Origin of the sequence: Pseudomonas sp. NPDC089741, assembly GCF_044748825.1 — a bacterium.
Taxonomy (GTDB): domain Bacteria; phylum Pseudomonadota; class Gammaproteobacteria; order Pseudomonadales; family Pseudomonadaceae; genus Aquipseudomonas; species Aquipseudomonas helmanticensis.
Map to the genome: position 1 here is coordinate 279,534 of NZ_JBIVGT010000002.1, position 114,106 is coordinate 393,639.

A 114,106-nucleotide genomic window follows, 5' to 3' on the forward strand; every position below is an offset into this window, starting at 1 on the left:
TCGGCGCTGGCGTTTTTCAACGCGGTGAAACCGGTGCTGGAGCCGTGGGCGGCGACTTCGACGACCACGCGTTTGCCTTCGTGGGTCTGGCCGACGATGCGCAATTCGTTGGCGGTGTCCGGGGTTTCGCGGTGGATTTTCAGCAGACCCTGTTCTTGCAACAGGCCTTCGACCAGCGCCGGGCCGAGTTCGGCGCCGATGGTGTTGGAACCTTGAATGCGCAGCGCCGGGCCGTTTTCGGGAAGGGGCAGGGCAGCGGCAGAGACCGTCAGCCATGCACTCAAGAGAAACACGCAGAGAACACGCAGGGTCATGCCGGCACCGAATCAAGCGAAGGGGATTGCCGGGGAGATTAAGTCAGAAGCATGACCAAAAGATGACAGATCAAAAGATCGCAGCCTTCGGCAGCTCCTACAGGGGGAACGCATTTCAAATGTAGGAGCTGCCGAAGGCTGCGATCTTTTGATCTTGGCTGATATCAGCTGAGTTCAAGCCAGATCGGCGCATGGTCAGAAGGCTTTTCCATCCCACGCAATTCATAGTCCACACCCGCCGCCTTCACCCGCGGCAACAAACCGTGCGACGCCAGAATCACATCAATGCGCAGCCCGCGCTTCGGCTCATCCTCAAAACCACGGCTGCGGTAGTCGAACCAGCTGAACATGTCGGTCACGTCCGGGTTCAGGTGGCGATAACTGTCAGTCAGGCCCCAGTTCTTCAAGCGTGCCATCCACTCGCGTTCTTCCGGCAGGAAGCTGCATTTGCCGGTTTTCAGCCAGCGCTTCATGTTGTCCGGGCCGATGCCGATGTCGCAGTCTTCCGGGGAAATGTTCACATCGCCCATCACCACCACGGGCTGTTCGTTGTGGAACTGGCTTTCCAGCAGCGTTTGCAGATCGCTGTAGAAACGCTGCTTGGCCGGGAACTTGGTCGGATGGTCGCGGCTTTCACCTTGTGGGAAATAGCCGTTCATGATCGTCACCGGCAGGCCATTGGCGTCGGCGAAGGTGCCCCAGATGAAACGACGCTGAGCGTCTTCTTCATCGGTGGCGAAACCTTTGTGGATGGCGATCGGCTCCTGGCGCGAAAGCATGGCCACGCCGTAATGGCCTTTCTGGCCGTGGAAATATACGTGGTAGCCGAGGGCGCGGACTTCTTCCAGCGGGAACTGGTCGTCGTGGACCTTGGTTTCCTGCAGGCCGATGACGTCCGGCTGATGTTTTTCGATCAGCGCTGCCAGCTGATGCGGACGGGCGCGCAGTCCGTTGATGTTGAAGGAAACGATCTTCATGGTCGGCAGTCCTGGCAAAAGGGCGATGCTAGCTGACAGGGGGGAAATGGGCCAGTGTGGGAGAAATCATTTTGGCCAGTGGGATTTGTAGTGTCTGCAATGGCGCCATCGCGAGCAGGCTCACTCCTACAGGGGAACGCATTCCAAATGTAGGAGTGAGCCTGCTCGCGATAGCGTCCGCCCGGTCGATGAAGATCCAAGGTTGGTCTATACCTGTGGGGAACTGTCCCACCGCCAACAGGTTCGTACCAACAAGAGCGCCGCCATTTGCACGCGCCCCGGGGAGAATCACCGTCATGCCTGAAACCCAGACCGCCATCGCCGACATTCACATGCTTGACCGTGGCTACTCGCGTGAAGCGCGTTCCTTGCTGTATCAGGCCTATCGCCACGAGCCGACCTTCGGCTACCTGTTCGAAGCCGAGCGTCCCGGTTACGAGCAACGCGTGCGCGCCACGGTACGCGAACTGGTCAAACAGCATTTTCTCCAGGACTTGCCCGCGATCGGCCTGCTGGTCAACGACCGTCTGATCGGCATCGCCCTGATCGCGCCGCCGCAACGCCGTTTGGGCATCACCGAAAGTTGGGCATGGCGCCTGCGCATGGTGCTCAGCACCGGTTTTCGCTGCACCCGCCGTTATCTCGAATACCACGATGCAGTCGCCGCCTGCGTGCCGACCGATTCGGTGCACATGCTGCCGCTGCTGGGGATTCACCCACAGTTCCAGGGCAAGCACTTTGGCGAGCAACTGTTGACCGCCGTACACAACTGGTGCGCGGTGGATGAAACCTCGCAAGGCGTGGTGCTCGACACCGGCAACCCGCGTTACCTGGAATTCTATAAAAGGCAGGGTTACGAAGAGATCGGCGAAGTTGCCGTCGGCCCGGTGCGTGAACACGTATTTTTCCACGCCAATCCGCAGGTGTTACAAACTGCAACAGCATGACAATGAAACTTCTTGGGAAATTTCCTGTTCTATCACGCTCCCAAGCCCGTGATAGCATCCGCGCCTATGAAGTTTCCAGGAAGATTTACCAGTGGCGTGCTTGTGCTGTTAACCAGCTGCGCGGCGCTGGCGCAAAGTGAATTGGACGTACGGATCAAACCGTCCAACGATGAACTTAAAGCCAATATAGAAGGCTATATCGGCAGCCTCGGCGACCGTGACGAAGAAGCTTTGCAACGCTTCAGTCGCGGTGCCGAAGAGCAGGCGCGCAAAGCCGCCCAGGCATTGGGCTACTACCAGCCGCAGATCGAAAGTGACGTCAAGGGCGGCGAAAAACCGCGCCTGGTGCTGAACATCGATCCCGGCGAGCCGATTCGCCTGCGCAACGTCACCATTCGTGTCGACGGCCCGGCGGCCTCCCTCAAATCCTTTCGTGTACCGAAAAGCGACGTGCTGAAATCCGGCGCGGTACTCAATCATGGGCGTTACGAAGACGCCAAAAGACTTATTCAGAATCAGGCCTCGCGCTTCGGTTTCTTCAGCGGCCACTTCACCCGCCAGAAACTTCTGGTCGACCCGCGCGCCGGTGTCGCCGACGTTGAATTGATCTACGAAAGCGGCCCGCGTTATGCGCTGGGCAAAGTCAAATTCGAGGGCGACACGCCGTTTGACGAAGACCTGCTGCAACGCATGGTGCCGTTCAAGGAAGGCGAACCGTACGACTCCGAGCTGATCGCCGAACTCAACCGCGACCTGCAATCGAGCGGCTATTTCGAAGGCGTGCGCGTCGATGCTGCGCCGACCACGGCGAAAAACGAGGTGATCCCGGTCGACGTCAAACTCGACACGCGCAAGCCGCGCACCATGGGCCTGGGCCTCGGTTATTCAACCGACGTCGGCCCGCGTATCAAAGCCAACTGGACCCGCCACTGGGTCAACCCGCAAGGCGACAGCTATGGCTGGGAAGCGGAACTGTCGGCACCACGGCAAAACGTCGGGCTGTTCTACGACATTCCGCTCGACCCGCCACTGACCGACAAACTGCGTTGGGCCGGCGGCTATCAATTCGAAGACATCGACGGCTCTGACACGCTCAGCAAGCTGCTGACCTTCGGACCGGAGTGGCACAGCAAGTTGCCTAGCGGCTGGCAGCGAGTGATTTCGCTGAAGTGGCAGCGTGAAGAATATGAACTCGGCGACGACTCGGGCCTGAGTACCTTGCTGATGCCCGGCATCAGTTATTCGTACCTGAAAAGCGATAACCGCATCGACCCGCACAACGGCTATCGACTGAGCTTTGAAAGCAAAGTGGCCAAGGAAGGCCTCGGTTCCGACAACAACCTTTTATATGGCACCGCGCTGGTCAAAGGTTTGACCACGGTGTTCGACAAGCACCGCTTCCTCGGTCGCGTGCAGGTCGGCGGCAGCGCCACCAACGGCTACAACTCGGTGCCACCGTCGCTGCGTTTCTTCGCCGGTGGCGATCAGAGCGTGCGCGGTTACGACTACCAGAGCCTGTCGCCGAAAAACTCCGAGGGCGATCGCATCGGCGGCCGTTACATGGTCGCCGGTAGCGTCGAATATCAATACTCGATCGCCGAGAAATGGCGCGTGGCGACCTTCGTCGATCAGGGTAATTCCTTCAACAAACTCGAACTGCCGAACCTCAAGACCGGGGTCGGTATTGGTGTGCGCTGGGTCTCGCCTGTGGGGCCGATCCGCCTCGACCTGGCCCACGCACTCGACGACGATGGCGGCATCCGGCTGCACTTTTCCATGGGGCCTGAGCTGTGAAGCGTGGTTTGAAAATAACGGCACTGGCGCTATTGGCGTTGGTCTTGTTGATTGTATTGAGCCTCACTGCCGTGCTCGGCACGCAGGCTGGCAGCCGTTGGGTATTGGGTCTCGTGCCCGGCCTGACGGTAGAGAATTTCCACGGTCGTCTTGGCGGGCAATGGAGTGCCGATCATCTGTTGTGGCAGCAGGACAGCAGCCGGGTGGAGCTGAACCAGGCGATCTTCGCCTGGTCGCCGCTGTGCCTGACGCGCATGACCTTGTGCATCGAACAGCTCCAGGCTGATCAGGTGATCCTGCAATTCCCGCCGAGCGCGGAAACCACCGACAGCGGTCCGATCAAACTGCCGGATCTGCAATTGCCGCTGGCCATCGAACTGGGCGACGTAAAAGTCGGCAGTCTGCTGTTCAACGGCAGCGAGCAACTCAAGGGCTTGCAACTGGCGGCGCACTGGACCGCCCAGGGTATGCAGATTGAAAGCATCAAATTGCAGCGCGACGACCTCAGCCTGAACCTGTCCGGCACGCTGCAGCCGACCGGCAACTGGCCGTTGAATATCGCCGGTGACCTGACATTGCCGTCGCCGGGCACTGAACCGTGGACGCTGGCGCTGAAAGTCGATGGCGATCTGCTGAAAACCCTCAACCTGCGCGCCGACAGTCATGGCTACCTCGACGGCCAGTTGAGCGGCGAATTGCAACCGCTGGTGGAAAACCTCCCGGCCAAAGTGCGCATCACCAGCGATGCGTTCAAACCGAGCGCCGACCTGCCCGACACCCTGCAACTTAATCAATTGCTGCTGACCGGCGAAGGCGACCTGAAAAACGGTTACCAGTTAAACGGCAACGCCACGCTGCCCGCCGATAAAGGCCCGGTGGCGCTGCTGCTCAAAGGCAAAGTCGACGCCAGCGGCGCGCAGATCGCCGGCCTCGACCTGACCGCCAACGACAAGCAAAGCCTGAAGCTCAGCGGCAGCCTCGACTGGAGCAAAGGCCTCAGCGCGCAAGCCAATATCAACTGGCAGGATTTTCCGTGGCACCGGCTCTATAACGAAATTGACGAGCCACAAGTCGCCTTGCGTACCTTCACTGGCGAAGTCTCCTACACCGACGGGCAATACCTCGGCAACTTCGACGCCGCACTGGATGGTCCGGCCGGGGCGTTTACCCTGAGCAGTCCGTTCAGCGGCAGCCTGAAACAGATCGCTTTGCCACAACTGAAAATGGAAGCCGGGCAGGGCAAAGCCGAAGGTCATGTGAATGTGCAGTTCGCCGACGGCATCGCTTGGGACACGGCGCTGGAGCTGTCGGCGCTCAACCCGGCGTATTGGGTTGGCGAGTTGCCGGGCACCTTGGCCGGGCCATTGAAAAGCCAAGGCGAAATGAAGAATGACCGCTTGAGCCTCACCGCTGATCTCGACTTGAAAGGCAAACTGCGCGGGCAACCGGCGATCCTTCAGGCCAAGGCCGACGGCGCGGGCGAGCAATGGAATCTGAATGCCCTGCAAATCCGTCTCGGCGACAACAGCATCAGCGGCAAGGGCAGCCTGCAACAAAAACTCACCGGGCAGATCGATATCAAGCTGACGCGCCTGGCCCAGCTCTGGCCGCAACTGCGCGGGCAGATTAACGGTCAGATCAATGTCGCCGGTACGCTGCAAGCACCGCAGGGCAAACTCGGTCTGCAAGGTTCGCAACTGGCGTTCCAGGACAATCGCCTGCAAAGCCTCAACCTCGACGCCACGCTCGACAGTGCGCAACGAGCGAAAATCGACCTCAAGGGTTCCGGCATTCAGGCCGGTGACACCTCGCTGGGCACGCTGACCGCCAGCGCCCAAGGCGACATCAAGAGCCAGAAACTCAGCCTCGACTTGCTCGGGCCGAAGCTGAAACTGGCCCTCGGCCTCGACGGTAATCTGGACAAGGGTAACTGGCGCGGTCGCTTGGCCAACGGCGATATTCAGGCCGGTGGCCAGGACTGGAAACTGCAAAGCCCGGCCAAGCTCGAACGTCTGGCTGACGGCAAAATCAACTTCGGCGCGCATTGCTGGATGTCCGGCAATGCCAGCCTGTGCGGTGAAGACCAACGGCTGGTGCCGGAGCCGAAACTGCGCTACCACCTCAAGCAATTCCCCATCGAAAGCCTCGCGCAATGGCTGCCGAAAGACTTCGCCTGGCAGGGCAAGCTCAACGCCGATCTGCAACTGGATCTGCCGGCCAGCGGCCCCAACGGCGTGGTCAGCATCGACGCCAGCGGCGGCACCTTGCGCATGAAGGAAAAGGATCAGTGGCTGGACTTCCCGTACCAGACACTCAAACTGACCAGCAAACTCACACCGAAGCGCGTCGACACCGAACTCAATTTCGTCGGCGGCAAACTCGGCGAACTGATGGTGCAGGCTCAGCTCAATCCACTGCCGAAAAACAAACCGCTGAGCGGATCGTTTCGCCTCAGCGGACTGGATCTGTCGGTGGCGCGGCCGTTTGTGCCGATGGTCGAGAAACTCACTGGGCGCCTCAACGGCAGCGGGACGATTTCCGGCGGACTCCTGGCGCCGCTGGTCAACGGCACCGTGCAGCTCAGCGACGGCGAAGTGTCCGGCGCCGAGTTGCCGATGGAGTTGCAGAATCTGCAACTTACCGCCCTGATTGCCGGTGAGTCGGTGCGCCTCGACGGCGGCTGGAAAAGTGGCAAGAGCGGGCAGGGCAGTCTCAACGGCAATGTCGCCTGGGGTCAGGCGCTGGTGGTCGATCTGGCATTGAAAGGCACGCAACTGCCGGTCAGCGTCGAGCCGTATGCCAAGGTGGAAGTGGCGCCGGACCTGAAAATTTCCATGGCCGGCGACGAACTGAAAATCGCTGGCAAAGTTCAGGTGCCCAAAGGCGAAATCACCGTGCGTGAACTGCCGCCATCAACGGTGAAAGTCTCCGATGACACGATCATCGTCGGTGCGCAGACCGAGGAGGGCAAACCACCGCTGGCGATGAAAATGGACATTGACGTGGTGGTCGGTGAAGACAAACTCGCCTTCGCCGGATTTGGTCTGACCGCCAACGTGCAAGGTCATGTGCACATCGGCGACAACATGGATACGCGTGGTGAACTGTGGCTGAACGACGGCAAATATCGAGCCTATGGCCAGCGCCTGACGGTACGGCGCGCGCGTCTGCTGTTTGCCGGCCCCCTCGATCAGCCGTATCTGGACATCGAAGCGATCCGCCAGACCGATGATGTGATCGCCGGTATTCGCCTGAGCGGCAGCGCTGAACAACCGACCACGCAGATCTTCTCCGAACCGGCGATGAGCCAGGAGCAGGCCCTGTCCTATCTGGTACTCGGGCGTCCGCTGAGCACCAACGGCGAAGATAACAACATGCTCGCGCAAGCGGCGCTGGGGTTGGGCTTGATGGGCAGCTCCGGGGTCACCAGCGGCTTGGCCAAAGACCTGGGCATTCAGGATTTCCAGCTCGACACGGCTGGCAGCGGCGATGCCACCAGTGTGGTGGCCAGCGGCAATATTACCGAGAAGCTGAGTTTGCGTTATGGCGTTGGCGTATTTGAACCGGCCAGCACCATTGCGCTGCGTTACAAGCTGAGCAAGAAGGTCTATGTAGAGGCGGCCAGTGGCGTTGCGAGTTCGCTGGATATTTTCTACAAACGCGACTTCTGACGCGCGTTTCCCCCGGTCGGGTCGCGTCGTTGCGATCCGGCTTTTGCAGAATGCATTAGACTCAGCGCAACTTGAAAGCTGCGCGGTTGGCGGCTGCCCGAAAACAACAGAGACGCCTATGGTCCGCTTGAGTATGGTCTTGCTCGGTCACGAATTCGTCCGCAAGCGTTGGTCAGCGCTGGCGCTGACGGGCATTGTCTGGGGCGCGGCCGGTGTGGGCATCTTCATTGATGCGCTCGACGGCGTTTTGTATTTCCCGCTGCATCTTTTCGGTTACCTGTTATTGCTCGAAGCGCTGATCCTGCTGCTGGTGCCGGCACCGCAAGCCGGGACCGCTGCAGCCCTGCGCAGAGCGCGAGGACTGGCTTTTCTCTTGCTGGGACTGCTGATCGTCGACCGGCAACACGCCGCCGGGCTGATTCTGGCGGTGCTGTTTGGCGGGGCTTTTCTGCTCGATGGCGGCTTTCGGTTGGCGGCAGCGGTGGTGGTGCGTTTTGTCGGTTGGCAAGTGTCACTGCTCACGGGTTTGTTCGAAATCGGCTTTGGCGTGTTCATCTTCGAGCCGTACCCGACGCTGTATAAGGGCACGGTACCGTTTTGCATTGGCATGAGCCTGTTTCTCACCGGTTGCGCCTTGTTGCGGCAAGCCGTGCGCTTCAAAAACCAGCCGCCGCTGGCCAGTCCTGTCGAGGGCCCTGCGCCGGCCAACAGCGGCGCGGTGGTGATTCATGTCTGGACCCCCAGCGGCACCGTCGATGACACCTTGGTGCGCAATCGCCTGCTGAATCGCTACATCGCGGCGGTCGACATCAACGGCGTGATCTCCGCCGGCCACGCGGCACTGGAATGTGGCCCGGACATCTACATCAGCCATTACCCGTTGGATGACATCGATCGTTCGGCGGGGGATTTCGTGCGCCTGCTGCGGGCGACGCCGAACAACGATGTCGCCGGCAGGTTTCTGCCGGACTATGCCGGCGAGGTGGCGGACTGGTGTCCGTCTTCGGTGCAGGTCAGTTTTGCCCGCTACGATGCCCGGCGACTCAGTGCGTTCTGGGCGGAGTATCGGCAGAACAGCACGTACAACCTGACCAGTCGCAATTGTTCCAGCGCTGTTGCGCATAGTCTCGAAGCGGCGCTGGAAGGGGCGATGAACCGGGGTCATTCGAGCATGCTCGACTTCGCCCGAGTCATCTTCAGCCCCGAGTTCTGGGTCGCCGCGCAAGTGCGCAAACGCGCCGAGGCGATGGCCTGGACGCCCGGGCTGGTGCTCGACTATGCGCGAGCGCTGCATGCGGCCATCGAGCCGGCACCGCCGGGCTGGCACAGCATTTATGCGGTGAGCAAACGTGCCTTTGGCTATGTGGCGACTGCCTTGCGCGGGCGTGAGGTGCATCCGGTGCAGCCGCCACCAGTGCATCCTTCTGACGATTCCTCGACATCCTCATAGAGATCAAAAGATCGCAGCCTTCGGCAGCTCCTACACGGTTCTGATCCCTGTAGGAGCTGCCGAAGGCTGCGATCTTTTGATCTTCGTCACCCCTCTTCAGCACAAAAACCAACTCCACTGGTCAACTATTTACAAAGCTTCCTAACTATTTCGTTGACATTCGCTGCCTAGGCAGTAACATCTCGACATACATTCACTGCCTAGGCAGTTATTAGGTGAGCAAATGAAGCATTTCACCCCGGACGAATTCAAACACTGCCATCTCGGCCTGTTGCTTGGCCGTGCTGCGCTGCTCAAAGACCGGATCATCGACACCCACATGGAACCCCACGGCATTACCGCCGCGCAGTTCAAGGTGTTGATCATCATGGCCCAGTACGGCGTCGATACCCCGGCCGAACTGTGCCGGCATCTGTCGCTCGACAGCGGTTCGATGACGCGCATGCTCGATCGTCTGGAGCAGAAAGGTTTTCTCGCTCGCCACCGCAGCGAAGGCGATCGCCGTCAGGTGCAACTGAAACTGACCGAGCAAGGCCAGCAACTGGCCGATCGCCTGCCGCACATCGGCGCCGATGCAATGAATGAACTGGCCGGCGCCGTCACCCCGGACGAGCTGAAGACCCTGGAATACATCCTCAAGAAAATCCTGCTGGCAGCCGGTGACCCGATCACCCTCCAGCGCTTAGGTGAACACAATGAGCGGTAAAACCTTGCGCAGCAGCCTCACGCTGGTGCTGTCGGCGATGATCCTCGCCGGTTGCGCCAACTACAGCGGCCTCGACACGTCGGGCGCGAGCCTCGATGCGAAAAACCTGAAAGTCGGCCAATCCCTCAACGGCGTGACCCTGTCGCCGGCCGCGTGGCCGAAAAGCGACTGGTGGACCAGCCTCGGCGATCCGCAACTCGACGGCTTGATCCGCGAAGCTCTGCACGACAGCCCCGACATGCAAATCGCCGAAGCCCGCGCCCATCAGGCCAGCGCCGCTGCGTATGCCGCCGATGCCGAGCGTTATCCAACCCTCGACGCCAGCGCCGGCATCAGCCGCTCGCGCATGGCCAAGGATCAGGATCCACGGGGGCAGGGCGATGCTTACGCCACCGTGCGTAATGTCAGCGCCGGCTTCAATTACAACTTCGACCTGTGGGGCGGCCAGCGTGATGCCTGGGAAGCCGCACTCGGTCAGGCCCGCGCCGCTGAAGTCGATCGTCAGGCGGCACAGTTGACGCTGGCCGCGGATGTTGCTCGCGCCTATAGCGATCTCGGTCAGGCGCATATCGTTTATGACCTGGCCAATGACGACCTCAAGCGTACCAAGCAGATGCTCGATTTGAGCCAGCGTCGCCTGAGTTCCGGGATCGACAGCCAGTACCAGTTCCAGCAAACCCAGAGTCTGGAAGCCAGTTCCGAAGCCAGCCTGATCGATGCGGAAAAACGCCTGAGCAGCGCCAGGATCGCCTTAGCCGTGCTGCTCGGCAAAGGCCCGGATCGCGGTAACGAAATCGCCCGGCCAAAAGTCCTGCAAGCCAGTGCTGTCGCGGTGCCGTCGGTGTTGCCTGCCGAATTGCTCGGTCGTCGCCCGGATCTGGTTGCCGCCCGCTGGCGTGTCGAAGCGGCGAGCAAAGACATCGACTCGGCGAAAACCCGCTTCTATCCCAACTTGAACCTGTCGGCTTCGGCCGGTGCCGAATCTTTGTTGGGTGACGCGATGTTCGGTTCGGCCAGTCGCTTCTTCAACATTGCCCCGACCATTTCGGTGCCGATCTTCGACGGCGGACGCCTGCGCGCCAACCTCGACGCCCGCGACGCCGATTACGACCTGGCAGTGGCGCAGTACAACAAAAGCCTGGTGAAAGCACTCGGTGATGTCAGCGACACGATCAACCAGTTGCGTGACATCGGCCGGCAGATCGGTGCGCAGCAACACGCCACCGAGATTGCTCAGGATTCTTACAACACCGTCGTCCAGCGTTACGGTTCCGGCATCGGCAACTACCTGGACGTGCTCAGCATCGAGCAGCAATTGCTGCAGGCCCAGCGTCAGTTGGCCAACCTCAATGCCGAGCAGATCGACCTGTCGAGTCAACTGATGCAAGCGCTGGGCGGCGGCTTCCAGGGGCAAACCCTGACCGCAGCCAACGCCACCCCAGCCACGCCGCACAACTAATTCAAGGTAATTGTCATGGCCACTGCCGAAAACACCCAAGCTCAAGACAACACCCCGGACACCGGCAACCCGCGCAAACGCAAAGTGATGCTGTTGGTCCTGGCGGTCGTGGTTGCACTCGCCTGCGCCGGCGTCTGGGCGTATCACGAATTCATCGGGCGCTTCAATGAAAGTACTGACGACGCCTACGTCAACGGCAACGTCGTCGAAATCACCCCGCTGGTGACTGGCACCGTGGTCAGCATCGGTGCTGACGACGGTGATCTGGTTCACGAAGGTCAGGTGCTGATCAACTTCGACCCGAACGATGCCGAAGTCGGCCTGCAAAGTGCTCAAGCGAAACTGGCGCGCACCGTACGTCAGGTGCGCGGCTTGTACAGCAACGTTGATGGCATGAAAGCCCAGGTCAACGCGCAACAGGCTGAAGTGCAAAAAGCCCAGGACAACTACAACCGCCGGAAGAACCTGGCGCAGGGCGGGGCAATTTCCCAGGAAGAACTGTCCCACGCTCGCGACGACCTGACCTCGGCGCAAAACGCCTTGGCCAATGCCAAGCAGCAACTGAAAACCACCAGCGCACTGGTCGATGACACCGTGGTGTCGTCGCACCCGGACGTGATGTCCGCCGCTGCCGATCTGCGTCAGGCTTACCTGACCAATGCCCGTAGCACCTTGATCGCGCCGGTCACCGGTTATGTGGCCAAACGCACCGTACAACTTGGTCAGCGTGTGCAGCCGGGCACGGCGCTGATGGCAGTGATTCCGCTGGATCAACTGTGGATCGATGCGAACTTCAAGGAAACCCAACTGCGTGACATGCGCATCGGTCAGCCGGTTGATATCGAGTCGGACATCTACGGCAGCGACGTGAAGTACAGCGGCACCGTCGACAGCCTTGGCGCCGGTACCGGTAGCGCGTTTGCCTTGCTGCCAGCGCAGAACGCCACCGGTAACTGGATCAAGATTGTTCAGCGTGTGCCGGTGCGCATCCACATCAACGCCGAAGAACTGGCCAAGCATCCGCTGCGCGTCGGTCTGTCGACCAATGTTGAAGTGAACCTGCACGACCAGAGCGGTCCGGTGCTGGCGCAACAGCCTCCACAAAAGGCCTCGTTCAGCACCAATGTTTACGACCGCCAACTGGCCGAAGCCGACGCGATGATTGCGCAGCTGATCCACGACAACAGCGCAGCGGTCAGCAAAACCGCGCAACGCTGAGATCACACCTGTGGTCAGGGGATTTATCTGAGATACAGGGATTGATCTGGGAAAAGGAATTCCTTGTGGCGAGGGGATTTATCCCCGTTGGGTCGCGCAGCGGCCCCTCTTTGGATCAGGAAAAGACGGGACTGCTGCGCAGTCCAACGGGGATAAATCCCCTCGCCACAGTAGTTTTCCTTATCCCATAGATTGTTTTCCGCATGGGCAGCCGCGTCTGTAACGGACGCAGCGCCAACCCGGTTCCAAAGGATTCGCGATGAGCAATAACGCCTCTTTCACGCCGCCCAGCCTGTTGCTCAGCACCATCGGTCTGTCGCTGGCGACGTTCATGCAAGTGCTCGACACCACCATCGCCAACGTGGCGCTGCCGACGATTTCCGGCAACCTGGGGGTGAGTTCGGAGCAGGGCACCTGGGTGATCACCTCGTTCGCGGTGAGCAACGCCATTGCGCTGCCTCTGACCGGCTGGCTCAGCCGCCGTTTCGGCGAGGTAAAACTGTTTTTGTGGGCCACCATTCTGTTTGTGCTGGCCTCGTTTCTCTGCGGTATCTCGACGTCTATGCCGGAACTGATCGGCTTCCGCGTGCTGCAAGGTCTGGTCGCCGGGCCACTGTACCCGATGACGCAAACCCTGTTGATCGCGGTCTATCCGCCCGCCAGGCGCGGCATGGCCCTAGCATTGCTGGCGATGGTCACGGTGGTCGCGCCGATTGCCGGGCCGATTCTCGGTGGCTGGATTACTGACAGTTACAGCTGGCCGTGGATCTTCTTCATCAACGTGCCGATTGGCATCTTTGCGGTGATGGTGGTGCGCTCGCAGTTGGCCAAACGTCCGGTGGAAACCAGCCGTCAGCCGATGGATTACGTCGGTCTGATCACGCTGATCATTGGTGTTGGCGCGTTGCAGGTGATCCTCGACAAGGGCAATGACCTGGATTGGTTCGAGTCGAACTTCATCATCATTGGTGCGGCGATTTCGGTGGTGGCACTGGCGGTGTTCATCATCTGGGAAATGACCGACCAGCATCCGGTGGTCAACCTGCGCTTGTTTGCGCACCGTAACTTCCGCATCGGCACGCTGGTGCTGGTGCTGGGTTACGCCGGGTTCTTCGGCATCAACCTGATCCTGCCGCAATGGTTGCAGACGCAAATGGGCTACACCGCAACGTGGGCCGGGCTGGCCGTGGCGCCGATCGGGATTCTGCCAGTGTTGCTGTCGCCGTTTGTCGGCAAGTATGCGAACAAGTTCGACCTGCGCCTGCTGGCCGGGCTGGCGTTTCTGGCGATTGGCTTGAGTTGCTTCATGCGCGCTGGATTCACCAATGAAGTCGACTTCCAGCACATCGCGCTGGTGCAGCTGTTCATGGGTATTGGTGTGGCACTTTTCTTCATGCCGACCCTGAGCATTTTGATGTCTGACCTGCCGCCGAGCCAGATTGCCGATGGCGCGGGCCTGGCGACGTTCCTGCGGACGTTGGGCGGTAGTTTTGCGGCGTCGCTGACCACGTGGATCTGGATTCGTCGGGCGGATCAGCATCATGCGTATATGAGTGAAAGCATCAGCACTTATGAGCCGGCCACACGTGAGGCGCTGAACCAGTTGGGCGGGGCAAGCAACCCGGCGTATGCGCAACTGGACCATGTGCTGACCAGTCAGGCGTACATGCTCTCCACCGTGGATTACTTCACGCTGCTGGGCTGGGGCTTCATGGGGTTGATTCTGATTGTGTGGCTGGCCAAGCCGCCGTTTGCTGCGAAGGCCGGCCCGGCCGCATCCGGGCACTAAGGTCAAAAGCCCCTCACCCTAACCCTCTCCCGGAGGGAGAGGGGACTGACCGTGGTGGATGTTCGAGGTACACCGACTTGCAATACCGAGTCGAACTCGGGTTTTGAAAAGCATAGAGATCGGCTCCCTTTCCCCCTCGCCCCCTTGGGGGCGGTCCGACGTTTCGGGAGGGCTGGGGTGAGGGGGTAAAGCTTTTAGCCGTGCGGCAAAGCCAGCGGCGGGGCGAAGTCGAACGGCGCCAAGGCGTACCCGCTCTCATCCACCTGCAGCGCCCAACCCTGACGATCCCAATCTCCCAGCACAATCCGCTTCGCCGCTTCATCGCCGATCTGCAACTTGTGGATCGCCGGGCGATGGGTGTGGCCATGGATCAGGGTTTTTACGCCGAAGGCCTGCATGATCCGCGGAATCTCCTCCGGCGTGACATCGACAATGTCATTGGCCTTCATTCGCGTCTGTGCACGGCTCTCGCTGCGCAGCTTGCGCGCCAGCTTATGGCGGCTGCTCAGCGGCAGGTTACGCAGGATAAACAGGGTGATCGGGTTGCGCAGATAGCGCCGCAGCTTCATATAGCCAACGTCGCGCGTGCACAGGCTGTCACCGTGCATCAACAGCACCGGCTCGCCATAAAACTGCACGACACTCGGGTCCTTCAACAACGTACAGCCGGCCTGCTTGCAGAAGGCCTTGCCGAGCATGAAGTCGCGATTGCCGTGCATCAGAAAAATCGCCGTGCCGCTGTCGCTCAATTCGCGCAGGGCCTGGCAGATGGAACGCTGGAAGGGCGTCATGGCGTCGTCGCCAATCCACGCTTCGAAGAAGTCGCCGAGAATGTACAACGCACTCGCCGAGCGGGCGCGTCCGGCGAGCAAATCCAGAAACGCCCGGGTAATGTCCGGGCGCTCCTCTTCCAGATGCAAGTCTGAAATCAGCAATATCACGCTTCGATGATCTCGGCTTTCTCGATGATCACGTCGTCTGCTGGTACGTCCTGGTGGCCGGACTTGGAAGTGGTCGAAACACCTTTGATCTTGTCGACAACGTCGGTGCCGGCAACCACTTTAGCGAATACCGCGTAGCCCCAGCCCTGAGTAGTCTTGGCGCTATGGTTCAGGAAGCTGTTGTCGGCGACGTTGATGAAGAACTGCGCGGAAGCCGAATGCGGCTCCATGGTACGGGCCATGGCAACGGTGTACTTCTCATTCGGCAGGCCGTTGTCGGCTTCGTTCTGGATGCTTGGACGCTTGTCTTTCTTTTCTTTCATGCCTGGCTCGAAACCGCCGCCCTGGATCATGAAGTTACCGATGACACGGTGGAAAACGGTGTTTTCGTAGTGACCGGCTTTGACGTATTCGATGAAGTTGGCAACGGTCACCGGTGCCTTTTCAGCATTCAGTTCGAGGACGATGTCGCCATGGTTGGTGGTCAATTTAACTTGAGTCATGATCGCTACTCTTTATAAGGAATTCGTGGGTAATGGGACATGTCGACCCGTTACCGGTTCAGCCCGTCAGGGCCAAGGTGCGCAGTTTAGCGTGACAGCCGCGAATTTCGAGGCTGTTTTTTCATTTCCCGACGATAAAAAGCACGCCTTTATAGGGCCTGCTCTGTCAGCCCCTTGACAGCATCGGCTATGATAGCGGCTTTGTTTTGTCTGGCCCCTCTCTGCGGCCGCGCACATGTAAGTCAAGGATCCTATGAGCAAGCCCACTGTCGACCCTACCTCGAATGCCAAGTCCGGCCCTGCCGTGCCGGTCAACTTCCTGCGGCCGATCATCCAGGCAGACCTGGACTCGGGCAAGCACACCCAGATCGTCACGCGTTTTCCGCCTGAGCCCAACGGCTACCTGCACATCGGCCACGCCAAGTCGATCTGCGTGAACTTCGGCCTGGCCCAGGAGTTCGGCGGCGTCACGCACCTGCGTTTCGACGACACCAACCCGGCCAAGGAAGATCAGGAATACATCGACGCGATCGAAGCCGACGTCAAATGGCTGGGCTTTGAATGGTCCGGCGAAGTGCGCTACGCCTCGCAGTATTTTGACCAGTTGCACGACTGGGCCGTCGAGCTGATCAAGGCTGGCAAAGCCTACGTCGACGACCTGACCCCGGAGCAGGCCAAGGAATACCGTGGCAGCCTGACCGAGCCGGGCAAGAACAGCCCGTTCCGCGACCGTTCGGTGGAAGAAAACCTCGACTGGTTCGCCCGCATGCGTGCCGGTGAGTTCGCCGACGGCGCCCGTGTGCTGCGCGCGAAGATCGACATGGCCTCGCCGAACATGAACCTGCGCGACCCGATCATGTACCGCATCCGTCACGCGCATCACCACCAGACCGGCGACAAGTGGTGCATCTACCCGAACTACGACTTCACCCACGGTCAGTCGGACGCCATCGAAGGCATCACTCACTCGATCTGCACCCTGGAGTTCGAAAGCCATCGTCCGCTGTACGAGTGGTTCCTCGACGCTCTGCCAGTGCCGGCGCACCCGCGTCAGTACGAGTTCAGCCGTCTGAACCTCAACTACACCATCACCAGCAAGCGCAAGCTCAAGCAACTGGTCGATGAAAAGCACGTGCATGGCTGGGACGATCCGCGCATGTCCACGCTGTCGGGTTTCCGCCGCCGTGGCTACACGCCGAAATCGATCCGCAACTTCTGCGAAATGATCGGCACCAACCGTTCCGACGGCGTGGTCGACTTCGGCATGCTCGAATTCAGCATCCGTGACGACCTCGATCACACCGCGCCGCGCGCCATGTGCGTCCTGCGTCCGCTGAAAGTGGTCATCACCAACTACCCGGAAGGCCAGGTCGAGAACCTCGAACTGCCGCGCCACCCGAAGGAAGACATGGGCGTGCGCGCACTGCCGTTCGCCCGGGAAATCTACATCGACCGTGACGACTTCATGGAAGAGCCGCCGAAGGGCTACAAGCGCCTGGAACCGGCCGGTGAAGTGCGTCTGCGCGGCAGCTACGTGATCCGTGCCGACGAAGCGATCAAGGACGCCGACGGCAACATCGTCGAACTGCGTTGCTCGTACGACCCGGAAACCCTGGGTAAAAACCCTGAAGGCCGCAAGGTCAAAGGCGTGATCCACTGGGTGCCGGCAGCCGCCAGCGTCGAGTGCGAAGTGCGTCTGTACGATCGTCTGTTCCGCTCGGCCAATCCTGAGAAGGCCGAAGACAGCGCGAGTTTCCTCGACAACATCAACCCTGATTCGCTGCAGGTACTCACCGGTTGTCGTGCGGAGCCATCGCTTGGCAATGCACAGCCGGAAGACCGTTTCCAGTTCGAGCGCGAAGGCTACTTCGTCGCCGATTTGAAGGACTCGAAACCAGGTCAGCCGGTATTCAACCGTACCGTGACCCTGCGTGATTCGTGGGGCCAGTGATTCAGCGTCAAGGAAATTAAAAGTGCTGACGATTTACAACACGCTCACCAAGAGCAAAGAAGTCTTCAAACCGCTCGATGGCAACAATGTGCGCATGTACGTCTGCGGGATGACCGTGTACGACTACTGCCACATTGGCCACGGCCGCAGCATGGTCGCGTTCGATCTGGTGACCCGCTGGTTGCGATTCAGCGGTTATAACCTGACGTACGTGCGCAACATCACCGACATCGAAGACAAGATCATCAATCGTGCTCGCGAAAACGGCGAGCCGTACGACGCGCTGACCGAGCGCATGATCACTGCGATGCACGAGGACGAGGCACGCCTCAACATCCTCAAGCCGGACATGGAACCGCGTGCCACCGATCACATTCCGGGCATGCTGAGCATGATCCAGACCTTGATCGACAAGGGTTACGCCTACGCGCCGGGCAACGGCGACGTGTACTACCGCGTCGCCAGGTTCATGGGCTACGGCAAACTGTCGCGCAAGAAAATCGAAGACCTGCGCATCGGTGCGCGCATCGAAGTCGACGAAGCCAAGCAGGATCCGCTGGACTTCGTCCTGTGGAAAGCCACCAAACCGGGCGAGCCAAGCTGGGAATCGCCATGGGGCGCCGGGCGTCCGGGCTGGCACATCGAGTGCTCGGTGATGTCCACCTGCTGCCTCGGCGAGACTTTCGACATTCATGGCGGCGGCAGCGACCTCGAGTTCCCGCACCACGAAAACGAAATCGCCCAGAGCGAAGCGGCCACCGGCAAGACCTACGCCAACGCGTGGATGCATTGCGGCATGATTCGCATCAATGGCGAGAAGATGTCCAAGTCCTTGAACAACTTCTTCACCATTCGCGATGTGCTGGAAAAGTACCACCCGGAAGTCGTGCGTTACCTGCTGGTGTCGAGCCACTACCGCAGCGCGATCAACTATTCGGAAGACAACCTCAAGGACGCCAAAGGCGCACTCGAGCGTTTCTACCACGCGTTGAAAGGTTTGCCGAACGTTGCACCGGCGGGCGGCGAAGCATTCGTCGAGCGTTTCACCACGGTGATGAACGACGACTTCGGCACGCCGGAAGCCTGCGCAGTGCTGTTCGAGATGGTGCGTGAGATCAACCGTCTGCGTGAGAGCGATCTCGCTGCAGCGGCGGGTCTGGCAGCGCGCCTGAAAGAACTGGCGAGCGTGTTGGGCGTGTTGCAGCTTGAGGCCGATGACTTCCTGCAAGCCGGCGCCGAAGGGCGTGTCGATGCGGCTGAAGTCGATGCGCTGATCGCGGCGCGTCTGGCGGCACGTGCCGGGAAGGATTGGGCTGAGTCCGATCGGATTCGTGATCAGTTGACGGCGATGGGCGTTGTGCTGGAAGACGGCAAGGGTGGGACTACCTGGCGTCTGGCTGACTGACCGAACCTGCTCGGCGTGATGATCGTTCCCACGCTTTGCGTGGGAACGCCTCCTCGGACGCTCCGCGTTCGGCTTTGCAGAGACGCAGAGCGTCCCGGGCTGCATTCCCACGCGGTGCGTGGGAACGATCAACAAAACCCGCCGTGTGCGGGTTTTTGTTTGGCCGCGAGAAAAGCCCCTCACCCTAGCCCTCTCCCAGGGGGAGAGGGAAATGATTGGGGGATATTCAGGAAATACGCCGACTTGAACGTGTTGCTTTGAATCCATAATCAACTGGTTTTTTCAGGTCGATGCATCAAGTCAGACGCCTCGGTCAGCTCCCTCTCCCCCCGGGAGAGGGCTGGGGTGAGGGTTGCTTTTGCCGTTCGCGTAGGTCTTGATGTCGGCAACGCGTTCAGCCGGATGCTGAGCGGCGATGATCATGTAAGGGAAACACCATGGCAAATCACTATCGCGAACTGCTGACCACCCCCGGCGCCACCGGGCTAGTGCTCGCGAGTTCTATCGCCCGCTTGCCACAGGCAATGATCGGCATCGGCATCATCACCATGCTGGTGCAACAAACCGGGGTTTACTGGCTGGCCGGCGCCGTCGCCGGGACGTTCACCCTGGCCAATGCGCTACTCGGCCCGCACATCTCGAGACTGGTCGATCAGCGTGGCCAGAGTCGTGTGCTGCCCATCGTCACAGCATTCAGCATTGGCATGTTGCTGGCGCTGATCACCGCCGTCTACTTGCGCGCTCCAGCCGCGTTGCTGTTCGTTCTGGCTGCACTGGCGGGGACGATGCCAAGCATGCCGTCGATGATTCGCGCCCGATGGACGCAGTTGTTCCGAGGCAAGCCGCAGCTGCACACGGCGTTCTCGCTGGACACTGTCCTCACCGAAATGGCCTACATTGTCGGCCCGCCACTGGCGATCGGTTTGAGCGTGAGCTTTTTCGCCGAAGCCGGGCCGCTGGTCGCGGTCGGATTGCTGGCCGTCGGGGTGACAGCGTTTCTGCTGCAACGCCAGACTGAACCTAAAGTTGTCGTGGGCCACGCCAGCCATAGTGGCTCGACCTTGCTGATCCCCGGCGTACGCACCATTGTCCTCGCGCTGTTGGCGATGGGCGTCATTGGCGGAGCAATCGATGTCGCCGTCGTGGCGTTCGCCAATGCGCAGGGCTGGCCAGCGTCGGCGACCTTTATCCTCGCCGCCTATGCGTTCGGTTCACTGGTGGCGGGCCTGACGTTCGGCGCGATGAGGGTTTCGCTGGCGATCGAAAAACAGTTCCTGATCGGGATCCTGGTCACGGCATTCACCGGCGTGTTGCCGATTTTTGCAGCCGACGTGTATGTCCTGTCAGCGACGCTGTTCATCGCCGGCATCTCGTTTGCGCCAACGATGGTCGTGGTGATGAAGCTGGGGACGATCATCATCCCGCCATCGAGGATTACTGAAGGGCTGACGTGGATGACCACGGGTATCAGCATTGGCGTTGCGCTGGGCGGCATGCTGGCGGGGCTGGTTATCGATGCCTGGGGCGCGCGGGCCGGGTTCGGCGTGGCGATTGGCGCGGGGATCATGATGGTGGTTGTTGTGTTTGTCGGGTTGCGTACATTGGGGGCTGCTTCGGCTGTGCAGGTTGAGCCGGAATTTTCGCCCTCACCCTAGCCCTCTCCCGCAGGAGAGGGGACTGATTGGGGGATGTTCAAGAAATACACCGACTTGAACGTGATGCTTTGAATCCATAATCGGCACGATGTTTCAGGTCGATGTCCAGCGCCAGACACCTCGGTCAGCTCCCTCTACCTCTGGGAGAGGGATGGGCGGGCGGCGTTCCGATGAGGGGCGTGGAGTTCACTCAACCTTCAATCTGCCGCAACCGCTTGTAGAGAGTATTGCGGCTCACCCCAAGCCTGCGTGCCAGATGAGAAATATTCCCCCCGGAAGCCTTCAACTCACGGTTCAACGCCTCCACATCATTCAAATCAACCCCCAGCGGCACCGCGCTCTCCACCGGCTCCATCTCCAGATCAACAAAAAAATCATCCGGCAAATGCTCCAGCCTCACCGGTTGTTCCTCGGCCATGGCCAGCGCCACCTGCATCACGCTGCTGACCTGACGCAAATTCCCCGGCCACGGATGCCGTTCGAACAACTCCAGCACCTCACGACTCAACCCGGCCCATTGCGTCGGTTCACGATGCTGTTCCCACAGCCGCTTGAACAACGCCTCCTTGTCACTGCGCTCGCGCAATGGCGGCAACTCCAGCGTCAGCCCGCCAATGCGGTAATACAAATCCTCCCTGAACCGGCCCAATTGCACTTGTTCGCGTAAAGAGCGGTTAGTCGCCGAGATAATCCGCAAATCCACCGCAAACAACTCGCTGCTGCCCACTGGCTGCACGCAACGCTCCTGCAACACCCGCAACAACCGCGCCTGCGTCGGCAGTGGCATGTCGCCGATTTCATCAAGGAACAACGTGCCTTTGTCTGCCTTGCGAATCAGGCCGATGCTGCCTTTCTGGTTGGCGCCGGTGAACGCGCCTTTCTCGTAGCCGAACAGTTCCGACTCGACCAGTTCGGCGGGGATCGCCGCACAGTTGACGGCAATGAATGCCTGTTTGCTCCGCGAGCTGGCCTGATGCAGGGCTTTGACGAAGACTTCTTTGCCGACTCCGGTTTCGCCATGGATCAGTAGAGGAATGTCTTTTTCCAGCAAGCGTTCCGCCTGACGCACGGCTTTTTCCACACGACTGTCGCCGAAGTGCAGGGTGTTGAGGCTGATGGCGCCGGCTGTCTTGATCGGCGCTTCGACGCTTTTTGCTTCAGCGAAGAGGCGAGGTTGAATCGGCGCCTGTTTCGGCCGCTTCAACAAACATTGAAAACGGTTACGCCCGGAGGTCTGCAAGGCAAACGGCAGGCCGTCCGGTTGATTGATCAATTCCAGCAGCGACACCTTGAACAGGCTCTCGACGCTGACCCGCGACAGGCGCACGCCGAGCAGATTGTCCGCCCGGCGATTAGCCGATAGCACCTGACCGCTCTCATCAAAGATCAACAACCCGGCCCACTGACTGTCGAGGTTGTTCAGCCCGGTGTTGAAGGTCAGTTGAAAGTGCTGGCCATGGAACAGGTTGAGGATCAGCCGGTTTTCCACGGTCTGGCTCATCATCTTGACCATGCCCAAGGTGTGCGAGGGCGGCAGGTAGCTGTCGCTGGACACGTCGAGCACCGCGATCACCTTGCGCTCGGCGTCGAAAATCGGCGCGGCGGAACCGGTCATGAAACGGTTGGCCTTGAGAAAATGTTCGTCGTGTTCGATGTGCACGGCTTGCTCACAGGCCAGCGCCGTGCCGATCGCATTGGTGCCGCTGGTGCGTTCCACCCAGCTCGCACCGGCCTGAAACCCTCGCGCCAGATTCGGTTCGATAAAGCGTTGCGTGCCCCACGAGGTCAGCACTTGGCCCTGATTGTCCGCGAGCATGATCAAGCAGTTGGAGTTGCTGAGGATGTTTTCGTAATAGGGCAGAACTTCCTGATGCGTGGTCTGCACCAGTGAGTGATGACTGTCGAGCAGATGCGCAATGCCGGCGGCAGGCAACTGATCGAAGGCCGGCGTGCTCTGGTGATCAAGACCGAACGCGCGGCAACGTTGCCAGGAAGTCTGGACGATCGCGTCGTGGGACAGCGGCGGGGCAGGTGCGGCCATGGCAGTCAGCCTCTGATGCAGCATTCTTATTATTGTTATGCGATCCCCTCTGTAGGAGCTGCCGCAGGCTGCGATCTTGTGATCTTTTTTGTAAAAAACAGGATCAAAAGATCGCAGCCTGCGGCAGCTCCTACAGGGGGATCGGTTCGCAAAAAGCGTTCATAGAGTGTTGTTCACTATTGTTCATTGTCAATCGCCCAACTGTTCAAATGTGTTCAGCAATGAACGCCGGCTCCCCGTGCTTTCAACGATTTTCGCGACAAATCAATCACTTGCCATTTCTGGCACGAAACTCGCTCCCGTGCACAGGTCGCTTGACTCCAATAATAAAAAGGCCGAGCCATGTCACTCACCCTGGAGCACGTCAGCCGTACCGTCGAGGGCCAGACCTGGATCGACGATGCGTGCCTGAAATTCGAAGCCGGTTCCTTCAACGTTTTGCTCGGCCGTACGCTGTCCGGCAAAACCAGCCTGATGCGCTTGATGGCTGGTCTCGACAAGCCCGACAGCGGCCGCATCCTGATGAACGGCGTCGATGTCACCCAACGCCCGGTGCGTTTGCGCAACGTGTCGATGGTCTATCAGCAGTTCATCAACTACCCGACCATGACCGTGTTCGAGAACATCGCCTCGCCGCTGCGGCAGGCCGGTGTATCGAAAGAGATCATTCACAGCAAAGTGCAGGAAACCGCGCGAATGCTGCGCATCGAGAAGTTTCTGCAGCGCTATCCGCTGGAACTCTCTGGCGGCCAACAGCAGCGCACCGCCATGGCTCGCGCACTGGTCAAAGACGCCGAGTTGATCCTGTTCGACGAACCGCTGGTCAACCTCGACTACAAACTGCGCGAAGAGCTGCGCCAGGAAATGCGCGAGCTGTTCAAGGCGCGCCACACCATCGCCATTTATGCCACCACCGAACCCAACGAAGCGCTGGCTCTCGGCGGCACCACGACCATTCTTCACGAAGGCCGGGTGATCCAGAGCGGGCCGTCCACTTCGGTGTATCACCAGCCGCAAACCGTGCTCGCTGCCGAATTGTTCTCCGAACCACCGATCAACCTGATGCCCGGGCGCATCGCCGGCAACGAAGTCAGTTTCGCCAATTTCGTGCACTTCCCGTTGAATGTCGATCTGCGTCCGGTGGGTGAGGGCGAATTCCGCTTTGGCGTGCGCCCCAGCCATATCTCATTGGTGCCGAGCAACGATGACGATCTGGAATTGGCCGTCACCGTCGAAGTCGCCGAGATCAGCGGTTCGGAAACCTTCCTGCACGTGCGCAACGAGCATTTCCTGCTGGTGCTGCACCTGCCCGGCGTTCACGAATACGACGTCGATGCGCCGATCCGCATTTATATCCCGACCCACAAACTGTTCGTTTTCGATGCGCAGGGCCGTCTGGTGCAAGCACCGGGCCGGCGTGTCGCGAGGGTTGCCTGATGGCTGAAATCCGTTTGCAGCACCTCGCCCACAGCTACAGCAAAACCCCGAGTGGCGCGGAGGATTATGCGATCCGCGAGATGGATCACGTCTGGGAGCAGGGCGGTGCCTACGCCTTGCTCGGGCCGTCGGGTTGCGGCAAGTCGACTTTGCTCAACATCATTTCCGGCCTGCTCAGCCCGTCGCAGGGCCACGTGTTGTTCGACGGTAAAGCGGTTAATGACCTGACGCCGGAGAAGCGCAACATTGCCCAGGTTTTCCAGTTTCCGGTGGTCTACGACACCATGACCGTGTTCGATAACCTTGCCTTTCCCCTGCGCAATCAGGGCATGGCCGAGGCGAAAGTGCACAGCAAGGTGCAGGAGATTGCCGAAGTCCTCGACCTGCAAAACCTCCTGAGCAAAAAGGCGCGCAACCTCACCGCCGACGAAAAACAGAAAGTCTCGATGGGCCGTGGGCTGGTACGCGATGACGTCTCGGCGATCCTCTTCGACGAACCGCTGACGGTGATCGACCCGCACCTGAAGTGGAAACTGCGGCGCAAGCTCAAGCAGATCCATGAGCAGTTCAATATCACCATGGTCTACGTCACCCACGATCAACTCGAGGCTTCGACCTTCGCCGACAAGATTGCGGTGATGTACGGCGGCCAGATTGTGCAATTCGGCACACCACGGGAATTGTTCGAGCGGCCGAGCCATACCTTTGTCGGCTATTTCATCGGCAGCCCGGGGATGAACCTGATCGAGGTGCAGCCACAACCCGGCGGCGTCGGTTTCGCCTCGACGCACCTGCCGCTGTCCGACGCGATGCAGCGGCATATCGAACACGGCCAGTGGAAAAATCTCAAGGTCGGTATCCGCCCCGAATTCATTCATGTCTGGGATGAGCCGTTTGATGACGCCATGCAGGCAAAAGTCATCCACGTCGAAGACCTCGGCACCTACAAGATCATGACCCTCGACCTCGACGGCGCACCGCTGAAAGTCCGTCTGGCCGAAGACAAACCGGTGCCGCAAGGCACTGCCTACATCAGTTTTCCGGCGCAGTGGTTGATGGTTTATGCCGATGAATTTCTGCTTGAAGCCGGTGATGAGGTGCAGCCATGAACAAGGTGCAGAACAACAAGGCCTGGTGGCTGGTGTTGCCGGTGTTCCTGCTGGTGGCGTTCAGTGCGGTGATCCCGATGATGACCGTGGTCAACTATTCGGTGCAGGACATCTTCGACCAGTCCAGCCGCTACTTCGTCGGCGCTGACTGGTACAAGCAGGTGCTGCTTGATCCGCGTTTGCACGACTCGTTGCTGCGCCAGTTCATCTACTCGGCCTGCGTGTTGCTGATCGAAATTCCGCTGGGCATCGCCGTCGCGCTGACCATGCCGACCAAGGGTCGCTGGTCGTCGGTGGTGCTGATCATTCTGGCGATTCCGCTGCTGATCCCGTGGAACGTGGTCGGCACCATCTGGCAGATTTTCGGCCGCGCCGACATCGGTCTGCTCGGTTCCAGCCTCAACGCGATGGGCATCAGCTACAACTACGCAGCCCACACCATGGACGCCTGGGTGACGGTGCTGGTGATGGACGTCTGGCACTGGACTTCACTGGTGGCGTTGCTGTGTTTCTCCGGATTGCGCGCGATTCCCGACGTGTATTACCAGGCTGCGCGGATTGATCGAGCCTCGGCGTGGGCGGTGTTCCGCCATATTCAGTTGCCCAAGCTGAAAAGCGTACTGCTGATCGCGGTAATGCTGCGCTTCATGGACAGTTTCATGATCTACACCGAGCCGTTCGTGCTCACCGGCGGCGGGCCGGGCAATGCCACGACCTTCCTGAGTCAGACGTTGACGCAGATGGCCGTAGGGCAATTCGACCTCGGTCCGGCAGCGGCGTTTTCGCTGGTGTACTTCCTGATCATCCTGTTGGTGTCCTGGCTGTTCTACACCGCCATGACGCACTCCGACGCCAACCGCTGAGGCCCGGCCATGAGCAAAAGAAAGCTTATTCCGTTGCTGGTGTACATCCTGTTTCTGCTGGTGCCGATCTACTGGCTGCTGAACATGTCGTTCAAGAGCAACACCGAAATCCTCGGCGGGTTGACCCTGTTTCCGCAGGATTTCACCTGGCACAACTACAAGGTGATCTTCACTGACCCGAGTTGGTACAACGGTTATCTCAACTCGTTGTATTACGTCAGCCTCAACACGGTGATCTCGCTGAGCGTGGCGTTGCCGGCGGCGTATGCGTTTTCGCGCTATCGTTTTCTCGGCGACAAGCATTTGTTCTTCTGGCTGCTGACCAACCGCATGGCGCCACCGGCGGTGTTTTTGCTGCCGTTCTTTCAGTTGTATTCGTCGATCGGTTTGTTCGACACGCACATCGCCGTGGCGTTGGCGCATTGCCTTTTCAACGTGCCATTGGCGGTGTGGATTCTCGAAGGTTTCATGTCCGGTGTGCCCAAGGAAATCGACGAAACCGCGTACATCGACGGCTACAGTTTCCCCAAGTTCTTCGTGAAGATTTTCATCCCGCTGATCGGTTCCGGTATCGGTGTGACGGCGTTTTTCTGCTTCATGTTTTCCTGGGTCGAACTGCTGCTCGCGCGCACGTTGACCTCGGTAAATGCCAAACCGATCGCAGCGGTGATGACCCGCACGGTGTCGGCCTCGGGTATCGACTGGGGCGTGCTGGCAGCCGCGGGGGTGTTGACCATTCTGCCGGGCATGCTGGTGATCTGGTTTGTTCGCAACCACGTGGCCAAGGGCTTTGCCCTCGGTCGGGTCTGAGGAGCTGATGATGGAATGGATGAGCTGGACCACCCCGACAGCGGGGTTCTTCATCGCCATTGGTCTGCTGCTGGTGGGCATGACCACGTGGGAATTGCGCTCGCCGAGCATCCTGCGGCGAGGTTTTCTGCCGATTGCCACCACCCGTGGCGATCGCTTGTTTATCGGTCTTCTCGGCAGCGCCTACCTGCATTTGCTGGTCATCGGCGCCACCGACTGGAGCATCTGGGTGGCGTCCGCGTTGTCCCTGGTGTGGCTGTTGGCTGTGATGCGTTGGGGCTAGTCGAGTCATTCGGCAACCGTGCTCCGAAATCCTAAACAGGAGGTCTCTATGTTCGACAAAAACAATAAGCTGCGACATAGCATTTCATTGGCAGCCATGCTGGCACTCAGCGGTTTGAGCGCAGTCGCTTGGGCTGATGCCTACGAAGACGCGGCGAAAAAATGGATCGGCAGTGAATTCAAACCGTCGACCCTGACGGCCGATCAGCAACTCGAAGAATTGAAGTGGTTCATCAAGGCTGCCGAGCCGTTTCGCGGCATGGAAATCAAGGTCGTTTCCGAGACCCTGACCACCCACGAATACGAGTCGAAAGTGCTCGCCAAGGCCTTCACCGAAATCACCGGGATCAAGCTCACCCACGACCTGCTGCAAGAAGGCGACGTGGTCGAGAAAATGCAGACGGTGATGCAGTCCGACAAGAATATCTATGACGGCTGGGTCAACGACTCGGACCTGATCGGTACGCACTTTCGCTACGGTAAAACCGAATCGATCACCGACCTGATGGCCAACGAAGGCAAGAACTTCACCTCGCCGACGCTCGACATCAAGGACTTCATCGGCATTTCGTTCACCACCGCGCCGGACGGCAAGATCTATCAACTGCCCGACCAGCAATTCGCCAACCTGTATTGGTTCCGTGCTGACTGGTTTGAACGCGCCGATCTGAAAGCCAAGTTCAAGGAAAAGTACGGCTACGAATTGGGCGTGCCGGTGAACTGGTCGGCCTATGAAGACATCGCCAAATTCTTCAGCGAAGACGTCAAGGAAATCGACGGCAAACGCGTTTACGGCCACATGGACTACGGCAAGAAAGACCCGTCGCTGGGCTGGCGTTTCACCGATGCCTGGTTCTCCATGGCCGGTGGCGGCGACAAAGGCTTGCCGAACGGTTTGCCGGTGGACGAGTGGGGGATTCGCGTCGAGGATTGCCACCCGGTCGGCTCCAGCGTGACCCGTGGCGGCGACACCAACGGCCCGGCCGCAGTGTTCGCCACGCAAAAATACGTCGACTGGCTGAAGGCCTACGCGCCACCGGAAGCGGCGGGCATGACCTTCTCCGAGTCGGGCCCGGTGCCGTCGCAAGGCAATATCGCCCAGCAGATCTTCTGGTACACCGCGTTCACCGCCGACATGACCAAACCGGGCCTGCCGGTGGTCAACGCCGACGGCACGCCGAAATGGCGGATGGCGCCATCGCCGCGCGGGCCGTATTGGGAAGAGGGCATGAAGCTTGGGTATCAGGACGTGGGTTCGTGGACGTTCATGAAATCCACGCCTGAGAAACAGAAACTCGCGGCGTGGTTGTATGCGCAGTTCGTGACCTCGAAAACTGTCTCGTTGAAGAAGACCATCGTCGGCCTGACGCCGATTCGCGAGTCGGACATCAACTCGCAAGCGATGACCGATCTGGCGCCGAAACTCGGCGGTCTGGTCGAGTTCTACCGCAGCCCGGCCCGCGTGCAATGGACCCCGACCGGGACCAACGTGCCGGACTATCCGCGTCTGGCGCAACTGTGGTGGAGCCACATCGCCGAAGCGGCCAGCGGCGAGAAAACCCCGCAACAGGCGCTGGATGGCTTGGCCAAGGATCAGGACGCAATCATGACGCGCCTCGAACGCTCCAAAGCCCAAGCGGTGTGCGCACCGAAAATGAACCCGGAGCGCGATGCGCAATACTGGTTTGATCAGCCAGGTGCACCGAAACCGAAACTGGCCAACGAGAAGCCGAAGGGCGAGACCGTGAGCTACAACGAACTGCTGAAATCGTGGGCGGATGCGCGCAAGTGATAGCTGAAAGGTGAAAGGCGAACGGCACCGCAAGGTGCCGTTTTTGTTGGTGCCCGACCTACCGCAATCGCCAGCAGGCTAGCTCCCACAGGCTTTTGCGGTGCCGACACATTCAATGTAGGAGCTGCCGCAGGCTGCGATCTTTTGCTCTTGTTTTTAGATCAAGATCAACAGATCGCAGCCTGCGGCAGCTCCTACAGAGGTGATTCGGTGGTGGGGAAGCCCAGGCGGAACACGGTCATCGCGCCCGGCAGGCTCTTAACCTCGGCCACGCCCTGATGCAGGCTCATGATCGAGCGCACGATCGCCAGCCCTAATCCGGTGCTGCCCTGCGATCTGGAGCGGCTGCTGTCGACACGGTAGAAGCGGTCGAACAGATACGGCAGATGTTGCGCTTCAATCCCGGCGCCAGGGTTGCTGACCAGTAGCGAGGATTGCTTTGCGCCTTGCTCGATCAGCAACGTCACGGTTTTTCCGGCGGGACAATGGCGCAACGCATTCGACAGCAGATTCGAAATCGCCCGCTGAATCATCAACCGATCGCCCAACACCGAAGCGCTGCCAATAACGTTCAAGTGAATGCGCTTGTCCTGCGCCGACAACGAAAACATCTCCGCCACTTTCGCCGCCTCAACCTCCAGCGCCACCGCTTCAAACGGTGCCAGCGCCGACGGATGACTGACCTGCGCCAGAAACAGCATGTCCGAGACAATCCGCGCCACCCGCTCCAGCTCTTCGGTGCACGACACCAGCACATCCTTGTACTCGTCCACCGAGCGCTCGCGTGAGAGCGTCACTTGCGCCTTGCCCATCAGGTTATTGATCGGCGTGCGCAGCTCATGCGCCAGATCATCGGAAAACTGTGACAACTGCTGCACCCCGGCATCCAGCCGATGCAGCATGAAGTTGATGCCCTGCGCCAGTTCGCTCAACTCCTGCGGCATGTTCACCACCGACAGGCGATGATCGAGATCCTGGGTCGAGACCATCGCTGCGACTTTGCGAAACTCGCGCATCGGTGCCAATCCGCGCTGCACCGCGCCCCACGCCGTGAGGCCGATGAACACCAGCAGCAACGGCAAGGCAATCAGCGTCGAGCGCAGATAGGCGCTGAGCAAGGCCTCATCGTGGGCATTATCAACCGACAGTAGCACTGGCACGCTGCTGCCGTCCTTGAGGCGAATCAGTTGGGAGGCGGTAAGGAATTGCTTGCCTTCAGTGTCAGTGCTGTCGCTGTAGGCCAGTTGATCGGTGGTCGCGCGCACGGCTTTTAATTCGACCCGTGGATCGGCCAGGCCCGAGCCGGATTTGAGCAGCGGCGAGCGCTGATTGAGGCGGTCATAAATCGTCAGCGTGAGGTTGTCATGGCCCATTACCTGATCGAGCAGAATGTGCGGCTTACCGCTGATTTCATTGGCGTCGACGTACAGCGACAGGCTGTGTTCAACCTGTTGCATCTTCTTTTCCAGGCTGTCTCGGGACAGCGCATTCAGCTCGTGGGTCAGGGCGAAGTACGCCAGAATCGCCAGAAACACCACCAGCAGCGCACCGAGAATGCTCACCGTCAAACCGAGGCGCATCGACAGACTGGCCGGCTTCATTCGCGCGACTCCAGGACATAGCCGACACCGCGCAGGGTGTGGATCAACTTGCTCTCGAACGGGTCGTCGATTTTCGCCCGCAAGCGGCGGATCGAGACTTCGACGACATTGGTGTCGCAATCGAAATTCATGTCCCACACCAGCGAGATGATTTGCGTGCGCGTCAGCACTTCGCCGGACTGGCGCATCAGCAGGTGCAGCAGGGCGAATTCCTTGGTGGTCAGGTCGATACGCTGCTCGCCACGGAACGCGCGGTGCCTGCCCGGATCGAGTTCCAGATCCGCGACTTTCAACACCTGCGGCAGCGGAATGTGTTCACTGCGGCGCATCAACGTGCGCACCCGCGCGAGCAATTCGGGGAACTCGAACGGCTTGACCAGATAGTCGTCGGCGCCCAGGTCGAGGCCGCGAATCTTGTCGGCCAGACGCCCGCGCGCGGTGAGCATCATCACTCGCGTGGAGTGCGTGCGGCGCAGTTGTTCCAGTACACCCCAGCCATCCAGTTCGGGCAGATTCACATCGAGAATCACCAGGTCGTAGGCTTGCTGTTGTGCCAGGTGCAAACCGTCGGCACCGGTGGCTGCGTGGTCAACGATATAACCACTTTCGGTCAAACCCTGATGCAAGTATTCGGCAGCTTTAAGCTCGTCCTCGATGACAAGGATTCGCATGATCTTTCACCACTTTTATTTAATGGGTATTTAATTTAGGCGACTGGGAAATTTATTGTTTTTGTGAGGTGTTCCGGACGTTGTTCAATAACGATAAGAAGCCCCTCACCCTCTCCCAGAGGGAGAGGGGACTAAACGTGGGATGCTTCAGAACTGCACCGACGTGGAACATCTTTACGGAATCCATAATCGACTAGATGTAACAGGTCGATATATAACGCCAGACATCTCGGTCGGCTCCCTCTCCCCCCGGGAGAGGGCTGGGGTGAGGGGAAGTCCGAACGATAAAGGTTGTAGTGGCTACAGGGTCAACCGCCAAGCGCTTTAAAACGGCGCTCTGCGACAGCCTGTCGCAGCAAAAACTACAAAATCCCCATGACATTGATTTTCACAAGTGCTGTTCAGCAGATCTCTAACCCGCATTTGTTTCGATGTATTACGACAACAGCGTTTGCACTTCGCATCCTAGAACAAAACAACTTCGGCAAACCGTGGATAACAGATTTGTAATGTTCCAGTCACCTTGTCGATAAGTTCAAAACCCTACCGTGGCGGCATTGAAAATCCTGAATCAAAGGAAGTCTGCCATTGCCCGGTTTATTACAACTGACGGCGCGATCACGCCTGAAAAAAACAGTCAGCGGCATGCTGCTGATCGCCAGTGCAAGCCTCGCGAATGCTGCGACCCTGACGCTTGATCAGGCCCTGCAAAACGCCTTTGCCGGCAACCCGGAGCTGGCCGCTGCGCAGTGGGAAATCGGCATTGCCGAAGGCGATCGCCAGCAGGCCGGGCTGATGCCCAATCCCGAAGTGTCTTGGGAAGCCGAAGACACCCGTCGCGACTCACGCACCACGACGATCATGCTCAGCCAGCCGATCGAACTGGGCGGTAAACGCGGCGCCCGTATCGATGTTGCCAGCCGTGCGCAGGATGCCGCCGCAATTGAACTGGAGCGCAAGCGCAATGCCTTGCGTGCCGATGTGATTCAGGCGTTCAACAGTGCGCAAACCGCGCAGCAACGCTTGCTGCTGTCCCGTCAGTCACTGCAACTCGCTGAGCACGGTTTACGTGTCGCCCAAGGGCGGATCGAGGCGGGCAAATCGTCGCCCGTCGAAGGCACTCGAGCGCAAGTGCAGCTCTCGGAGGTGCGCCTGGAACTGCGCCGCGCCGAACGCGATCAAGCCACGGCTTACCAACAATTGGCGCAGGTCATGGGCGCGCCGTTGCCGACGTCGACCAGGGTGCAGGCGCCCGCGCAAAGCATGCCGGCCGTTCCGCCACCGACAAGATTGCTCGAGCGTCTGAACGAAACCGCCGAGTTGCGTCTGGCGAAGTTGCAGATCGATCAGCGTGAAGCGTCGCTGGGACTGGAAAAATCCCAGCGCATTCCCGACCTCACCGTGAGCGTCGGCAGCCAGTACAGCGAGACCGAGCGCGAGCGGGTCAACGTGGTCGGCCTGTCGATGCCGATCCCGCTGTTCAATCGCAACCAGGGCAACGTCCTCGCGGCGGCACGCCGTACCGATCAGGCGCGGGATCTGCGCAACGCCACCGAACTGCGTTTGCGCACGGAAATCCAGACCAGCCTGGAGCAATGGCAGACCGCCAACGGCGAAGTCAGCGCGTTCAACCAGACCATCCTGCCCGCCGCGCAAAGTGCGGTCGACAGCGCCACTCGCGGGTTCGAAATGGGCAAGTTCGGCTTTCTCGATGTACTCGACGCGCAACGCACATTGATCGCAGCGCGCAGCCAATACATCCAGGCCGTCAGCGAAGCGACCGACGCCCGCGTACGCATCGAACGAATCTTCGGCGAGCTCAGCGTCAGCCCTTGAATTTCACTTTTCAGATCACTGCGCGCAGGCACGGCGCAGAGGAGTTTCCATGGATAAAAAACTGATGATTGTCGCGGTGGCGACGTTGGCGCTGGGCATTGGCATCGGCTCGCAGTGGTCAAGTAACGCGAGTATCGACGCCCACGCCGACGAGGCGTCCGAACACGCCGATCACGCCGAGGAGGGCGCCGCTGCAGAGGGCGAACATGGCGAGGAGGGCCACATCGAATTGAGCATCGAACAGATTAGCGCAGCCGGTATTCAACTGGCCGAGGCAAAGCCGCAAAGCATCGACCTCGGCCTGCCGTTCCCCGGCGAAGTGCGTTTCGACGAAGACCGCACCGCCCATGTCGTGCCGCGTGTACCGGGCGTGGTCGAGACGGTCTCGGTCAACCTCGGGCAAACGGTGAAGAAGGGGCAGTTGCTGGCGGTGATCGCCAGTCAGCAGATCTCCGATCAGCGCAGCGAACAGGCTGCTGCGCAACGTCGCCTGACGTTGGCGCGCACCACCTATGAGCGCGAGAAAAAGTTGTGGCAGGACAAGATCTCTGCCGAACAGGATTTCCTTCAGGCGCGCCAGGCATTGCAAGAAGCTGAAATTGCCGTGAGCAACGCCAGGCAAAAAATCAGCGTACTCAGCGGCAGCGTCGTCGCCACCGGCGGCAATCGCTATGAGTTGCGCGCACCGTTCGACGGCGTGGTGGTGGAAAAACACCTGACGCCGGGCGAGGTGGTCGATGAAACCACGCCAGCGTTCACGCTCTCGGATTTGTCGCGGGTGTGGGTCACGTTCGGTGTTTCACCGAAGGATCTGAACAAGGTGCAAGTGGGCAAAGCGGTCACCGTCAGCGCCGCGGAATTGAACGCGGAAGTCGTCGGCAGCGTGGCTTATGTCGGCAGTTTGCTTGGTGAGCAAACCCGCACCGCGACCGTGCGCGTCACGCTGGAAAATCCGCAGGGTTCATGGCGTCCCGGCCTGTTCGTCACGGCGCTGGTCGCCACTGAAAGTCGCCAGGCAAAAGTCGCCGTGCCTGAAGCCGCGATCCAGACCGTCGAGGACAAACCCACGGTATTCGTGCGTACCGATAACGGCTTCGCAGCGCGGGCCGTCGAGCTGGGCAGTCGCGCCGCGGGCCACGTCGAAGTCACTCAGGGGCTGGAACCGGGCGTGCAAGTCGCCAGCGTCGGCAGCTTCGTCCTCAAATCGGAACTGGGCAAAGCCTCGGCCGAGCACTCGCACTGATCCGCTACTTTCGACCGGAAGATCCTCATGTTCGAACGCCTGATCCAGTTTGCCATCGAGCAGCGCATCATCGTCCTGCTCGCCGTTCTGCTCATGGCCGGCCTCGGCATCGCCAGTTATCAAAAACTGCCGATCGACGCCGTCCCCGACATCACCAACGTCCAGGTGCAAATCAACACCGGCGCCGCCGGGTTCTCGCCACTGGAAACCGAGCAACGCATTACCTTTCCGATCGAGACCGCGATGGCCGGCCTGCCAGCGCTGGAGCAGACTCGTTCGCTGTCGCGTTCGGGGCTGTCGCAGGTCACGGTGATCTTCAAGGACGGTACCGATCTGTTCTTCGCCCGCCAATTGGTCAACGAACGTCTGCAGATCGCCAAGGAGCAATTGCCCGAAGGCGCGGAAGCGATGATGGGGCCGATTTCCACCGGCCTCGGCGAGATCTTCTTGTGGACGGTCGAGGCTCAGGAGGGCGCGCTCAAGGACGACGGCACAACCTACACGCCGACCGATCTGCGGGTGATTCAGGACTGGATCATCAAACCGCAATTGCGCAACGTACCGGGTGTGGCCGAGATCAACACCATCGGCGGTTTTGCCAAGGAATACCAGATCGCGCCGGATCCGAAACGGCTGGCAGCGTACAAGCTGACACTGACCGATCTGGTCACCGCGCTGGAACGCAACAACGCCAACGTCGGCGCCGGTTACATCGAGCGCAGCGGCGAGCAATTACTGATTCGCGCACCAGGGCAAGTGGCGAGCACCGAGGACATCGCCAACATCGTCATGGCCAACGTCGACGGCACACCGATCCGCGTGAAGAACGTCGCTACCGTCGAAATCGGCCGCGAGTTGCGCAGCGGTGCCGCCACGGAAAATGGTCGAGAGGTGGTGCTCGGCACGGTGTTCATGCTGATCGGCGAGAACAGCCGTACGGTCTCGCAAGCGGTGGCGGCCAAGCTTGAACAGATCAACAAATCCTTGCCCGCCGGCGTGATCGCCGTGCCGGTGTACGACCGCACGCACCTGGTCGATAAAGCCATCGCCACGGTGAAAAAGAACCTCATCGAAGGCGCGATTCTGGTGATCGCGATTCTGTTTTTATTCCTCGGCAACATCCGCGCGGCGTTGATTACCGCGATGGTGATTCCGCTGTCGATGCTGTTCACCTTCACCGGCATGTTCAGCAACAAGGTCAGCGCCAACCTGATGAGCTTGGGTGCGCTGGACTTCGGCATCATCGTCGACGGCGCGGTGGTGATCGTCGAAAACACCCTGCGCCGCTTGGCCCATGCGCAGCAGCATCACGGACGGTTGTTGACCCGCGCCGAGCGTTTCAAGGAAGTCTTCGCGGCGGCGAAAGAGGCGCGGCGTCCGCTGATTTTCGGCCAGTTGATCATCATGGTCGTGTACCTGCCGATCTTCGCCCTGAGCGGCGTCGAAGGAAAAATGTTCCACCCGATGGCGTTCACCGTGGTCATCGCTTTGCTTGGCGCGATGCTGTTGTCGGTGACCTTTGTACCGGCGGCGATTGCGCTGTTCGTCACCGGCAAGGTCAAGGAAGAAGAGGGCGCAGTGATGCGCGGCGCACGTCGCATTTATGCACCGGCGCTGGCCTGGGTGATGGGTCATCGCACGGTGGCCGTGGGCGCGGCGCTGGGTGTGATCGTGCTCAGCGGCGTACTTACCAGCCGCATGGGCAGCGAGTTTGTGCCGAGCCTCAGTGAAGGCGATTTCGCCTTGCAAGCCCTGCGCGTGCCGGGCACCAGCCTGACGCAATCGGTGGACATGCAGCAGCGTCTGGAGACATTGATTCTGGCGAAAGTGCCGGAGGTCGAGCGCGTCTTCGCCCGCACCGGCACCGCCGAAATCGCTTCCGATCCGATGCCGCCGAACATCTCCGACAGCTACGTGATGCTCAAGCCCAAGGAGCAGTGGCCAGATCCAGGCAAATCGCGTGAAACCCTGATGGATGAACTGCAAAAGGCTGCCGCGACCTTGCCGGGCAGCAACTATGAACTGTCGCAGCCGATCCAGTTGCGCTTCAACGAACTGATCTCCGGTGTGCGCAGCGATGTTGCGGTGAAGGTGTTTGGCGATGACATGGACGTGCTCAATGCCACGGCGGCGAAAATTGCCGCAGCGATGCAGAAGGTCAAGGGCGCCTCTGAAGTGAAGGTCGAGCAAACCACTGGGTTGCCGGTGCTGACCATCAACATCGACCGCGATAAAGCCGCGCGTTACGGGCTGAATGTCGGCGACGTGCAGGACACCATTGCCGTCGCGGTGGGTGGGCGGCAGGCCGGGACGTTGTACGAGGGCGATCGCCGCTTTGACATGGTCGTGCGTTTGTCCGATGCCATGCGCAAGGACATCGACGGCTTGGCGGCGCTGTTGATCCCGGTGCCGGCGGTGAATGGCTCGGCGAATCAGATCGGCTTTATCGCCCTGAAAGACGTCGCCAGCCTCGACCTGGTGCTCGGACCGAATCAGGTCAGTCGCGAGAACGGCAAGCGTCTGGTGATCGTCAGCGCCAACGTGCGCGGGCGTGATATCGGCTCGTTCGTCAGCGAGGCTGGTCAAGTTATTGAACGTGACGTGCAAGTGCCGGCCGGTTATTGGACCAGTTGGGGCGGGCAGTTCGAGCAACTGCAATCAGCGGCCAAGCGTTTGCAGATTGTGGTGCCAGTGGCGTTGCTGTTGGTGTTTGGTTTGTTGTTCATGATGTTCAACAATCTCAAGGACGGCTTGCTGGTGTTTACCGGGATTCCGTTTGCTCTGACGGGCGGGGTCATGGCGTTGTGGTTGCGCGATATTCCGTTGTCGATTTCGGCGGGCGTGGGGTTTATTGCGTTGTCGGGTGTGGCGGTGCTCAACGGACTGGTGATGATTGCGTTCATTCGCAATTTGCGCGAAGAGGGACGTTCACTGTCCGATGCCATTCACGAAGGCGCGCTGACTCGCTTGCGGCCAGTGCTGATGACGGCGCTGGTGGCGTCGCTGGGGTTTATCCCGATGGCGCTGGCCACCGGCACCGGCGCCGAAGTGCAGCGGCCACTGGCAACCGTCGTCATCGGCGGAATCCTGTCCTCGACGATCCTCACGTTGCTGATATTGCCTGCGCTCTATCAACTCGCGCATCGCCGCGATGAGGACACCGTTCCAATTCAATAGTTAATCTCCCTGTGGGAGCGAGCCTGCTCGCGAAGGCGATCTGTCAGTCAACCACGATGTGACGGAACCACCGCTTTCGCGAGCAGGCTCGCTCCTACAGGTTTTGCGCCCACATAACGGATATGTAATTTCCACGCCACCGTCACGCAAGGTTCGGCTTGTTACCTTGATTCCGTCAGCTACTTAAACGAGGAATCAAAGATGAAACTTGCCCAAATCAGTGCCTTCGCAGCCGCTCTGGCGATCTCTTCCCTGGCTTTGGCCGAAGGCGGCGGCGACCGCACTTTCGAGCGGATGATGACCAGCAACGACCGCTCCATGGAGCTGTTCGTCGCCAAGGAAAAAGCCGCCGCCAACCCGGTGGTCATCAATGAAAAGAAAGGCGACAAAACCCAAGACCTGTAAGCCGGTAGGACCCGCACAAGCCCGTCATCGCGCATCGATGCCGGGCTTTTTTCAAGTCTGGATGGAGAGGAAATACACATGAAAATGCTCAAGTTGCTCGCGTTCACCGGTGCTCTGGCGATGTCGCTGAATGTTCTGGCCGAAGGCGGTGGTGACCGTACTTTCGAACGTGCCTTCAGCGCCAACGCCAAAGCCATGGAGCAATACGCCGCCAAGCAGGGCAAAGCGCCGCCGGTGGTGACGGAGTACGCGTACGGGATGAAGCTCGACGTGGCCAAAGTGGTGAGTGTCGTGAAGCCGCAGCCAGCCTGCAATGTGGTGCCCACCGCCATGACCTACGAGGACTCCCAGGGTCAGCTCAACACCCTCAGATACAACGTGATGGGCGTATGCCGCAACAACGGCGGCTGAATCAACCACCGAACGCGGTCCGTGCAGGAGCTGCCGCAGGCTGCGATCTTTTGACTGTGATTTTAAAAGATCCAGATCAAAAGATCGCAGCCTGCGGCAGCTCCTACAGGGGGTTTCGTGGGCGTAAAAAAGGCGTCCCGAAGGACGCCAAAGGATTCACCTCTACCAAAGGAGCAAGGAGCTTCTAAAGGTGAATTTTCATGAACCGAACAGTCACAGAATCGCCAGCGGATATTCGATAATCACCCGCACTTCATCCAGGTCCGACTCAAACGCCGTGGCGCGGGTCGTGGCCTGACGCAGGCGCAGCGAGAGGTCTTTCATCGAGCCGCTCTGCACCACGTATTTGACTTCGATGTCACGCTCCCAGCGCTTCTGGTCGGTCAGTGGATTGCCCTCGGCATCGCGGCGCATGTAGACGGCGTTGGCGTTGGAATAGTCGGCGTCCGAACCACGTGCGTAACGGGTCATGAACGACAAACCGGGTACGCCGTAAGTGCTCATGTCGAGGTCGTAGCGGACCATCCACGAGCGCTCGTTCGGTGAGTTGAAGTCGCTGTACTGGATGGAGTTGTCGAGGAAGATCGAGTCGGACTGGCGCAGGTAGTCGAAGTCGTCATTGCCGTTGTTGCGCTGGTGGGAGAGGGCGACCGAGTGGGCGCCGAGCTTGACGCCGACGCGGCCGCTCCAGATGTTGTTGTCGAACTCGCCGAGCAGTTGTTTGCCCTCGTCGACTGCCTTGTAATAATTCAGGCCGGCGAACAGCGACAGCTCGTCGGACAGCGAATAAGTCCACGCGGAGCCAGCGTAATACTGATTCCACGCATCTTTCAGGCGACTGGAATACAGGCTGAAACTGAGGTTCTTGTTCAGCGCATAATCACCGCCGCCATAAGCGATCCACGGCGAATTGACCGGCCCGGCGTAGAACGTCGCGAAGTTCTCGCGCATGTCGCTGGACACCGGTTGGCTCATCGCATGCAGTCGCCCGCCCTGTACCGACAGACCCTCGATGCTGGTGTTGGTCGCCGTCACGCCACGAAAACTTTCCGGCAACAATCGCGAGTCACCCGCCGCGACCACCGGGTTCGCGGGGAAGACATCGCCGACCCTGAGCACCGTATCAAACGCGCGCACTTTCGCCGCGCCACCGACCTTGGTGTACTCGTCCCGCGCCTCGCCGTCGCTGTTGACCGGCAACACGTCAAACGAGCTGCGGCCACCGTTGCGCCCATCGCCGGTGTCGAGTTTCAGACCGATCATCGCGAAAGCATCAACACCCACTCCGACGGTGCCTTGGGTGAAGCCGGATTCGAACTTGCCGATCAGCGCTTGCGCCCAGGCTTCGGAGTAGCCATTGCCGGTCGGGCTGGATTGGCCGTTGCGATGATCCCGGTTGAAGTACAAGTTGCGGTTGAGCAGCGTCAGGCTGCTGCCTTCGATAAAGCCTTGCGGCTTGTCCTCCGCCATCACCACGGACGGCCCGGAGCCAACCACCACCGCTAACGCGGCTATCGATATTTTTGAATTGTTAACCATCAATCACTCCTGAGGTTCGGCAGAACGCGAACGGGCTTCGGCGTGGTTTTTATTGTTCGGCGCAAAAGGCGCGCCGGCAGGGTCGCCGGGTGACATCGTTGCAAGCTGCGGATAACGCCAAGGTGATGGGGGAATTACAATTTCGTCATGTGCAGGTGGGTGGATTTCGATTCGTCAGCCAGCAAATCTGGCGAACGAGCAGGGCGACAAACGGTCGATAGTGGCCACGGAATCAACACGCTTTTACCCGGTCGTATGGGCGGCTGCGCGCACCGCGTCGCGAAAGCGAGGACGAGGGCAGCGTGGCCGATTTCGTCGTCAAGACCTTGGTTTTAGGGATGTGTTGAATGAAGCGCGCAACAACGATGCTGCTGACTGTGACCGCCGCCGTATTGCTCGGTGGCTGTGTCGCGGATTTTGATGATGACCACCGCCATGGCCGGCATTACGACCGCGATCACGGGCGCAATTACGATCACGACCGTCGTTGGGATGACCGCGATGACGACCGCCGCGATGGCCGACGTTACTATCGCGATCGCGACGATGACTGATTAAGCAGAAAGAGGGCGTTCCTGCTTAGGAACGCCCTCTGTCATTGCCTCTCGATTAAAAATGAGCGCCCGCCTGGACGCTGGATCGCGCAGGCACTGAGGCCTCGATGTCCAGCAAATGGGTGGCGAGAATGTCGCTCAGAAAGCGGAACTGATCGTTGATGCCGACCACTTCATTGCTGAAATGGTTGCTCGCCGCGGGCATCAGCAGATCTTCGAAATTTTCGTTGAACACCAGCGCCTGAGCCTTGTGCGACACGGCGTGCTGATCGTAGTAGTTGCTGCCGAACACCGGGAAACTCACGGAGAGTGTGACGTGGGTGTGAATCATGCTGTGAACTCCTCGTTGTGTCTCGGATGGGGCAATCGTGCCTTTGGTTGGCGGCAGGCGGAAGGCAATCGTGGCAATGGTGAATATCGACGGCAATGATGGTTGGGGTTTTCGGGTGTTGCTGATGGCGCCATCGCGAGCAGGCTCACTCCTACATTTGAAATGCATTCTTCTGTAGGAGTGAGCCTGCTCGCGATGGCGCCAGACCAGGCAAAACCGGACAAACGGCCTTAAACCCACACCTATACTCAAATCTGTCTCCCCGGATCTTCAAGGACGCCCTCACCGTGAACCCGCGTGCGCTGCTCGTCGCCGCCCTGTTCCTGCTGGCCGGCTGCGCCACCTCGACCCGGGCGCCGGTGGCGGCGCCGCAAGCCGTGTTCGTCTCGCCGCAGACCTGGCAGCAGATCGACCGGGAAATCGTCAGCGCCTCGCAACAGGCCACCGAGCAGGTCAAGCTGTTCGCCCGTGGCTCGATGGAACATTGGCGCACTCGCGTCTATCAGCAAACTGAAGAAAATTTCATCCCGTGGTTCAGCAGCTACTGGACGCAGGAATGGCTGTCGATGAAGGTCAGTTGGTACACCGTCAATGCCGGTGGCGAACAGGATGCTTCAGCCAAGCGCCTGGCGGCGTATCTGCTTGAGCAATATCAGAAAAGAGTACTGGCGCCGGTGGCGGTGGAGATCGATCCGGACGCGATCCTCGGGCAGGCCACCGAGTTTTATACGCAGCTGATGGCCAAACAGATGCCGCTCATCGCCCAGCGTCACCGCGTACCGCTTGCGCAGCTTAACGGGCATTTGCAGAAGATCCCGGCCATCGCCCTCGGCCCGCCGCCGGCGCGGGACGCGTCGCTGTTGCAAGTCATCAGCACCGCGCCGCTGAACACCTTGCCGGCGTATGCCGCGCTGATCGACAAGATCCACACCGACGGCGGCGCCAAGGGTATCGCCTCGACCGACGCCGGCATGGCGCCGGTGGCCAAACGTGCCAGCCAGCGGATGGAGGCCGAAATGGCCCCGCGCGGGGCTGCCAGTGCCGTTGCGGCGGCAGCCGGCAAACTGGCGGGTGGGCTGATTTCGGTGGGGGTGGCGGGCATCCGCGCGATCATCCAGGCCAATGACCGTCCCGACAGCGAAGCGCTGATCCGCAGCAGCCTCGGCGGCACTTTCGACAAGGCCTGGCTAAAACTGGTGCAGAACCCGACCACCGGGGTCATGGCCGGCGCGCTGCACATGGCCGGGCAGGTCGAGCGCAATCTGGCCGGCAGCGAAGCACCGTCGGTCGGCTTGGGTGTGGAGGGTGTCGAATGGCGTCCGCCGCAATCGACTACTCAGCAGATCGAACCCAAACTACAAGGAGAATGATCATGGCTTACATCGATATTTTTGTGGCGCCGGTGCCGACTGCCAATCGTGAACAGTACAAACAACACTGCGTCATCGCGGCGAAACTGTTCAAGGAGTACGGCGCTCTGAGCGTCGCCGAATGCTGGGGCGATGACGTGCCTGACGGCAAGCTCACGTCGTTTCCAATGGCGGTGAAACTCAAGGACGGCGAAACCGTGGTCTCGGGCTGGCTGATCTGGCCCGACAAAGCCACCCGCGATGCCGGCATGGCAAAAATGATGGAAGACCCACGGATGAAACCGGACGTCAACCCGATGCCGTTCGACGGCCAGCGGATGATCTACGGCGGCTTTCAATACCTCTTGGAACCCTGAACCACGCACACCTCCCTGTAGGAGCTGCCGAAGGCTGCGATCTTTTGATCTTGTTTTTTCAATCAACCTCAAAAGACCGCAGCCTTCGGCAGCTCCTACAGAGGCGTCATTCGGAGGAGGGGGTGATTCGGCAGCCTTTGCGGTTGCGGATCTGTTCGTCTGTCGGCCGTTCGCGGACGAATTCGAAGCGTGGCTCGCCCTCGCTGTAATGCACCAGCCAGCCCCATTCCAGCTCATGTTCGTCCTGCCCGGGATGCGGCGGTCGTGCCCACCACGGCTCTTTGCTGAGGATCTCGCGCATGGCGGCCTCCGATTGATGGCAATCCTTGAACTATAGCTTCCTGACACGAGTCGTCTGATCAGGCTGTGTAGAATCCGCCCGATTACGATAAACAGGGGGCAGGGCCATGACCGATGAAGCGAAACGACTGTTTTTCGCCCTCGATTGCCCGACGGTGCAGCGCAAGGCAATCGCCCAGTGGCGCGGGGAGTTGGGTTTGCGCACCGGAAAGCCGGTGCCGGCTGACAATTTTCATCTGACGTTGCTGTTCCTCGGTGCTGTGCCGTTGGCGCAGATCAATGAGGTTTGCGAGGCTGCTGGAAAAGTGCGCAAACCGGGGGAGCCGCTGAAAATTCTGCTGGATCGCTTGCAGGTCTGGCATCGTGCCGGGGTCTTGTCGTTGGCGCCTGAACAGGCGCCGCAGGCGTTGTTGCGCTTGGTCTACGCGCTGGAACAGGCGATGTTGCCGTTCGGTTTCGAGGAGACCTCCCACGAGTTTCGCCCGCACCTGACCTTGGCCCGGGACTACCGCGCGCCGGAGCCGGAATCCGCGACGCTGCCCGAGTTTTTCCTGCGCGCCGAACGCTTTGCCCTGTTCGAATCGCACAAGGGCCGCTACCGGGTTCTGCAGGATTGGCCGCTGATTTGAAGCGACAAAAAAAGGCGCCCGAGGGCGCCTGAGAATTCACCCGAGCCGAGGGAGCCAGGTGAGGCCGTTCATAGCAGGGTGCAGCGGTGGTAAAGCGCTGCGTGAACGGGAAAACACTAATTCTGAAATTTACACTGATCGTTCCCACGCTCTGCGTGGGAATGCCTCTTGTGACGCTCCGCGTCACGCTTTGGGACGCAGATCGTCCCGGACTGCATTCCCAGGCGGAGCGTGGGAACGATCATCGGCTCATTTGCCGAGTTTCACCCGGGTCCAGCCACGGGTCATGATTCGCTGTGTGGCGATCGGCTGATCCGGCACCGCATACAACGTCGCCATCACCGCTTGCGACGGGTATGAGCCCGGGTCGTTACGGATCGCTTCATCCACCAGTGGCGTGGCCGCCGAGTTGGCGTTGCTGTAACCGTTGCTGTTGGTGATCTCGGCGATGATGTCCGGACGCATCAGGAAGTCCATGAACAGGTAGGCGTTCTCGACGTTCGCTGCATCGCGCGGGATGGCGACCATGTCGTAGAAGCTGCCGGCGCCTTCCTTGGGAATGCTGTAGTCGATCACCACGTTGTTGCCCGATTCCACCGCGCGGGCCTTGGCCTGCAACACGTCACCGGAGTAACCGACCGCCACGCAGATGTTGCCGTTGGCCAGATCGGAGATGTATTTCGAGGAATGGAAATACGCCACGTTCGGGCGGATTTTCATGAACAGCGCCTCGGCTTCCTTGATGTGCGCGGTGTCCTGGTCGTTCACCGGGTAGCCCAGGTAGTGCAGGGCGGCCGGGATCATTTCGGTCGGCGAGTCGAGGAAACTGATACCACAGGCTTTGAGCTTTTCAGCGTTTTCCGGTTTGAACAGCAAGTCCCAGGAATTGGTCGGAGCATTGGCGCCGAGCACTTCCTTGACCTTGGCCGGGTTGAAACCGATGCCGATCGAGCCCCACATGTACGGGAACGCGTGGGCGTTGTCCGGATCACTGGCAGCGGCGTTTTTCAGCAGCACCGGGTTGAGATTCTTCCAGTTCGGCAGCTTCGATTTGTCCAGCGTCTGATAGACACCGGCCTTGATCTGCTTGGCCAGGAAACTGTTCGACGGCACGACCAGGTCGTAACCGGATTTGCCCGCCAGCAAACGTGCCTCAAGGGTCTCGTTGCTGTCGAAGACGTCGTAGGTCACACGGATGCCGGTCTCGTCTTCGAACTTCTTGACGGTGTCCGGCGCGATGTAATCGGACCAGTTGTAAACACGCAGCACCTTGTCGTTGGCCTGGGCGCCCATGACCATTGCGCCCATTAAGGACAGTGTCAGCAGAGTCCTGCCAAACATTTTCATCGGTACAACTCCATTCTTCTTATTCAAAAACTTTAATCAAAAGCACAAACCAGCTGTACACATAACCTTGTGGCGAGGGGATTTATCCCCGTTGGGCTGCGAAGCAGCCCCTTGCAGTTCAACCTGAAAACTGTGTATTCAGGTTTTACGACTGCTGCGCAGCCGAACGGGGATAAATCCCCTCGCCACAGTTGTTCATCAGTGTTGCTTAGGCAGTCGCCGTTGCCGGTTGCTGCCACGACTCGTTCGCCGTCTGATCCATCGCTTCCTGAATTGCCCGCTTGCGGTTGGCCTCTGCCTTGCGGCCGAAGTACCAGACCAGGAAGGTCACCAAGGAAACCGCCAGCAGAATCAGGCTCGCCACCGCGTTGATCTCAGGCTTCACGCCCAGACGCACCGCCGAGAACACCTCCATCGGCAACGTCGTCGAACCCGGACCGGAAACGAAGCTCGCCAACACCAGATCATCCAGCGACAAGGCGAACGACATCATCCCGCCCGCTGCCAAAGATGGCGCGATCATTGGAATGGTGATCAGGAAAAACACCTTGAACGGCTTCGCACCGAGATCCATCGCCGCTTCTTCGATCGACAGATCCAGCTCGCGCAGGCGGGCGGAGACTACCACCGCCACATAGGCTGCACAAAACGTGGTGTGGGCGATCCAGATCGTGACGATGCCACGCTCCTGCGGCCAGCCGATCAACTGCGCCATGGCCACGAACAGCAGCAACAGCGACAGACCGGTGATCACTTCAGGCATCACCAACGGCGCGGTCACCAGGCCACCAAACAGCGTACGACCCTTGAAGCGCGTCACGCGAGTCAGGACGAAGGCGGCGAGGGTGCCCAGCGCTACGGCGGCAACGGCGGTATAGCAGGCGATTTCCAGCGAGCGCACCACCGAGCCCATCAGTTGCGTATTGTCGAGCAGGCCGACGTACCACTTCACCGACCAGCCGCCCCAGACTGTCACCAGTTTGGATGCGTTGAACGAGTAGATCACCAGAATCAGCATCGGCAGATAAATGAACATCAAGCCGAAGATCAACATGAACTTGGAAAAACCGAAGCGTTTCATCCTCGTGCCTCCATCTCTTTGGCCTGGCTGCGGTTGAACAGCAGAATCGGCACAATCAGGATCAACAGCATCACCACCGCCAGCGCAGACGCCACCGGCCAGTCGCGGTTATTGAAGAACTCTTGCCACAGCACGCGACCGATCATCAGCGTCTCCGGGCCACCCAACAATTCCGGAATCACGAACTCACCGACCACCGGAATGAACACCAGCATGCACCCGGCAATGATGCCGTTCTTGGCCAGCGGCACAGTGATTTTCCAGAAGTTGTTGAAGTTGCTCGAACCCAGATCCGACGCGGCTTCGAGCAGGCTGCCGTCGTGCTTGACGAGGTTGGCGTAGAGCGGCAACACCATGAACGGCAGGTAGGCGTAAACCACACCTATGTAGACGGCCGTGTTGGTGTTGAGGATCTCGATCGGGTGATCGGTCAGCCCCGTCCACATCAGAAACGCGTTGAGCAGACCGTTGTTGCTGAGGATGCCCATCCACGCGTAAACGCGGATCAGGATTGCGGTCCAGGTCGGCATCATGATCAGCAGCAGCAGGACGTTTTGCGTTTCCTTGCCAGTCTTGGTGATTGCGTAGGCCATCGGGAAACCGATCACCAGGCACATCAGCGTGCTCAGCGCCGCGACCTTCAGCGAACCGAGGTAGGCCGACAGGTACAACTCGTCTTCGCCGAGCATGGTGTAGTTGCCGATGTTCAGCATCAGCTGGAATTTCTGTTCGGCGTAGGTGTAGATCTCCGAGTACGGCGGGATCGACAACGCGGCTTCCGAGAAGCTGATCTTCATCACCAGGAAGAACGGCAGCATGAAGAACAGGAACAGCCAGATGAACGGGATGCCGATAACCAGTTTTCGTCCGCTGGGCACCAGGCGCAGGAATTGCTGATTGAAGGTTTTCATGAGCGCAGTACCACGCCGCTGTCGTCTTCCCACCACACGTAGACCTTGTCGTCCCAGGTCGGACGCGCGCCACGGCGTTCGGCGTTGGCCATGAACGACTGGACGATCTTGCCGCCGGGCAATTCGACGTAGAACACCGAGTGGCCGCCGAGGTAGGCGATGTCATGCACCTTGCCTTCGGACCAGTTGTAGCGGAACTCCGGCTGGGTGGTGCTGACGAGCATTTTTTCCGGACGGATCGCGTAGGTGACCGACTTGTCCTGCACCGAGGTGCTGACGCCATGACCGACGTAAATCTTTTGCTGCAGGTCCGGGCTGTGGATGATCGCGTGACCTTCAAGGTCTTCCACCACGGTGCCGTCGAAGGCGTTCACGTTGCCGATGAACTCGCAGACCATGCGGCTCACCGGGGCTTCATAGATGTCGATCGGGCTGCCGATCTGCGCGATCCAGCCGAGGTGCATGATCGCGATGCGCTCGGCCATGGTCATGGCCTCTTCCTGGTCGTGGGTCACCATCACGCAGGTCACGCCGACGCGCTCGATGATCTGCACCAGCTCCAGTTGCATCTGCGAACGCAGCTTTTTATCCAGCGCACCCATCGGCTCGTCGAGCAGCAACAGCTTCGGACGCTTGGCCAGCGAACGGGCGAGGGCGACGCGCTGACGCTGACCGCCGGACAGTTGATGCGGCTTGCGTTTGGCGTATTGGGTCATGTGCACCAGGCGCAGCATTTCATCGACACGGGCGTCGATTTCGCTGGCCGGCAAACGGTCCTGCTTGAGACCGAAGGCGATGTTCTGCGCAACGGTCATGTGTGGGAACAGCGCGTAGGACTGGAACATCATGTTGATCGGCCGCTCGTACGGCGGCATGTCAGTGATGTCCACGCCGTCGAGCAGAATCCGCCCTTCAGTCGGGCGCTCGAAACCGGCGAGCATGCGCAGCAAGGTCGATTTGCCCGAACCGGAGCCACCGAGCAGGGCAAAGATTTCACCCTGATGAATCTCCAGGGACACGTCATCCACTGCGGTGGTTTCGTCGAACTTCTTGGTGACGCGATCGACTTTCACCAGAACCTTTTTCGGTTGCTGATGACCCTCAAGAGCCTTCCTGTAAGTGCTGGAGGCGTTTGCCATGTGAAACTCCCAACATGTTTCAGTCGCCTGGCCAATGTGGCCGGGCTTAAGTGGATTGCAAGCCAGGAACAACCATCCCCCTCACACATGGCCTTGTAGGAGCTGCCGAAGGCTGCGATCTGTTGATCTTGTTTTTTACAAACAACATCAACAGATCGCAGCCTTCGGCAGCTCCTACAGGGGCCACATTTTCAGTGGGTTGCCCTGACTTGGTCGGCGCCGCCGTCCTGGCTGCCTGGGTCGTACTTGTTGTTATTACGGGTGTTGTCTTTCACGGATGACGGATGCGCAAAGGCACACCCGACATTCATGGGGGCAGTAAATCGTTATGTATTGCTGGCTGATGTCAGCGCTGGTTGCGCCGCGCCGCCCGTTGTCGGCAAGCCGCACCGAACGCCTGGAAAATCTTCAGGTAATTCGGGTTGTCGAGCACTTGCCATTCCGGGTGCCATTGCACGCCGAGGGCGAAGGTCGGGCTGTGCTCGACCGAGACCGCCTCGATCAATCCGTCCGGCGCCACCGCTTCGGCACGCAGGCCGGGCGCGAGGCGGTCGATGCCCTGGCTGTGAATCGAGTTGACCTGGAACTCGCCCGGCAACCCCAGCGCTTCGAACACACCGCCAGCGAGCACGGTCACCGCATGGGCCGGTGCGTATTGCACGGCCACGTCCGGGCTGTCGGCTTCACGGTGATCGAGCATGCCCGGCAGTTCATGCACCTTCTGATGCAGGCTGCCGCCGAACGCCACGTTCATTTCCTGGAAACCACGGCAAATGCCGAGCACCGGAACGCCCGCCGCAATGGCTGCACGCAATAAAGGAAGGGTGGTGGCATCCCGCGCCGGATCGTGATCCGTGCCGGGTGCGCTGGCCGGGCCTTGATAGTGGAAGGGTTCCACGTTCGAGGGCGAGCCGGTCAGCAGCAGACCGTCGAGTTGACCGAGCAGGTCTTCGATTTCAGTCAGGTTGCCAAGGGAAGGAATGACCACTGGCAGCCCGTTGGCGCCAACGCTGACAGCACGTAAGTACTTGTCGCCGCTGATGTGATAGGGGTGCAGGCCGATCTGTTTGACGCACGCAGTAACGCCGATCAATGGCTTGAATGCCATTTTTATTCACCTCGAAGTTTGACACTTGAACGAGCTTTTCCGGAGCTTAGCCTCGTTGATTTTAATTAACAACTGCCATGTAAAAAATTCTAAACGCCGTTCATCATATCTTCATGATTCTCGGGGCTCTGGCGCCTGTATTGGCACGCAAGTGTTAAAAAAAGCCCGAAAAATAAACCCTGAGCGGCCATCTGTTCGCTATTGACTTCACTTTGCCGTTCGGGTTGACTGGCTCGGCGAAACAGTAGTGAACATAATAATTAACAGCTAAATAGGTGCATCATGTCGGTCCCTCTGCGTACCGTTCAACTCAACGAAGCAAACGCATTCCTTAAGAAATATCCTGAGGTTTTGTACGTCGACCTTCTGATTGCGGATATGAACGGTGTGGTGCGCGGCAAGCGCATCGAACGCACCAGTCTTCATAAGGTTTACGAAAAAGGCATCAACCTGCCGGCCTCGCTTTTCGCGCTCGATATCAATGGTTCCACGGTGGAAAGCACCGGCCTGGGTCTGGACATCGGCGACGCTGACCGTATTTGCTATCCGATCCCCGGCACTCTGAGCATCGAGCCGTGGCAGAAGCGCCCAACCGCACAACTTCTGATGACCATGCACGAGATCGAAGGCCAGCCGTTCTTCGCTGACCCGCGTGAAGTGCTGGCCAACGTCGTGCGCAAATTCGATGACCTCGGCCTGACTATCTGCGCCGCGTTTGAACTCGAGTTCTATCTGATCGACCAGGACAACGTGAACGGTCGTCCGCAATCGCCGCGTTCGCCGGTGTCCGGCAAGCGTCCGGTATCGACTCAGGTGTACCTGATCGACGACCTCGACGAATACGTCGATTGCCTCCAAGACATCCTCGAAGGCGCGAAAGAGCAGGGCATCCCCGCTGACGCGATCGTCAAGGAAAGCGCCCCGGCGCAGTTCGAAGTCAACCTGCATCACGTGTCCGACCCGATCAAGGCGTGCGACTACGCAGTACTGCTCAAGCGTCTGATCAAGAACATCGCCTACGACCATGAAATGGACACCACCTTCATGGCCAAGCCTTATCCGGGCCAGGCAGGTAATGGTCTGCACGTACACATCTCGATTCTGGATAAAGAAGGCAAAAACATTTTTGCCAGCGAGGATCCCGAGCAGAACGCCGCGCTGCGTCACGCGATCGGCGGTGTGCTCGAGACCCTGCCCGCGCAGATGGCTTTCCTCTGCCCGAACGTCAACTCCTACCGTCGTTTCGGCGCACAGTTCTACGTGCCGAACTCGCCGTGCTGGGGCCTCGACAACCGCACCGTGGCGATTCGCGTACCGACCGGCTCGTCCGATGCCGTACGTATCGAACACCGCGTGGCCGGTGCCGACGCCAACCCGTACCTGCTGATGGCTTCGGTATTGGCCGGCGTGCACCACGGTCTGACCAACAAGATCGAACCGGGCGCGCCAGTCGAAGGCAACAGCTACGAGCAGAACGAGCAAAGTCTGCCGAACAACTTGCGCGATGCCCTGCGCGAGCTGGACGACAGCGAGGTGATGGCCAAGTACATCGATCCGAAGTACATCGATATCTTCGTCGCCTGCAAGGAAAGCGAGCTGGAGGAGTTCGAACACTCCATCTCCGACCTTGAGTACAACTGGTATCTGCATACCGTGTAAGCGGTTGTAGCGCCAAACAGAACGCCGTCGGCTGATTCAGCCCATGGCGTTTTTTTATGGCCAAACACAAAACCTGTGGCGAGGGGATTCAGCGAAACGTCGCACCGCCCCGTTCGGTTGCGAAGCAGCCCCAAAACCATCCCACTCGGTGTGTCAGGAATAACCAGTTCTCAGGGTTTACGACTGCTGCGCAGCCGAACGGGGCGGTGCGACGTTTCGCTGAATCCCCTCGCCACAGGGTACTGGCAGACAACACGGAACACGGCTCGTACAATGCCCGCTGCCCCGCAGGAGACTTCCATGACGCGACCCGCCCCCGTTCGCAAACCCCGTGCCCGCAGCCAGGCACGGATCGATTCGATACTCGATGCCGCACGCACGCTGCTGGCCGCCGAGGGCGTGGCGAGTCTGTCGATCTACAGCGTCGCCGAGCGCGCGCAGATTCCACCCTCCTCCGTGTATCACTTCTTCGCCAGTGTGCCGGCGTTGCTCGAAGCGCTGACGGCGGATGTGCACGCCGCATTCCGTGCCTGCCTGCAAGCGCCGATCGATCACGATGCCTTGCGCGACTGGCGTGATCTGTCACGGCTGGTCGAGCAACGCATGCTGGAGATCTACGGCGAAGATGCCGCTGCTCGCCAGTTGATCCTCGCGCAACATGGTCTGACCGAAGTGACGCAGGCTGACCGCCAGCACGACCTTGAGCTGGGTGACCTGATGCACAAGCTGTTCGATCATCACTTCGAGTTGCCGAGGCTGCCGGAGGATGTCGATGTGTTTGCCTTGGCAATGGAGTTGGGTGACCGGGTTTACGCGCGTTCGGTGCAGCAGCACGGGCAGATCACACCGCGCATGGCGGAGGAAGGGATGCGCGTGTTTGATGCCTATATCGGCCTGTATCTGCCGCCGTATCTGCCTAAACGCTGAGACATGATCGTTCCCACGCTCTGCGTGGGAATGCAGCCCGTGACGCTCCGCGTCACTGGACGCGGAGCGTCCCTAGAGGCATTCCCACGCGGAGCGTGGGAACGATCACATTGGAACGCAATCCCCTGTAGGAGCTGCCGAAGGCTGCGATCTTTTGCTCTTCAAGACACAAAAACCCCGAAGGGCTCACGCCCTCCGGGGTTGTTTTTTACTCACCGGCTTACAACTTGGCGATCGACACCTCGGTGGATTTCACAAAGGCAATCACTTCGCTGCCCACCACCAGTTCCAGCTCCTTGACCGAACGGGTGGTGATCACCGAAGTGACGATACCCGAAGCGGTCTGCACGTCGATTTCCGACAGCACGTCGCCGAGGACGATTTCCTTGATCGAGCCTTTGAACTGGTTGCGCACGTTGATGGCTTTAATAGTCATGGCATTGATTCCTGTCGTTGATAAAACTTGAGTTATTGCGCCCAACGCAATTGCGTAGGCAGGGGTGAAACAGGTTCCGGCTCCGGCGGTTCGCCAGGCAGGGACAAAACTCGGTTGAGCACTTCGGTTTCCAGCGCTGCGAGGCGATGCGAACCACGTACCCGTGGGCGCGGCAGGTCGACATGCAGGTCGAGGCCGACTTCGCCGTCCTCGATCAGAATCACCCGATCGGCAATCGCTACCGCCTCACTGACGTCGTGGGTCACCAGCAGCACGGTGAAGCCGTGTTGCTGCCACAGACGCTCGATCAGTTGCTGCATTTCAATGCGGGTCAGCGCGTCCAGTGCACCGAGCGGTTCGTCGAGCAACAGCAGGCGCGGTTGATGGATCAACGCCCGGGCCAGGGCGACGCGTTGCTTCTGCCCGCCGGACAGGGCTGCCGGCCATTCATCGGCGCGATCCGCCAAACCGACCGCGTCCAGCGCATCCAGTGCTTGCTGACGCCAGTTGCCCTTGAGCCCAAGGCCAACGTTGTCGATGATCTTTTTCCATGGCAGCAGACGCGCTTCCTGGAACATCAACCGGGTGTCTTCCCGTGCGTCACTGAGTGGCGCAGAGCCGGCGAACAGTTCACCACCAGTCGGTTGATCAAGCCCCGCGAGCAAGCGCAGCAAAGTACTTTTGCCACAGCCACTGCGCCCGACCACCGCGACGAATTGCCCCGCCGGAATATGCAGATCGATGTCACGCAGCACCTGCCGCGCGCCAAAGGTTTTCTGCAGGTTGCGCACCGCCAGCGGAATCCCGCGCAGCAGGCGTGGCGGTTGTTGAGCAGTCATGCTGCACCTCCTTTGGCAACCTGATAGGCCGGGTGCCAGCGCAACCACACACGTTCAAGTCCACGAGCGGCGAGGTCGGCGAGTTTGCCGAGCACCGCGTAAAGCAGGATCGCCAGCACCACCACGTCGGTCTGCAAAAACTCCCGGGCGTTCATCGCCAGATAGCCGATGCCCGAGCTGGCGGAAATGGTTTCCGCGACGATCAGCGTCAGCCACATAAAGCCCAGGGCGAAGCGCACACCGACCAGAATCGAAGGCAGCGCGCCCGGCAGAATCACCTGCCAGAACAGGCTGAAACCGGAGAGGCCATAACTGCGCGCCATCTCCACCAACGCCGGGTCGACGTTGCGAATGCCGTGATAAGTGTTGAGGTAGATCGGGAACAACGTGCCCAACGCCACCAGGAAAATCTTCGCCGACTCGTCGATGCCGAACCACAGGATAACCAGCGGGATCAGCGCCAGGTGCGGCACGTTGCGGATCATCTGCACCGAGCTGTCGAGCAGGCGCTCGCCCCACTTCGACAGGCCAGTGATGAAGCCCAGGACCAGACCGATGCTGCCGCCGATGGTGAAACCGAGCGCCGCGCGCCAGCCACTGATCGCCAGGTGCGTCCAGATTTCGCCGCTGCGCACCAGGCTCACGCCGGCTTCGATCACCGCCACCGGTGCCGGCAGAATCCGTGTCGACAACCAACCGGCCGACACCGACAACTGCCACACCGCCAGCAACAACACCGGCAACGCCCAAGGCGCGAGGCTGTGGATGAATTTCTTCATGGCGCGCCTCAGCTCTGCGACGCGGCTTTGGGAAGAATGTCGTTGGCGACCATCTCGCCGAACGGGCTGACATAACCGGCGCTTTTCGGCAGTTCCGGACGCTCGATGTCGAGGTGCGGGAACAGCAGTTCAGCGACGCGATACGACTCTTCAAGGTGTGGATAACCGGAGAATATAAAGGTGTCGATGCCCAGATCGGCGTATTCCTTCACGCGCGCCGCCACGGTCGGGCCATCGCCAACCAGGGCCGTACCGGCACCGCCGCGCACCAGGCCAACGCCGGCCCAGAGGTTCGGGCTGACTTCGAGGTTGTCGCGGCTGCCGCCGTGCAGAGCGGCCATGCGTTGCTGGCCGACGGAATCGAAACGCGCCAGCGAAGCCTGGGCGCGAGCGATGGTGTCGTCGTCCAGATGCGAGATCAACCGATCCGCCGCTTGCCACGCCTCGGCGTTGGTTTCACGGACGATCACGTGCAGTCGAATACCGAAGCGTACGGTGCGGCCAAGCTTGGCGGCTTTGGCGCGCACTTGTGCGATCTTCTCGGCCACCGCTGCTGGCGGCTCGCCCCAGGTCAGAACCATTTCCACTTGTTCGGCGGCCAAGTCTTGCGCCGCTTCCGACGAGCCACCGAAGTACAGCGGCGGACGCGGTTGCTGGATCGGCGGATAGAGCAACTTCGCGCCCTTCACGCTGATGTGCTGACCGTCGTAATCAACGGTTTCGCCTTCGAGCACACGGCGCCAGATGCGAGTGAACTCCACCGAGGCTTGATAGCGTTCTTCGTGGCTGAGGAACAGACCGTCGCCAGCCAATTCTTCGGGGTCGCCACCGGTGACCAGATTGAACAGCGCACGACCGCCGGACAAACGATCGAGCGTGGCTGCCTGCCGCGCCGCGACCGTCGGGGAAATGATCCCGGGGCGCAGGGCAACGAGGAATTTCAGGCGCTGGGTCACCGGAATCAGCGACGCCGCCACCAGCCACGAGTCTTCGCAGGAGCGGCCGGTGGGAATCAGCACACCACCGAAACCCAGACGATCCGCCGCTTGCGCGACCTGTTGCAGATAACCGTGGTCAACGGCGCGAGCGCCTTCGGCGGTGCCAAGGTAATGGCCGTCGCCGTGGGTAGGCAGGAACCAGAAGATATTGAGGCTCATGGAGTGGTCTCCTTGGGGATTCGAATTACAGCGCTTTGGCCACAGCGGCCGGTGGTGTCCAGATCACATCCTTGATGCTCAGTGGCTTGGGAATCAGCTTGAGCTGGTAGAACGTGTCAGCGATTTTCTGCTGCGCGGCGACCACTTCCGGGGTCAGGAACAGCGCGCCGTAGCCCTGGCGTTTCACCGAGGTCAGGGTGATGTCTGCCGGCAGGCCGAGCAGTGGCGCGACTTGTTGGGTCACGTCTTCAGGGTTGGCTTTGGACCACTCGCCGACGGCGCGCACTTCCTCAACGAGGGCTTTGATCACCTCAGGGTTTTTCTGTGCATAGGGTTTGGTCGCGAGATAGAACTGGTGGTTGTCGACGATGCCTTTGCCGTCGCGCAGGGTGTGTGCCTGCAGTTGTTTCTCGGCAGCGGCCTGGTACGGATCCCAGATGACCCAGGCGTCGACGCTGCCACGTTCGAACGCAGCGCGAGCATCGGCCGGCGGCAGGAATACGGTTTGAATGTCGGTGTACTTGAGACCGGCGTCTTCCAGCGCACGCACCAGCAGGTAGTGGACGTTGGAGCCTTTGTTCAGCACGACTTTCTTGCCCTTGAGGTCGGCCACCGATTTGATCGGCGAGTCTTTCGGCACAAGGATCGCTTCGCTGTTTGGTGCCGGCGGTTCGTAGGCGACATAGAGCAGATCGGCGCCGGCTGCCTGGGCGAAGACCGGTGGGGTTTCGCCAGTGACGCCGAAGTCGATCGAGCCGACGTTGAGGCCTTCCAGCAACTGCGGGCCGCCGGGGAACTCAGTCCATTGCACGTCGACGCCTTGGGCAGCCAGACGTTTTTCCAAAGTCCCTTTGGCTTTGAGCAGCACCAGCGTGCCGTACTTCTGATAACCGATCCGCAATGTCTCGGCTTGAGCTTGAGTGATGGCGCCGAAGGTGACAGCCGCAGCAAACAGAGCGACCAGACCACGACGCAAAAATACAGTGCGCATAGCGCTCTCCTTTTTTGCTGTTGGGTTTTGGCTGCACCTGCTTGGCCGTTAGCGGCGAAGTAAGGTGAGTTACATCAAGTTCTGGTGTGGCTTAAATGCTCCAGCGAGCACTCAGCAAACGTTCGTTCAACAAGCCCGGTTCCAGCGGCTTCGGCCGGCGCGCCATGGCGCCGACAAACTGATCCAGCGCTTCGTGCAGACGCTGCTCCAGCGCCGGTGCCAGTTGCGCCGCAGCACTGCCTTCGCCGTAAGCGATCTGGCTGTCCTCGGCGAAAATTCCCTGGAGCATTTCCTGGGCTTTCAGCGCCGAGAGCACAGGCTTGAGCGCGTAATCGACCACCAACATGTGGGCGATGCTGCCGCCAGTGGCCATTGGCAAAACAATCTTGTGGTTCAAGGCACGCTCTGGGAGCAAATCCAGCAGCGTCTTCAACGCGCCAGAGAAAGACGCTTTGTAAACCGGTGTGGCGATCAGCAGGCCATCGGCGTTTTCAATCTGTTGCAGCAGGTCGAGCACCTTCGGGCTGTCGAAGCGCGCGTGGAGCAAGTCTTCGGCCGGGAAGTCCCGAACCTGATAACTCACCACTTCCACCCCTTGAGCCTGCAACCAGCGTTGCGAGCGTTCCAGCAGCACCCCGGAACGGGAGCGCAGGCTGGGACTGCCACCGAGTGAGACGACCAGCATCGAGACAATTCCTTAAGCGTTACAGGCGATTCGCGGGTTGCGATCTCGCTTTGATGGGAGTGACCTTACCAGTTGATTTATATATCCATAAATCATATTTATTCATTTGGTTATGCGTTTAGGAGATATACGATTTACATTGTTCAGGACGAAAAAAAGGCCGTCGAAACGGCCTGAAATCCCCTGCTATGTGGATGCCTCGAAAAGATCGCAGCCTTCGGCAGCTCCTACAGAAAGCGGCGTACTCCTGTAGGAGCTGCCGCAGGCTGCGATCTTTTGATCTTAACGATTCGGCTGTGGCGTCAGGCGCAGATACGGCTTAACAGCCCGATAGCCCTTCGGAAAGCGTTGCTTGATCTCTTCCTCATCCTTCAACGAAGGCACGATCACCACCTCATCACCGTCCTGCCAGTTGGCCGGCGTGGCCACCTTGTAGTTATCGGTGAGCTGCAGCGAGTCGATCACCCGCAAAATCTCGTGGAAGTTGCGCCCGGTGCTCGCCGGATAGGTGATGGTCAGGCGAACCTTCTTGTTCGGATCGATCACGAACAGCGAACGCACGGTCAGTGTGTCGTTGGCGTTCGGGTGGATCAGGTCATACAGATCGGAAACCTTGCGATCGGCATCCGCCAGGATCGGGAAGTTGACGATGGTGTTCTGGGTTTCGTTGATGTCTTCGATCCATTTGTGGTGGGAATCCACCGGGTCGACCGACAGTGCAATGGCTTTGACGCCGCGCTTGCTGAATTCATCTTTGAGTTTGGCGGTGAAGCCCAACTCGGTGGTGCACACCGGGGTGAAGTCCGCCGGGTGGGAGAACAGCACGCCCCAGCTATCGCCCAGCCACTCGTGGAAACGAATCTTGCCGGCGCTGGAATCCTGTTCGAAGTCGGGGGCGATGTCGCCGAGTCTGAGGCTCATGGTGCTGCTCCTGATGAGTTGTTGGAGACCTCAACTGTAGCTCGGGATTTGCCATCATGAAAAAGAATAAATAAATAGATATCTAGACCTTAAAAGAATATTAAACATCTGTTCACTGGACGCTCGGCGGCATCCCGACGAACATCGGCCGCAAGGTTCGAGAAGGCCTTGAGTTGCTGTAAAGAGGGGAATTTCGGGACAGGCTTACGGGGGTGAGCCTGACTCGAAAACGTAAAAGCCCCGTCCGGCGCGATGCCGGACGGGGCTTTTTTTACATCAACGAATCGAGACGCGCTATTACAGCAGCGGGATCGAGTAGCTGACGATCAGGCGGTTTTCATCCTGGTCACGCTGACCTGGGATGTCGTTGCGCCAGGTAGCGTTTTTCCACATGAAGCCGAGGTTTTTCGCCGGGCCTTCTGGAATCACGTAGCCAACGGTGAAGTCACGTTCCCACTCGGAGCGGCCATTGCCGTTTTCACGACCGTTGGTGCCCACGGTGTCGATGTTATCGCCACGCAGGTAAACCATACCGGCGGTCAGGCCTGGCAGGCCGACTTTAGCGAAGTCATACGAGTAGCGTGCTTGCCAGGTGCGCTCGCCGGCACGGCCGAACTTCTGGATCTGCATGTCGGTGATGGTGTAGTTCGACGAACCGTCGCCCTGGTTCAGCCAAGGGAAGTCGCTGCTGCCGTTGGAAACCTGATAGCCGCCACCGAAAGTGTGACCTTCAACGGTGTACAGGAACAGGCCGCTGTACAGGTTGTTGTCGACTTTACCGCGACCGCTAGCGGTACCGGTGTAGTTACCGCTGCTGTAGTAAGCAGGGGTATTGCCGTTGGCGCCGTCGTCGGAGCTGTTGAAGTAACGCAGGTCAGACTTCAGCACGCCCGGGCCGATTGCCCAGTTGTGCACCAGACCCAGGAAGTGTTGCTTGTAGAAATCTTCCAGATTGCCGTAGTAGTACTGGGCAGTCAGGTCCTTGGTGATTTTGTAGTCACCACCGGCGTAGATGAACTTGTTGCTGTCGCGACCGCTGATGGTTGGGCTGTTGGCGCCACCGATCGACAGTTGCTCGTTGTTGCTGGAGTTACGACCTTTCACGGCTTCGATCTGGCCACCGACCAGAGTCAGGTCCTTGATGTCGCCGGAAGTGATCTGGCCACCCTGCCAGGTTTGTGGCAGCAGACGACCGTCGTTGGTGACGATGACCGGGTTCTTCGGCTGCAGAGTACCCAGCTTCAGTTCGGTCTGGGAGATCTTGGCTTTGGCAGTCAGGCCCAGGCTCGAGAAGTTATCAACAGCTTCGCCGTTGGACTTGCTCGGGAACACGGTGCCGCCGTAGGAAGTCGCAGTGGCGCCGTTGGTGCCGCCGCCCGAATCCAGCTTCACGCCCAGCAGGCCGATGGCGTCGATACCGAAGCCGACGGTGCCTTGGGTGTAACCGGAGATGAAACGCAGATCGAAGCCTTGGCCCCATTCTTCGTTCTTGCTCTGCACGCCCGAAGCGGTTTTGGCAGCGCTGTCGCGGTTGTCAGTGTTGATGTAGAAGTTACGCAGCCCCAAGGTGGCCTTGCTGTCTTCGATGAAACCGGCGGCGCCTGCCTGCTGCGCCAAAACCCCTACGGCCACAGCCAGGGCCAAGGTGGACTTGTTCATGTAAAGCTCCTCTCGTTTCTAATTTTTGTGTTCCTGGTCCTGGGTCTATTGCCCTGGATCCTAAGATGCGCGATTAGCGCCAGACCGTGACCGACAAGTCAATCGTAACCATGTATGTCTACGACCAAGGTCTAATCGCAGTGATTTGGTCCCTGCACAGTACTGATTTCCTGTTAACCCCAAAAAGAATTATTTCATTCTTTTTAATACTATTCGGGAATATGGCCTAGTAATGGCTACCCGCACCGGGATACAGGATATCGGCTACTAAGCTCATTCCTAAATGGTATTTGTGCGCCCTTTTTTAGATCGCTTAGCGTTGACGTATCCAAATCACGTCAATCCCTATCCAAAAGGCGACGCCATCATGGCCAAACGCGCACTATCTAGTCAATTTGTTACAGTTTGTGTGTCAGCGATGATTTCGTTCTCGGCCCAGGCTGCAAACCTCACGGTTGGCTACCAGACCGGTATCGACCCGAGCAAAGTCCCGCAGGCTGATGGCGTCTACGAGAAAACCATCGGCGAAAAAATCGACTGGCGCCGCTTCAACAGCGGCCCGGAAGTTGTGACAGCCATCGCTTCCGGCGACGTGCAGATCGGCAATCTCGGTTCCAGCCCGCTGGCCGCCGCCGCATCGCGTAATCTGCCGATCGTCGCGTTCATCGTGTCGGCTCAGATCAATGCGGCCGAAGCCTTGGTGGTGCGCAATGGCAGCGGCATCAATACCCCGCAGGATCTGGTCGGCAAGACCATCGCCACGCCGTTCGTTTCTACCTCCCATTACAGCCTGCTCGGTGCGCTCAAGCACTGGGGCCTGGACACCTCGAAAGTCAAAGTGGTCAACCTGCAACCCGCAGAAATCGCCGCCGCGTGGAAGCGTGGCGATATTGACGGGGCGTTTGTCTGGTCGCCCGCGCTGGGGGAAATCCGCAAGACCGGCAAGACCCTGACCGATGCGGCGCAGGTCGGTCAGTGGGGCGCGCCGACCTTCGAAGTGTGGGTTGCGCGCAAGGACTTTGCCGAGAAGCATCCTGAGGTCGTGGCCAAATTTGCCAAGGTCACTCTAGACGCGTTTGCCGATTACGCGAGCCATAAAGACCGCTGGACAGCCGACTCCGAGCCGGTACAGAAAATCGCCAAACTGACCGGTGCCAACGCCGCCGACGTGCCGGAATTACTCGCAGGCTCCACGTTCCCGGATGCCAAGGCACAGCAAACCACCGCGCTGCTGGACGGCGGCACGGCGAAGGCGATTGGTGAGACGGCGAAATTCTTGAAGGAACAGGGCAAGGTTGAAACAGTGCTGCCGGACTATTCACCGTATGTCAGCGCGAAGTTCGTGGCGCAATAAAAGCTTCGCGAGCAGGTCGAATCGTCGCACCGTCGCTCCCACAGGAAGTCGCGTTCCAAATGTGGGAGCGAGCCTGCTCGCGAATGGAGCAACTCGGTTACAGGGTCTTTTCGAAGATTTTCGAGTTGCGCTGATAGTTGTATAGCGATGCCCGTGCCGCTGGCAGTCGTTCAACGCTGCTTGGCTCGAACCCACGCTCGCGGAACCAGTGCGCGGTACGTGTGGTGAGAACGAACAAGGTCTTCAAACCCTGCGCCCGCGCACGGGTTTCGATGCGCTCCAGCAACTCATCACCGCGACCGCCATGGCGATACTCCGGATTCACCGCCAGGCACGCCAGCTCGCCGGCATCGGAGTCGGCAATCTGATACAGCGCCGCACAGGCGATGATCATGCCTTCTCGCTCGACCACGCTGAACTGCTCGATTTCACGCTCCAGCACTTCGCGCGAACGCCGTACCAGAATCCCCTGCTCTTCCAGCGGGCTGATCAAATCGAGCAAACCGCCGACGTCTTCAATCGCCGCCTCACGCACCAGTTCGAATTGCTCTTGCGCAACCAGTGTCCCGCCACCGTCACGGGTGAACAGCTCGGTCAGCAGCGCGCCGTCTTCGGCGTAACTGACGATATGGCTGCGCGCCACACCGCCACGGCAGGCTTCGGCGGCGGCATCGAGCAATTCCGCCTGATAGTTGCTGCTGCCCAGACGCTGCAAATGCGCCGGCACTTGCTGTGGACGCAATTCGCGCACCAACCGGCCGTTTTCATCGATCAGGCCGAGGTCTGCGCCGAACAGCAGCAGCTTGTCGGCGCCCAGATCGATGGCGGCGCGAGTAGCGACGTCTTCGCAGGCAAGATTGAAGATTTCACCGGTCGGCGAGTAGCCCAGCGGCGACAGCAGCACGATCGAGCGCTCATCGAGCAAGCGGTTGATGCCTTTGCGATCGACCCGGCGCACTTCGCCGGTGTGGTGATAGTCGACACCTTCGAGCACGCCGATCGGCCGCGCCGTCACCAGGTTGCCGCTGGCCACGCGCAGACGCGAGCCCTGCATCGGCGACGAAGCCATGTCCATCGACAGTCGCGCTTCGATAGCGATGCGCAACTGGCCGACGGCATCGATTACACATTCCAGGGTCGCGGCATCAGTGATGCGCATGCCGTGGTGGTAATGCGGAGTCAGGCCGCGGGCGGCGAGGCGGGTTTCAATCTGCGGGCGCGAACCGTGCACCAGCACCAGACGCACGCCAAGGCTGTGCAGCAGAACGATGTCGTGGACGATGTTGCCGAAATTCGGATGCTCAACGCCGTCGCCGGGCAGCATGACGACGAAGGTGCAGTCGCGGTGGGCATTGATGTAGGGGGACGCGTGACGAAGCCAATTGACGTATTCGGGCATGAACCTGGGCCTGTAATAAATAGCAGCCGGAAAAAGGGGCGAAACGAAAAACGCACAGCGGGCTGATGGTTATCGTCGGAACAGGCTTGGCGACACGCGCGCTCTCCTCATGAATACGGGTTGGATTCCCACTAATTTAACGACTACCCCCTGTAGGAGCTGCCGCAGGCTGCGATCTTTTGATTTTGATCTTCAAAACAAAATCAAAAGATCGCAGCCTGCGGCAGCTCCTACAAGGGAGGCGTTCAATGCTTCAGGCAGTAATGTTCAATCAGTTGCCGTAATAGATGCACGGTAGGCTGCAAACGTGACATTTCAAGGTACTCGCCGGGCTGATGCGCGCAGGCAATGTCGCCGGGGCCGAGGACGATGGTTTCGCAGCCGAGGCGCTGAAGATAAGGCGCTTCGGTGCCGAACGCTACTGCTTCGGCGCTGTGACCGGTGAGCTTTTCGGCGATGCGCACCAGTTCGGCGTCTTCGGACTGCTCGAACGACGGTACTTCCGGGAACAGCGGTTTGTAATCGATCTTCACCTGATGGCGCTCGGCCACCGGGTTGAGCTTGCGCAAAATCTCCGCGCGCAGGACTTTCGGGTCCATGCCCGGCAATGGCCGCAGGTCGAACTCCAGCGAACACTGGCCGCAGATACGGTTGGGGTTGTCGCCGCCATGAATGCAGCCGAAGTTCATCGTCGGTTGCGGCACGCTGAACTGCGGGTTGTTGAATTCACGTTGCCACAACAGGCGCAGGCCGCGCAGTTCGCCGATCGCATCGTGCATCGCTTCAAGGGCGCTGTGGCCCAGGCGCGGATCCGACGAATGGCCGCTCTGCCCGAGGATATCGATGCGCTCCATCATGATGCCTTTGTGCATGCGGATCGGCTTGAGCCCGGTCGGCTCGCCGATCACCGCCGCGCGGCCCAGCGGACGTCCCGCCTCGGCCAGCGCCCGGGCGCCGGACATCGAGCTTTCTTCATCGCAGGTGGCGAGGATCAGCAGCGGCTGTTTGAAAGGTTGATCGAGCAAAGGCTGCACGGCTTCGATGATCAGCGCGAAGAAGCCTTTCATATCGCAGCTGCCCAGACCGACCCAGCGGCCATCGACTTCGGTGAGCTTCAGCGGATCGGTCTGCCACAACGCATCGTCGTACGGCACCGTGTCGCTGTGCCCGGCCAGCACCAGCCCGCCGGGGCCGCTGCCGAAACTGGCGAGCAGGTTGAATTTGCCGGGGCTGACCTGCTGGATATCGCAGCTGAAACCCAGATCCCCCAGCCAGCCAGCGAGCAAATCGATCACCGCCCGATTGGATTGATCGAGGCTCGGTTGGGTACAGCTGACCGACGGCGCGGCGATCAGCGCAGCGAACTGGTCTTGCATGGACGGCAAAGGCATCGCTGACTCCAACTCCCGATTTGAAGTCCATCATAGAACCATCCGGCGTCAGGAATAAACCGCCGCAGGGCGTAGGACGAATCAGTCCTGTACACTGCACGGCCTTGGCAGCCACATATTCCCCGGCTGCGCTCCCGATCCTGGATTTTCCGGCCATGCAGAAAGAAACCGAAATCAAACTCCGCGTCAGCCGCGAAACCCTCGCCGCCCTGCGCGAGCACCCGCTACTGAAAAAACGCAACAAAAGTGGCTGGGAACGCCGTGAGTTGATGAACCAGTACTTCGACACCCCTGAGCGCGATCTGGCCCAGGCCAAAGTCGCCCTGCGCCTGCGCAAGGACGGTGACGAAGTGATTCAGACCCTCAAGACCCGTGGCCAGAGCGTCGCCGGTCTGTCCGAGCGTAATGAATACGACTGGAAGTTGCCGAAAGCCAAACTCGACGTGAAGAAACTCGACGGCGAATGCTGGCCCGAGTCGCTGGCCGAACTGGACAAGAAAACCCTCAAGCCGATCTTCACCACCGATTTCGTCCGCGAACGCGCCGAAATCGCCTGGGGCCGTGGCAAGACCAAAGTGGTCATCGAAGCCGCGCTGGATCTCGGTCACGTTGTAGTCGGCAAACAGAAAGAAGAAATCTGCGAGCTGGAACTGGAACTGCGCGAAGGCGAGCCTGCCGCGCTGCTGGAACTGGCTGCCGAACTGGCCGAAACCCTCGCGCTGATGCCGTGCGACATCAGCAAGGCTGAACGCGGTTATCGTCTGTACGACGCCAACAGCTATTCGCTGAGCCTGCCGGCGCCGGAGCTGACCGCGGAAACCCAGCTCGACGACGCCTTCGCTGCGCTGAGCTGGCACTTGCTCGGCAGCAGCCAGCGTCTGGCTGAACAATATCGTTTCAATGGCCACTGGCGCCTGTTGCTCGACTGGGTCGAGAACCTCGCCGAAATGCGCGCGCTGCTCAGCAGCCTCGGCCAGGCCGCACCGCGTCAGTCCACCCATGATCTGCGCGTTGCCCTGGATGCCTTGCTGGAAGACTGGCGCCCACTGGTGCAGGCCGGTATCGAAGACGAAGACGTGCGCAAAGCTGCGCCAGAGCAGTTCCTCGAAGAACTCGAAGACCCGCGCTGGGGCCTGTTCTCGCTGAGCACTTCGCGCTGGTTGCTGGCCCGTACCTGGACCGCCGACCGTAACGTACGTGGTAACCGTCAGGGCGGCGCGCAATTGCACAGCTGGTTGCCGCGCACCTTGGGCGAAGAAGCGACGGCCCTGCAATTGCAGCGTTATCAGCAGCAGCCGGAAGATCTGGCTGAGCAACTGCCGCGTATCGAACGCATTCAGGTCTGGCTGCACCACGCGCGCAACGTGCTGGAGATCCCGGAAATGGATCGCTTGTACGGCGAGCTGAACAAGCTGGCGCAACTGGCCAACGAGCCGACGATCACTGACGAACTGCTCGATGCGCGCAAGCAGCAGGCGATTGCGGTTTACCAGAATCGCGCATGGAAAATGCTCCTGCGCATGTAACACCCCTGTGGCGAGGGGATTTATCCCCGTTGGCGCGCGCAGCGGCCCCGCTTTTATTGAAGAGCTGGGGCTGCTTCGCAGCCCAACGGGGATAAATCCCCTCGCCACAAAGGCCCGCCGTACTAAACCGGGAGGCTGGTCGTGGATTTGATCTCCGACAACGCCACAATCGAATTCACTTCCTGTATCCCCGGCACCAGCGACAGCTTTTCAAAGAAAAACCGCTCATACGCCTCGATGTCCGCCGCGACAATGCGCAACAGAAAATCCACTGCGCCCATCAGCACGTAACACTCCAGCACCTCCGGAAACCCGCGAATCGCCTCGGTGAACTCGGTGAAGTTCGAGCGTCCGTGCGCGTTGAGTTTGATCTCGGCGAAGATCTGCGTGTTCAGGCCAATCTTCTTGCGATCAAGCAAGGCCACCTGGCCACGAATGATCCCCTCTTCCTTCATCCGCTGAATCCGCCGCCAGCACGGCGATTGCGAGAGGCCCACCTGTTCGGCGATCTGCGCACTGGACAGTGAAGCGTCCTCTTGCAGCAGGGCGAGTATCTTGCGGTCGTAGCTGTCCAGCTCGCTGTGCATAAAAAAACCTCCAATCTAATTCCTTGCGAATTGATTTAGTCGATCAATCGCCAATAACGCCGATCATAGCCAAGAAATGCCCGCCACTGAATGTAAAAATTCCTCCAGTTATTTTGGAGACCCACCATGCCGCATCTTGAAGCCGTGAACAGCGCCCCGCACCGCGCCGACGTCTGGAACGTCAGCAACGCCCACTGCCTGGCGCAATATCAGATCCTCGCCGAAGCCGAGCCGGACTTGCTGGTGCGCGTGCTCAACCTGTTCGCGTTGCAGTTCCTCACGCCGGAACAGGTCAACGTGCAGCGGATGGACGACTTGCTGTCGATCGACATCGTCATGGGCGGTTTCAGCTGGCATCGCGCGCAAGTGATCGCGGAAAAACTTCGTAACCTGATCAGCGTCTGCTCGGTGAATCTGCAAAATGCCGACAGCGCTTGGGATGGCCGTGCACAAGCGGCCGGCTGACAAATCCGGCAACGGCTTCGTCGGGTAGTGGCCCAACGGTCTGCGCGGCCACGACTATCCTTTTGCGCAATGTCGCTCAAAAGGAAGCCCGCATGTCCGTTCAACTCGCCACTCAGGACCGCAGGCTCGAACTCAACGATGTGTTGCGTGAACTGGTCGCCCAGGGGTTTATCTGCCAGGAGTCGGCGGAGCAGGCGCTGAATGCCCGTCGCCGGCACGCCGCCCATGGCCAGATGCATCCGCTGGAATTCATCGCCAGCCAGCAACTCGACGACCTCAGCCGTCCGGGCAAACACCTCGACCTCGAAAGCCTGACCCTATGGCTGGCGCAACAGGCCGGCCAGCCGTATTTGCGCATCGACCCGCTGAAGATCAACGTCGCCGCGATCACCCCCTTGATGTCCTACGCCTTTGCACAACGGCACAGGATTCTTGCGGTAGCGGTCGACCGCGATTCGGTGACCGTGGCCAGCGCCCAGCCCTACGTCAATGCCTGGGAAGCCGACCTGACCCATGTCCTGAAGCTGCCGATCAAACGGGTGGTGGCCAACCCGGCGGACATCCAGCGTTTCAGTGTCGAGTTCTTTCGCCTGGCGAAATCGGTCAGCGGCGCCAGCAATGCTGATCAACAGGGTGGCAACCTCGGCAACTTCGAGCAGTTGCTCAACCTCGGCGCCAGCGATCAGGAGCCGGACGCCAACGACGCGCACATCGTCAACATCGTCGACTGGCTGTTCCAGTACGCCTTCCAGCAGCGCGCCAGCGATATCCACATCGAGCCCCGGCGCGAGCAAGGCACGGTGCGCTTTCGCATCGATGGCGTGCTGCACAACGTCTATCAATTCCCGCCGCAGGTGACCATGGCGATCGTCAGTCGCCTGAAAAGCCTCGGGCGGATGAACGTCGCCGAGAAGCGCAAACCCCAGGACGGCCGGGTCAAGACCAAGACCCCGGACGGCGGCGAGGTGGAGTTGCGGTTATCAACGCTGCCCACCGCGTTCGGCGAAAAAATGGTCATGCGGATTTTCGACCCGGAAGTGCTGCTCAAGGATTTCGATCAACTGGGCTTCAGCGCCGACGACCTGCGGCGCTGGCAGGACATGACCCGCCAGCCCAACGGCATCATTCTGGTCACCGGGCCGACCGGTTCGGGCAAGACCACCACGCTCTACACCACGCTGAAAAAACTGGCAACGCCGGAGGTCAACCTCTGCACCATCGAAGACCCGATCGAGATGGTCGAGCCGGCGTTCAACCAGATGCAGGTGCAGCACAACATCGACCTGAGCTTCGCCGCCGGCGTGCGTGCGCTGATGCGGCAAGACCCGGACATCATCATGATCGGCGAGATCCGCGACCTCGAAACCGCTGAAATGGCGATTCAGGCCGCGCTCACCGGGCATTTGGTGCTTTCAACGCTGCACACCAACGACGCACCCAGCGCGATCAGTCGGCTGCTCGAACTCGGCGTGCCGCATTACCTGATCAAAGCCACCGTGCTCGGGGTCATGGCCCAGCGTCTGGTGCGCACCCTGTGCCCGCACTGCAAGGCGCCGCTGACCCTGGAAGAGGAAGACTGGCAAACCTTGACCCGCCCTTGGCAGGCACCGCTGCCGAGTCATGCGCAACGCGCCATCGGCTGTCTCGAATGCCGCGACACCGGCTATCACGGCCGTGCCGGGGTGTACGAAATCATGCAACTGAGCGATAGCCTGAAAGCCTTGATCACCCCGGACACCGACCTCACGGCGATACGGCGCCAGGCCTTCAAGGAAGGCATGCGCAGCCTGCGCCTGTCCGGCGCGCAGAAAGTCGCGGCGGGCCTGACCACAGTTGAAGAGGTGCTGCGGGTGACGCCGCAGAGTGAGCTGAAATAGCCCGTCATGGAACTGGATCGGGGGATTGGCAATCCAACGCCGTAGTTAACCCCCAGGAGTCACCTCATCATGCGTCTCAAACTTGCTGTCGCCACGCTGGCCTTGCTGTCCCTTCCCGTTGGTTCGGCCATGGCGGACAGCTTTTGGCGTAACGTCATTTCGTCCGGTGCGACCACAGGTTCCACTTACCTGACCTTCAAGGATCACAAGCTGATCATTGCCGCGCAGGATGACGCTGGCAGCTTCGTCGCCAGTGACGGCGGCATTCGCGGGCCGTATCTGGAAGCGGCGATGCAGAAAGTCCGCGCCGACAATCCGGGCCTGCAGGCCACGGACATGGAATTGGCCAATGCGATTCTGGCGAAGAACGCTGTGGCTTCCGAGTAACAAAAATGCCGCTCAAACGAGCGGCATTTTTTTGCCCGGATTTGCGCCTCAAACGCGACCTCCTGCATGGGATCTGTGTGCTCTGCGAGGTCAGCGGTAATCGTCCACCGGGACGCACGCGCAGAACAGATTGCGATCCCCATAAACGTTATCCACCCGATTCACCGCCGGCCAGTATTTGTGTGCCTTGGTGTGCGCATCCGGGGTAATGCCCTGCTCGATGCTGTAAGGCCGCTCCCAAACCCCGGTGACATCCGCCAAGGTATGCGGCGCGCGTTTCAGCGGGTTGTCTTCCGCCGGCCAGTTGCCGTTTTGCACTTCGCTGATTTCCGCACGAATACTCAACATGGCACCGATAAACCGGTCCAGCTCAGCCTTGGATTCACTCTCGGTCGGTTCGACCATCAACGTCCCCGGCACGGGGAAGGACATGGTCGGCGCGTGAAAGCCGTAATCCATCAAACGCTTGGCGACGTCCTCCTCACTGATCCCGGTCTGCGCTTTCAATGGCCGTAGATCCAGAATGCATTCATGCGCGACCCGCCCGTTGCGCCCGGTATACAGCACCGGGAACGCGCCGGATAAATGCTGCGCCAGGTAATTCGCCGCGAGGATCGCCACCTCGCTGGCATCGGCCAATTGCGGGCCCATCATGGCGATGTACATCCAGCTGATCGGCAAAATGCTCGCACTGCCCCACGGCGCCGCGCTGACCGCGGTGTTCTGCGGATGCGGCCCGTCAATCGGCACCACCGGGTGATTGGCGACGAACGGCGCCAAATGAGCGCGCACGCCAATCGGCCCCATGCCCGGACCGCCACCGCCGTGAGGAATGCAAAAGGTCTTGTGCAAATTCATGTGCGAGACATCGGCACCGATGTCCGCCGGCCGCGCCAGTCCGACTTGCGCGTTGAGGTTGGCGCCGTCCATGTACACCTGGCCGCCGTGCTTGTGGATAACTTCGCAGATTTCGCTGATGCCCTCCTCGTACACACCGTGGGTCGACGGATAGGTCGCCATCAGGCACGACAACTTAGCCCCCGCCTCGGCAGCTTTGCTCTTGAGATCTTCAAGATCAACGTTGCCAGCCTCGTCGCACTCAACGATCACCACCCGCAACCCGACCATTTGCGCCGAGGCCGGGTTGGTGCCATGGGCCGACGAGGGAATCAGACACACATCGCGCCCACCCTGCTGCCGGCTCTCGTGGTATTTGCGGATCGCCAGCAGCCCGGCGTATTCGCCCTGCGCACCCGAGTTGGGCTGCATGCAGATCGCATCGAAGCCGGTGATCGCGCACAGCCAGTGCTCCAGTTCCTCGATCATCAAGGTGTAGCCGACAGCTTGCTCGCGGGGCACAAACGGGTGCAGGTTGGCGAATTGCGGCCAGGTAATCGGGATCATTTCGCTGGTGGCGTTGAGTTTCATGGTGCAGGAGCCCAGCGGGATCATCGACTGGTTGAGCGCCAGATCCTTGTTCTCCAGTTGCTTGAGGTAACGCAGCATCTCGGTTTCGCTGTGATGGGCGTTGAACACCGGGTGGCGCAGATACGCGGTTTTGCGCTGGAGGTTGTCGGGGATCCCGGAAACCAGAACTTCGGCGTCGAGATCGTCGACGCTCAGTCCATGATCAGCGCCCAGAAGGACATCGAACAGTTTGCCGACCGTGGTTTCATCAGAGGTTTCATCAAGGCTCAGCCCGACTCGACCACGCCCGAGAATCCTCAGGTTGATCTGCGCAGCCTGGGCGCTGTCGATGATCGCGGTTTGCGCACCGCCGACTTCCAGCGTCAGCGTATCGAAAAACTGTTCGTTGACCCGTTTGATCCCGTGACGCTCAAGCCCTGCCGCCAGGATGCAGGTCAACCGATGCACGCGCTGGGCGATACGTTTCAAGCCTTGCGGCCCGTGATACACCGCATAGAAACTGGCGATATTGGCCAACAGCACCTGCGCCGTGCAGATGTTCGAGTTGGCCTTCTCCCGGCGAATATGTTGCTCGCGGGTTTGCAGGGCCATGCGCAGCGCCACGTTGCCTCGGGCATCTTTCGACACACCGATGATCCGCCCCGGAATCGCCCGTTTATATTCCTCGCGGCTGGCAAAGAATGCGGCATGCGGCCCGCCGTAGCCCATCGGCACACCAAAACGTTGCGACGAGCCGAATACCACGTCGGCGCCCAGTTCACCCGGTGGCGTCAGCAACAACAGGCTCAACAGATCGGTTGCAACGCAAGCCAACGCCTGCTGCGCGTGCAGATGATCGATCAACGGCCGCAGATCGCGGATCTCACCGTGGGTGTCGGGATACTGCAGCAGCGCGCCAAACACCTGGTGCCGTTGCAAGTTATCCACAGCGTCGACGATCAGCTCGAAGCCAAAGCCTTCGGCACGAGTCCGCACCACGGAAAGGGTCTGCGGGTGGCAGTTCTCATCGACAAAAAACAGATTGCTCTTCGACTTCGCCACGCGTTTGGCCAGTGCCATGGCTTCGGCAGCTGCGGTGGCCTCATCAAGCAATGAGGCATTGGCCAGTTCCAGCCCGGTAAGGTCAATGGTCAGTTGCTGAAAATTCAGCAACGCTTCGAGTCGGCCTTGGGCAATTTCCGGCTGATACGGCGTGTAGGCGGTGTACCAGCCAGGATTTTCGAGGACGTTGCGCAAGATTACGGTTGGCGTGAGAGTGCCGTGGTAGCCCATGCCGATCAGGCTGGTCCAGAGCTGATTCTGCTCCGCGTAACCGCGCAGCCTGGCCAGCGCGGCTTGCTCGTCGAGCGCCGGCGGCAGATCCAGCGCGCGGTTGAAACGGATCCCGGGCGGTACGGTTTGTTCGATAAGTTCGACCCGACTGCCGAGGCCGAGGCTGTCGAGCATGGCCTGCTGTTCGGCGGCGTCGGGGCCGAGGTGACGGCGCAGAAAAGCGTCGGGGTCGCGTAACTGGCTCAGGGACGGCAACTGGGACATGACGGGCTCTCTCTTGGCTGGCGCTCGGCGTCAATGCAACACGGTCAAACCAGCATAGCAGCCGATACCGACGCACACGGCTTGGCGGCCGAGGGTGTTCCGGGCCATGCTGTGGCGCCTGCTTCAGGCGTTCAACCCGCGGATGATCAAAGCCTCATGAGCCCACTGCCGTTCCTGCCATTCTCCAAACCCGTCATTGATGAAGCGACAATTGCCGCCGTCGGCGACGTCCTGCGCTCCGGCTGGATCACCAGCGGGCCGAAGGTGCAGGCGTTTGAAGCACAACTGTCGGAATACTTTGGCGGCCGCCCGGTGCGCACCTTCAATTCCGGCACCTGCACCATGGAGATCGCCTTGCGCATTGCCGGCATCGGCCCCGGCGACGAGGTGATCACCACGCCGATTTCCTGGGTGGCCACCGCCAACGTGATCCTTGAGGTGGGCGCCACGCCGGTATTTGCCGACATCGATCCGCTGACCCGCAACATCGATCTGGATCAGCTTGAAGCGGCAATCACGCCACGTACCAAAGCGCTGATTCCGGTGTATCTGGCCGGTTTACCGGTGGACATGGATCGCCTCTACGCGATTGCCCGCAAACACAACCTGCGCATTGTCGAAGACGCCGCGCAGGCCTTGGGATCGAGCTGGAATGGCCAGCGCATTGGCGCTACCGGCGATTTCGTGTCGTTCAGTTTTCAGGCGAACAAGAATGTCACGTGCTCCGAGGGCGGTTGCCTGGTGCTGAATACCCCCGAAGAGGCGCGACTGGCGGAGAAGTACCGCTTGCAGGGCGTCACCCGCAACGGCTTCGACGGCCTGGACGTCGATGTGCTGGGCGGCAAGTTCAACATGACTGACGTTGCAGCCACCATCGGCCTCGGGCAATTCGCTCATATCGAAAGCCTGACCGCGCATCGGCGTGAACTGGCCCGCCACTACTTCAAATGTTTCGGTGATGACTTCGAAGCTGTTTATGGCGCGCAACTGCCGCCGGCGGACTTCACCCACAGCAACTGGCATCTGTTTCAGCTGGTATTGCCAGAACGTGCAGATGGCTTGCCGGCGCGGGCGATTTTCATGGAGCAGATGCAGGCGCAGGGTATCGGTATCGGCTATCACTACCCGCCGATTCATTTGTTGAGTCTGTACCGCGAGCGCGGTTTCAAGGAAGGGATGTTGCCGGTGGCCGAGCGGGCCGGACGACTGATCGTGTCGCTGCCGATGTTTACCGCCATGTCCAAGGACGACGTCGAACGCTCGGTGGCCGCAGTAAAAACCGTCCTGCATCGCACCCTGTAGGCGCTGCCGCAGGCTGCGATCTTTTGATCTTGTCTTTTATAAAATCAAAAGATCGCAGCCTGCGGCAGCGCCTACACGTACGCGGATTACTCGCCGATGGCGGCTTTGTAGGCAGCAGCGTCGAGCAGCTTGTCCAGCTCAGTCGTGTCGCTTGGCTTGATCTTGAAGATCCAAGCGCCGTACGGGTCGGAGTTCAGCAGTTCCGGGGAGCCGCTCAGCTCTTCGTTGATCGCGATGACTTCACCGCTGATCGGCGAATAGATGTCGGAGGCGGCTTTCACCGACTCAACGACACCGGCCTGATCTTCAGCGGCAAAGACCTTGCCCACTTCGGTCAGCTCGACGAACACCACATCGCCCAGCGCTTCCTGCGCGTGATCGCTGATGCCCACGGTGACGGTGCCGTCGGCTTCCAGACGTGCCCATTCATGACTTTCGGCAAAACGCAGGTCGGCAGGGATATCGCTCATCTTCGGTGTCCTCGAGAAATTGTCAGCGGTCGTGCCCGCCGGAAAAGGTTAGATCAAAGTTTTGCCATGGCGTACGAAGGTCGGTTTGACCACCCGTACCGGGTACCATTTGCCACGGATTTCCACTTCGGCGCGGTCGGCGGTTGCCATCGGAACACGCGCCAGGGCAATCGATTTGCTTAGCGTAGGAGAGAAACTACCACTGGTGATCTCCCCTTCGCCAACATCGGCGATACGAACCACCTGATGGGCACGCAAGACACCGCGCTCTTCGAGCACCAGGCCGACCAGTTTGTGCGCAACACCGGCGGCTTTTTCCGCTTCCAGCGCGGCGCGGCCAATGAACTGGCGTGTGGCCGGTTCCCAGGCAATGCTCCAGGCCATGTTCGACGCCAGCGGCGAAACGTCCTGATGAATATCCTGGCCGTAGAGGTTCATCCCGGCTTCGACGCGCAGAGTGTCGCGGGCACCGAGGCCAATCGGGGAAATGCCGGCACCGACCAGATCGTTGAAGAACCCCGGCGCCTGATTGGCCGGCAGACAGATTTCCAGACCGTCTTCACCGGTGTAACCGGTGCGGGCAATGAACCAGTCACCGTCGGTGTAGCCTTCGAAGGGTTTCAGGTGCTGGATCAGCGTGGCGCGCGATTGGGTGACCAGTTCGGCGATTTTCTGCCGGGCCTGCGGGCCTTGAATGGCGAGCATCGCCAGCTCGGAGCGCTCGTGCAGTTGCACGTCGTAACCGCCGAGCTGGGCATTCATCCACGCCAGATCCTGATCGCGGGTGGAGGCGTTGAACACCAGGCGATAAGCGTCATCGAGACGGTAGACAATCATGTCATCGACGATGCCGCCATGCTCGTTGAGCATGGTGCTGTACAACGCACGGCCGGGGCGATGCAGGCGCTCGACATCATTGGCCAGCAAATGCTGAAGCCAGGCCTTGGCCTGGGTGCCGGTGACGTCGATCACGGTCATGTGGGATACATCGAACACCCCGCAATCGCGGCGCACTTCGTGGTGCTCCTCGACCTGCGAGCCGTAATGCAGTGGCATGTCCCAACCGCCAAAATCGACCATCTTCGCGCCGAGGGCGAGATGCAGGTCATAGAGAGGCGTACGCTGTCCCATGGGTTTCTCCTTCCGGGCGTGGCGAAGGTGCGGACAGCCGCTGCACGGGTGAAAGCCTTGAAATAGAAGGCTCTCAGCCGATTTCAGCGAACGGGTCTGTCAGACGAACCGCACCGAATGCCGCGCATTGTAGCCGCATGATTCAGGACTGACGACTAAGTGTTTCGGTGCGCCGAGCGCCGGATCAGGCCGATGACCGGCAACAACCCGACCAGAACCAGGGTCAACGCCGGCAACGAGGCCCGCGCCCATTCGCCTTCGCTGGTCATTTCGAAGATCCGCACCGCCAGCGTGTCCCAGCCAAACGGGCGCATCAGCAGGGTCGCGGGCATTTCCTTGAGCACATCGACGAATACCAGCAACGCCGCGCTCAACGTGCCGGGCAGCAAAAGTGGCAGATACACTTTGAAAAACAGTCGTGGCCCACTGACTCCGAGGCTACGTGCTGCTTCGGGCAAAGATGGCCGTATACGCGCCAGACTGTTTTCCAGCGGGCCATAAGCGACCGCGATAAAGCGCACCAGATAAGCCATCAGCAGTGCAGCCAGACTGCCGAGCAACAGCGGTTTGCCTGCGCCACCGAGCCAGCCCGAAAGCGGAATCACCAGCTCGCGATCCAGATAACTGAACGCCAGCATGATCGACACCGCCAGCACCGAGCCCGGCAGCGCGTAGCCGAGGTTGGCCAGGCCAACGCCGGAGTTGATCGCCGGCGTCGGCGCCAGTCGCCGGGCGAACGCCAGCAGCAGCGCGACGCTGACGGTGATCAACGCGGCCATGCCACCGAGGTAGAGCGTGTGGACGATCAGCCCGACGTAACGTTCATCGAGATCGAAACGGCCGCGCTGCCAGAACCAGACGATCAGTTGCAGCATCGGAATGACGAAGGCGCAGGCGAAGACCAGGCCGCACCAACTCATCGCCGCGAACGCCTTGAATCCACGCAGGTGGTACAACGCCTTGATCCGGGGCCGCTCGTTACTTGCCCGATTCGCGCCGCGCGCACGGCGTTCACCGTACAGCACCAGCATTACCACCAGTAGCAACAGGCTGGCCAGTTGCGCCGCGCTCGACAGGCTGAAGAAGCCGTACCAGGTTTTGTAGATCGCCGTGGTGAAGGTGTCGAAGTTGAACACCGACACCGCGCCGAAATCCGCCAGGGTTTCCATCAGCGCCAGCGCCACACCGGCACCGATGGCCGGACGCGCCATCGGCAACGCCACACGCCAGAAAGCCTGCCATGGCGATTGACCGAGCACTCGCGCAGCTTCCATCAGGCCTTTGCCTTGGGCGAGAAACGCGGTGCGCGCCAGCAGGTAGACGTAGGGATAGAAGACCAGCACCAACACGATAATCACCCCGCCGGTGGAGCGTACCCGGGGAAGACGCAGGCCGCTGCCGAACCATTCACGCAGCAGGGTTTGCACCGGGCCGGCAAAATCGAGCAGGCCGACGAAGACGAAGGCCAGCACGTAGGCGGGGATGGCGAACGGCAGCATCAGCGCCCAGTCGAGCCAGCGCCGGCCGGGGAATTCGCAGAGGCTGGTGAGCCAGGCGAGGCTGACGCCGAGCAGGGTTACGCCAACGCCAACGCCGAGTACCAGCGTCAGGGTGTTGCCGAGCAGGCGCGGCATCTGGGTTTGCCACAGGTGCGACCAGATTTGTTGATCGATGGTCTGCCAGGAGAGCAGCAGAACGCTCAGGGGCAGCAGCACCAACGCGGCGATGGCGAAGACGATGGGGTACCAGCGGCGTTGGGCGGGGTGGGCCACTTTTGGGTCTCTGGAGGGAATGGGGTGTTCTTGGATGAGGTGTTTCAGGTTGAGATTGCTGCCCTCACCCTAACCCTCTCCCAGAGGGAGAGGGGACTGACCGAGGTGCTCTTTCGATTTACGCCGACCTGAAATATCGAGCCGAACTCAAGTGTCGAAAACAACACAAGCCGGCTCCCTCGCCCTTGGGAGAGGGCTGGGGTGAGGGGCTGGTTTTTGAATCAAACAAATCTTTCGAAACGATTCAGTTCCAACCCGCCCGATCCATCATGCGGATCGCCTCAGCCTGACGCTTGCCCGCCACTTCCACCGGCAACGTATCAGCAATGAACTTGCCCCACGCCGCCACTTCCTGCGAAGGCGCCACCGCCGGGTTGGCCGGGAACTCCTGGTTCACGTCGGCAAAGATCTTCTGCGCTTCCGGCGTGGTCATCCACTCAACCAAAGCCTTGGCGGCTTCCGGGTGCGGCGCATGTTTGGTCAGGCCGATGCCCGACAGGTTCACATGCACGCCGCGATCGGCCTGGTTTGGCCAGAACAATTTCACCGGCAGCTCCGGCTTCTGCTTGTGCAGGCGACCGTAGTAGTAAGTGTTGACGATGCCAACGTCGCACTGGCCGGCGTTGATCGCTTCGAGCACAGCGACGTCATCAGAGAACACGTCGGTCGACAGGTTGTTGACCCAGCCCTTGAGGATTTCCTCGGTCTTCGTCGCGCCGTGAACTTCGATCATGGTCGCGGTCAGCGACTGGTTGTAGACCTTCTTCGCCGTGCGCAGGCACAGGCGCCCTTCCCAGTTCTTGTCGGCCAGCGCTTCGTAAGTGGTCAGTTCGCCCGGCTTCACGCGTTGGGTGGAGTAAGCGATGGTCCGCGCGCGCAGGCTCAGGCCGGTCCATGCGTGGGTGGACGAGCGATATTGCAGGGGAATATTGGCGTCGATGGTTTTCGAGGTGAATGGCTGCAGGATGCCCATCTGCTCGGCTTGCCAGAGGTTGCCGGCGTCGACGGTGAGCAGCAGGTCGGCGGTGGCGTTTTCACCTTCGGCCTTGATGCGCTGCATCAGCGGCGCTTCCTTGTCGGTGATGAACTTGATCTTCACCCCGGTCTTGGCGGTGTAGGCATCAAAGACCGGTTTGATCAGCTCATCGATGCGCGACGAGTAAACCACCACCTCATCAGCGGCCTGGACCGTTGTGCTGCCGATCAGGGTCAGGGCCAGTGCGGTCAGAAGACGCTTGGGTGCCAACATGGGAGTGGTCTCTCGGTCGGGAAATGTGGGCCAAATGATAAGGACTCACATTTACCACCTCAATCGAACTCTTTTTGAAGGAGTTACCAGATGTTGCACAGTTGACCACACCCCCTGTAGGAGCTGCCGAAGGCTGCGATCTTTTGATCTTAAAAACAACATCAAAAGATCGCAGCCTTCGGCAGCTCCTACAGGGGAACGCATTTCAAATGCAGGAGTGAGCCCGCTCGCGATGAGGTCAGCAGCAACAACGAAAATCTCAGGGTTTGGCGAGGGCCGGAAGATCACCGGTCAACCCGAGGGCTTCGCGCACAAACAATGCTTTCGCCTCGGGCATCTGCTCCACCAGCTTCAACCCGGCATTACGCAACCAGCGCACCGGCAACGGATCCGCCTGAAACAACCGCTCAAAGCCCTCCATCGCCGCCATCAGCGCGAGGTTATGCGGCATGCGCCGACGCTCGTAACGGCTCAGCACTTTCACATCCGCCAGACGCTCACCGCGCTCCGCCGCTTGCAACAGCACTTCGGCCAGCACCGCCGCATCAAGGAAACCAAGGTTCACACCCTGCCCCGCCAACGGGTGAATGGTGTGCGCCGCATCGCCGATCAGCGCCAGCCCTTGCGCCACATAACGTTTGGCATGACGCTGACGCAGCGGCACGCACAGTCGCGGATCAGCGCTGATCACTTCGCCGAGACGCCCCTCAAAGGCGCGCTCCAGCTCTCGGCAGAAAGCCGCTTCATCCAGCGCCATCAAGCGCTCGGCTTCGCTCGGTGTGGTCGACCAAACGATCGAACACCAATCCTGCTGCCCGTCACGCTCCAGCGGCAAAAACGCCAGCGGCCCGTGATCGGTGAAGCGCTGCCATGCAGTCATCTGGTGCGGTTTGCTGCTGCGCACGCTGGTGACAATGGCGTGATGCAGGTAATCCCACTCGCGAGTCGCCACGCCGGTCAGCCGGCGCACGGCCGAGTTGGCGCCGTCAGCGGCAATCACCAGCGGAGCGCGTAGCTGACGACCATCGGCCAGCGTCAGCAGCCAGTCATCGCCCGAACGGCGCATCTGTTCCAGCCGCGCATTGGCGAGCATGCCCAGATCGCAATCGTGCAAGCGATCGAGCAAGGCATCCTGCACCACGCGATTTTCAACGATATGGCCGAGCACTTCGGCGTGCACGCTGCTCGCCGAGAAATGAATCTGCCCGGTGCCGCTGCCGTCCCAGACGTGCATGTCGGTGTACGGGCTGCTGCGGCGTTTGGCGATGCCGTCCCAGACGCCGAGGCGTTCGAGAATCCGCTGGCTCGCCGCTGACAACGCGCTCACGCGCGGTTCAAACGCAGCGTCGGCGTCGAAGGGTTTAACGCTCAGCGGGCTGCCATCGAGCAGCAGGACTTCCAGCCCGCTGTCCTGTAACGCCAACGCCAGGGCGCTGCCGACCATTCCGGCTCCGACTATCAGCAGATCTGCGCGCATTTCCATGCTTTAAGCCTGTCTCGCTTGCGGCTTGAGCCGCACGTAAAGGGTTTTCCCGACCCGCGCCACCAGATTGCCGGCGCCGTCATGAATGTCGACCTGCAACTGCGGCAGGTATTTCTCGCCATTGGCGGTCTGCCGGCGGATCTCGCCGAGCAAGGTTTCGTCGATGGAGAACCGGGCGAACACCGGGCCTTTGCCCGGCGCGATGAAATCGATGTCGGCAGCCTTGTCCCAGACGATATATTTCGAGCCGAGGTTTTCCATGAGCATCAGCATGAAAAACGGATCGACCATCGAATACAGGCTGCCACCGAACTGAGTGCCGACGTAGTTGCGGTTGTACCAGCCGAGACCCATCGACACCTGAACATCGCGGAAGTCATCGCTGATGTGCCGAACGTGCACGCCAGCACCGAGGTACGGCGGGTAAAACGTCATCACCCAGCGCATCAACCGCGCTTTGCCGAATTTTCTAGTCAACCACTTAAGCATCCGGACGCGTCCCCAACCCCATGGCCTGCCGCGCAAACCAGCGTTTAGCTGGCGGCAGCAAATCGAGACCAAGCAAACCGATGTTGCGCCCCAGCGACACCAGCGGCTGCGTGCTGCCGAACAGGCGTGTGACCTGATCGGAGAAGCCGACGGTGAGATCCTGATCAAGACGCTGACGCTCGCGATAGGCCTGCAACGTGGCGAAATCGCCCAGCGGCTTGTCGCTCGCCAGCAACGCAGCAGCCAGGGCATCGGCATCGCGCAGTGACAGGTTGAAACCCTGCCCGGCAATCGGATGCAGGCTGTGCGCCGCGTTGCCGAGCACGGCCAGATGCGAGCGCACCTGTTCTTCGGCCTCGACCAGCGTCAGCGGATACAAATGCCGCACGCCGACCTGTTTCAGCGTACCGAGGCGGTAACCGAACACGCCCTGCAATTCGCTGAGGAAATCGCGTTCGCTCAGATCGGCCAGACGCTGCGCGTCCATACCCAGACGGGTCCAGACCAAGGCGCAACGGTTGTCCGGGAGCGGCAGCAGCGCCATTGGCCCTTCGTCGGTGAAGCGCTCGAAAGCCATGCCGTTGTGCGCTTCGCTCGGGGTGATGTTGGCGATCAGCGCGCTTTGGTTGTACGGACGCTTGCGCACGTTGATGCCCAGCTGTTCGCGCAGACCGGAACGACCGCCATCGGCGAGTACGGCGAGGTCGCATTCCAGCGTGGTTTCATCGTTGAGGGTCAGGCGATAGCCGTCGGGCAGCGGTTCCATGCGCGTGACTTCCGCCGGGCAGCGCCAGCTGATCACGTCTTTATCAACGTGCTGCCACAGGCAATGGCCGAGCCAGGCGTTTTCCACCACATAACCAAGTGCCGGTACGCCCTCTTCCATCGCCGACAGACGCGCGGTGGAGAAACGGCCACGATCAGAGACGTGAATCTGCTTGATCGGCTCGGCGCGGCGGGAGATTTCCTGCCACACGCCCAAGCGTTGATAAATCTGCCGCGAGCCAAAGGACAGCGCCGACGAGCGCGCGTCGTAGCTTGGCTGCCAGCTGTCGCCGGGGGCGAACGGCTCGATCAGCACGATCTTCCAGCCACGCGCCTTGGCCCCGGCCTGCAGGGCCAACGCCAGACTGGCGCCGACCAGACCGCCACCGATGATTGCCAGATTGACTCGACTCATGCCGCGTGTGTCCTTGCTTGCGCCATCAGCGCTTCGATTTCAGCGACGGTTTTCGGTACGCCGGTGGTGAGGATTTCACAGCCTGTCTTGGTCACGACCACGTCGTCCTCGATGCGCACGCCAATGCCGCGCCATTTCTTCGCGACGTTTTGATTGTCCGGGGCGATGTAGATACCCGGCTCGACGGTCAGCGCCATGCCGACTTCCAGCACGCGCCATTCGCCGCCGACCTTGTACTCGCCGACGTCGTGAACATCCATGCCCAGCCAGTGGCCGGCGCGGTGCATGTAAAACGCTTTGTAGGCTTCGCTGGCAATCAATTCGTCGACTTCACCTTGCAACAATCCGAGCTTCACCAAGCCTGTGGTGATCACCCGGACCGTGGCTTCGTGCGCCTGATTCCAGTGCTTGTTCGGGGCGATTTCGGCGAATGCGGCTTCTTGCGAGGCCAGTACCAATTCGTAGATCGCTTTCTGTTCGGGCGAAAACTTGCCGTTGACCGGCCAGGTGCGGGTGATGTCGCTGGCGTAGCAGTCAATCTCGCAACCGGCGTCGATCAGCACCAGATCGCCGTCCTTGAGCAACGCGTCATTCTGCTGGTAATGCAGGATGCAGCTGTTGCGCCCGGCGGCGACGATCGACCCGTAGGCCGGCATCTTCGCTCCGCCCTTGCGGAATTCGTAATCGAGTTCGGCTTCGAGGCTGTACTCGTGAAGCCCGGCCCGACTGGCTTGCATCGCGCGAATATGCGCCTGCGCCGAGATCCGCGCGGCTTCGCGCATCACCTTCACTTCTGCCGCCGATTTATACAGGCGCATGTCGTGCAGCAGATGATCCAGGGCAACGAATTCGTTCGGTGGCTGCGCGCCGAGGTGCGCCTTGGAGCGGATCACGTTGATCCAGTCCATCAGGTGGCGGTCGAATTCGGGGTTGCTGCCCATCGCCGAATACACCCGGTCGCGACCTTCGATCAGGCCCGGGAGAATGTCGTCGATGTCGGTAATCGGGAAAGCGTCGTCAGCACCGAAGTCGCGGATAGCGCCTTCCTGACCTGCGCGCAAGCCGTCCCACAATTCACGTTCGGCGTTGCGTTCACGGCAGAACAGCACGTACTCACCGTGCTCGCGGCCGGGCATCAGGACAATGACAGCCTGCGGCTCGGGAAAGCCGCTGAGGTACTGGAAGTCGCTGTCCTGGCGGTAGACGTGCTCGACGTCGCGGTTGCGAATCGCCACCGCGGCGGCGGGCAGAATCGCGATGCTGTTGGGTTCCATCTGCGCCATCAGGGCCTTGCGGCGACGGCTGTACTCCGCTTTGGGGATATGGGTCATGGGCAGATGGCTTTCCCTGGCACGCGATTAATGCAGCGACGGTTTGGCGGCTGGCGGCACGTCGGCCTTCCGGGTTTCCGAGAACAGCAGCAGCGGCGCGACGCGCAGGTATTCCATGACTTCCATGTAGTCGCTCTCGCCGTCATCGGATTCTTCCAGGGCGTCTTGCACCTGGGAGATGGCGGCCAGATCCTGCAGCACTTCAGTCGCTTCAGTGCTGAGCATGCTGCTGTCGCGGCAGTTCAGGCCGAAACCGCTGAGGAAGCCCTGGCACCACTCGCCCAGTGCAGCGGCGCGCTCGGCCAGTGGCGCGTCATCGATCGGCAGCAGCAGAACGACAGTGACGTCGTCACCGGTCAGTTCGCCTTTGACCATCTCCTGCAGGCCGATCAGGGCGTTGCGGACGTTGTCCTGGATGTCGCCTTCGAGCAGTTCGGCGGCGTCGATCAACCAGCCTTCGTTATCGAAGCCGGCACCGGCGCAACTGCGTCCGAGCAGCACGCCATGCAGTTCGGCAGGCGAGACGTTGTGGCCGCTGGAAGTCAGCAGGGTGGCAAAGGCTTGGTACGGGGAATTCGCAATGGTCATGGGCAGCTAGGCGCCAGACGGCGCTATGTCTAGAATGAAGGCCTTGTATCCTACATCGACAGACTCGCCAAGACTATTAAAGGCTGTCCGCCAGCTATCCCATCAGACAGACTCCAACTCAGTGGACACAATGGAAGACACCGACCTGCAAGCGCTGATGGCCAGACTCGAACTGCTGATTGGCCGAGTCGAGCAACTAAAGAGTCAAAACGCACTCTTACTAGCTCAGGAAAAAACCTGGCGCGAGGAACGCGCTCACCTCATTGAAAAAAACGAAATCGCCCGGCGTAAGGTCGAATCGATGATTTCGCGCCTCAAGGCCCTGGAGCAAGACTCATGAGTTCAAGCAATAGCGTCACCGTGCAGATCCTCGACAAAGAGTATTCGATCATCTGCCCGCAGGAAGAACGCAGCAATCTGGTCAGCGCCGCGCGCTACCTCGATGGCAAGATGCGCGAGATCCGCAGCAGCGGCAAAGTCATCGGTGCCGATCGCATTGCTGTGATGGCCGCGTTGAACATCACTCACGACCTCTTGCACAAAGAAGAGCGACCGGACATCCAGGCCAGTGGTTCGACCCGTGAACAGGTGCGCGACTTGCTCGATCGTGTCGATCTGGTGCTCGCCGACGATCAGACCACCACCAAGGGCTGATTCGATTGGCCGCTTGCGGTATACTCGCGGCACTCCCTGGGGTGCTTGCCAGTTGACGATGTCCCTGAGCCGATTCGCACTACCCTGGAAGTTGCACGTTGGGCTGGTGTGCATGTCCGCTAGACGGAAAGCCTTAAAGTCTACTGCATCTTCCACCTTGAACTTTCGGGTTCAAGGGCTAAGTTGACAGCGGTTCATCCGGGGAGCCTGATTCGAATCCGATGTCGGTGAAAACCGCCATCGGATTTTTTATGCGTACGTTTTCGTCCAACCTGCCGAAGCCGAACCATGACCGAACCCGCGCTGCTGCCCCGCCCGCAACTCCGCCGCCTGCTGCGCAAGGCACGTCGCTCGCTGAGCAAAAGCGAGCAACGCGAGGCCGCCAAAGGCCTCTACCGGCAATTGGCACAAGACCCGCAGTTTCGCCGGGCGAAACATATCTCTCTGTATTTACCCACCGACGGTGAAATCGATCCGCGCCTGCTGCTGCGTGAAGCGCAGCGTCGGGGCAAGTCGACTTATCTGCCGGTACTCAGCGCCTGGCCGCGAACCAAAATGGTTTTCCAACGGATTCGCCCCGGCGAGAAACTCAAACCCAATCGCTTCCGTATTCTTGAGCCACGGGCGAATCTGGCGCAGCAACGCAAGGTCTGGGCGCTGGATCTGGTGTTGTTGCCTTTAGTTGGATTTGACGATGTCGGCGGGCGACTGGGCATGGGCGGCGGTTTTTATGATCGCAGCCTGGCGTATCTGGCCCGCCGCAAGGGCTGGCGCAAGCCGACGCTGTTGGGGCTGGCCCATGAATGTCAGAAGGTCGAGCGATTGGCGCAGGCAACCTGGGATGTACCGTTACAAGGCACGGTCAGCGACAAGGCGTGGTATTTCGCAGGATAGGACGCCGCGCAGATCAGCGGCGTCGAAAAGGCAGTATCAGCGCTTGAAAGCTGTCGACTGTTGAACCTGTTGCGCGACTTCGATCGGCGCGTCAGCCTTGGTTGTCCACAGACTTTGCGCGTAACCGGTGGTCACCACGCCCAAGCCAAACAAAATTACCAAAGTCCATAGTAAATCCGGTTTGCGTTTCATCGATTGCCCCCCTCAAGGCACATCATCACGATGACAGCAGCGGTTTCCGTTCGTAGGCCGTGCAGCAGCGTCAAGCTTTAAAGGCCGGCATTTTGCGACAACGTGAACCTCTGCGCAAACGCTGACGTCAACCGACCGTCGGTTTGTCATAAAATTGCCCGACAACCTGCCCAATGACCGTTTCAGGAGCACAAGACATGGCCTATTGGCTGATGAAATCCGAACCCGACGAACTCTCGATCAAAGGTTTGGAAAAGCTTGGCAAAGCGCGCTGGGACGGGGTTCGCAACTATCAGGCACGTAACTTCCTGCGCTCGATGGCGGTGGGTGATGAGTTCTTTTTCTACCATTCCAGCTGCCCGGAGCCGGGAATTGCCGGAATCGGCAAGATAATCGAGGCGGCGTACCCGGATCCCACCGCACTGGAGCCGGAAAGTCATTACTTCGACCCGAAGGCAACGCCAGAGAAGAATGCGTGGAGTGCGATTGACGTTGAACACGTCGAGACGTTTGCGCGGGTGTTGAAGCTGGACTATCTGAAGCAGCAGACCGCGTTGGCGGAGATGCCGTTGGTGCAGAAGGGTTCGAGGTTGTCGGTGATGCCGGTCACACCTGAACAGTGGGCGGCGGTAATTGCACTCAAACCCTGAGGAATATGTTGCTTGAAACATCGCCATCGCGAGCAGGCTCACTCCTACAGGGGAACGCATTCCAACTGTAGGAGTGAGCCTGCTCGCGATGAGGCCAGCCCGGACAAATGACTTATTGAATGATCAGGTTGTTGAACAACAGATCTTCAACCACCGGTTTGCCGGTCTCGTCATTCATCACTTGCTGGGTCTGCTTCAAGGCTTCCTGACGCAGCTTCTCTTTACCTTCGATGCTGCCCATCGCCTCGGTCGTCTGTTGAGTAAACAGCGCCACCAGCTGATTGCGGATCAACGGTTCGTTGGCCTTGACCAGTTTCGCCGACTCCTCGCCAGTCACGCGCAGTGCCACGTCGGCCTTGTAGACCTTGAGCTTCGGCGTGCCATCCAGCCCATAGTTACCCACGAACGGCGGGCTCAGCGTGATGTAGCTCACCTTCGGCGCTTCGCCTTCTTTGGCTTCTTCGGCCAGCGCTGCCACAGGCAGAGACAGGGCCAGCAACAACATGATCCACGCTTTCACAATTCGCTCCTTATCCGGTTTGCGGCCTAGCATAACGACACGGCGCGCAAGCACAAGCTTATGGCTGACTATCAGGGTCGGGCATGCTCGTTGACCCGTTGACTGACACACCTACACTTATCGGCCATCACTCCCAAAGGAATAGCCCTGATGAAAGCCGTGCTGTGCAAAGCCTTCGGCCCTGCCGAATCGCTGGTGCTGGAAGACGTCGCCAGCCCCGCCCCGAAGAAGAACGAAATCCTGCTGGAGGTGCACGCCGCCGGGGTCAACTTTCCCGACACGCTGATCATCGAGGGCAAGTACCAATTCAAGCCGCCCTTCCCGTTCTCGCCGGGTGGTGAGGCCGCTGGCGTGGTGCGCGAAGTCGGCGAAAAGGTCAGCCATCTCAAGGTCGGCGACCGGGTCATGGCCCTGACCGGCTGGGGCAGTTTCGCTGAACAGGTCGCGGTGCCGGGCTACAACGTGCTGCCGATCCCGCCGTCGATGGACTTCAACATCGCCGCCGCTTTCAGCATGACCTACGGCACCTCGATGCACGCGCTCAAGCAACGCGCCAACCTGCAAGCGGGTGAAACCCTGTTGGTGCTTGGCGCATCCGGCGGTGTTGGCCTGGCAGCCGTGGAAATCGGCAAAGCCATGGGCGCCCGCGTCATCGCCGCCGCGAGCAGCGCCGAGAAACTGGCGGTGGCCAAGGCTGCCGGCGCCGATGAGCTGATCAACTACAGCGAAACCAGCCTCAAGGATGAGATCAAACGTCTTACCGACGGCCAGGGCGCTGATGTGATTTACGATCCGGTCGGCGGTGACTTGTTCGATCAGGCCATCCGCGCCATCGCCTGGAACGGTCGCCTGCTGGTCGTCGGCTTCGCCAGCGGACGCATCCCGGAACTGCCGGTCAACCTCGCGTTGCTCAAGGGCGCGGCGGTACTCGGCGTGTTCTGGGGTTCATTCGCCCAGCGCCAGCCGCAGGACAACGCGGCGAACTTCCAGCAGTTGTTCAGTTGGTTCGCCGAGGGCAAATTGAAGCCGTTGGTGTCGCAGGTCTATCCGCTGAGCAATGCGGCGCAAGCAATCAATGACCTTGGCCAGCGCAAGGCAGTGGGCAAGGTGGTGGTGCAGGTGCGCTGAGCACGACGCAGCCCCTGCAACTGCCGGGCGACGCTGCGAGGTCGCCCGGCATCAGTTGTTCCTGAACCTTCTCGCTGCGTGATTCGATGAGCTGCCCCTTGTCATCGAAGCGCAAGACAATCAGCCAGTCGTAAACATCCACCGGCCACTTCGGCTGGCCGATCAGTGCCGGGCCATTGCCGCCGAACGCTGCGATGAGTTTATTGATGTGGCCGTGATGCCAGGCGATCAGCACGGTGTTCGCCTGATTGCTCGCGCGCAACTGATTGACCAGTTTGTCGACGTCGTTATTGGCAAAGGGTTGTTCGATCGGCAATTGCAGGCGTTGCGACAGCGGGATCAGCGTCTGCCGAGGCCGGATGCTTTGCGCGCTGTCGGCCGTGGCGATCAGGCGTTGCGGGATGAGTGTCTGACCGTTCAGCTTCAGCGGGTCAAAATAGTCGGCGTAAGCCGCAGCGCGCTGCTCGCCGCGAGCGTTGAGTTCGCGCCCCACCTCCGGTTTTTCAGCATGGCGAATAATCAGCACGGTGGCGTTGCGCAGCCCCGGCGCCGCCGAGCCTTGGGCGAAACTCAACACCAAAACTGAAACGGTGACGGCAATCACCATCAACAATCTCGGCAGTAACCTGCGAATCCTCGGGGCCATCATTCGTCTCTGGGCAATCAATCGGCTTATTGATCGCGAGTCTAAGACAGAAAATTGCGGACGCTACAAAAACGCCCTGTTCTTACAGCTGAGCGACAGGTTCGTAATGGAACGCGCGACTTCCAACATTTTCCGCTGTTTTGCCGATGCGGACCGGTGCTATTTTCGGTAACGAAACTGTAACATTCGCATCCGCAGTCAAAACAAGAAATCTGGAGCTCTTGAATGTTTGCTTTCTTTCGTCCTGCCGCACATCAGGCTCCACTGCCTGAAGAAAAAATAGACAGCACTTACCGACGCCTGCGTTGGCAGATCTTCGCCGGTATTTTCTTTGGCTACGCGGGTTATTACCTGCTGCGCAAAAACTTCTCCCTGGCCATGCCGTACCTGATCGACGAAGGCTACAGCCGTGGCGATCTGGGTCTGGCGATGTCGGCGATTGCCATCGCCTATGGCTTGTCGAAATTCCTCATGGGCCTGGTGTCCGACCGTTCCAACCCGCGCTTCTTCCTGCCGTTCGGCCTGTTGGTTTCGGCGGGAGTGATGTTCGTGTTCGGTTTCGCGCCTTGGGCAACGTCCAGCGTGACCATGATGTTCATCCTGCTGTTCATCAACGGCTGGGCCCAGGGCATGGGCTGGCCGCCAAGTGGCCGGACCATGGTGCACTGGTGGTCGCAGAAGGAACGCGGCGGCGTGGTGTCGGTGTGGAACGTGGCGCATAACGTCGGCGGCGGTCTGATCGGCCCGCTGTTCCTGCTCGGCATGGGCCTGTTCAACGACTGGCACGCGGCGTTCTACGTACCGGCAGCGGTGGCGCTGGGCGTCGCGGTGTTTGCCTTCATCACCATGCGCGACACCCCGCAATCGGTCGGCCTGCCGCCGATCGAGAAGTACAAGAACGACTACCCGGAAGGCTACGACGACAGCCACGAAGACGAATTCAGCGCGAAAGAGATCTTCGTCAAATACGTGCTGCGCAACAAAATGCTCTGGTACATCGCCATGGCCAACGTCTTCGTCTACCTGCTGCGCTACGGCGTGCTGGACTGGGCACCGACCTATCTGAAAGAAGCCAAGGGCTTCACCGTCGATAAAACTTCGTGGGCGTACTTTTTCTACGAGTGGGCGGGTATTCCTGGCACGCTGCTGTGCGGCTGGATGTCGGACAAGATCTTCCGTGGCAACCGTGGCCTGACCGGCATGGTGTTCATGGCGCTGGTGACTGTCGCGACCCTGGTCTACTGGCTGAACCCAGCCGGTAACCCGACCGTCGACATGATCGCGCTGTTCTCGATCGGCTTCCTGATCTACGGCCCGGTGATGCTGATCGGCCTGCAGGCGCTGGAACTGGCGCCGAAGAAAGCCGCTGGCACTGCCGCAGGCTTCACCGGTCTGTTCGGTTATCTCGGTGGTTCGGTCGCGGCCAGTGCGGCAATGGGCTACACCGTTGACCATTTCGGCTGGGACGGTGGTTTTGTCCTGCTGGTGGGCGCTTGCCTGCTGTCGATGGCCTTCCTCGCCCCGACCCTGTGGCACAAGCAAGTTGCCAGTCAGAGCCGTGAAGCGGTCGCTTGATCGGTCTGTGATTTACAGCGCTTGAGCCGCGCCTCCAGATTGCGGTCTGGCATGGCGTGGCTGCGCAGGGCGTGTGCGGTCTGCTCGACATAATCGCGAGTGGTGCCGTAACGCCCGCTGGCGCTTGCAAACACTTGGCTCAGCACGTGATCCGGCAAGTTGCCAGCATAGCTGGGCAGGTGCCGCTCCAACACAAATCCCAAGGCCTGCACCTGGCTACCGTCGGCGAGACGGCAGTTGAGCCAGTGTGGCCGATAGGACGGCACCGGCATCTCGCGTTTCCACAGCGCGTACAGCGCCGCATCGAGATTGTCTTCCGGCAAGCGATAAGCAAAGCCGCTGCACGAACCGCCGCGATCCAGACCAAACACCAGGCCGGGCAACTCCGGCGTACCGCGATGCTCGTGCGACCACAGGTACAAGCCGCGATGGTAGCCATGCACACGTCCGCGCACCCGCTCCACCGCCGAACATTCCGGCCGCCAGATCAGCGAACCGTAGGCGAACAGCCACACCGGCCCGCCCTTGTGGCGCGCCATGGTCGATTGCATGGAAGCGAGAAGTTGTTCGTGCGTCAGCTGCGGCCCTAGATCGAGCCGCGGAGGGTAATTCAAATTCAGAAAAGCGTTTTCAATGGCGCTCATGGCGAATAGCGTTCAGCTCCCCGCGGGTGAAGAATTACTTAATAGAACGCACCGCTGTAACAATAAGGCACATATGTTTTAAGGCAATTTGAGTGCCATGGCACAGTTCTTAATTGATTGCCTGATTGATATATAACCTAGCGGTATTTATGCAATTACATAAATACCGATCGGCTATATAGAGAGTTATAACGGATTCAGGGACGAGGCGCGTAGGCGAACACATCCGCACGCATTTGATGGGCATCCATCCCGGCTTCGACCAAGGCGTCGAGGGTGCCATAGACCATGGCCGGCGAGCCACTCGCGTAGACGTGCAGCGGTTTCAGATCCGGGAAGTCTTCACAAACCGCCTCGTGCAGCATGCCGCAGCGCCCTTCCCAACCGCATTGATCGCTGACGACTTTGTGCAGGAACAGGTTGGGCAACTTCAGCCATTCGTCCCAGTGTTCGATCTCATAGAAATCTTCCGGACGACGCACGCCCCAGTACAGATGCACGGGATGTTTGAAGCCGTTGGCGCGACAGTGTTCGATCAGCGCGTGAATCTGGCCCATGCCGGTGCCGGCGGCAACCAACACCAGCGGCCCGTCGGGCAGCTCGGCCAGATGCGTATCACCGAATGGCAGCTCGACACGCACCATCGCATTGCGTTGCAGCTGTTCGATCAGGCTCAGTGCACTGGCTTCGCGCGCCAGCACATGGATTTCCAGATCGCGCCCGCCGTGCGGTGCCGAAGCCATGGAGAACGCCGACTTCTCGCCGTTCTCACGTTCGATCATCAGGTACTGCCCGGCGTGATAACGCGGCGGCTTGCCGGCCGGCGCACGCAGACGCACGCGCCAGGTGTCGCCACCGACGTCGCGGCATTCGATGACCTGACATGACAGGCTGCGCACCGGCAGTTCTCCCAACGCGAGCACGCCATCCCACAGCAGGATGCAGTCTTCCAGCGGCTCGGCTATGCAAGTGTAGAACTCGCCGTGGTCATGCACCTTGCCGGCCTGTTCGACGCGGCCTTCGACCAGCAGCGCCGCACACACGTGACAATTGCCGTTGCGGCAGCTTTGCGGGCATTCGTAGCCCAGGCGCCGCGCACCATCGAGAATCCGCTCACCGGGCTGTATCTCAAGCACTGCTCCGGAGGGCTGCAGGGTTACACGCATCAATCTATTCCTAACTGATTCCAGATGGCATCGATCCGTTGGGTGACGGCGTCGTCCTTGACGATCACGCGACCCCACTCGCGAGTGGTTTCGCCCGGCCACTTGTGGGTGGCATCGAGGCCCATTTTCGAACCCAGGCCGGAGATCGGCGAGGCGAAGTCGAGGTAGTCGATCGGCGTGTTATCGATCATCACCGTGTCGCGCTTGGGGTCCATGCGCGTGGTGATGGCCCAGATCACGTCGTTCCAGTCACGGGCGTTGATATCGTCGTCAGTGACGATAACGAACTTGGTGTACATGAACTGTCGTAAAAACGACCAGACACCGAGCATCACGCGCTTGGCGTGCCCCGGATACGACTTCTTCATGGTCACGATGGCCATGCGGTACGAACAGCCTTCCGGCGGCAGGTAGAAGTCGGTGATCTCCGGGAACTGCTTTTGCAGGATCGGCACGAACACTTCGTTCAGTGCGACGCCGAGAATCGCCGGCTCATCCGGCGGACGGCCGGTGTAAGTGCTGTGGTAGATCGGTTTGATCCGGTGGGTGATGCGCTCGACGGTGAACACCGGGAAGCTGTCGACTTCGTTGTAGTAACCGGTGTGGTCGCCGTACGGGCCTTCATCGGCCATTTCGCCCGGATGGATCACGCCTTCGAGGATGATTTCGGCGGTGGCCGGCACTTGCAGGTCATTGCCACGGCACTTGACCAGTTCGGTGCGGTTACCGCGCAAGAGACCGGCGAAAGCGTATTCGGACAGGCTGTCCGGCACTGGCGTCACGGCGCCAAGAATGGTCGCCGGATCCGCGCCCAGCGCCACGGACACCGGAAACGGTTGGCCCGGATGCTTCTCGCACCATTCGCGGTAATCCAGCGCGCCGCCACGGTGGCTCAGCCAACGCATGATCACCTTGTTGCGGCCGATCACTTGCTGACGGTAGATGCCGAGGTTCTGGCGGTCCTTGTTCGGGCCTTTGGTGACGGTCAGGCCCCAGGTGATCAGCGGGCCGACGTCGCCGGGCCAGCAGGTCTGCACCGGCAGCATCGCCAGATCGACGTCGTCGCCTTCGATGACCACTTCCTGGCACACCGCGTCTTTGACGACTTTCGGCGCCATCGAGATGATCTTGCGGAAGATCGGCAGCTTCGACCACGCGTCTTTCAAGCCCTTCGGCGGCTCGGGCTCCTTGAGGAACGCCAGCAGCTTGCCAATTTCGCGCAGCTCGCTGACCGACTCGGCGCCCATGCCCATGGCCACCCGCTCGGGGGTGCCGAACAGGTTGCCGAGCACCGGAATGTCGTAGCCGGTCGGCTTCTCGAACAGCAGCGCCGGGCCTTTGGCCCGTAGCGTGCGGTCACACACCTCAGTCATCTCCAGCACCGGCGAGACGGGAATCTGGATGCGTTTCAACTCTCCGCGCTGCTCAAGCTGCTGCACGAAATCCCGAAGATCCTTGAATTTCATTGACGATGGCACCCTCAAAATAGGCGTACATCCTACCTGCTATGCAGCCCTGTGGCAGCCTGTCGCTGCTTACTTGGCTGCATTCGTCCGGGCTTTGCCAAGGTTTTCCCGGCCTTGCAGGCTGATGAACAGCGGCTCCATGATCGGTGCCACCAGGCGCGCGCCGACTTCCGACAGGTGATTATCGTCGGTGTACAGCGAGTAGCCGTCGAGTTCTGCGTGACAGAGTCCCTTTTCATCACACAGGCGTGGCGCAGGATCGACCACACGCACCGCCGGGTCTTTGGCCAGCTCGGCGAACAGCTGGCTGATGAACACCTGGCGCTCGTGGTGAATGGCCACTTGTTGACCGACGCCTTCGACCGAACGATCCAGCATCGCCAGGCGCGTCAGGCGATATGGCGGGCTGAAAGGCTGCAATGGTGCCTCTTTGACCAGCCAGACCCGATGGCCGCTGGCACGCAGTTGCGCAACGCGCGTGCGCAGGCCAGCGGCCAGACGTTGCTCGGCAGCGGCGCGATCGTAACGACCGTCGGGGGTTCTCAGCACGTGGCCCAGGTCGCCATTGGCTGCACCGTAGACGTACAGGCTCCAGCGCGCGACCAGCACCACATCGCTGACGGTTTTCTCTTTCAGGGCCTGCTCGATCCGGCGGTTGAAATGCGCACATACCGGGCCATGTTCCAGACCCTCCACCGGAATGCAGCCCGGTGAACTGGCGAGAATCACGCTGACGTCGTGGGCTTTCGCACCGTCATCAAACACCGGAATCAGTGCCGTGGCGTGACTGTCGCCCCAGACCATCGCTTGCGCCGGCACGTCGGCCACGCCGTAATGACAGAACAGTTTGTCATCAGGCGTCTTGTCGTCCGCCAGGCACGCCATCAGCTCCGGCCGCCAGTCGTGGCCACGGGCATATTGCAGCGCCTGATCGGACAGACGCCACGGCAAGCCATCGGTCCAGCGCAGGGTTTGCCCGGCCAGCGCCAGCACCAGCACACCGAGGGCGCCAGCGATCAGAATCGGCCGACGACCGGCGAGCAAACGGCGCTCGCGGAACGGCGTTTCGATGAATTTCCACGACAGATAACCCAGCACCAGCGTCAGCAGAATTAATCCGGCGTTATCGAGCGCGCTGATTTCCTCGACGCTGGCATAGCTGGAAAACACGAACACCGGCCAATGCCACAGGTACCAGGAATAAGAGATCAGGCCGAAACCGACCATCACCTTACTGCTCAACAATTGACCAACAACAGTCTCGCGATGACCGTTGGCGAAAATCAGCAGCACCACACCGAGCACAGGCAGCAGCGCCGCCGCACCGGGGAATGGTGTGGCTTTGCTGTAGCCGAACACCGCCAGCAGGATCAGGCCCATGCCGAGCAGGCTCAACAGTTGCGCCGCCATCGGCTTCAAGCGCCAGGCATGCTTCGGCGCGACCGCCAGCATAGCCCCGGCGAGCAGTTCCCAGGCGCGCATTGGCAGCAGGAAGAAGGCTTTTTCCGGGTGGTGACTGACCGCCCACACGCTCAGACCGAAGGACACCAGCAGAATCGCGAACAGCGCCAGTCGCCAGTGCTTGAGGCGACTCGACAGCACCGCCAGCAGCAGCGGGAAGAGGATGTAGAACTGCTCTTCAACCGCCAGCGACCAGGTGTGCAACATCGGCTTGAGGTCAGAGGCGACGTCGAAATAGCAGTCCTGACGCATAAACAGGATGTTCGAGACGAACAGCACCTGATAGCGCACTGAGCGCCCCAGCTCTTCGTAATCCTTGGGCGCCAGCAGGAACCAGCCCACCGCCAGCACCGCAATGATCATCGCGAACAGCGCCGGCAGAATCCGCCGCGCACGGCGTGCCCAGAACTCGACGAAGCTGAACCGTCCAGCCTGACGCTGGTTCCAGATAATCGAAGTGATCAGGTAGCCGGAAATGACGAAAAACACGTCAACCCCGACAAAACCGCCGGTAAACCCCGGGACGCCAAAATGGAACAGCACCACGGCGATGACCGCGACTGCCCGCAAGCCGTCGATATCCCTTCGATAAGCGAGTGTACTCATAAATCTTTAATGCCAATCAGTTGGTTATTATTTGTACAGCCGGAATCTCTTACCCGGAAACGGTCTCGTACGTTGCTGCTCATTCTGCAAGGCACAGACCTTACCAGATCACCATCGTCCCATCGCTGAGACAAAATCCAGTCAAAATCCGGGCAAAAAAATAGCGCCCCCATAGGGACGCCATTTTTATCGGCTCAGCCGGCGATGTTACTTGCGCTTCATCGACAGGAAGAACTCGTCGTTGGTCTTGGTCGTTTTCAGCTTGTCGACCAGGAACTCGATGGCAGCGACTTCGTCCATCGGGTGCAGCAGCTTGCGCAGAATCCACATGCGCTGCAGTTCGTCGTCGGCAGTCAGCAACTCTTCGCGGCGGGTGCCGGAGCGGTTGATGTTGATCGCCGGGAACACGCGCTTCTCGGCGATCTTGCGATCCAGAGGCAATTCCATGTTGCCGGTACCCTTGAACTCTTCGTAGATCACTTCGTCCATCTTCGAGCCGGTTTCAACCAGCGCGGTGGCGATAATGGTCAGCGAGCCGCCTTCTTCGATGTTACGCGCAGCACCGAAGAAACGCTTTGGCTTCTCGAGGGCGTGAGCATCGACACCACCGGTCAAGACCTTGCCGGAGCTTGGAATCACGGTGTTGTAGGCACGGGCCAGACGGGTGATGGAGTCGAGCAGGATCACCACATCTTTCTTGTGTTCGACCAGGCGCTTGGCCTTCTCGATCACCATTTCGGCAACCTGGACGTGACGGGTCGGCGGTTCGTCGAAAGTCGAGGCAACCACTTCGCCGCGCACGGTGCGCTGCATTTCGGTTACTTCTTCCGGACGCTCGTCGATCAGCAGCACGATCAGGTGAACTTCAGGGTTGTTACGGGCGATGTTCGCTGCGATGTTTTGCAGCATGATCGTTTTACCGGCTTTCGGCGGCGCAACGATCAGACCACGCTGGCCTTTGCCGATCGGGGCGCACAGGTCGATCACACGACCGGTCAAGTCTTCGGTGGAACCGTTACCGGCTTCCATCTTCATGCGCACGGTCGGGAACAGCGGGGTCAGGTTCTCGAAGAGAATCTTGTTTTTCGCGTTCTCGGGACGATCGAAGTTGATCGTGTCGACCTTGAGCAGAGCGAAATACCGCTCGCCTTCCTTCGGAGGGCGGATCTTGCCAACGATGGTGTCACCGGTGCGCAAGTTGAAGCGGCGGATCTGGCTTGGCGAGACGTAGATATCGTCCGGGCCGGCCAGGTAGGAAGCGTCAGCGGAGCGCAGGAAGCCGAAGCCGTCCTGGAGAATCTCCAGCACGCCATCACCGGAGATTTCCTCGCCGCTTTTAGCGTGCTTTTTCAGCAGGGAGAAAATCACGTCCTGCTTGCGCGAACGGGCCATATTTTCTATGCCCATCTGTTCGGCCAATTCGAGCAGTTCGGTAATCGGCTTTTGCTTGAGTTCAGTCAGATTCATAGAGGAATGACGTAATCCTTTATGGAGGGGGGGAAATTAAGCTTTTGGCTTAATGAGGCCGCGCCGCGGAGAAGGCGACAGGATCGCGAACTAATTCGAAAAGGAGTGCGTCGGCGACGGCTAGCAGGGGGCAATGGAGAAACCAGTGCGGGGCCGAATGTACCACCTGAGTTTCGGAGCGTCTAGCCCTGAATACGCAAAAAGCCCCGCTATTTGCGGGGCTTTTTTTTAAGCACTTTACTGCGACGCTTAGATGTTGGCGTCGAGGAAAGCTGCCAGTTGCGACTTCGACAGCGCGCCGACTTTGGTCGCAGCGACTTCACCGTCCTTGAACAGCATCAAGGTCGGGATACCACGCACGCCATGCTTGGCCGGGGTTTCCTGGTTTTCGTCGATGTTCAGTTTGGCAACGGTCAGCTTGCCTTTGTAAGTCTCGGCAATCTCGTCCAGTACCGGAGCGATCATTTTGCAAGGACCGCACCATTCAGCCCAGTAATCGACCAGGACAGCGCCTTCGGCCTTGAGTACGTCGGCATCGAAGCTAGCGTCGCTAACGTGTTTGATAAGATCGCTGCTCATGGAATTCTCCAGGTTGTAAGCAAAAAAACGTGGCCCATCATAGCCGCCCTTCCTGTGTTCAGGAAGCCGCAGATGATTGAGTCTTGCTATGGTGCCCCATGAGTTTGGGTATAGCTCAAGTCACGCCGTGGCGGGGGCGATGAAGGCGATCCCGGTGCGCAGGGCCGCATTGCGCACGTGTTCCTGCATGGCTTTTTGCGCAGCAGCGGATGCCCGGCGAGCGAGGGCACGAAGGATTTTTCGGTGTTCCTGCCAGGTTTCCATGGCGCGCTCGGCACGGATGAACGGTAGTTTCTGGCTCTCGAGAAACATCTCGGCACTGGCGGTAAGGATGCTCAGCATCGCCTGATTGCCGCTCGCCAGCAGAATGCGCCGGTGGAATTCGAAGTCGAGTTTCGCGGCGGCTTCAAAGTCGCCGGCCTTCAATTGCTCGCGCATTGCCGCAACATTGTCTTCCAGCGCGTCCAGATCGAACGTGCTCAGCGTCACCGCTGCCAGCCCTGCGGCGAAACCCTCCAGCGCATAGCGCAACTGAAAGATATCCAATGGCGACGCCTGCGCCGCGAACGACCAGCCCGGCGCGCTATCGCCGCGTGACAACTCCACCGGCGCCTGCACGAAAACGCCCTTGCCCGGCTGAATACTGACCACGCCCAGCGCACTCAGCGATGACAACGCTTCACGCAACGATGCCCGACTGACACCGAGTTGCAGCGCCAGATCCCGTTGCGACGGCAAGGCATCGCCGGGGCCGAAGCCCTGTTCGCTGATCAGTTTGCGGATCGCTTGCAGCGCCACTTCGGGTACCGCACGGGAAATCGAGTTCATGGTTTTTCAGACGCACCGGGCCAATGTGCGGCTAGTTGTAAAGCTATTCGAGGAGTCCGGCAAGTCGTGCCCCAGCGGGGTTCGACGCTTGGGGCCGATGCGCCATGGCAGTGCGAAAAACAACCTGACTGTTCAGACCAGTAAGACCGAACAAACCCGCTGAAACCGCGGCCTGCCGCTACCAAGGCCGCCTATTGGCACGGCGCATGCTCTGTCCGATCACAGAAATCACTTCCCGCCGATCCGGAGATTGTCCATGACCCAGCGTTACAGCGCCCTCCTCGCTTCCCTGTTTGCCGGCCTGCTGCTCTGTCAGGCGCCCGCAAATGCCGACGGTCTCGACGACGTGGTCAAACGCGGCACACTGAAAGTCGCTGTACCTCAGGACTTCCCGCCGTTCGGCTCGGTCGGCCCGGACATGAAGCCGCGCGGCCTCGATATCGACACGGCAAAACTGTTGGCCGAGCAACTCAAGGTCAAACTTGAACTGACCCCGGTCAACAGCACCAACCGCATCCCGTTTCTCACCACTGGCAAAGTCGACCTGGTGATTTCCAGCCTCGGCAAAAACCCCGAACGCGAGAAGGTCATCGACTTCTCCCATGCCTACGCACCGTTCTACCTCGCCGTGTTCGGCCCGCCCGACGCCGCGATTACGAGCCTCGATGACCTCAAGGGCAAGACCATCAGCGTCACCCGTGGCGCCATCGAAGACATCGAGCTGACCAAGGTCGCTCCCGAAGGTGTGACCATCAAGCGCTTCGAAGACAACAACTCGACCATCGCCGCCTACCTCGCAGGCCAGGTCGACCTGATCGCCAGCGGCAACGTGGTGATGGTCGCAATCAGCGAGAAGAACCCGAAACGCGTGCCGGCGCTGAAAGTGAAGCTCAAGGATTCGCCGGTCTACGTTGGCGTGAACAAGAACGAAGCGGCGCTGCTGGCCAAGGTCAACGACATCCTGACCAGCGCCAAGGCTGACGGCGCGCTGGAAAAGAATTCGCAGACCTGGCTGAAAGAGCCGCTGCCGGCCGATCTCTGATCGACTGCGCGGGAGACCTTCATGGCTTATCAGTTCGATTTCATGCCGGTGGTGGAAAACACCGACCTGCTGCTGCGCGGAGCGCTGTTTACCCTTGAGCTGACCGCCATCGGTGCGGTGCTCGGGGTCGGCCTCGGGATTGTCGGGGCGCTGATGCGGGCGTGGGAGATTCGCCCGTTCTCGACGCTATTCGGCGTTTACGTCGAGTTGATCCGCAACACGCCGTTTCTGGTGCAGTTGTTCTTCATCTTCTTCGGCCTGCCGTCGCTTGGCGTGCAGATTTCCGAATGGCAGGCGGCGGTGCTGGCGATGGTGATCAACCTCGGCGCCTATTCGACCGAGATCATCCGTGCCGGCATCCAGGCGATCCCGCGCGGGCAGCTGGAAGCCGCAGCAGCATTGGCGATGACCCGCTTCGAGGCGTTCCGCCACGTGGTCTTGCTGCCAGCGCTGGGCAAGGTCTGGCCGGCGCTGAGCAGCCAGATCATCATCGTCATGCTCGGTTCGGCGGTGTGTTCGCAGATCGCCACCGAAGAGCTGAGCTTCGCCGCCAACTTCATTCAGTCGCGCAACTTCCGCGCCTTTGAAACCTACGCGCTGACCACGCTGCTCTATCTGTGCATGGCGCTGCTGATCCGCCAGTTGCTCAACTGGATCGGTCGCCGCTACATCAGTCGAAGCGGGAGCCGCGCATGAGCGATTTCACCTTCTGGGACATCCTGCGCAATTTGCTCGTTGGCCTGCAATGGACGTTGGCGTTGTCGCTGGTGGCGTTTATCGGCGGCGGCCTCGTCGGGCTGCTGATCCTGATCATGCGCATTTCAAAAAACGCTGTGTCGAGCAACATCGCCCGCACCTGGATCGAGCTGTTCCAGGGCACGCCACTGTTGATGCAACTGTTTCTGGTGTTCTTCGGCGTGGCGCTGGCCGGAATCGAGATTTCGCCGTGGATGGCCGCAGCGATTGCCCTGACCTTGTTCACCAGCGCCTATCTGGCAGAGATCTGGCGCGGTTGCGTCGAGTCGATCTCCAATGGCCAGTGGGAAGCCTCGGCGAGTCTGGCGCTCAATCCCTTGGAGCAACTGCGCTACGTGATCCTGCCGCAAGCGCTGCGGATTGCCGTGGCGCCGACCGTGGGTTTTTCGGTGCAAGTGGTCAAAGGCACCGCCGTGACCTCAATCATCGGCTTCACCGAGCTGACCAAGACCGGCGGCATGCTCGCCAACGCCACGTTTGAACCGTTCATGGTCTACGGCCTCGTCGCCCTCGGCTATTTCCTGCTCTGCTACCCCTTGTCCCTCAGTGCGCGCTACCTGGAAAGGAGACTGCATGCCTCTGCTTAGAATTTCCGCCCTGCATAAATACTACGGCGATCACCACGTACTCAAAGGCATCGACCTCAGCGTCGAAGAAGGCCAGGTGGTGGCGATCATCGGCCGCAGCGGCTCGGGCAAATCCACCCTGCTGCGCACGCTTAACGGCCTGGAATCGATCAACGACGGCGTGATCGAAGTCGATGGCGAATACCTCGACGCTGCCCGCGCTGATTTGCGCAGCTTGCGGCAGAAAGTCGGTATGGTTTTTCAGCAGTTCAACCTGTTCCCGCACCTCACCGTCGGCGAGAACGTCATGCTCGCGCCACAGGTGGTGCAGAAAGTGCCAAAAGCCAAGGCAGCGGAACTGGCGCGCGCAATGCTGGAGCGCGTCGGCCTCGGAGAGAAATTCGATGCCTTTCCGGATCGCCTGTCCGGCGGCCAGCAACAACGCGTGGCGATTGCCCGGGCATTGGCGATGTCGCCGAAAGTGTTGCTGTGCGATGAGATCACCTCGGCGCTTGACCCGGAACTGGTCAACGAAGTGCTCAGCGTGGTGCGCCAATTGGCCAGGGAAGGCATGACATTGATCATGGTCACCCACGAAATGCGCTTCGCCCGCGAGGTGGGCGACAAACTGGTGTTCATGCACCATGGCAAGGTGCATGAGGTGGGGGATCCGAAGGTGTTGTTTGCCAATCCGCAGACGGCGGAGCTGGCGAACTTTATTGGCACTGTAGAAGCCGTCAATTGATCCGCACCTCTTCTGTGGCGAGGGAGCTTGCTCCCTCGCCACAGAAGCTGTCTGATCGTTCCCACGCTCTGCGTGGGAATGCCTCACCGGACGCTCTGCGTCCGCTTTTGGGACGCGGAGCGTCCCGGCCTGCATTCCCACGCAGAGCGTGGGAACGATCCGGTTTGCGCCGTGCGCGTTGGCGCCAGCGTTTGATCGTGGCACGATGTCGAGGTTATCGACCGAGACCCCCTGACCATGCCGCAATCCCAAGCCAAGAATCTGTCCCTGATCGCCGCAATCGACCTGGGCTCCAACAGCTTTCACATGGTCGTGGCGAAAGCCCAGAACGGCGAAATCCGCATTCTCGAGCGTCTCGGCGAGAAAGTTCAGCTGGCTGCCGGCATCGACGATGAGCGCAAGCTCAACGAAGAATCGATGCAGCGCGGCCTCGATTGCCTCAAGCGTTTTGCCCAACTGATCAACGGTATGCCGCTGGGCGCCGTGCGCATCGTCGGCACCAACGCCCTGCGGGAAGCGCGCAACCGCCTCGAATTCATCCATCGCGCCGAAGAAATCCTCGGCCATCCGGTGGAAGTCATCTCCGGCCGTGAAGAGGCGCGCCTGATTTATCTGGGCGTGTCGCACACCCTCGCCGACACTCCGGGCAAACGTCTGGTCGCCGACATCGGCGGCGGCAGTACCGAATTCATCATTGGTCAGCGTTTCGAGCCGCTGCTGCGCGAAAGCCTGCAAATGGGCTGCGTCAGCTTCACCCAGCGCTATTTCAAGGACGGCAAGATCACCCCGGCCCGCTACGCCCAGGCGTACACCGCAGCGCGGCTGGAGATCATGAGCATCGAGCACGCCCTGCATCGCCTGACCTGGGATGAAGCCATCGGCTCCTCGGGCACCATCCGCGCCATCGGCCTGGCGCTGAAGGCTGGCGGTCACGGCACTGGCGAAGTCAACGCCGAAGGTCTGGCGTGGCTCAAGCGTCGTCTGTTCAAACTGGGTGATGTCGACAAGATCGACTTCGAAGGCATCAAGCCTGATCGCCGGACCATTTTTCCGGCGGGTCTGGCGATTCTCGAAGCGATTTTCGACGCCCTCGAACTGCAACGCATGGACCACTGCGACGGCGCGCTGCGTGAAGGCGTGCTCTATGACCTGCTTGGCCGTCATCATCACGAAGACGTGCGTGAACGCACCCTGACCTCGTTGATGGAGCGCTATCACGTCGATCTGCAACAGGCCGCTCGAGTCGAGCGCAAAGCCTTGCACGCGTTCGATCAGGTCGCGGCGGACTGGGAGCTGGATGACGGCATCTGGCGCGAACTCCTTGGCTGGGCAGCTAAAGTGCACGAAGTCGGCCTCGATATTGCGCATTATCACTATCACAAACACGGCGCTTATTTGATCGAGCACTCGGACCTCGCCGGCTTCTCCCGCGAAGACCAGCAGATGCTCGCCCTGCTGGTGCGCGGTCATCGGCGCAACATTCCCAAGGACAAGTTTGCCGATTTCGGTGACGACGGTGACAAGCTGATTCGCCTGTGCGTGCTGCTGCGCTTTGCGATTCTGTTCCATCACATTCGTGGCACCCAAGCGATGCCGCAGGTGGTGTTGCACGCCAAGGGCAATACCCTGGATGTGCAATTCCCGGAAAACTGGCTGGACGAAAATCAGCTGACCCAGGCGGATTTCGGGCTTGAGGCGGATTGGCTGACGCGGGTGGGGATTGTGCTCACGGTTCACTGATACCCAGCAAATTTGTGAATGACAGGTATAAAAAAGGCGATCCTCAGGGATCGCCTTTTTTATTGGGTTCGGCTTGAAATTGGAGCTGGGCCTTCCCCTCACCCCAGCCCTCTCCCGAGGGAGAGGGAGCCGATTTGTGGGCTTTTCAAATCCTGAGTTCGGCTCGGTATTGCAAGTCGGCGTAACCCTGACATTCACCTCGGTCAGTCCCCTCTCCCTCTGGGGGAGGGTTAGGCGGGCGGCGTTCCGATGAGGGGCTTTTGCTCTTGGCTTTAGCTGCTCACCGGCAAAATCGGGCTGCCCAGTCGTTCCAGCAATGTCGCCTGCGCGCTGCGCGGGTTCTGGTTGCCGGTCGGCGTGTTGCGGATGTAACGGCCATCCGACTGCAGGCTCCAGCTGTGGGTGTTGTCGGTCAGGTACAGCTCGAGTTCTTTCTTCACGCGGGTCAGCAGCTTTTTGCCTTCGACCGGGAAGCAAGTCTCGACGCGCTTGTCGAGGTTGCGCTCCATCCAGTCGGCGCTGGAGAGGAACATCTGCTCGTCGCCGCCATTGAGGAAGTAGAACACGCGGGTGTGTTCGAGGAAGCGGCCGATGATCGAGCGCACATGGATGTTGTGCGAAACCCCGGCGATGCCCGGACGCAGGCAGCACATGCCGCGCACCACCAGATCGATGCGTACGCCAGACTGGCTGGCCTTGTACAACGCGCGGATGATCTTCGGATCGGTCAGCGAGTTGAACTTGGCAATGATGTGCGCCGGTTTGCCGTCGAGCGCAAATTGCGTCTCGCGGGCGATCATGTCGAGCATGCCCTTTTTCAGGGTGAACGGCGCATGCAACAGCTTCTTCATGCGCAGGGTCTTGCCCATGCCGATCAACTGGCTGAACAGTTTGCCGACGTCTTCGCACAAGGCGTCGTCGGAAGTCAGCAAGCTGTAGTCGGTGTAAAGCTTGGCGTTGCCGGCGTGGTAGTTACCGGTGCCGAGGTGCGCGTAACGGACGATCTCGCCGGCTTCGCGACGCAGGATCAGCATCATCTTGGCGTGGGTCTTGAAGCCCACCACGCCGTAAATCACCACCGCACCGGCCGCTTGCAGACGGCTGGCCAGTTGCAGGTTGGACTCTTCGTCGAAGCGCGCACGCAGCTCGATGACCGCCGTGACTTCCTTGCCGTTACGCGCGGCATCGACCAGCGCATCGACGATCTCGGAGTTGGCGCCAGAACGGTAAAGGGTCTGACGCACAGCGAGTACGTGCGGGTCTTTCGCCGCTTGGCGCAGCAGGTCGACCACCGGGGTGAACGACTCGAACGGGTGCAGCAAGAGGATGTCCTGCTTGCTGACCACGCTGAAAATGTTTTCGCTGTTCTGCAGCAGTTTCGGGATCTGCGGGGTGAACGGCGTGTATTGCAGCTCCGGATGACTGTCCAGACCGGTGATGCTGAACAACCGCGTCAGGTTGACCGGGCCGTTGACCTGATACAGCTCGCTCTCGCTCAGGTTGAACTGCTTGAGCAGATAATCCGAGAGGTGTTTCGGGCAAGTGTCAGCGACTTCCAGACGCACCGCATCGCCGTAACGACGCGAGAACAACTCGCCACGCAGCGCGCGGGCGAGGTCTTCTACATCTTCGGAGTCGAGCGCCAGGTCGGCATTTCGGGTCAGGCGGAACTGGTAGCAGCCCTTGACCTTCATGCCCTGGAACAGGTCATCGGCGTGGGCGTGGATCATCGACGAGAGGAACACATAGTTGTCGCCGGCGCCGCCGACTTCTTCCGGCACCTTGATGATCCGCGGCAGCAAGCGCGGCGCCGGGATGATCGCCAGGCCGGAATCGCGACCGAAGGCGTCGATACCTTCCAGCTCGACGATGAAGTTCAGGCTCTTGTTCACCAGCAACGGGAACGGGTGCGTCGGGTCGAGGCCGATCGGGGTGATGATCGGCGCGATCTCGTCGCGGAAATAGCGACGCACCCAGGTCTTCAACTTGACCGTCCAGTTGCGGCGACGGATGAAGCGCACCTGATGCTTTTCCAGCTCCGGCAGCAGGATGTCATTGAGGATCGCGTACTGACGATCAACGTGACCGTGCACCAGCTCGCTGATCCGCGCCAGCGCCTGATGCGGTTGCAGACCGTCGGCACCGGCCTGTTCACGGGCGAAGGTGATCTGCTTCTTCAGGCCGGCAACGCGGATTTCGAAGAATTCGTCGAGGTTGCTCGAGAAGATCAGCAGGAACTTCAAGCGTTCCAGCAACGGATAGGACTCGTCCAGTGCCTGCTCCAGCACACGGATATTGAATTGCAGTTGCGAGAGCTCGCGGTGGATGTACAGGCTGCTGTCATCCAGACCGGGAATGGCGATGGCTGGCACCGCCGCCGCAGGTTCGGCCACCGGCGCGGGCGGCGCAGGCTCGAGTTCCGGCGGGGTTTCGGTGATTTGCTCGACCACCGGTTGAGCTTCTTTTACGGCAACTTCAGTGAGTCCTTCGGTATTCATCGAATGTTCCTGGGAGGGCTATTTCTGCTCTCGTAACAATTGAGCGGCACGGACAGCAAAGTAAGTCAGGATGCCATCAGCACCGGCACGTTTAAAGGCGGTCAGTGATTCGACAATCACCGCCTCGCTCAACCAGCCATTCTGGATCGCCGCCATGTGCATGGCGTATTCGCCGCTAACCTGGTAGACGAAGGTCGGCACCTTGAAGGCATCTTTTACCCGGAAAAGAATGTCCAGGTACGGCATGCCCGGTTTGACCATGACCATGTCCGCGCCTTCAGACAAGTCCGCACCGACTTCGTGCAGCGCTTCGTCGCTGTTGGCCGGGTCCATCTGATAGGAGGCCTTGTTCGCTTTGCCGAGGTTCGACGCCGAACCCACCGCATCGCGGAACGGCCCGTAGTAGGCGCTGGCGTACTTGGCCGAGTAAGCCATGATCCGCACGTTGACGTGACCGGCGATTTCCAGCGCTTCGCGGATCGCCTGGATGCGACCGTCCATCATGTCCGATGGTGCGACAACCTGCGCGCCGGCTTCGGCGTGGGACAACGCCTGGCGGACCAGTGCGTCGACGGTGATGTCGTTCTGCACGTAGCCTGCTTCGTCGAGAATGCCGTCCTGACCATGGGTGGTGAACGGATCGAGCGCCACGTCGGTGATCACGCCGAGTTCCGGGAAACGCTCACGCAGGGCGCGGGTGGCGCGCTGGGCGATGCCTTCGGGGTTCCAGGCTTCAGCGGCGTCGAGGGATTTCAGTTCTGGAGGGGTGACCGGGAACAGCGCCAGCGCCGGAATACCCAGTTCGACCCAGTTCGCCGCCTCTTCGAGCAGCAAATCGATAGTCAGCCGCTCTACCCCGGGCATCGAGGCCACGGCTTCGCGGCGGTTTTCACCGTCAAGCACGAACACCGGCAGGATCAAGTCATCGACCGTCAGGACATTTTCCCGCACCAGCCGACGCGAAAAATCATCACGGCGATTGCGGCGCAGGCGCGTGGCTGGGAACAGACGATTGGCTGGGGTAAAGCTCACGGCGGACTCCTGAGCCCGCGCAAACGGGCGAGCGTGACAGTTATAGACGGCCATTATGACGAACAGATGACAGTTGTGTGAGACCTGTGACGTGTAGCCGCATTCCATTCTCAGTGTAGGAATTGTTCACGTCGAGACACATTTGGACACTTTCATGAATGTGTCCGAAGGGTTAGGCTGCGCGTTCATTTCGCCAGCACCCAGACAATGCTCCAACAATTTCTGCATGACTTTGGCTACTTTGCCTTGTTCCTCGGCACGTTCTTCGAAGGCGAAACCATTCTGGTGCTCGCGGGCTTCCTCGCGTTCCGTGGATACATGGACATCAACATGGTGGTGGTCGTGGCGTTCTTCGGCAGCTATGCCGGCGATCAGCTGTGGTACTTCCTCGGCCGCAAGCACGGGCGCAAGTTGCTGGCGCGCAAACCGCGCTGGCAGATGATGGGTGACCGCGCGCTGGAACACATCCGCAAGCATCCGGACATCTGGGTCCTGAGCTTCCGCTTCGTTTACGGTCTGCGCACGGTAATGCCGGTGGCGATCGGCCTGTCAGGTTATCCGCCGGGACGTTATCTGCTGCTCAATGGCATTGGCGCGGCGATCTGGGCCAGCGCCCTCGCCGCCGCTGCCTATCACTTCGGTGCGGTGCTGGAAGGCATGCTCGGCAGCATCAAGAAGTACGAGCTGTGGGTATTGGGTGCGCTGTTGATTCTAGGTGTTGGCCTGTGGCTGCGCCGCCGCTTCAAGAATGCGCGGCTGGCCAAACAGGTTTACCAGGACGAACAAATCGCCAAAGCGGCCAAGGCTGAACAGCTGAAGGCCGAACAGGCCAACCCCGCTGAACCTAAGACGCCCACCGAGTAACCTGCCGGCGACAGCGGTATAACCCGATAACGCTGATCAGACTGTAACCGAGCAGGCCGACCCACATTTGCGGGCTGGCCGGCCACAGACCGACCAGCGGCGCCAGCCACACCAGCGGCACGTTCAACGCCAGCCGCAGCAACTCGACTTGCAATGCCCACGGGCGATTCTCCAGGGCCACGCCCAACGCAAACACACCGAACGCTACCGCCCCCCAGCCAAGCAACAGCGCGGCGCTCGGCAAGCCGCGTTCGAGGTTCATCAGATAACTGCCCAGCGCGATGTAGACGCAAAACTGCACCGCTACATACCCCTGCTGACGACGCCCAAGCGGCACCTCGAATTTGCGGAACTGCGCCAGATCCGGCTTGTTCATCGGGTACTTCGCTGCGACATCCGCCGGCCGCCAACCGGTGCGCATGAACCAGATTCGCAGTTTGTCCCACGGTCTCTCGGCCCGCCGCGCGTCATCCCACAATTGCGCATAAAACTGCAGATTGGCCCACAGCGGATTCCAGCTCGCCAGCGGTGTGGTCACGCCGAAAATCACTGGCTCGTTGTCGTCCTCTTCCTGAAACGTGCCGAACAGCCGATCCCAAAGAATGAACACCCCGCCGTAGTTGCGATCCATGTAGAGAGCGTTCTGTGCATGGTGAGCCCGATGATTGGACGGCGTAACGAAGCACCACTCGAACCAGCCGAGCTTGGGAATGTGTTGGGTGTGCACCCAGAATTGATAAAGCAGGTTCAGCGCCGCGACGCTGACGAACACCAGCAACGGCACACCGAACACGGCCATCGGCAGGTAGAAAATCCAGCCGAGCAGAAACCCGGTACTGGTCTGGCGCAGCGCGGTGGAAAGGTTGTACTCCTCGCTCTGGTGATGCACCGAATGCGCCGCCCAGAGGATGTTGCGCTCGTGGCCCAGGCGGTGCAGCCAGTAGTAGCAGAAGTCGTAGAGGACGAAGGCAAAAATCCAGACCCAGACGCTGTCCGCCGAAAGTCTGAGCAATGCCAGATGCTTGAGGGCAAATGCGTAAGTCAGCAGCCCGACGCCTTTGGTCAGCAGCCCGGTGGTGGTCGAGAGCACGCCGGTGCTGATGCTGTTCACCGCGTCGGCCAAGCGATAGTTGCTGACCCCGCGCCAACGGTCGGCAAGCAGCTCCACCGCGATCAACACCAGGAAAAACGGCACCGCATACAGAATGAAATCCATGACGCGCCCCGCTCGCAAACGTATGCAATAGATCCTAGGCGCAGCCACGGATTAACCCTATGGCAACACGCGACAATTTAGTGGACATTTAGCGCCATGAATCTGGAGAGAAACCCATGAGCAAAAAAGTTGCAGTGATCCTGTCCGGCAGTGGCGTGTACGACGGCGCCGAGATCCATGAGAGCGTCATCACCCTGCTGCGTCTCGACCAACGCGGCGCCCAGGTGCAGTGCTTCGCCCCGAACATCGCGCAATTGCATGTGATCAATCACCTGACCGGCGAAGAAATGCCCGAGTCGCGCAACGTGCTGGTGGAATCGGCGCGCATTGCCCGTGGCAACATCAAGGACATCCGCGAGGCCGATGTCGACGACTTCGATGCGCTGATCGTGCCCGGCGGTTTTGGTGCGGCGAAAAACCTCTCCAACTTCGCTGTCGAAGGCGCAGGCTGCACCGTGCAGCCGGAAGTGCTGGCGCTGGCCGAAGCGTTTGCCGAGGCCGGCAAACCGGTCGGGTTGATGTGCATTTCACCGGCACTCGCGGCGAAGATCTACGGCCCTGGCGTGACTTGCACCATCGGCAACGACGCCGACACCGCCACGGCGATGAACAAGATGGGCGCCACCCACGAAGACTGCGCGGTGAGCGAGATCATCGAAGACAAGGCACGCAAACTGGTGACGACCCCGGCTTATATGCTGGCGCAGAACATCAGCGAAGCGGCTTCGGGGATCAACAAGCTGGTTGACCGGGTGCTCGAACTGACCCACGAAAACGACGTTTGAGATCAAAAGATCGCAGCCTTCGGCAGCTCCTACAGGTTTCGTGTCGCGCCGTGATGTTGCGTCATGCGCTGCCCCTGTAGGAGCTGCCGCAGGCTGCGATCTTTTCAGGGTTTACGGGTCAGGCGCGTGAGGATCCGGTCCAATGCATTGGCAAACGCCTGCTTCTCGCGATCACCAAACGGCGCCGGGCCGCCGCTCATCTGGCCTTGCTCACGCAAGTCGGTGAACAGGTTGCGCACCGCCAACCGTTCGCCCATGTTCTGCGCATCGAACTCCTTGCCGCGCGGATCCAGCGCCGCGACACCCTTCTTCACCAGGCGGTCGGCCAGCGGAATGTCGCTGCAAATCACCAGCTCACCCGGCACCGCGTGTTCGACCAGATAATCGTCCGCGGCATCCGGGCCGCTCGGCACCACGATCAGCTTGACGATGGCCAGCCCCGGCTTGATCTGCGGCTGCCCCGCGACCAGCACCACTTCATACTGGCGCTTGAGGGCAAACTTCACCACCAGATCCTTGGCCGCCCGTGGGCAGGCGTCGGCATCGATCCATACACGCATCATCGTTTCCTCATTCCAAAAAGCATCGCGGGCAAGCCACGCTCCCACAAGGTTAACGCTAAACCTGTGGGAGCGTGGCTTGCCCGCGATTATGAGCACCAGCGAATGCTTTTTAGGCGACGACCCGCCTCCTCTCAGCCACCCAACTACGCCCATACAACAGCACAATCGCCACAATCGCTACCGCCTGCGCCGTCAACGAATACGCATCGGCATGAATCCCCAGCCAATCGAATTCAAAGAACGCCACCGGCCGCGTACCGAAAATCCCCGCCTCCTGCAACGCCTTCACGCCATGCCCGGCAAACACCACCGACAGTGCACAGAGCAGCGCCGCGTTGATGCTGAAGAACAACGTCAGCGGCAGTTTCGCCGACCCGCGCAAAATCACCCAGGCCAGGCCGACAAGCAGCACCAGCGCTGTCGCCCCGCCCGCCAGCACCGCGTCATGCCCGGCCGGGCCAGCCTGCAGCCAGAGGGTTTCGTAAAACAGGATCACTTCGAACAGTTCACGATAGACCGAGAAGAACGCGAGAATCGCAAACCCGAAACGCCCGCCACCGCCGACCAGGCTGCTCTTGATGTAATCCTGCCAGGCCGCCGCGTGACGACGATCATGCATCCACACGCCGAGCCACAGCACCATGACGCTGGCAAACAGCGCCGTCGCGCCTTCAAGCAATTCACGCTGCGAACCGCTGACGTCGATCACATACGCGGCCAGCGCCCAGGTGCCGAGGCCCGCCAGCAGTGCCAGGCCCCAACCGACGTTGACGCTGCGCACCGCCGATTGCTGGCCGGTATTGCGCAGGAACGCGAGGATTGCCGCCAACACCAGAATCGCTTCGAGTCCTTCGCGCAGCAGAATCAGCAGACCGGAGATGTAGCTCAGCGACCAGCTCAGGCCATCGCTGCCGAGCAAACCGGCTGACTCCTTGAGCTTGGCTTTGGCCGCGTCCAGACGCTGCTCGGCCTGCTCGACCGACAAACCGTCCTGCAACGACTGACGGTAAGCCATCAGCGATTTCTCAGTGTCTTTGCGCACGTTGGCGTCGACGTTATCCAGCGAGCTTTCGACCAGTTCGAAACCTTCCAGATACGCCGCTACCGACAGGTCGTAGGCCTGATCGTGCTCGCCGGCGCGGTAGGCGGCCAGGCTCTTGTCGAGCGTCGCGGCGGTGTAGTCGAGCAACTGCGCTGGACCACGCTTGACCTGCGGTGGTTGCGCACGCTGGGCGCGGAAAGTCGCTGCGGCTGACACGCCTTCGGCAGCCAGCACTTCAGCCGGGGTCTGGCGTGCCAGATCGGCGAGGTTGTAAGTCTTCTCGGCTTTGGCGGCAGTGGCATCGGCGCTGAACCCGGCGATGTACGTCGCCAGATCCCAACGCTGGCGGTCATCGAGCTGATCGGCGAACGCCGGCATATCAGTGCCTTCGACACCTTGGCCGAGGGTGCTGTAGATCGCGTAAAGACTCAGGTTATCCAGCCGCGCGGCATCACGCAGATTGGCCGGTGCCGGGGTCATGCCCAGACCTGCCGGACCGTCGCCGGCACCGCTGTCACCGTGGCACACCGAGCAATTCTGCGCATACAGCGGTGCGCCGCGGGTCGGATCCGGGGTAATGATCGGCGCCTGACTGACTTCATACGCCACCGCCAGTTGCGCGCCCAGTTGCCGCGCCTGACGGGCGACTTCCGCACCGTCCTGCTTCGCCCCGATCGCCGCGCGCAAGGCTCTGACGCCCTGCTCCAGCGCGGCCTGTTCAGGCTTGGCCGGCATCGCGGCGATCAGCCCTTGCAGCGCTTGAGTGAACTCCAGTTGCTCACGGTATTCGGAATCATCGACGACTTTTCCAGCCTCGACCGTCGGCGGATAATCCGCGCTGATGTAATCGAGCAGGTGCAGCGCTTGCGGGGCGCCTTCCACGGTATCGGCCAGCAGGTTGAAGCTGCTCAGCGCGCACAACGGGAACACCAGCCAGGCCAGAAATCGGGACGAGGCAGTCATGAACAGGTCTCAAAAGGAAATGCGAAGTTACATATTGTTCACTTCGCAGGCATTTCCCTCAAGCTTTGTCGGCATTTAGCGCAAAGGCGTCGCCATGTTGCGGTAGTGCTCGGTCATGAACTCGACAAAAACCTTCACCTTCAGGGCGACATGCCGGGCGTGCGGATACAGTGCGTAATAGTGCCGCTGACCGAGGGTGATGTTGGGCAGGAGCTGCACCAATCGCCCACTCAACAAGTCGTCCTGCACCGTTGCCCGGGTAAACGCCGCGATGCCGACACCCGCCAGCGCGGCGGCGTGCAGCGAACTGATCGAATCGGTTTTGAACCGCCCCTGGGTTTTGACTGGTGTTATTACCCCGCGCGCGTCGCTCAGTTGCCAATCGTTGGCAGCGGCGAAGGCCAGCAATTGATGCCCGGCCAATTCACTTGCCTGGTGCACCAAGCCATGTCGGGCCACATAAGCCGGCGAGGCCACCAGCAACATCGGCGACACCGTCAGCAAGCGCGCGACCAAGGTCGAATCCTCAAGTGGCTCGCAAATGCGCAGCGCTACATCGAAGCCTTCGGCGATCAGATCGACGAAGCGGTCATCGCAGGACAGATCAACTTCAATCTCGGGATAGCGCTGCTGAAACGCCGGCAACCAGTTCGCCAACTCGAGCGTACCGATCACCATCGGCGCGCTGATGCGCAAAACGCCGCTGGGGCTTTCATGGGTTTGCCCGACTGCCACGGCGGCTTGGTCGAGGCGGTCAATGATGTCCACGCACGCGAGGTAATACTGCTGCCCGGCCGTGGTCAGGCTGAAGCGACGGGTATTGCGATTGATCAGGCGTGTGCCGAGTGCGGTTTCCAGTTGCTGCAACTGCCGGGAGATGGTCGAGTGCGTGGTGTCGAGGCGTTCGGCGGCGGCGCTGAATCCACGGCACTCGACGATGCAACGGAACGCACGCATGGCCATCAGTTGATTCATCGGGGCACCGGATTGAGTTGAGCGGCGAGGCCGCAAGCCTAACGCAAACCATGAGGGCATGGCACCTGACAGGCCGAGCATGCGCTGTGTAAAACAGCCAAGCACATTGCCAGCACTGATCCATATAATGCGTCACGTCAGCCCCTTTGCGCCCAAGGAAGAAGCCACCGTCATGCGTCACTGCCTACTGCTGACTGCGCTGCTCAGTGTCATTGTGCAGCTCAACGGATGCGCCGCCTTCCGCGATTACGACCAGGAAATGCAGCAAACCACCGATCAACTGATGATGGGCAATGTCGATGGTGCGCTGTACCTGATCGAGTGGAACAACCCGTGGGAATCCAAGGATCTGCTCTATTACTTCGAAAAAGGCGCAGTCCTCAGCGTCGGCAACTTGCTGCCGGAGAGCCAGATGGCCTGGCGCAGTGCTGACCAGATGATCGTCCAGCGCGAAGACGCCGTGTCGTCCGCACCGATGAAATTCCTCGGCCAATTAGGCCGGGAGCTGGGCGTCATGCTGGTCAATGACAAGCTGCAGCGCTACAACGGTTATGACTACGAAAAGGTCATGCTGACCACGCAGATGGCCCTCAACCAATTGTCCGTCGACGACTTCGAAGGCGCCCGCACCGATATCAAGAAAACCCACGAACGCGAAGCACTGATCGCCCGCGAGCGCGAGCGCCAGTACGAAGAGGTCGAAGAACAAGCCAAGGCTCAGGGCATCAAGGTGCAATACAAGGATCTGCGCGGCTACCCGGTGACCCTTCTTGATGCGCCTTCGGTCATCGAGTTGAAGAACGGTTATCAGAGTGCGTTCAGCCATTATCTGGCCGGTTTCACCTATGAGGCCCTGGGCGAGCGAGATCTGGCTGCACCGGGCTATCGGCAGGCCATCGAACTGCGCCCCAACGTGCCTTTTCTCGAGCAAGCGTTGCGCGATCTCGACAAGCCGCCAGCAAAGGCTGACGAAAGCGACGTGTTGATCGTGGTGCAAAGCGGCCTGGCCCCCGCCCGCGCATCGGTCAAAGTGCTGATTCCGGTGCAGCTCAATGAAAACCTGGTCATCGAGGCGCCGATTTCCTTCCCGGTGATGGTGCCGGATACGGTCACGCCGTTTTTCGACTCGATCAAGGTCGATGCGCGCAAACGCCCCTTGAACCTCATCAACAGCGTGACCGACATGGCGACGCGCACCTTGCGTGATGATATGCCCGATATCATTGGATCGGCGAGGTTCCGCGCCAACCTGGATGCCGTCGCCCAGGCCGATTACAACAGCCAAAACCCCACCAAGGCCTCACTGGTCGTGACCCGCAAAGATCCGCTCGAAGAGGCTGACACCCGCACCTGGCGCACCTTGCCCGACAAAACCCTGGTAGCGCGGCTACGCCTGAAAAAGGGCAATCACACGATCAACGTACCCAACTCCACCGGTACGCTGACCGTACGCATTGATCGTGATCACCAGGTCATCAACCTGCGGGCATTCGGCGACCGGTTATTTATCATCGGCACGGCTTACGTAGCGTCGACGGAACCAGCACCGGGCTTGAAATAGACAGGCGTTGGCGCTTGAAGAAAATCAGGCAGACCGTCAATCTGCCGAGCATCGGCGCGCGCCCTGTCGCCCGCCCCGGACAACCTGAAGAACGGAGTCTTTGCATGCGCTTCAAATTCGTCGCGATTAGCGCTTTCGCCCTGTTGGCCAGCGGCTGCGCAACGCCGCCCCCGCCGCCGCCCGCACCGGGCAGCGCCGCGAGCAAAGTCGTGGCCATGGGTGAGCTGAAAAATATCGCGATCGGCAATATGCGCGTCGCCCGCGAAAACGGTTTCATGACCGTCGGCGTCCAGTTGAGCAACACCGACAAGCGCAACAAGACCTTATATTACCGGTTCGCCTGGCTCGGCGCAGAAGGCTTTCCGGTTGCCGACGAAGAAGTCTGGAAACCCCAGCTGATCTACGGCGGACAGAACAGCTTCCTCCAGAGCATCGCCCCAACGCCAAAAGCCGTGGACTTCCGTCTGGAACTGCAGACGCCTTGAGCCCGACACCCCCTTCCGTTCCAGAGAGCATTGCCATGTTTGCACGCGTTTCCTGCCTCGCCGTTTTCGCCCTGCTGGCCTCCGGATGCGTCGACAATTCGCCGACCCTGGGCAGCGGTAACATCAGCTACGGCGACCCGAAAGCGGTTGAAACCGTCACCAACGAATTCGGTTCCACCGACCTGCAGATGATCGCCGAGTCGATGACCCGGTCGCTGGCTCAGTCAGGGGTTCTGCAAGGGCGTCCGGTGGTTCAGGTCTACGACGTGATGAACAAGACCAGCGAGTACATCGACACTCGCGAGATCACCACCAGCATCAAGACCCAACTGATGAAGACCGGTGTCGCGCGCTTTGCCAGCGACAACACGGCGATGCAGAGCCAGATTGACCACCTCAAGCTGCAAAACCAGAGTGGCCTGTACAAGAAGAGCACCGTGGCCAAGACTGGCAACATGATCGCGGCGAAATACCGTCTTGAAGGGTCGATCAGCTCGATCGTCAAGCGCAGCAGCGATTACAAGGACGTCTTCTACAAATTCAGCCTGCAACTGATCGATGTCGAGAGCGGTCTGGCCGAATGGATGGACGAAAAAGAAATCCGCAAAACCACGGAGCGTTAATCGATGCGCACATGGATTGGCATGATCGCTATGGCTTGCGCGTTCAGCGTGCA

General features: G+C 60.1%; 103 protein-coding genes and 1 other RNA gene (2 of these 104 only partly in view). 52 read left to right on the plus strand and 52 right to left on the minus strand.

Going from position 1 to position 114,106, the window contains the following annotated elements; all coding sequences use genetic code 11:
- Together ACIPZE_RS03405 and xthA are read right to left on the minus strand one after the other, a co-directional pair.
- Positions 1-314: the beginning of a substrate-binding domain-containing protein gene (locus tag ACIPZE_RS03405; RefSeq protein WP_400771370.1), read on the minus strand. It extends 1,021 nt beyond the left edge of the window; only the first 314 of its 1,335 coding nucleotides appear in the window; the start codon lies at positions 312-314; the stop codon falls past the left edge of the window.
- 164 nt (positions 315-478) lie between these two features.
- On the minus strand, positions 479-1,291 hold the full coding sequence (xthA, locus tag ACIPZE_RS03410; protein WP_283436947.1) for an exodeoxyribonuclease III: 813 nt from the start codon (positions 1,289-1,291) through the stop codon (positions 479-481).
- Between the two features lie 296 nt (positions 1,292-1,587).
- Here xthA and ACIPZE_RS03415 point away from each other — a divergent pair, with 296 nt between their 5' ends.
- From ACIPZE_RS03415 to ACIPZE_RS03450, 8 genes are all read left to right on the plus strand, one after another.
- Positions 1,588-2,238, plus strand: coding sequence for an N-acetyltransferase (locus tag ACIPZE_RS03415; protein WP_283436946.1), 651 nt, complete (start codon positions 1,588-1,590; stop codon positions 2,236-2,238).
- 66 nt (positions 2,239-2,304) lie between these two features.
- Entirely contained in the window at positions 2,305-4,032 is a 1,728-nt protein-coding gene (locus tag ACIPZE_RS03420; RefSeq protein ID WP_400771373.1) for an autotransporter assembly complex family protein, read from the plus strand.
- Complete coding sequence (locus tag ACIPZE_RS03425) at positions 4,029-7,703, plus strand: translocation/assembly module TamB domain-containing protein (protein WP_400771376.1); 3,675 nt, start codon at positions 4,029-4,031, stop codon at positions 7,701-7,703. Before ACIPZE_RS03420 ends, ACIPZE_RS03425 begins: the two co-directional genes overlap by 4 nt.
- Before the next feature lie 118 nt (positions 7,704-7,821).
- On the plus strand, positions 7,822-9,153 hold the full coding sequence (locus tag ACIPZE_RS03430; protein WP_400771379.1) for a hypothetical protein: 1,332 nt from the start codon (positions 7,822-7,824) through the stop codon (positions 9,151-9,153).
- Positions 9,154-9,376: 223 nt separating this feature from the next.
- A complete protein-coding gene (locus tag ACIPZE_RS03435) occupies positions 9,377-9,859 on the plus strand; it encodes a MarR family winged helix-turn-helix transcriptional regulator (protein WP_397481919.1) in 483 nt (160 codons plus the stop codon).
- Positions 9,849-11,318, plus strand: a complete 1,470-nt coding sequence (locus ACIPZE_RS03440; RefSeq protein ID WP_400771381.1) for an efflux transporter outer membrane subunit — start codon at positions 9,849-9,851, stop codon at positions 11,316-11,318. The genes ACIPZE_RS03435 and ACIPZE_RS03440 overlap by 11 nt, the downstream gene beginning before the upstream one ends.
- 15 nt (positions 11,319-11,333) lie before the next feature.
- Entirely contained in the window at positions 11,334-12,536 is a 1,203-nt protein-coding gene (locus tag ACIPZE_RS03445) for an efflux RND transporter periplasmic adaptor subunit (RefSeq protein ID WP_283436933.1), read from the plus strand.
- Between the two features lie 259 nt (positions 12,537-12,795).
- Positions 12,796-14,325 (plus strand): DHA2 family efflux MFS transporter permease subunit, encoded by a 1,530-nt coding sequence (locus ACIPZE_RS03450; protein WP_129392154.1) that lies wholly within the window; start codon positions 12,796-12,798, stop codon positions 14,323-14,325.
- A 194-nt stretch (positions 14,326-14,519) separates the two neighbouring features.
- On the opposite strand, the gene lpxH is transcribed toward ACIPZE_RS03450, so the two are convergent.
- Both lpxH and ACIPZE_RS03460 read right to left on the minus strand, forming a co-directional pair.
- Positions 14,520-15,266: a UDP-2,3-diacylglucosamine diphosphatase gene (lpxH, locus tag ACIPZE_RS03455; protein WP_129392157.1), complete on the minus strand. Its 747-nt coding sequence runs from the start codon at positions 15,264-15,266 to the stop codon at positions 14,520-14,522.
- Positions 15,263-15,769 (minus strand): peptidylprolyl isomerase, encoded by a 507-nt coding sequence (locus ACIPZE_RS03460; protein ID WP_129392160.1) that lies wholly within the window; start codon positions 15,767-15,769, stop codon positions 15,263-15,265. The genes lpxH and ACIPZE_RS03460 overlap by 4 nt, the downstream gene beginning before the upstream one ends.
- Before the next feature lie 253 nt (positions 15,770-16,022).
- Between ACIPZE_RS03460 and ACIPZE_RS03465 the strand changes: the two genes are divergently transcribed.
- The 3 genes from ACIPZE_RS03465 (at position 16,023) to ACIPZE_RS03475 (ending at position 20,780) form a co-directional block, all read left to right on the plus strand.
- The gene (locus ACIPZE_RS03465) at positions 16,023-17,720 is read left to right on the plus strand and encodes a glutamine--tRNA ligase/YqeY domain fusion protein (RefSeq protein WP_283436931.1); all 1,698 of its coding nucleotides are present in this window, start codon (positions 16,023-16,025) and stop codon (positions 17,718-17,720) included.
- 22 nt (positions 17,721-17,742) lie between these two features.
- Positions 17,743-19,125, plus strand: a complete 1,383-nt coding sequence (gene cysS / locus ACIPZE_RS03470) for a cysteine--tRNA ligase (RefSeq protein ID WP_129392166.1) — start codon at positions 17,743-17,745, stop codon at positions 19,123-19,125.
- Positions 19,126-19,562: 437 nt separating this feature from the next.
- The gene (locus ACIPZE_RS03475; RefSeq protein WP_400771386.1) at positions 19,563-20,780 is read left to right on the plus strand and encodes an MFS transporter; all 1,218 of its coding nucleotides are present in this window, start codon (positions 19,563-19,565) and stop codon (positions 20,778-20,780) included.
- 190 nt (positions 20,781-20,970) lie between these two features.
- Here ACIPZE_RS03475 and ACIPZE_RS03480 read toward each other — a convergent pair whose 3' ends face one another.
- Positions 20,971-22,821, minus strand: a complete 1,851-nt coding sequence (locus ACIPZE_RS03480; RefSeq protein WP_400771389.1) for a sigma-54-dependent Fis family transcriptional regulator — start codon at positions 22,819-22,821, stop codon at positions 20,971-20,973.
- A 342-nt stretch (positions 22,822-23,163) separates the two neighbouring features.
- Between ACIPZE_RS03480 and ACIPZE_RS03485 the strand changes: the two genes are divergently transcribed.
- From ACIPZE_RS03485 to ACIPZE_RS03510, 6 genes are read left to right on the plus strand one after another with little or no spacing between them, the layout of a single operon-like run.
- Positions 23,164-24,258 (plus strand): ABC transporter ATP-binding protein, encoded by a 1,095-nt coding sequence (locus ACIPZE_RS03485; protein ID WP_129392178.1) that lies wholly within the window; start codon positions 23,164-23,166, stop codon positions 24,256-24,258.
- Positions 24,258-25,367: an ABC transporter ATP-binding protein gene (locus ACIPZE_RS03490; protein ID WP_400771392.1), complete on the plus strand. Its 1,110-nt coding sequence runs from the start codon at positions 24,258-24,260 to the stop codon at positions 25,365-25,367. Before ACIPZE_RS03485 ends, ACIPZE_RS03490 begins: the two co-directional genes overlap by 1 nt.
- Positions 25,364-26,230 carry a carbohydrate ABC transporter permease gene (locus ACIPZE_RS03495; RefSeq protein WP_400771395.1) on the plus strand — a complete coding sequence of 289 codons (867 nt, stop codon included), beginning with the start codon at positions 25,364-25,366 and terminating at the stop codon, positions 26,228-26,230. The genes ACIPZE_RS03490 and ACIPZE_RS03495 overlap by 4 nt, the downstream gene beginning before the upstream one ends.
- A 9-nt stretch (positions 26,231-26,239) precedes the next feature.
- Positions 26,240-27,040: a carbohydrate ABC transporter permease gene (locus ACIPZE_RS03500; RefSeq protein WP_102357788.1), complete on the plus strand. Its 801-nt coding sequence runs from the start codon at positions 26,240-26,242 to the stop codon at positions 27,038-27,040.
- A gap of 10 nt (positions 27,041-27,050) precedes the next feature.
- Positions 27,051-27,323, plus strand: a complete 273-nt coding sequence (locus tag ACIPZE_RS03505) for a DUF2160 domain-containing protein (RefSeq protein WP_103305295.1) — start codon at positions 27,051-27,053, stop codon at positions 27,321-27,323.
- Positions 27,324-27,371: 48 nt separating this feature from the next.
- Positions 27,372-29,114 (plus strand): ABC transporter substrate-binding protein, encoded by a 1,743-nt coding sequence (locus ACIPZE_RS03510; protein ID WP_277758440.1) that lies wholly within the window; start codon positions 27,372-27,374, stop codon positions 29,112-29,114.
- 194 nt (positions 29,115-29,308) lie between these two features.
- On the opposite strand, the gene ACIPZE_RS03515 is transcribed toward ACIPZE_RS03510, so the two are convergent.
- Both ACIPZE_RS03515 and ACIPZE_RS03520 read right to left on the minus strand, forming a co-directional pair.
- Complete coding sequence (locus ACIPZE_RS03515) at positions 29,309-30,715, minus strand: heavy metal sensor histidine kinase (RefSeq protein ID WP_283436928.1); 1,407 nt, start codon at positions 30,713-30,715, stop codon at positions 29,309-29,311.
- Positions 30,712-31,386, minus strand: a complete 675-nt coding sequence (locus ACIPZE_RS03520) for a heavy metal response regulator transcription factor (protein ID WP_400771399.1) — start codon at positions 31,384-31,386, stop codon at positions 30,712-30,714. Before ACIPZE_RS03520 ends, ACIPZE_RS03515 begins: the two co-directional genes overlap by 4 nt.
- A 588-nt stretch (positions 31,387-31,974) precedes the next feature.
- Between ACIPZE_RS03520 and ACIPZE_RS03525 the strand changes: the two genes are divergently transcribed.
- The 5 genes from ACIPZE_RS03525 to ACIPZE_RS03545 all read left to right on the plus strand — a co-directional run bounded on the left by ACIPZE_RS03525 (position 31,975) and on the right by ACIPZE_RS03545 (position 38,458).
- Complete coding sequence (locus tag ACIPZE_RS03525; RefSeq protein WP_400771401.1) at positions 31,975-33,222, plus strand: TolC family protein; 1,248 nt, start codon at positions 31,975-31,977, stop codon at positions 33,220-33,222.
- A gap of 49 nt (positions 33,223-33,271) precedes the next feature.
- The gene (locus ACIPZE_RS03530) at positions 33,272-34,465 is read left to right on the plus strand and encodes an efflux RND transporter periplasmic adaptor subunit (protein ID WP_400771404.1); all 1,194 of its coding nucleotides are present in this window, start codon (positions 33,272-33,274) and stop codon (positions 34,463-34,465) included.
- 27 nt (positions 34,466-34,492) lie between these two features.
- Positions 34,493-37,642, plus strand: coding sequence for a CusA/CzcA family heavy metal efflux RND transporter (locus ACIPZE_RS03535; RefSeq protein WP_400771407.1), 3,150 nt, complete (start codon positions 34,493-34,495; stop codon positions 37,640-37,642).
- A gap of 201 nt (positions 37,643-37,843) precedes the next feature.
- Complete coding sequence (locus ACIPZE_RS03540; protein WP_400771410.1) at positions 37,844-38,047, plus strand: co-regulatory protein PtrA N-terminal domain-containing protein; 204 nt, start codon at positions 37,844-37,846, stop codon at positions 38,045-38,047.
- Between the two features lie 78 nt (positions 38,048-38,125).
- The gene (locus tag ACIPZE_RS03545; RefSeq protein ID WP_400771413.1) at positions 38,126-38,458 is read left to right on the plus strand and encodes a DUF2790 domain-containing protein; all 333 of its coding nucleotides are present in this window, start codon (positions 38,126-38,128) and stop codon (positions 38,456-38,458) included.
- 213 nt (positions 38,459-38,671) lie between these two features.
- Here the strand turns inward: ACIPZE_RS03545 and ACIPZE_RS03550 are convergent, their stop codons facing one another.
- A complete protein-coding gene (locus ACIPZE_RS03550; RefSeq protein WP_400771416.1) occupies positions 38,672-39,997 on the minus strand; it encodes an OprD family porin in 1,326 nt (441 codons plus the stop codon).
- Positions 39,998-40,344: 347 nt separating this feature from the next.
- Here ACIPZE_RS03550 and ACIPZE_RS03555 point away from each other — a divergent pair, with 347 nt between their 5' ends.
- Positions 40,345-40,551: a hypothetical protein gene (locus ACIPZE_RS03555; RefSeq protein WP_129392239.1), complete on the plus strand. Its 207-nt coding sequence runs from the start codon at positions 40,345-40,347 to the stop codon at positions 40,549-40,551.
- A 55-nt stretch (positions 40,552-40,606) separates the two neighbouring features.
- Here ACIPZE_RS03555 and ACIPZE_RS03560 read toward each other — a convergent pair whose 3' ends face one another.
- Entirely contained in the window at positions 40,607-40,882 is a 276-nt protein-coding gene (locus ACIPZE_RS03560; RefSeq protein WP_400771419.1) for a hypothetical protein, read from the minus strand.
- Positions 40,883-41,169: 287 nt separating this feature from the next.
- Here ACIPZE_RS03560 and ACIPZE_RS03565 point away from each other — a divergent pair, with 287 nt between their 5' ends.
- Complete coding sequence (locus ACIPZE_RS03565) at positions 41,170-42,252, plus strand: hypothetical protein (protein WP_400771422.1); 1,083 nt, start codon at positions 41,170-41,172, stop codon at positions 42,250-42,252.
- Between the two features lie 2 nt (positions 42,253-42,254).
- Complete coding sequence (locus ACIPZE_RS03570; RefSeq protein WP_283436919.1) at positions 42,255-42,608, plus strand: DUF1428 domain-containing protein; 354 nt, start codon at positions 42,255-42,257, stop codon at positions 42,606-42,608.
- Positions 42,609-42,714: 106 nt separating this feature from the next.
- Here the strand turns inward: ACIPZE_RS03570 and ACIPZE_RS03575 are convergent, their stop codons facing one another.
- Entirely contained in the window at positions 42,715-42,909 is a 195-nt protein-coding gene (locus tag ACIPZE_RS03575; RefSeq protein WP_129392252.1) for a hypothetical protein, read from the minus strand.
- Positions 42,910-43,015: 106 nt separating this feature from the next.
- Between ACIPZE_RS03575 and thpR the strand changes: the two genes are divergently transcribed.
- Positions 43,016-43,537, plus strand: coding sequence for an RNA 2',3'-cyclic phosphodiesterase (thpR, locus tag ACIPZE_RS03580; RefSeq protein ID WP_400771426.1), 522 nt, complete (start codon positions 43,016-43,018; stop codon positions 43,535-43,537).
- Between the two features lie 249 nt (positions 43,538-43,786).
- Here thpR and ACIPZE_RS03585 read toward each other — a convergent pair whose 3' ends face one another.
- From ACIPZE_RS03585 to ACIPZE_RS03605, 5 genes are all read right to left on the minus strand, one after another.
- Positions 43,787-44,884 carry a polyamine ABC transporter substrate-binding protein gene (locus tag ACIPZE_RS03585; protein WP_129392258.1) on the minus strand — a complete coding sequence of 366 codons (1,098 nt, stop codon included), beginning with the start codon at positions 44,882-44,884 and terminating at the stop codon, positions 43,787-43,789.
- Between the two features lie 208 nt (positions 44,885-45,092).
- Positions 45,093-45,965 (minus strand): ABC transporter permease subunit, encoded by an 873-nt coding sequence (locus ACIPZE_RS03590; RefSeq protein WP_400771429.1) that lies wholly within the window; start codon positions 45,963-45,965, stop codon positions 45,093-45,095.
- A complete protein-coding gene (locus ACIPZE_RS03595; protein ID WP_372238478.1) occupies positions 45,962-46,843 on the minus strand; it encodes an ABC transporter permease subunit in 882 nt (293 codons plus the stop codon). The genes ACIPZE_RS03590 and ACIPZE_RS03595 overlap by 4 nt, the downstream gene beginning before the upstream one ends.
- Positions 46,844-46,872: 29 nt before the next feature.
- On the minus strand, positions 46,873-48,015 hold the full coding sequence (locus ACIPZE_RS03600; protein WP_400771432.1) for an ABC transporter ATP-binding protein: 1,143 nt from the start codon (positions 48,013-48,015) through the stop codon (positions 46,873-46,875).
- Between the two features lie 346 nt (positions 48,016-48,361).
- Positions 48,362-49,123, minus strand: a complete 762-nt coding sequence (locus ACIPZE_RS03605; RefSeq protein WP_400771435.1) for a gamma-glutamyl-gamma-aminobutyrate hydrolase family protein — start codon at positions 49,121-49,123, stop codon at positions 48,362-48,364.
- A 282-nt stretch (positions 49,124-49,405) separates the two neighbouring features.
- Here ACIPZE_RS03605 and ACIPZE_RS03610 point away from each other — a divergent pair, with 282 nt between their 5' ends.
- Positions 49,406-50,782 carry a glutamine synthetase family protein gene (locus tag ACIPZE_RS03610; RefSeq protein ID WP_400771437.1) on the plus strand — a complete coding sequence of 459 codons (1,377 nt, stop codon included), beginning with the start codon at positions 49,406-49,408 and terminating at the stop codon, positions 50,780-50,782.
- A gap of 300 nt (positions 50,783-51,082) precedes the next feature.
- The gene (locus ACIPZE_RS03615) at positions 51,083-51,709 is read left to right on the plus strand and encodes a TetR/AcrR family transcriptional regulator (protein ID WP_283438423.1); all 627 of its coding nucleotides are present in this window, start codon (positions 51,083-51,085) and stop codon (positions 51,707-51,709) included.
- 220 nt (positions 51,710-51,929) lie between these two features.
- Here the strand turns inward: ACIPZE_RS03615 and ACIPZE_RS03620 are convergent, their stop codons facing one another.
- The 8 genes from ACIPZE_RS03620 to ACIPZE_RS03655 form a co-directional block, all read right to left on the minus strand.
- A complete protein-coding gene (locus tag ACIPZE_RS03620; protein ID WP_003229256.1) occupies positions 51,930-52,145 on the minus strand; it encodes a molybdopterin-binding protein in 216 nt (71 codons plus the stop codon).
- A gap of 32 nt (positions 52,146-52,177) precedes the next feature.
- A complete protein-coding gene (gene ssuB / locus ACIPZE_RS03625) occupies positions 52,178-52,984 on the minus strand; it encodes an aliphatic sulfonates ABC transporter ATP-binding protein (protein WP_283438422.1) in 807 nt (268 codons plus the stop codon).
- On the minus strand, positions 52,981-53,763 hold the full coding sequence (gene ssuC / locus ACIPZE_RS03630) for an aliphatic sulfonate ABC transporter permease SsuC (protein ID WP_011336451.1): 783 nt from the start codon (positions 53,761-53,763) through the stop codon (positions 52,981-52,983). Before ssuC ends, ssuB begins: the two co-directional genes overlap by 4 nt.
- An 8-nt stretch (positions 53,764-53,771) precedes the next feature.
- Complete coding sequence (ssuD, locus tag ACIPZE_RS03635) at positions 53,772-54,920, minus strand: FMNH2-dependent alkanesulfonate monooxygenase (RefSeq protein WP_018928626.1); 1,149 nt, start codon at positions 54,918-54,920, stop codon at positions 53,772-53,774.
- 25 nt (positions 54,921-54,945) lie between these two features.
- The gene (locus ACIPZE_RS03640) at positions 54,946-55,911 is read right to left on the minus strand and encodes a sulfonate ABC transporter substrate-binding protein (protein WP_053124845.1); all 966 of its coding nucleotides are present in this window, start codon (positions 55,909-55,911) and stop codon (positions 54,946-54,948) included.
- Between the two features lie 91 nt (positions 55,912-56,002).
- The gene (gene ssuE / locus ACIPZE_RS03645; RefSeq protein ID WP_007913832.1) at positions 56,003-56,596 is read right to left on the minus strand and encodes an NADPH-dependent FMN reductase; all 594 of its coding nucleotides are present in this window, start codon (positions 56,594-56,596) and stop codon (positions 56,003-56,005) included.
- Between the two features lie 282 nt (positions 56,597-56,878).
- The gene (locus ACIPZE_RS03650; protein ID WP_283438421.1) at positions 56,879-57,517 is read right to left on the minus strand and encodes a peroxiredoxin; all 639 of its coding nucleotides are present in this window, start codon (positions 57,515-57,517) and stop codon (positions 56,879-56,881) included.
- A 297-nt stretch (positions 57,518-57,814) separates the two neighbouring features.
- On the minus strand, positions 57,815-59,176 hold the full coding sequence (locus tag ACIPZE_RS03655) for an OprD family porin (RefSeq protein ID WP_129395975.1): 1,362 nt from the start codon (positions 59,174-59,176) through the stop codon (positions 57,815-57,817).
- Between the two features lie 367 nt (positions 59,177-59,543).
- Here ACIPZE_RS03655 and tauA point away from each other — a divergent pair, with 367 nt between their 5' ends.
- Positions 59,544-60,530, plus strand: a complete 987-nt coding sequence (tauA, locus tag ACIPZE_RS03660; protein WP_400771443.1) for a taurine ABC transporter substrate-binding protein — start codon at positions 59,544-59,546, stop codon at positions 60,528-60,530.
- A 97-nt stretch (positions 60,531-60,627) separates the two neighbouring features.
- Here tauA and argA read toward each other — a convergent pair whose 3' ends face one another.
- Positions 60,628-61,929: an amino-acid N-acetyltransferase gene (argA, locus tag ACIPZE_RS03665; protein ID WP_095186912.1), complete on the minus strand. Its 1,302-nt coding sequence runs from the start codon at positions 61,927-61,929 to the stop codon at positions 60,628-60,630.
- Positions 61,930-62,174: 245 nt separating this feature from the next.
- Positions 62,175-63,320, minus strand: a complete 1,146-nt coding sequence (gene argE / locus ACIPZE_RS03670; RefSeq protein WP_400771447.1) for an acetylornithine deacetylase — start codon at positions 63,318-63,320, stop codon at positions 62,175-62,177.
- A gap of 155 nt (positions 63,321-63,475) precedes the next feature.
- Between argE and ACIPZE_RS03675 the strand changes: the two genes are divergently transcribed.
- A complete protein-coding gene (locus tag ACIPZE_RS03675) occupies positions 63,476-64,846 on the plus strand; it encodes an inorganic triphosphatase (protein ID WP_129395978.1) in 1,371 nt (456 codons plus the stop codon).
- 122 nt (positions 64,847-64,968) lie between these two features.
- Here ACIPZE_RS03675 and ACIPZE_RS03680 read toward each other — a convergent pair whose 3' ends face one another.
- A complete protein-coding gene (locus ACIPZE_RS03680) occupies positions 64,969-65,433 on the minus strand; it encodes an Lrp/AsnC family transcriptional regulator (RefSeq protein WP_400771449.1) in 465 nt (154 codons plus the stop codon).
- A gap of 126 nt (positions 65,434-65,559) precedes the next feature.
- Between ACIPZE_RS03680 and ACIPZE_RS03685 the strand changes: the two genes are divergently transcribed.
- The 3 genes from ACIPZE_RS03685 to ACIPZE_RS03695 all read left to right on the plus strand — a co-directional run bounded on the left by ACIPZE_RS03685 (position 65,560) and on the right by ACIPZE_RS03695 (position 68,162).
- Positions 65,560-65,898 carry a hypothetical protein gene (locus ACIPZE_RS03685; RefSeq protein ID WP_283438417.1) on the plus strand — a complete coding sequence of 113 codons (339 nt, stop codon included), beginning with the start codon at positions 65,560-65,562 and terminating at the stop codon, positions 65,896-65,898.
- A gap of 92 nt (positions 65,899-65,990) precedes the next feature.
- A complete protein-coding gene (locus tag ACIPZE_RS03690; RefSeq protein WP_400771451.1) occupies positions 65,991-67,775 on the plus strand; it encodes a GspE/PulE family protein in 1,785 nt (594 codons plus the stop codon).
- A gap of 66 nt (positions 67,776-67,841) precedes the next feature.
- Entirely contained in the window at positions 67,842-68,162 is a 321-nt protein-coding gene (locus tag ACIPZE_RS03695; RefSeq protein ID WP_171057234.1) for a DUF2388 domain-containing protein, read from the plus strand.
- A 90-nt stretch (positions 68,163-68,252) separates the two neighbouring features.
- Here ACIPZE_RS03695 and gcvP read toward each other — a convergent pair whose 3' ends face one another.
- Entirely contained in the window at positions 68,253-71,126 is a 2,874-nt protein-coding gene (gene gcvP / locus ACIPZE_RS03700) for an aminomethyl-transferring glycine dehydrogenase (RefSeq protein ID WP_283438416.1), read from the minus strand.
- A 156-nt stretch (positions 71,127-71,282) separates the two neighbouring features.
- Here gcvP and ACIPZE_RS03705 point away from each other — a divergent pair, with 156 nt between their 5' ends.
- On the plus strand, positions 71,283-72,428 hold the full coding sequence (locus ACIPZE_RS03705; RefSeq protein ID WP_283438415.1) for a DegT/DnrJ/EryC1/StrS aminotransferase family protein: 1,146 nt from the start codon (positions 71,283-71,285) through the stop codon (positions 72,426-72,428).
- A gap of 86 nt (positions 72,429-72,514) precedes the next feature.
- On the opposite strand, the gene gcvH is transcribed toward ACIPZE_RS03705, so the two are convergent.
- The 9 genes from gcvH to ACIPZE_RS03750 form a co-directional block, all read right to left on the minus strand.
- Entirely contained in the window at positions 72,515-72,898 is a 384-nt protein-coding gene (gene gcvH, locus ACIPZE_RS03710) for a glycine cleavage system protein GcvH (protein ID WP_283438414.1), read from the minus strand.
- 48 nt (positions 72,899-72,946) lie between these two features.
- The gene (gcvT, locus tag ACIPZE_RS03715; protein ID WP_283438413.1) at positions 72,947-74,029 is read right to left on the minus strand and encodes a glycine cleavage system aminomethyltransferase GcvT; all 1,083 of its coding nucleotides are present in this window, start codon (positions 74,027-74,029) and stop codon (positions 72,947-72,949) included.
- Between the two features lie 155 nt (positions 74,030-74,184).
- Entirely contained in the window at positions 74,185-75,801 is a 1,617-nt protein-coding gene (locus tag ACIPZE_RS03720; protein WP_400771456.1) for an ABC transporter permease, read from the minus strand.
- Between the two features lie 244 nt (positions 75,802-76,045).
- Complete coding sequence (locus ACIPZE_RS03725) at positions 76,046-77,050, minus strand: extracellular solute-binding protein (protein ID WP_400771458.1); 1,005 nt, start codon at positions 77,048-77,050, stop codon at positions 76,046-76,048.
- Between the two features lie 259 nt (positions 77,051-77,309).
- The gene (locus ACIPZE_RS03730) at positions 77,310-78,527 is read right to left on the minus strand and encodes a 2-octaprenyl-3-methyl-6-methoxy-1,4-benzoquinol hydroxylase (RefSeq protein WP_400771518.1); all 1,218 of its coding nucleotides are present in this window, start codon (positions 78,525-78,527) and stop codon (positions 77,310-77,312) included.
- A 9-nt stretch (positions 78,528-78,536) separates the two neighbouring features.
- Positions 78,537-79,022 (minus strand): DUF4442 domain-containing protein, encoded by a 486-nt coding sequence (locus ACIPZE_RS03735; RefSeq protein WP_400771461.1) that lies wholly within the window; start codon positions 79,020-79,022, stop codon positions 78,537-78,539.
- A complete protein-coding gene (ubiH, locus tag ACIPZE_RS03740; RefSeq protein WP_400771463.1) occupies positions 79,015-80,202 on the minus strand; it encodes a 2-octaprenyl-6-methoxyphenyl hydroxylase in 1,188 nt (395 codons plus the stop codon). The genes ACIPZE_RS03735 and ubiH overlap by 8 nt, the downstream gene beginning before the upstream one ends.
- The gene (gene pepP / locus ACIPZE_RS03745; protein ID WP_129395990.1) at positions 80,199-81,533 is read right to left on the minus strand and encodes a Xaa-Pro aminopeptidase; all 1,335 of its coding nucleotides are present in this window, start codon (positions 81,531-81,533) and stop codon (positions 80,199-80,201) included. Before pepP ends, ubiH begins: the two co-directional genes overlap by 4 nt.
- A 27-nt stretch (positions 81,534-81,560) precedes the next feature.
- Entirely contained in the window at positions 81,561-82,121 is a 561-nt protein-coding gene (locus tag ACIPZE_RS03750) for a YecA family protein (RefSeq protein WP_283438408.1), read from the minus strand.
- 130 nt (positions 82,122-82,251) lie between these two features.
- On the opposite strand from ACIPZE_RS03750, the gene ACIPZE_RS03755 reads away from it, so the two are divergent.
- From ACIPZE_RS03755 to ACIPZE_RS03770, 4 genes are all read left to right on the plus strand, one after another.
- Positions 82,252-82,461, plus strand: a complete 210-nt coding sequence (locus ACIPZE_RS03755; RefSeq protein WP_007911197.1) for a TIGR02449 family protein — start codon at positions 82,252-82,254, stop codon at positions 82,459-82,461.
- Positions 82,458-82,775 carry a cell division protein ZapA gene (locus ACIPZE_RS03760; RefSeq protein WP_007911195.1) on the plus strand — a complete coding sequence of 106 codons (318 nt, stop codon included), beginning with the start codon at positions 82,458-82,460 and terminating at the stop codon, positions 82,773-82,775. Before ACIPZE_RS03755 ends, ACIPZE_RS03760 begins: the two co-directional genes overlap by 4 nt.
- 30 nt (positions 82,776-82,805) lie before the next feature.
- Positions 82,806-82,984: non-coding RNA, 6S RNA (ssrS, locus tag ACIPZE_RS03765), on the plus strand.
- Between the two features lie 79 nt (positions 82,985-83,063).
- Positions 83,064-83,669 carry a 5-formyltetrahydrofolate cyclo-ligase gene (locus ACIPZE_RS03770; protein ID WP_400771466.1) on the plus strand — a complete coding sequence of 202 codons (606 nt, stop codon included), beginning with the start codon at positions 83,064-83,066 and terminating at the stop codon, positions 83,667-83,669.
- Positions 83,670-83,705: 36 nt separating this feature from the next.
- Here the strand turns inward: ACIPZE_RS03770 and ACIPZE_RS03775 are convergent, their stop codons facing one another.
- Positions 83,706-83,861, minus strand: a complete 156-nt coding sequence (locus ACIPZE_RS03775; RefSeq protein WP_008081430.1) for a hypothetical protein — start codon at positions 83,859-83,861, stop codon at positions 83,706-83,708.
- Positions 83,862-84,058: 197 nt separating this feature from the next.
- Between ACIPZE_RS03775 and ACIPZE_RS03780 the strand changes: the two genes are divergently transcribed.
- On the plus strand, positions 84,059-84,511 hold the full coding sequence (locus ACIPZE_RS03780) for an EVE domain-containing protein (protein WP_127930177.1): 453 nt from the start codon (positions 84,059-84,061) through the stop codon (positions 84,509-84,511).
- Positions 84,512-84,623: 112 nt separating this feature from the next.
- On the opposite strand, the gene ACIPZE_RS03785 is transcribed toward ACIPZE_RS03780, so the two are convergent.
- Positions 84,624-85,031 (minus strand): flagellar basal body-associated protein FliL, encoded by a 408-nt coding sequence (locus tag ACIPZE_RS03785; RefSeq protein WP_034151993.1) that lies wholly within the window; start codon positions 85,029-85,031, stop codon positions 84,624-84,626.
- Positions 85,032-85,181: 150 nt separating this feature from the next.
- On the opposite strand from ACIPZE_RS03785, the gene ACIPZE_RS03790 reads away from it, so the two are divergent.
- The gene (locus tag ACIPZE_RS03790) at positions 85,182-86,159 is read left to right on the plus strand and encodes an NADPH:quinone oxidoreductase family protein (RefSeq protein WP_283438407.1); all 978 of its coding nucleotides are present in this window, start codon (positions 85,182-85,184) and stop codon (positions 86,157-86,159) included.
- Here ACIPZE_RS03790 and ACIPZE_RS03795 read toward each other — a convergent pair.
- Positions 86,104-86,805 (minus strand): flagellar basal body-associated protein FliL, encoded by a 702-nt coding sequence (locus ACIPZE_RS03795; protein WP_400771470.1) that lies wholly within the window; start codon positions 86,803-86,805, stop codon positions 86,104-86,106. The genes ACIPZE_RS03790 and ACIPZE_RS03795 overlap by 56 nt on opposite strands.
- 225 nt (positions 86,806-87,030) lie before the next feature.
- Between ACIPZE_RS03795 and glpT the strand changes: the two genes are divergently transcribed.
- Positions 87,031-88,380, plus strand: coding sequence for a glycerol-3-phosphate transporter (gene glpT, locus ACIPZE_RS03800; RefSeq protein WP_129395995.1), 1,350 nt, complete (start codon positions 87,031-87,033; stop codon positions 88,378-88,380).
- Here the strand turns inward: glpT and ACIPZE_RS03805 are convergent.
- From ACIPZE_RS03805 to ACIPZE_RS03835, 7 genes are all read right to left on the minus strand, one after another.
- The gene (locus ACIPZE_RS03805; protein WP_129395996.1) at positions 88,356-89,024 is read right to left on the minus strand and encodes a gamma-glutamylcyclotransferase; all 669 of its coding nucleotides are present in this window, start codon (positions 89,022-89,024) and stop codon (positions 88,356-88,358) included. The genes glpT and ACIPZE_RS03805 overlap by 25 nt on opposite strands.
- A 197-nt stretch (positions 89,025-89,221) precedes the next feature.
- Complete coding sequence (locus ACIPZE_RS03810; protein ID WP_283438405.1) at positions 89,222-90,190, minus strand: CDP-6-deoxy-delta-3,4-glucoseen reductase; 969 nt, start codon at positions 90,188-90,190, stop codon at positions 89,222-89,224.
- Positions 90,190-91,656 (minus strand): 4-hydroxy-3-polyprenylbenzoate decarboxylase, encoded by a 1,467-nt coding sequence (gene ubiD / locus ACIPZE_RS03815; protein ID WP_077574985.1) that lies wholly within the window; start codon positions 91,654-91,656, stop codon positions 90,190-90,192. The genes ACIPZE_RS03810 and ubiD overlap by 1 nt, the downstream gene beginning before the upstream one ends.
- Before the next feature lie 69 nt (positions 91,657-91,725).
- Positions 91,726-93,723 (minus strand): acyltransferase family protein, encoded by a 1,998-nt coding sequence (locus ACIPZE_RS03820; protein WP_400771474.1) that lies wholly within the window; start codon positions 93,721-93,723, stop codon positions 91,726-91,728.
- A 207-nt stretch (positions 93,724-93,930) separates the two neighbouring features.
- The gene (rho, locus tag ACIPZE_RS03825; RefSeq protein ID WP_003229334.1) at positions 93,931-95,190 is read right to left on the minus strand and encodes a transcription termination factor Rho; all 1,260 of its coding nucleotides are present in this window, start codon (positions 95,188-95,190) and stop codon (positions 93,931-93,933) included.
- A gap of 249 nt (positions 95,191-95,439) precedes the next feature.
- Positions 95,440-95,769 carry a thioredoxin TrxA gene (gene trxA, locus ACIPZE_RS03830; protein WP_283438403.1) on the minus strand — a complete coding sequence of 110 codons (330 nt, stop codon included), beginning with the start codon at positions 95,767-95,769 and terminating at the stop codon, positions 95,440-95,442.
- A 120-nt stretch (positions 95,770-95,889) separates the two neighbouring features.
- A complete protein-coding gene (locus ACIPZE_RS03835) occupies positions 95,890-96,597 on the minus strand; it encodes a FadR/GntR family transcriptional regulator (protein ID WP_283438402.1) in 708 nt (235 codons plus the stop codon).
- 256 nt (positions 96,598-96,853) lie between these two features.
- On the opposite strand from ACIPZE_RS03835, the gene ACIPZE_RS03840 reads away from it, so the two are divergent.
- From ACIPZE_RS03840 to ppx, 5 genes are all read left to right on the plus strand, one after another.
- Positions 96,854-97,639, plus strand: a complete 786-nt coding sequence (locus ACIPZE_RS03840) for a transporter substrate-binding domain-containing protein (protein ID WP_400771478.1) — start codon at positions 96,854-96,856, stop codon at positions 97,637-97,639.
- A gap of 21 nt (positions 97,640-97,660) precedes the next feature.
- The gene (locus ACIPZE_RS03845; protein WP_129396002.1) at positions 97,661-98,335 is read left to right on the plus strand and encodes an amino acid ABC transporter permease; all 675 of its coding nucleotides are present in this window, start codon (positions 97,661-97,663) and stop codon (positions 98,333-98,335) included.
- Complete coding sequence (locus tag ACIPZE_RS03850; RefSeq protein ID WP_400771481.1) at positions 98,332-98,982, plus strand: amino acid ABC transporter permease; 651 nt, start codon at positions 98,332-98,334, stop codon at positions 98,980-98,982. Before ACIPZE_RS03845 ends, ACIPZE_RS03850 begins: the two co-directional genes overlap by 4 nt.
- Entirely contained in the window at positions 98,969-99,706 is a 738-nt protein-coding gene (locus ACIPZE_RS03855; protein WP_283438399.1) for an amino acid ABC transporter ATP-binding protein, read from the plus strand. Before ACIPZE_RS03850 ends, ACIPZE_RS03855 begins: the two co-directional genes overlap by 14 nt.
- A 237-nt stretch (positions 99,707-99,943) precedes the next feature.
- Positions 99,944-101,446, plus strand: a complete 1,503-nt coding sequence (gene ppx, locus ACIPZE_RS03860; protein ID WP_129396005.1) for an exopolyphosphatase — start codon at positions 99,944-99,946, stop codon at positions 101,444-101,446.
- 272 nt (positions 101,447-101,718) lie between these two features.
- Here ppx and ppk1 read toward each other — a convergent pair whose 3' ends face one another.
- Positions 101,719-103,944, minus strand: a complete 2,226-nt coding sequence (ppk1, locus tag ACIPZE_RS03865) for a polyphosphate kinase 1 (protein ID WP_129396006.1) — start codon at positions 103,942-103,944, stop codon at positions 101,719-101,721.
- Positions 103,945-103,962: 18 nt separating this feature from the next.
- Entirely contained in the window at positions 103,963-104,976 is a 1,014-nt protein-coding gene (hemB, locus tag ACIPZE_RS03870; RefSeq protein ID WP_283438398.1) for a porphobilinogen synthase, read from the minus strand.
- Between the two features lie 207 nt (positions 104,977-105,183).
- Here hemB and ACIPZE_RS03875 point away from each other — a divergent pair, with 207 nt between their 5' ends.
- Positions 105,184-105,840 (plus strand): DedA family protein, encoded by a 657-nt coding sequence (locus ACIPZE_RS03875; protein ID WP_129396008.1) that lies wholly within the window; start codon positions 105,184-105,186, stop codon positions 105,838-105,840.
- Here the strand turns inward: ACIPZE_RS03875 and ACIPZE_RS03880 are convergent.
- Positions 105,821-107,056, minus strand: coding sequence for a sterol desaturase family protein (locus ACIPZE_RS03880; protein ID WP_400771485.1), 1,236 nt, complete (start codon positions 107,054-107,056; stop codon positions 105,821-105,823). The two genes, ACIPZE_RS03875 and ACIPZE_RS03880, sit on opposite strands and share 20 nt — an antisense overlap.
- A 116-nt stretch (positions 107,057-107,172) precedes the next feature.
- Here ACIPZE_RS03880 and elbB point away from each other — a divergent pair, with 116 nt between their 5' ends.
- Positions 107,173-107,841 (plus strand): isoprenoid biosynthesis glyoxalase ElbB, encoded by a 669-nt coding sequence (elbB, locus tag ACIPZE_RS03885; RefSeq protein ID WP_283438396.1) that lies wholly within the window; start codon positions 107,173-107,175, stop codon positions 107,839-107,841.
- 104 nt (positions 107,842-107,945) lie between these two features.
- On the opposite strand, the gene ACIPZE_RS03890 is transcribed toward elbB, so the two are convergent.
- From ACIPZE_RS03890 to ACIPZE_RS03900, 3 genes are all read right to left on the minus strand, one after another.
- Positions 107,946-108,401 (minus strand): YaiI/YqxD family protein, encoded by a 456-nt coding sequence (locus ACIPZE_RS03890; RefSeq protein WP_127930187.1) that lies wholly within the window; start codon positions 108,399-108,401, stop codon positions 107,946-107,948.
- 112 nt (positions 108,402-108,513) lie between these two features.
- Entirely contained in the window at positions 108,514-110,409 is a 1,896-nt protein-coding gene (locus ACIPZE_RS03895; protein WP_283438395.1) for an FTR1 family protein, read from the minus strand.
- 75 nt (positions 110,410-110,484) lie between these two features.
- Positions 110,485-111,384 (minus strand): LysR substrate-binding domain-containing protein, encoded by a 900-nt coding sequence (locus tag ACIPZE_RS03900; RefSeq protein ID WP_400771489.1) that lies wholly within the window; start codon positions 111,382-111,384, stop codon positions 110,485-110,487.
- Between the two features lie 172 nt (positions 111,385-111,556).
- Between ACIPZE_RS03900 and ACIPZE_RS03905 the strand changes: the two genes are divergently transcribed.
- The 4 genes from ACIPZE_RS03905 to ACIPZE_RS03920 all read left to right on the plus strand — a co-directional run.
- Positions 111,557-112,945, plus strand: coding sequence for a COG3014 family protein (locus tag ACIPZE_RS03905; protein WP_283438674.1), 1,389 nt, complete (start codon positions 111,557-111,559; stop codon positions 112,943-112,945).
- 104 nt (positions 112,946-113,049) lie between these two features.
- Positions 113,050-113,430, plus strand: coding sequence for a YcfL family protein (locus ACIPZE_RS03910; RefSeq protein WP_400771492.1), 381 nt, complete (start codon positions 113,050-113,052; stop codon positions 113,428-113,430).
- A 35-nt stretch (positions 113,431-113,465) separates the two neighbouring features.
- The gene (lpoB, locus tag ACIPZE_RS03915; RefSeq protein ID WP_129396014.1) at positions 113,466-114,053 is read left to right on the plus strand and encodes a penicillin-binding protein activator LpoB; all 588 of its coding nucleotides are present in this window, start codon (positions 113,466-113,468) and stop codon (positions 114,051-114,053) included.
- Positions 114,054-114,056: 3 nt separating this feature from the next.
- Positions 114,057-114,106, plus strand: the beginning of a protein-coding gene (locus tag ACIPZE_RS03920) for a penicillin-binding protein activator LpoB (protein WP_283438392.1). 694 nt of this gene lie beyond the right edge of the window; the window shows 50 of its 744 coding nt (coding positions 1-50); the start codon lies at positions 114,057-114,059; its stop codon lies off the right edge, out of view.

Excerpts from the sequence above, each read along its gene's own strand:
- gcvP (WP_283438416.1), bottom strand. The coding sequence starts at position 71,126 with ATGTCCCAGTTGCCGTCCCTGAGCCAGTTACGCGACCCCGACGCTTTT.
- ACIPZE_RS03810 (WP_283438405.1), bottom strand. The coding sequence starts at position 90,190 with ATGCGTGTAACCCTGCAGCCCTCCGGAGCAGTGCTTGAGATACAGCCC.
- ACIPZE_RS03535 (WP_400771407.1), top strand. The coding sequence starts at position 34,493 with ATGTTCGAACGCCTGATCCAGTTTGCCATCGAGCAGCGCATCATCGTC.
- ACIPZE_RS03620 (WP_003229256.1), bottom strand. The coding sequence starts at position 52,145 with ATGACTATTAAAGCCATCAACGTGCGCAACCAGTTCAAAGGCTCGATC.
- ACIPZE_RS03685 (WP_283438417.1), top strand. The coding sequence starts at position 65,560 with ATGCCGCATCTTGAAGCCGTGAACAGCGCCCCGCACCGCGCCGACGTC.
- ACIPZE_RS03575 (WP_129392252.1), bottom strand. The coding sequence starts at position 42,909 with ATGCGCGAGATCCTCAGCAAAGAGCCGTGGTGGGCACGACCGCCGCAT.
- ACIPZE_RS03755 (WP_007911197.1), top strand. The coding sequence starts at position 82,252 with ATGGAAGACACCGACCTGCAAGCGCTGATGGCCAGACTCGAACTGCTG.
- ACIPZE_RS03805 (WP_129395996.1), bottom strand. The coding sequence starts at position 89,024 with ATGAGCGCCATTGAAAACGCTTTTCTGAATTTGAATTACCCTCCGCGG.
- ACIPZE_RS03500 (WP_102357788.1), top strand. The coding sequence starts at position 26,240 with ATGAGCAAAAGAAAGCTTATTCCGTTGCTGGTGTACATCCTGTTTCTG.
- ppx (WP_129396005.1), top strand. The coding sequence starts at position 99,944 with ATGCCGCAATCCCAAGCCAAGAATCTGTCCCTGATCGCCGCAATCGAC.
- ACIPZE_RS03600 (WP_400771432.1), bottom strand. The coding sequence starts at position 48,015 with ATGGCAAACGCCTCCAGCACTTACAGGAAGGCTCTTGAGGGTCATCAG.
- ACIPZE_RS03480 (WP_400771389.1), bottom strand. The coding sequence starts at position 22,821 with ATGGCCGCACCTGCCCCGCCGCTGTCCCACGACGCGATCGTCCAGACT.
- ACIPZE_RS03795 (WP_400771470.1), bottom strand. The coding sequence starts at position 86,805 with ATGGCCCCGAGGATTCGCAGGTTACTGCCGAGATTGTTGATGGTGATT.
- ACIPZE_RS03540 (WP_400771410.1), top strand. The coding sequence starts at position 37,844 with ATGAAACTTGCCCAAATCAGTGCCTTCGCAGCCGCTCTGGCGATCTCT.
- ACIPZE_RS03545 (WP_400771413.1), top strand. The coding sequence starts at position 38,126 with ATGAAAATGCTCAAGTTGCTCGCGTTCACCGGTGCTCTGGCGATGTCG.
- ACIPZE_RS03570 (WP_283436919.1), top strand. The coding sequence starts at position 42,255 with ATGGCTTACATCGATATTTTTGTGGCGCCGGTGCCGACTGCCAATCGT.
- ppk1 (WP_129396006.1), bottom strand. The coding sequence starts at position 103,944 with ATGAATACCGAAGGACTCACTGAAGTTGCCGTAAAAGAAGCTCAACCG.
- xthA (WP_283436947.1), bottom strand. The coding sequence starts at position 1,291 with ATGAAGATCGTTTCCTTCAACATCAACGGACTGCGCGCCCGTCCGCAT.
- glpT (WP_129395995.1), top strand. The coding sequence starts at position 87,031 with ATGTTTGCTTTCTTTCGTCCTGCCGCACATCAGGCTCCACTGCCTGAA.
- ACIPZE_RS03680 (WP_400771449.1), bottom strand. The coding sequence starts at position 65,433 with ATGCACAGCGAGCTGGACAGCTACGACCGCAAGATACTCGCCCTGCTG.
- ACIPZE_RS03705 (WP_283438415.1), top strand. The coding sequence starts at position 71,283 with ATGAGCCCACTGCCGTTCCTGCCATTCTCCAAACCCGTCATTGATGAA.
- ACIPZE_RS03650 (WP_283438421.1), bottom strand. The coding sequence starts at position 57,517 with ATGAGCCTCAGACTCGGCGACATCGCCCCCGACTTCGAACAGGATTCC.
- ACIPZE_RS03460 (WP_129392160.1), bottom strand. The coding sequence starts at position 15,769 with ATGACTCAAGTTAAATTGACCACCAACCATGGCGACATCGTCCTCGAA.
- ACIPZE_RS03550 (WP_400771416.1), bottom strand. The coding sequence starts at position 39,997 with ATGGTTAACAATTCAAAAATATCGATAGCCGCGTTAGCGGTGGTGGTT.
- ACIPZE_RS03485 (WP_129392178.1), top strand. The coding sequence starts at position 23,164 with ATGTCACTCACCCTGGAGCACGTCAGCCGTACCGTCGAGGGCCAGACC.
- ssuC (WP_011336451.1), bottom strand. The coding sequence starts at position 53,763 with ATGAAGAAATTCATCCACAGCCTCGCGCCTTGGGCGTTGCCGGTGTTG.
- ACIPZE_RS03730 (WP_400771518.1), bottom strand. The coding sequence starts at position 78,527 with ATGCGCGCAGATCTGCTGATAGTCGGAGCCGGAATGGTCGGCAGCGCC.
- pepP (WP_129395990.1), bottom strand. The coding sequence starts at position 81,533 with ATGACCCATATCCCCAAAGCGGAGTACAGCCGTCGCCGCAAGGCCCTG.
- lpoB (WP_129396014.1), top strand. The coding sequence starts at position 113,466 with ATGTTTGCACGCGTTTCCTGCCTCGCCGTTTTCGCCCTGCTGGCCTCC.
- ACIPZE_RS03475 (WP_400771386.1), top strand. The coding sequence starts at position 19,563 with ATGGCAAATCACTATCGCGAACTGCTGACCACCCCCGGCGCCACCGGG.
- ACIPZE_RS03490 (WP_400771392.1), top strand. The coding sequence starts at position 24,258 with ATGGCTGAAATCCGTTTGCAGCACCTCGCCCACAGCTACAGCAAAACC.
- thpR (WP_400771426.1), top strand. The coding sequence starts at position 43,016 with ATGACCGATGAAGCGAAACGACTGTTTTTCGCCCTCGATTGCCCGACG.
- ACIPZE_RS03445 (WP_283436933.1), top strand. The coding sequence starts at position 11,334 with ATGGCCACTGCCGAAAACACCCAAGCTCAAGACAACACCCCGGACACC.
- ssuE (WP_007913832.1), bottom strand. The coding sequence starts at position 56,596 with ATGCTGGTCGTCTCACTCGGTGGCAGTCCCAGCCTGCGCTCCCGTTCC.
- ACIPZE_RS03560 (WP_400771419.1), bottom strand. The coding sequence starts at position 40,882 with ATGATTCACACCCACGTCACACTCTCCGTGAGTTTCCCGGTGTTCGGC.
- ACIPZE_RS03605 (WP_400771435.1), bottom strand. The coding sequence starts at position 49,123 with ATGGCATTCAAGCCATTGATCGGCGTTACTGCGTGCGTCAAACAGATC.
- ACIPZE_RS03610 (WP_400771437.1), top strand. The coding sequence starts at position 49,406 with ATGTCGGTCCCTCTGCGTACCGTTCAACTCAACGAAGCAAACGCATTC.
- ubiD (WP_077574985.1), bottom strand. The coding sequence starts at position 91,656 with ATGAAATTCAAGGATCTTCGGGATTTCGTGCAGCAGCTTGAGCAGCGC.
- elbB (WP_283438396.1), top strand. The coding sequence starts at position 107,173 with ATGAGCAAAAAAGTTGCAGTGATCCTGTCCGGCAGTGGCGTGTACGAC.
- ACIPZE_RS03820 (WP_400771474.1), bottom strand. The coding sequence starts at position 93,723 with ATGAGTACACTCGCTTATCGAAGGGATATCGACGGCTTGCGGGCAGTC.
- gcvH (WP_283438414.1), bottom strand. The coding sequence starts at position 72,898 with ATGAGCGATATCCCTGCCGACCTGCGTTTTGCCGAAAGTCATGAATGG.
- ACIPZE_RS03780 (WP_127930177.1), top strand. The coding sequence starts at position 84,059 with ATGGCCTATTGGCTGATGAAATCCGAACCCGACGAACTCTCGATCAAA.
- ACIPZE_RS03585 (WP_129392258.1), bottom strand. The coding sequence starts at position 44,884 with ATGAAAATGTTTGGCAGGACTCTGCTGACACTGTCCTTAATGGGCGCA.
- ACIPZE_RS03690 (WP_400771451.1), top strand. The coding sequence starts at position 65,991 with ATGTCCGTTCAACTCGCCACTCAGGACCGCAGGCTCGAACTCAACGAT.
- ssuD (WP_018928626.1), bottom strand. The coding sequence starts at position 54,920 with ATGAGCCTCAATATCTTCTGGTTCCTGCCTACCCACGGCGACGGCCAT.
- tauA (WP_400771443.1), top strand. The coding sequence starts at position 59,544 with ATGGCCAAACGCGCACTATCTAGTCAATTTGTTACAGTTTGTGTGTCA.
- ACIPZE_RS03910 (WP_400771492.1), top strand. The coding sequence starts at position 113,050 with ATGCGCTTCAAATTCGTCGCGATTAGCGCTTTCGCCCTGTTGGCCAGC.
- ACIPZE_RS03900 (WP_400771489.1), bottom strand. The coding sequence starts at position 111,384 with ATGAATCAACTGATGGCCATGCGTGCGTTCCGTTGCATCGTCGAGTGC.
- ACIPZE_RS03465 (WP_283436931.1), top strand. The coding sequence starts at position 16,023 with ATGAGCAAGCCCACTGTCGACCCTACCTCGAATGCCAAGTCCGGCCCT.
- ACIPZE_RS03520 (WP_400771399.1), bottom strand. The coding sequence starts at position 31,386 with ATGCGAATCCTTGTCATCGAGGACGAGCTTAAAGCTGCCGAATACTTG.
- ACIPZE_RS03555 (WP_129392239.1), top strand. The coding sequence starts at position 40,345 with ATGAAGCGCGCAACAACGATGCTGCTGACTGTGACCGCCGCCGTATTG.
- ACIPZE_RS03615 (WP_283438423.1), top strand. The coding sequence starts at position 51,083 with ATGACGCGACCCGCCCCCGTTCGCAAACCCCGTGCCCGCAGCCAGGCA.
- ACIPZE_RS03590 (WP_400771429.1), bottom strand. The coding sequence starts at position 45,965 with ATGAAACGCTTCGGTTTTTCCAAGTTCATGTTGATCTTCGGCTTGATG.
- ACIPZE_RS03440 (WP_400771381.1), top strand. The coding sequence starts at position 9,849 with ATGAGCGGTAAAACCTTGCGCAGCAGCCTCACGCTGGTGCTGTCGGCG.
- ACIPZE_RS03415 (WP_283436946.1), top strand. The coding sequence starts at position 1,588 with ATGCCTGAAACCCAGACCGCCATCGCCGACATTCACATGCTTGACCGT.
- ACIPZE_RS03850 (WP_400771481.1), top strand. The coding sequence starts at position 98,332 with ATGAGCGATTTCACCTTCTGGGACATCCTGCGCAATTTGCTCGTTGGC.
- ACIPZE_RS03775 (WP_008081430.1), bottom strand. The coding sequence starts at position 83,861 with ATGAAACGCAAACCGGATTTACTATGGACTTTGGTAATTTTGTTTGGC.
- rho (WP_003229334.1), bottom strand. The coding sequence starts at position 95,190 with ATGAATCTGACTGAACTCAAGCAAAAGCCGATTACCGAACTGCTCGAA.
- ACIPZE_RS03855 (WP_283438399.1), top strand. The coding sequence starts at position 98,969 with ATGCCTCTGCTTAGAATTTCCGCCCTGCATAAATACTACGGCGATCAC.
- ACIPZE_RS03530 (WP_400771404.1), top strand. The coding sequence starts at position 33,272 with ATGGATAAAAAACTGATGATTGTCGCGGTGGCGACGTTGGCGCTGGGC.
- ACIPZE_RS03880 (WP_400771485.1), bottom strand. The coding sequence starts at position 107,056 with ATGGATTTCATTCTGTATGCGGTGCCGTTTTTCCTGGTGTTGATCGCG.
- ACIPZE_RS03640 (WP_053124845.1), bottom strand. The coding sequence starts at position 55,911 with ATGCGCACTGTATTTTTGCGTCGTGGTCTGGTCGCTCTGTTTGCTGCG.
- ACIPZE_RS03420 (WP_400771373.1), top strand. The coding sequence starts at position 2,305 with ATGAAGTTTCCAGGAAGATTTACCAGTGGCGTGCTTGTGCTGTTAACC.
- ACIPZE_RS03875 (WP_129396008.1), top strand. The coding sequence starts at position 105,184 with ATGCTCCAACAATTTCTGCATGACTTTGGCTACTTTGCCTTGTTCCTC.
- ACIPZE_RS03905 (WP_283438674.1), top strand. The coding sequence starts at position 111,557 with ATGCGTCACTGCCTACTGCTGACTGCGCTGCTCAGTGTCATTGTGCAG.
- ACIPZE_RS03725 (WP_400771458.1), bottom strand. The coding sequence starts at position 77,050 with ATGTTGGCACCCAAGCGTCTTCTGACCGCACTGGCCCTGACCCTGATC.
- ACIPZE_RS03655 (WP_129395975.1), bottom strand. The coding sequence starts at position 59,176 with ATGAACAAGTCCACCTTGGCCCTGGCTGTGGCCGTAGGGGTTTTGGCG.
- ubiH (WP_400771463.1), bottom strand. The coding sequence starts at position 80,202 with ATGAGTCGAGTCAATCTGGCAATCATCGGTGGCGGTCTGGTCGGCGCC.
- ACIPZE_RS03510 (WP_277758440.1), top strand. The coding sequence starts at position 27,372 with ATGTTCGACAAAAACAATAAGCTGCGACATAGCATTTCATTGGCAGCC.
- ACIPZE_RS03760 (WP_007911195.1), top strand. The coding sequence starts at position 82,458 with ATGAGTTCAAGCAATAGCGTCACCGTGCAGATCCTCGACAAAGAGTAT.
- ACIPZE_RS03450 (WP_129392154.1), top strand. The coding sequence starts at position 12,796 with ATGAGCAATAACGCCTCTTTCACGCCGCCCAGCCTGTTGCTCAGCACC.
- ACIPZE_RS03840 (WP_400771478.1), top strand. The coding sequence starts at position 96,854 with ATGACCCAGCGTTACAGCGCCCTCCTCGCTTCCCTGTTTGCCGGCCTG.
- ACIPZE_RS03890 (WP_127930187.1), bottom strand. The coding sequence starts at position 108,401 with ATGCGTGTATGGATCGATGCCGACGCCTGCCCACGGGCGGCCAAGGAT.
- ACIPZE_RS03675 (WP_129395978.1), top strand. The coding sequence starts at position 63,476 with ATGCAGAAAGAAACCGAAATCAAACTCCGCGTCAGCCGCGAAACCCTC.
- ACIPZE_RS03435 (WP_397481919.1), top strand. The coding sequence starts at position 9,377 with ATGAAGCATTTCACCCCGGACGAATTCAAACACTGCCATCTCGGCCTG.
- ACIPZE_RS03790 (WP_283438407.1), top strand. The coding sequence starts at position 85,182 with ATGAAAGCCGTGCTGTGCAAAGCCTTCGGCCCTGCCGAATCGCTGGTG.
- ACIPZE_RS03735 (WP_400771461.1), bottom strand. The coding sequence starts at position 79,022 with ATGCTTAAGTGGTTGACTAGAAAATTCGGCAAAGCGCGGTTGATGCGC.
- ACIPZE_RS03845 (WP_129396002.1), top strand. The coding sequence starts at position 97,661 with ATGGCTTATCAGTTCGATTTCATGCCGGTGGTGGAAAACACCGACCTG.
- ACIPZE_RS03495 (WP_400771395.1), top strand. The coding sequence starts at position 25,364 with ATGAACAAGGTGCAGAACAACAAGGCCTGGTGGCTGGTGTTGCCGGTG.
- argA (WP_095186912.1), bottom strand. The coding sequence starts at position 61,929 with ATGCCCGAATACGTCAATTGGCTTCGTCACGCGTCCCCCTACATCAAT.
- ACIPZE_RS03515 (WP_283436928.1), bottom strand. The coding sequence starts at position 30,715 with ATGAAGCCGGCCAGTCTGTCGATGCGCCTCGGTTTGACGGTGAGCATT.
- ACIPZE_RS03505 (WP_103305295.1), top strand. The coding sequence starts at position 27,051 with ATGGAATGGATGAGCTGGACCACCCCGACAGCGGGGTTCTTCATCGCC.
- gcvT (WP_283438413.1), bottom strand. The coding sequence starts at position 74,029 with ATGGGACAGCGTACGCCTCTCTATGACCTGCATCTCGCCCTCGGCGCG.
- ACIPZE_RS03770 (WP_400771466.1), top strand. The coding sequence starts at position 83,064 with ATGACCGAACCCGCGCTGCTGCCCCGCCCGCAACTCCGCCGCCTGCTG.
- ACIPZE_RS03750 (WP_283438408.1), bottom strand. The coding sequence starts at position 82,121 with ATGACCATTGCGAATTCCCCGTACCAAGCCTTTGCCACCCTGCTGACT.
- ACIPZE_RS03430 (WP_400771379.1), top strand. The coding sequence starts at position 7,822 with ATGGTCCGCTTGAGTATGGTCTTGCTCGGTCACGAATTCGTCCGCAAG.
- ACIPZE_RS03895 (WP_283438395.1), bottom strand. The coding sequence starts at position 110,409 with ATGACTGCCTCGTCCCGATTTCTGGCCTGGCTGGTGTTCCCGTTGTGC.
- ssuB (WP_283438422.1), bottom strand. The coding sequence starts at position 52,984 with ATGACTGCTCAACAACCGCCACGCCTGCTGCGCGGGATTCCGCTGGCG.
- ACIPZE_RS03835 (WP_283438402.1), bottom strand. The coding sequence starts at position 96,597 with ATGAACTCGATTTCCCGTGCGGTACCCGAAGTGGCGCTGCAAGCGATC.
- trxA (WP_283438403.1), bottom strand. The coding sequence starts at position 95,769 with ATGAGCAGCGATCTTATCAAACACGTTAGCGACGCTAGCTTCGATGCC.
- argE (WP_400771447.1), bottom strand. The coding sequence starts at position 63,320 with ATGCCTTTGCCGTCCATGCAAGACCAGTTCGCTGCGCTGATCGCCGCG.